99 protein-coding genes and 4 tRNA genes (1 of these 103 running past the window's edge) are annotated in these 113,800 nt (G+C 65.5%); 28 read left to right on the top strand and 75 right to left on the bottom strand.

The window, feature by feature from the left end:
- From murG to K9U15_RS09520, 11 genes are all read right to left on the bottom strand, one after another.
- On the bottom strand, nt 1–414 hold the 5' portion of the coding sequence (murG, locus tag K9U15_RS09470; protein ID WP_096226912.1) for an undecaprenyldiphospho-muramoylpentapeptide beta-N-acetylglucosaminyltransferase. The gene continues 687 nt to the left of window position 1, outside the view; only the first 414 of its 1,101 coding nucleotides appear in the window; its start codon is at nt 412–414; the stop codon falls past the left edge of the window.
- A gap of 2 nt (nt 415–416) precedes the next feature.
- Complete coding sequence (locus K9U15_RS09475; protein WP_096226913.1) at nt 417–1,847, bottom strand: FtsW/RodA/SpoVE family cell cycle protein; 1,431 nt, start codon at nt 1,845–1,847, stop codon at nt 417–419.
- Between the two features lie 8 nt (nt 1,848–1,855).
- Nucleotides 1,856–3,577 carry a UDP-N-acetylmuramoyl-L-alanine--D-glutamate ligase gene (gene murD, locus K9U15_RS09480; RefSeq protein ID WP_123649920.1) on the bottom strand — a complete coding sequence of 574 codons (1,722 nt, stop codon included), beginning with the start codon at nt 3,575–3,577 and terminating at the stop codon, nt 1,856–1,858.
- A 3-nt stretch (nt 3,578–3,580) separates the two neighbouring features.
- Nucleotides 3,581–4,627 carry a phospho-N-acetylmuramoyl-pentapeptide-transferase gene (gene mraY, locus K9U15_RS09485; protein ID WP_123674693.1) on the bottom strand — a complete coding sequence of 349 codons (1,047 nt, stop codon included), beginning with the start codon at nt 4,625–4,627 and terminating at the stop codon, nt 3,581–3,583.
- Nucleotide 4,628: 1 nt separating this feature from the next.
- Nucleotides 4,629–6,125, bottom strand: a complete 1,497-nt coding sequence (gene murF / locus K9U15_RS09490; protein ID WP_096226916.1) for a UDP-N-acetylmuramoyl-tripeptide--D-alanyl-D-alanine ligase — start codon at nt 6,123–6,125, stop codon at nt 4,629–4,631.
- A 3-nt stretch (nt 6,126–6,128) separates the two neighbouring features.
- Nucleotides 6,129–7,634 (bottom strand): UDP-N-acetylmuramoyl-L-alanyl-D-glutamate--2,6-diaminopimelate ligase, encoded by a 1,506-nt coding sequence (locus K9U15_RS09495; RefSeq protein WP_096226917.1) that lies wholly within the window; start codon nt 7,632–7,634, stop codon nt 6,129–6,131.
- A 9-nt stretch (nt 7,635–7,643) separates the two neighbouring features.
- Entirely contained in the window at nt 7,644–9,410 is a 1,767-nt protein-coding gene (locus K9U15_RS09500) for a penicillin-binding protein 2 (protein WP_087191992.1), read from the bottom strand.
- A gap of 4 nt (nt 9,411–9,414) precedes the next feature.
- Nucleotides 9,415–9,885, bottom strand: a complete 471-nt coding sequence (locus tag K9U15_RS09505; protein WP_096226918.1) for a cell division protein FtsL — start codon at nt 9,883–9,885, stop codon at nt 9,415–9,417.
- Between the two features lie 110 nt (nt 9,886–9,995).
- Nucleotides 9,996–10,967 (bottom strand): 16S rRNA (cytosine(1402)-N(4))-methyltransferase RsmH, encoded by a 972-nt coding sequence (rsmH, locus tag K9U15_RS09510; RefSeq protein WP_301155970.1) that lies wholly within the window; start codon nt 10,965–10,967, stop codon nt 9,996–9,998.
- A gap of 18 nt (nt 10,968–10,985) precedes the next feature.
- Nucleotides 10,986–11,462: a division/cell wall cluster transcriptional repressor MraZ gene (locus tag K9U15_RS09515; RefSeq protein ID WP_087191989.1), complete on the bottom strand. Its 477-nt coding sequence runs from the start codon at nt 11,460–11,462 to the stop codon at nt 10,986–10,988.
- A 1,130-nt stretch (nt 11,463–12,592) separates the two neighbouring features.
- Nucleotides 12,593–13,486, bottom strand: a complete 894-nt coding sequence (locus tag K9U15_RS09520; protein WP_301156106.1) for a site-specific tyrosine recombinase — start codon at nt 13,484–13,486, stop codon at nt 12,593–12,595.
- Between the two features lie 259 nt (nt 13,487–13,745).
- Between K9U15_RS09520 and K9U15_RS09525 the strand changes: the two genes are divergently transcribed.
- Nucleotides 13,746–15,227: a DUF1846 domain-containing protein gene (locus K9U15_RS09525; RefSeq protein WP_096226920.1), complete on the top strand. Its 1,482-nt coding sequence runs from the start codon at nt 13,746–13,748 to the stop codon at nt 15,225–15,227.
- Nucleotides 15,228–15,832: 605 nt separating this feature from the next.
- Here K9U15_RS09525 and K9U15_RS09530 read toward each other — a convergent pair.
- The 4 genes from K9U15_RS09530 to K9U15_RS09545 all read right to left on the bottom strand — a co-directional run bounded on the left by K9U15_RS09530 (nt 15,833) and on the right by K9U15_RS09545 (nt 19,759).
- A complete protein-coding gene (locus tag K9U15_RS09530; RefSeq protein WP_231897334.1) occupies nt 15,833–16,957 on the bottom strand; it encodes a hypothetical protein in 1,125 nt (374 codons plus the stop codon).
- Between the two features lie 303 nt (nt 16,958–17,260).
- A complete protein-coding gene (locus K9U15_RS09535) occupies nt 17,261–17,830 on the bottom strand; it encodes a hypothetical protein (RefSeq protein WP_301155971.1) in 570 nt (189 codons plus the stop codon).
- Between the two features lie 71 nt (nt 17,831–17,901).
- Nucleotides 17,902–18,399: a hypothetical protein gene (locus tag K9U15_RS09540; protein WP_231897335.1), complete on the bottom strand. Its 498-nt coding sequence runs from the start codon at nt 18,397–18,399 to the stop codon at nt 17,902–17,904.
- Between the two features lie 415 nt (nt 18,400–18,814).
- Nucleotides 18,815–19,759, bottom strand: a complete 945-nt coding sequence (locus K9U15_RS09545) for an NAD(+)/NADH kinase (RefSeq protein ID WP_301155972.1) — start codon at nt 19,757–19,759, stop codon at nt 18,815–18,817.
- Nucleotides 19,760–19,825: 66 nt separating this feature from the next.
- On the opposite strand from K9U15_RS09545, the gene murJ reads away from it, so the two are divergent.
- On the top strand, nt 19,826–21,946 hold the full coding sequence (murJ, locus tag K9U15_RS09550) for a murein biosynthesis integral membrane protein MurJ (RefSeq protein WP_301155973.1): 2,121 nt from the start codon (nt 19,826–19,828) through the stop codon (nt 21,944–21,946).
- An 18-nt stretch (nt 21,947–21,964) separates the two neighbouring features.
- Here murJ and K9U15_RS09555 read toward each other — a convergent pair whose 3' ends face one another.
- The 6 genes from K9U15_RS09555 to K9U15_RS09580 form a co-directional block, all read right to left on the bottom strand.
- Nucleotides 21,965–23,197, bottom strand: a complete 1,233-nt coding sequence (locus K9U15_RS09555) for a hypothetical protein (RefSeq protein WP_096226923.1) — start codon at nt 23,195–23,197, stop codon at nt 21,965–21,967.
- A 493-nt stretch (nt 23,198–23,690) separates the two neighbouring features.
- On the bottom strand, nt 23,691–23,990 hold the full coding sequence (locus tag K9U15_RS09560) for a 4Fe-4S dicluster domain-containing protein (protein ID WP_096226925.1): 300 nt from the start codon (nt 23,988–23,990) through the stop codon (nt 23,691–23,693).
- A 46-nt stretch (nt 23,991–24,036) separates the two neighbouring features.
- Nucleotides 24,037–24,348: a hypothetical protein gene (locus tag K9U15_RS09565; RefSeq protein WP_096226926.1), complete on the bottom strand. Its 312-nt coding sequence runs from the start codon at nt 24,346–24,348 to the stop codon at nt 24,037–24,039.
- A gap of 154 nt (nt 24,349–24,502) precedes the next feature.
- Nucleotides 24,503–27,250, bottom strand: coding sequence for a molybdopterin-dependent oxidoreductase (locus K9U15_RS09570; protein WP_161959456.1), 2,748 nt, complete (start codon nt 27,248–27,250; stop codon nt 24,503–24,505).
- Nucleotides 27,251–27,497: 247 nt separating this feature from the next.
- Nucleotides 27,498–30,245, bottom strand: coding sequence for a LuxR C-terminal-related transcriptional regulator (locus K9U15_RS09575; protein ID WP_096226928.1), 2,748 nt, complete (start codon nt 30,243–30,245; stop codon nt 27,498–27,500).
- A gap of 48 nt (nt 30,246–30,293) precedes the next feature.
- Nucleotides 30,294–31,652: a trigger factor gene (locus K9U15_RS09580; protein WP_301155974.1), complete on the bottom strand. Its 1,359-nt coding sequence runs from the start codon at nt 31,650–31,652 to the stop codon at nt 30,294–30,296.
- 318 nt (nt 31,653–31,970) lie between these two features.
- Here K9U15_RS09580 and K9U15_RS09585 point away from each other — a divergent pair, with 318 nt between their 5' ends.
- Both K9U15_RS09585 and K9U15_RS09590 read left to right on the top strand, forming a co-directional pair.
- Nucleotides 31,971–33,395, top strand: a complete 1,425-nt coding sequence (locus tag K9U15_RS09585; protein ID WP_096226930.1) for an AAA family ATPase — start codon at nt 31,971–31,973, stop codon at nt 33,393–33,395.
- 4 nt (nt 33,396–33,399) lie between these two features.
- Complete coding sequence (locus K9U15_RS09590; protein ID WP_123649893.1) at nt 33,400–35,178, top strand: vWA domain-containing protein; 1,779 nt, start codon at nt 33,400–33,402, stop codon at nt 35,176–35,178.
- A gap of 1 nt (nt 35,179) precedes the next feature.
- On the opposite strand, the gene asnB is transcribed toward K9U15_RS09590, so the two are convergent.
- Entirely contained in the window at nt 35,180–37,141 is a 1,962-nt protein-coding gene (gene asnB / locus K9U15_RS09595) for an asparagine synthase (glutamine-hydrolyzing) (protein WP_301155975.1), read from the bottom strand.
- 319 nt (nt 37,142–37,460) lie between these two features.
- Between asnB and K9U15_RS09600 the strand changes: the two genes are divergently transcribed.
- The 3 genes from K9U15_RS09600 (at nt 37,461) to K9U15_RS09610 (ending at nt 40,915) form a co-directional block, all read left to right on the top strand.
- Entirely contained in the window at nt 37,461–39,008 is a 1,548-nt protein-coding gene (locus K9U15_RS09600) for a winged helix-turn-helix domain-containing protein (protein ID WP_301155976.1), read from the top strand.
- Between the two features lie 203 nt (nt 39,009–39,211).
- A complete protein-coding gene (locus K9U15_RS09605) occupies nt 39,212–40,501 on the top strand; it encodes a carboxylate--amine ligase (RefSeq protein ID WP_301155977.1) in 1,290 nt (429 codons plus the stop codon).
- A gap of 57 nt (nt 40,502–40,558) precedes the next feature.
- Nucleotides 40,559–40,915 carry a DUF1648 domain-containing protein gene (locus tag K9U15_RS09610; protein ID WP_087192242.1) on the top strand — a complete coding sequence of 119 codons (357 nt, stop codon included), beginning with the start codon at nt 40,559–40,561 and terminating at the stop codon, nt 40,913–40,915.
- Here the strand turns inward: K9U15_RS09610 and map are convergent.
- Nucleotides 40,912–41,682: a type I methionyl aminopeptidase gene (map, locus tag K9U15_RS09615; protein WP_301155978.1), complete on the bottom strand. Its 771-nt coding sequence runs from the start codon at nt 41,680–41,682 to the stop codon at nt 40,912–40,914. The two genes, K9U15_RS09610 and map, sit on opposite strands and share 4 nt — an antisense overlap.
- 205 nt (nt 41,683–41,887) lie before the next feature.
- On the opposite strand from map, the gene K9U15_RS09620 reads away from it, so the two are divergent.
- Nucleotides 41,888–43,198 (top strand): hypothetical protein, encoded by a 1,311-nt coding sequence (locus K9U15_RS09620; RefSeq protein ID WP_096226937.1) that lies wholly within the window; start codon nt 41,888–41,890, stop codon nt 43,196–43,198.
- A 129-nt stretch (nt 43,199–43,327) separates the two neighbouring features.
- On the opposite strand, the gene K9U15_RS09625 is transcribed toward K9U15_RS09620, so the two are convergent.
- From K9U15_RS09625 to K9U15_RS09680, 12 genes are all read right to left on the bottom strand, one after another.
- Nucleotides 43,328–43,519 (bottom strand): hypothetical protein, encoded by a 192-nt coding sequence (locus tag K9U15_RS09625; RefSeq protein ID WP_096226938.1) that lies wholly within the window; start codon nt 43,517–43,519, stop codon nt 43,328–43,330.
- A 49-nt stretch (nt 43,520–43,568) separates the two neighbouring features.
- Nucleotides 43,569–44,576, bottom strand: coding sequence for an SPFH domain-containing protein (locus K9U15_RS09630; protein WP_172623275.1), 1,008 nt, complete (start codon nt 44,574–44,576; stop codon nt 43,569–43,571).
- Nucleotides 44,577–44,847: 271 nt separating this feature from the next.
- Nucleotides 44,848–45,558 (bottom strand): 50S ribosomal protein L1, encoded by a 711-nt coding sequence (rplA, locus tag K9U15_RS09635; protein WP_015539789.1) that lies wholly within the window; start codon nt 45,556–45,558, stop codon nt 44,848–44,850.
- A 114-nt stretch (nt 45,559–45,672) separates the two neighbouring features.
- Nucleotides 45,673–46,179: a 50S ribosomal protein L11 gene (gene rplK / locus K9U15_RS09640; RefSeq protein ID WP_087191848.1), complete on the bottom strand. Its 507-nt coding sequence runs from the start codon at nt 46,177–46,179 to the stop codon at nt 45,673–45,675.
- A gap of 114 nt (nt 46,180–46,293) precedes the next feature.
- Nucleotides 46,294–46,836, bottom strand: a complete 543-nt coding sequence (nusG, locus tag K9U15_RS09645) for a transcription termination/antitermination protein NusG (RefSeq protein WP_015539791.1) — start codon at nt 46,834–46,836, stop codon at nt 46,294–46,296.
- 4 nt (nt 46,837–46,840) lie between these two features.
- Nucleotides 46,841–47,278 (bottom strand): preprotein translocase subunit SecE, encoded by a 438-nt coding sequence (secE, locus tag K9U15_RS09650; RefSeq protein WP_015539792.1) that lies wholly within the window; start codon nt 47,276–47,278, stop codon nt 46,841–46,843.
- Between the two features lie 120 nt (nt 47,279–47,398).
- Nucleotides 47,399–47,475, bottom strand: a tRNA-Trp gene (locus tag K9U15_RS09655).
- 24 nt (nt 47,476–47,499) lie between these two features.
- Nucleotides 47,500–47,649, bottom strand: a complete 150-nt coding sequence (gene rpmG, locus K9U15_RS09660) for a 50S ribosomal protein L33 (protein ID WP_041239432.1) — start codon at nt 47,647–47,649, stop codon at nt 47,500–47,502.
- 112 nt (nt 47,650–47,761) lie between these two features.
- A complete protein-coding gene (gene tuf / locus K9U15_RS09665; protein WP_087191850.1) occupies nt 47,762–48,964 on the bottom strand; it encodes an elongation factor Tu in 1,203 nt (400 codons plus the stop codon).
- Nucleotides 48,965–49,051: 87 nt separating this feature from the next.
- Nucleotides 49,052–49,128: transfer RNA gene (locus K9U15_RS09670), tRNA-Met, on the bottom strand.
- A gap of 11 nt (nt 49,129–49,139) precedes the next feature.
- Nucleotides 49,140–49,215, bottom strand: a tRNA-Thr gene (locus K9U15_RS09675).
- Between the two features lie 7 nt (nt 49,216–49,222).
- Nucleotides 49,223–49,307: transfer RNA gene (locus tag K9U15_RS09680), tRNA-Tyr, on the bottom strand.
- A 675-nt stretch (nt 49,308–49,982) separates the two neighbouring features.
- On the opposite strand from K9U15_RS09680, the gene K9U15_RS09685 reads away from it, so the two are divergent.
- The 3 genes from K9U15_RS09685 (at nt 49,983) to K9U15_RS09695 (ending at nt 52,253) form a co-directional block, all read left to right on the top strand.
- Complete coding sequence (locus tag K9U15_RS09685; RefSeq protein ID WP_096226939.1) at nt 49,983–51,122, top strand: C40 family peptidase; 1,140 nt, start codon at nt 49,983–49,985, stop codon at nt 51,120–51,122.
- A gap of 94 nt (nt 51,123–51,216) precedes the next feature.
- Nucleotides 51,217–51,729 carry a YbhB/YbcL family Raf kinase inhibitor-like protein gene (locus K9U15_RS09690; RefSeq protein WP_096226940.1) on the top strand — a complete coding sequence of 171 codons (513 nt, stop codon included), beginning with the start codon at nt 51,217–51,219 and terminating at the stop codon, nt 51,727–51,729.
- Between the two features lie 14 nt (nt 51,730–51,743).
- The gene (locus K9U15_RS09695; protein ID WP_096226941.1) at nt 51,744–52,253 is read left to right on the top strand and encodes a DNA-deoxyinosine glycosylase; all 510 of its coding nucleotides are present in this window, start codon (nt 51,744–51,746) and stop codon (nt 52,251–52,253) included.
- Between the two features lie 136 nt (nt 52,254–52,389).
- Here K9U15_RS09695 and K9U15_RS09700 read toward each other — a convergent pair whose 3' ends face one another.
- A complete protein-coding gene (locus K9U15_RS09700) occupies nt 52,390–52,572 on the bottom strand; it encodes a hypothetical protein (RefSeq protein ID WP_015539795.1) in 183 nt (60 codons plus the stop codon).
- A gap of 391 nt (nt 52,573–52,963) precedes the next feature.
- On the opposite strand from K9U15_RS09700, the gene K9U15_RS09705 reads away from it, so the two are divergent.
- Complete coding sequence (locus K9U15_RS09705; protein WP_301154875.1) at nt 52,964–54,250, top strand: aminotransferase; 1,287 nt, start codon at nt 52,964–52,966, stop codon at nt 54,248–54,250.
- A gap of 224 nt (nt 54,251–54,474) precedes the next feature.
- Nucleotides 54,475–54,999 (top strand): helix-turn-helix transcriptional regulator, encoded by a 525-nt coding sequence (locus K9U15_RS09710; protein ID WP_123649891.1) that lies wholly within the window; start codon nt 54,475–54,477, stop codon nt 54,997–54,999.
- 33 nt (nt 55,000–55,032) lie between these two features.
- Here the strand turns inward: K9U15_RS09710 and K9U15_RS09715 are convergent, their stop codons facing one another.
- The 8 genes from K9U15_RS09715 to K9U15_RS09750 form a co-directional block, all read right to left on the bottom strand.
- Nucleotides 55,033–55,551: a hypothetical protein gene (locus K9U15_RS09715; protein WP_123649890.1), complete on the bottom strand. Its 519-nt coding sequence runs from the start codon at nt 55,549–55,551 to the stop codon at nt 55,033–55,035.
- A 320-nt stretch (nt 55,552–55,871) separates the two neighbouring features.
- Complete coding sequence (locus tag K9U15_RS09720) at nt 55,872–56,249, bottom strand: hypothetical protein (RefSeq protein ID WP_096226945.1); 378 nt, start codon at nt 56,247–56,249, stop codon at nt 55,872–55,874.
- A gap of 14 nt (nt 56,250–56,263) precedes the next feature.
- The gene (locus K9U15_RS09725; RefSeq protein ID WP_096226946.1) at nt 56,264–57,400 is read right to left on the bottom strand and encodes an AAA family ATPase; all 1,137 of its coding nucleotides are present in this window, start codon (nt 57,398–57,400) and stop codon (nt 56,264–56,266) included.
- A 32-nt stretch (nt 57,401–57,432) separates the two neighbouring features.
- Nucleotides 57,433–57,657, bottom strand: a complete 225-nt coding sequence (locus K9U15_RS09730) for an ATP-binding protein (protein ID WP_123649889.1) — start codon at nt 57,655–57,657, stop codon at nt 57,433–57,435.
- A gap of 37 nt (nt 57,658–57,694) precedes the next feature.
- Nucleotides 57,695–59,965: a molybdopterin-dependent oxidoreductase gene (locus K9U15_RS09735; RefSeq protein ID WP_301155979.1), complete on the bottom strand. Its 2,271-nt coding sequence runs from the start codon at nt 59,963–59,965 to the stop codon at nt 57,695–57,697.
- Nucleotides 59,966–60,136: 171 nt separating this feature from the next.
- A complete protein-coding gene (locus K9U15_RS09740) occupies nt 60,137–60,631 on the bottom strand; it encodes a hypothetical protein (protein ID WP_096226948.1) in 495 nt (164 codons plus the stop codon).
- A 262-nt stretch (nt 60,632–60,893) separates the two neighbouring features.
- Nucleotides 60,894–64,436 (bottom strand): pyruvate:ferredoxin (flavodoxin) oxidoreductase, encoded by a 3,543-nt coding sequence (nifJ, locus tag K9U15_RS09745; RefSeq protein WP_096226949.1) that lies wholly within the window; start codon nt 64,434–64,436, stop codon nt 60,894–60,896.
- Between the two features lie 300 nt (nt 64,437–64,736).
- Nucleotides 64,737–65,330: a very short patch repair endonuclease gene (locus K9U15_RS09750; protein ID WP_096226950.1), complete on the bottom strand. Its 594-nt coding sequence runs from the start codon at nt 65,328–65,330 to the stop codon at nt 64,737–64,739.
- A gap of 210 nt (nt 65,331–65,540) precedes the next feature.
- On the opposite strand from K9U15_RS09750, the gene K9U15_RS09755 reads away from it, so the two are divergent.
- The 7 genes from K9U15_RS09755 (at nt 65,541) to K9U15_RS09785 (ending at nt 75,051) form a co-directional block, all read left to right on the top strand.
- Nucleotides 65,541–67,151: an ABC transporter substrate-binding protein gene (locus K9U15_RS09755; RefSeq protein ID WP_301155980.1), complete on the top strand. Its 1,611-nt coding sequence runs from the start codon at nt 65,541–65,543 to the stop codon at nt 67,149–67,151.
- A 281-nt stretch (nt 67,152–67,432) separates the two neighbouring features.
- On the top strand, nt 67,433–68,389 hold the full coding sequence (locus tag K9U15_RS09760) for an ABC transporter permease (RefSeq protein WP_087191865.1): 957 nt from the start codon (nt 67,433–67,435) through the stop codon (nt 68,387–68,389).
- Nucleotide 68,390: 1 nt separating this feature from the next.
- On the top strand, nt 68,391–70,418 hold the full coding sequence (locus K9U15_RS09765) for a dipeptide/oligopeptide/nickel ABC transporter permease/ATP-binding protein (RefSeq protein ID WP_301155981.1): 2,028 nt from the start codon (nt 68,391–68,393) through the stop codon (nt 70,416–70,418).
- Nucleotides 70,415–71,275: an ABC transporter ATP-binding protein gene (locus K9U15_RS09770; protein WP_015539808.1), complete on the top strand. Its 861-nt coding sequence runs from the start codon at nt 70,415–70,417 to the stop codon at nt 71,273–71,275. Before K9U15_RS09765 ends, K9U15_RS09770 begins: the two co-directional genes overlap by 4 nt.
- A 189-nt stretch (nt 71,276–71,464) precedes the next feature.
- Nucleotides 71,465–72,448, top strand: coding sequence for a dihydrodipicolinate synthase family protein (locus tag K9U15_RS09775; RefSeq protein WP_301155982.1), 984 nt, complete (start codon nt 71,465–71,467; stop codon nt 72,446–72,448).
- 10 nt (nt 72,449–72,458) lie between these two features.
- Entirely contained in the window at nt 72,459–73,673 is a 1,215-nt protein-coding gene (locus tag K9U15_RS09780) for an AGE family epimerase/isomerase (RefSeq protein WP_301155983.1), read from the top strand.
- A gap of 4 nt (nt 73,674–73,677) precedes the next feature.
- Entirely contained in the window at nt 73,678–75,051 is a 1,374-nt protein-coding gene (locus K9U15_RS09785; RefSeq protein ID WP_301155984.1) for an ROK family protein, read from the top strand.
- Nucleotides 75,052–75,492: 441 nt separating this feature from the next.
- On the opposite strand, the gene nagA is transcribed toward K9U15_RS09785, so the two are convergent.
- From nagA to K9U15_RS09810, 5 genes are all read right to left on the bottom strand, one after another.
- Nucleotides 75,493–76,620 carry an N-acetylglucosamine-6-phosphate deacetylase gene (gene nagA / locus K9U15_RS09790; RefSeq protein ID WP_301155985.1) on the bottom strand — a complete coding sequence of 376 codons (1,128 nt, stop codon included), beginning with the start codon at nt 76,618–76,620 and terminating at the stop codon, nt 75,493–75,495.
- Nucleotides 76,621–77,040: 420 nt separating this feature from the next.
- Nucleotides 77,041–77,778, bottom strand: a complete 738-nt coding sequence (nagB, locus tag K9U15_RS09795) for a glucosamine-6-phosphate deaminase (RefSeq protein WP_301155986.1) — start codon at nt 77,776–77,778, stop codon at nt 77,041–77,043.
- 103 nt (nt 77,779–77,881) lie between these two features.
- Nucleotides 77,882–80,071, bottom strand: a complete 2,190-nt coding sequence (locus tag K9U15_RS09800) for a cytochrome C oxidase Cbb3 (protein WP_301155987.1) — start codon at nt 80,069–80,071, stop codon at nt 77,882–77,884.
- A 92-nt stretch (nt 80,072–80,163) separates the two neighbouring features.
- Entirely contained in the window at nt 80,164–80,790 is a 627-nt protein-coding gene (locus K9U15_RS09805) for an adenylate kinase (RefSeq protein WP_015539813.1), read from the bottom strand.
- Between the two features lie 234 nt (nt 80,791–81,024).
- Nucleotides 81,025–82,464, bottom strand: a complete 1,440-nt coding sequence (locus K9U15_RS09810) for a helix-turn-helix transcriptional regulator (RefSeq protein WP_157780532.1) — start codon at nt 82,462–82,464, stop codon at nt 81,025–81,027.
- 334 nt (nt 82,465–82,798) lie between these two features.
- On the opposite strand from K9U15_RS09810, the gene K9U15_RS09815 reads away from it, so the two are divergent.
- The 4 genes from K9U15_RS09815 (at nt 82,799) to K9U15_RS09830 (ending at nt 86,249) form a co-directional block, all read left to right on the top strand.
- Nucleotides 82,799–85,048 carry a molybdopterin-dependent oxidoreductase gene (locus K9U15_RS09815; RefSeq protein WP_301155988.1) on the top strand — a complete coding sequence of 750 codons (2,250 nt, stop codon included), beginning with the start codon at nt 82,799–82,801 and terminating at the stop codon, nt 85,046–85,048.
- A 2-nt stretch (nt 85,049–85,050) separates the two neighbouring features.
- A complete protein-coding gene (locus K9U15_RS09820; protein ID WP_096226959.1) occupies nt 85,051–85,383 on the top strand; it encodes a 4Fe-4S binding protein in 333 nt (110 codons plus the stop codon).
- Nucleotides 85,384–85,452: 69 nt separating this feature from the next.
- Nucleotides 85,453–85,842 carry a SpoVA/SpoVAEb family sporulation membrane protein gene (locus tag K9U15_RS09825; protein ID WP_301155989.1) on the top strand — a complete coding sequence of 130 codons (390 nt, stop codon included), beginning with the start codon at nt 85,453–85,455 and terminating at the stop codon, nt 85,840–85,842.
- An 11-nt stretch (nt 85,843–85,853) separates the two neighbouring features.
- A complete protein-coding gene (locus K9U15_RS09830) occupies nt 85,854–86,249 on the top strand; it encodes a SpoVA/SpoVAEb family sporulation membrane protein (protein ID WP_096226961.1) in 396 nt (131 codons plus the stop codon).
- 571 nt (nt 86,250–86,820) lie between these two features.
- Here the strand turns inward: K9U15_RS09830 and secY are convergent.
- The 19 genes from secY to K9U15_RS09925 all read right to left on the bottom strand — a co-directional run bounded on the left by secY (nt 86,821) and on the right by K9U15_RS09925 (nt 98,675).
- On the bottom strand, nt 86,821–88,101 hold the full coding sequence (gene secY / locus K9U15_RS09835) for a preprotein translocase subunit SecY (protein ID WP_087192276.1): 1,281 nt from the start codon (nt 88,099–88,101) through the stop codon (nt 86,821–86,823).
- Nucleotides 88,095–88,544 (bottom strand): 50S ribosomal protein L15, encoded by a 450-nt coding sequence (gene rplO / locus K9U15_RS09840; protein ID WP_087192275.1) that lies wholly within the window; start codon nt 88,542–88,544, stop codon nt 88,095–88,097. The genes secY and rplO overlap by 7 nt, the downstream gene beginning before the upstream one ends.
- A 183-nt stretch (nt 88,545–88,727) precedes the next feature.
- A complete protein-coding gene (rpmD, locus tag K9U15_RS09845) occupies nt 88,728–88,919 on the bottom strand; it encodes a 50S ribosomal protein L30 (RefSeq protein ID WP_015539820.1) in 192 nt (63 codons plus the stop codon).
- Complete coding sequence (rpsE, locus tag K9U15_RS09850; protein WP_015539821.1) at nt 88,919–89,449, bottom strand: 30S ribosomal protein S5; 531 nt, start codon at nt 89,447–89,449, stop codon at nt 88,919–88,921. The genes rpmD and rpsE overlap by 1 nt, the downstream gene beginning before the upstream one ends.
- Before the next feature lie 15 nt (nt 89,450–89,464).
- Nucleotides 89,465–89,833 (bottom strand): 50S ribosomal protein L18, encoded by a 369-nt coding sequence (gene rplR, locus K9U15_RS09855; RefSeq protein ID WP_015539822.1) that lies wholly within the window; start codon nt 89,831–89,833, stop codon nt 89,465–89,467.
- A 40-nt stretch (nt 89,834–89,873) separates the two neighbouring features.
- Complete coding sequence (gene rplF, locus K9U15_RS09860; RefSeq protein ID WP_087192274.1) at nt 89,874–90,416, bottom strand: 50S ribosomal protein L6; 543 nt, start codon at nt 90,414–90,416, stop codon at nt 89,874–89,876.
- A gap of 19 nt (nt 90,417–90,435) precedes the next feature.
- On the bottom strand, nt 90,436–90,834 hold the full coding sequence (rpsH, locus tag K9U15_RS09865) for a 30S ribosomal protein S8 (RefSeq protein WP_015539824.1): 399 nt from the start codon (nt 90,832–90,834) through the stop codon (nt 90,436–90,438).
- 111 nt (nt 90,835–90,945) lie between these two features.
- Nucleotides 90,946–91,131, bottom strand: coding sequence for a type Z 30S ribosomal protein S14 (locus tag K9U15_RS09870; RefSeq protein ID WP_041239446.1), 186 nt, complete (start codon nt 91,129–91,131; stop codon nt 90,946–90,948).
- Nucleotides 91,132–91,202: 71 nt separating this feature from the next.
- Nucleotides 91,203–91,751 (bottom strand): 50S ribosomal protein L5, encoded by a 549-nt coding sequence (gene rplE / locus K9U15_RS09875; protein ID WP_015539826.1) that lies wholly within the window; start codon nt 91,749–91,751, stop codon nt 91,203–91,205.
- Between the two features lie 258 nt (nt 91,752–92,009).
- On the bottom strand, nt 92,010–92,321 hold the full coding sequence (rplX, locus tag K9U15_RS09880) for a 50S ribosomal protein L24 (RefSeq protein ID WP_172623276.1): 312 nt from the start codon (nt 92,319–92,321) through the stop codon (nt 92,010–92,012).
- A gap of 25 nt (nt 92,322–92,346) precedes the next feature.
- Nucleotides 92,347–92,715: a 50S ribosomal protein L14 gene (rplN, locus tag K9U15_RS09885; RefSeq protein ID WP_015539828.1), complete on the bottom strand. Its 369-nt coding sequence runs from the start codon at nt 92,713–92,715 to the stop codon at nt 92,347–92,349.
- 48 nt (nt 92,716–92,763) lie between these two features.
- Nucleotides 92,764–93,024 carry a 30S ribosomal protein S17 gene (gene rpsQ / locus K9U15_RS09890; protein WP_015539829.1) on the bottom strand — a complete coding sequence of 87 codons (261 nt, stop codon included), beginning with the start codon at nt 93,022–93,024 and terminating at the stop codon, nt 92,764–92,766.
- A 25-nt stretch (nt 93,025–93,049) separates the two neighbouring features.
- Nucleotides 93,050–93,244, bottom strand: coding sequence for a 50S ribosomal protein L29 (gene rpmC, locus K9U15_RS09895; protein ID WP_015539830.1), 195 nt, complete (start codon nt 93,242–93,244; stop codon nt 93,050–93,052).
- A complete protein-coding gene (gene rplP, locus K9U15_RS09900; protein ID WP_015539831.1) occupies nt 93,245–93,667 on the bottom strand; it encodes a 50S ribosomal protein L16 in 423 nt (140 codons plus the stop codon). It lies immediately after the preceding gene.
- Complete coding sequence (rpsC, locus tag K9U15_RS09905) at nt 93,668–94,381, bottom strand: 30S ribosomal protein S3 (RefSeq protein WP_015539832.1); 714 nt, start codon at nt 94,379–94,381, stop codon at nt 93,668–93,670. It abuts the gene before it with no gap.
- Between the two features lie 5 nt (nt 94,382–94,386).
- On the bottom strand, nt 94,387–94,728 hold the full coding sequence (rplV, locus tag K9U15_RS09910) for a 50S ribosomal protein L22 (protein ID WP_015539833.1): 342 nt from the start codon (nt 94,726–94,728) through the stop codon (nt 94,387–94,389).
- Between the two features lie 15 nt (nt 94,729–94,743).
- Nucleotides 94,744–95,016, bottom strand: coding sequence for a 30S ribosomal protein S19 (gene rpsS, locus K9U15_RS09915; RefSeq protein ID WP_041239448.1), 273 nt, complete (start codon nt 95,014–95,016; stop codon nt 94,744–94,746).
- A 22-nt stretch (nt 95,017–95,038) separates the two neighbouring features.
- Nucleotides 95,039–95,869, bottom strand: a complete 831-nt coding sequence (rplB, locus tag K9U15_RS09920; protein WP_015539834.1) for a 50S ribosomal protein L2 — start codon at nt 95,867–95,869, stop codon at nt 95,039–95,041.
- Between the two features lie 658 nt (nt 95,870–96,527).
- A complete protein-coding gene (locus K9U15_RS09925) occupies nt 96,528–98,675 on the bottom strand; it encodes a YgiQ family radical SAM protein (protein ID WP_301155990.1) in 2,148 nt (715 codons plus the stop codon).
- Between the two features lie 228 nt (nt 98,676–98,903).
- On the opposite strand from K9U15_RS09925, the gene K9U15_RS09930 reads away from it, so the two are divergent.
- A complete protein-coding gene (locus K9U15_RS09930; protein ID WP_154270258.1) occupies nt 98,904–99,794 on the top strand; it encodes a DUF5996 family protein in 891 nt (296 codons plus the stop codon).
- 161 nt (nt 99,795–99,955) lie between these two features.
- Here the strand turns inward: K9U15_RS09930 and K9U15_RS09935 are convergent, their stop codons facing one another.
- Together K9U15_RS09935 and K9U15_RS09940 are read right to left on the bottom strand one after the other, a co-directional pair.
- Nucleotides 99,956–100,885, bottom strand: coding sequence for a diacylglycerol kinase family protein (locus tag K9U15_RS09935; RefSeq protein ID WP_227114963.1), 930 nt, complete (start codon nt 100,883–100,885; stop codon nt 99,956–99,958).
- 95 nt (nt 100,886–100,980) lie between these two features.
- Nucleotides 100,981–102,165: an FprA family A-type flavoprotein gene (locus tag K9U15_RS09940; RefSeq protein ID WP_096226966.1), complete on the bottom strand. Its 1,185-nt coding sequence runs from the start codon at nt 102,163–102,165 to the stop codon at nt 100,981–100,983.
- Nucleotides 102,166–102,519: 354 nt separating this feature from the next.
- On the opposite strand from K9U15_RS09940, the gene K9U15_RS09945 reads away from it, so the two are divergent.
- Together K9U15_RS09945 and K9U15_RS09950 are read left to right on the top strand one after the other, a co-directional pair.
- Nucleotides 102,520–103,398 (top strand): SDR family oxidoreductase, encoded by an 879-nt coding sequence (locus K9U15_RS09945; RefSeq protein WP_096226967.1) that lies wholly within the window; start codon nt 102,520–102,522, stop codon nt 103,396–103,398.
- 355 nt (nt 103,399–103,753) lie between these two features.
- On the top strand, nt 103,754–105,721 hold the full coding sequence (locus K9U15_RS09950) for a GGDEF and EAL domain-containing protein (RefSeq protein WP_096226968.1): 1,968 nt from the start codon (nt 103,754–103,756) through the stop codon (nt 105,719–105,721).
- Nucleotides 105,722–105,776: 55 nt separating this feature from the next.
- On the opposite strand, the gene K9U15_RS09955 is transcribed toward K9U15_RS09950, so the two are convergent.
- On the bottom strand, nt 105,777–106,484 hold the full coding sequence (locus K9U15_RS09955; RefSeq protein WP_301155992.1) for a DUF5714 domain-containing protein: 708 nt from the start codon (nt 106,482–106,484) through the stop codon (nt 105,777–105,779).
- A 379-nt stretch (nt 106,485–106,863) separates the two neighbouring features.
- Between K9U15_RS09955 and K9U15_RS09960 the strand changes: the two genes are divergently transcribed.
- Entirely contained in the window at nt 106,864–108,561 is a 1,698-nt protein-coding gene (locus K9U15_RS09960) for a CdaR family transcriptional regulator (RefSeq protein WP_278805689.1), read from the top strand.
- A 69-nt stretch (nt 108,562–108,630) separates the two neighbouring features.
- On the opposite strand, the gene K9U15_RS09965 is transcribed toward K9U15_RS09960, so the two are convergent.
- From K9U15_RS09965 to K9U15_RS09980, 4 genes are all read right to left on the bottom strand, one after another.
- The gene (locus tag K9U15_RS09965) at nt 108,631–108,840 is read right to left on the bottom strand and encodes a hypothetical protein (protein WP_301155993.1); all 210 of its coding nucleotides are present in this window, start codon (nt 108,838–108,840) and stop codon (nt 108,631–108,633) included.
- A gap of 65 nt (nt 108,841–108,905) precedes the next feature.
- Nucleotides 108,906–110,174: a CynX/NimT family MFS transporter gene (locus K9U15_RS09970; protein WP_301155994.1), complete on the bottom strand. Its 1,269-nt coding sequence runs from the start codon at nt 110,172–110,174 to the stop codon at nt 108,906–108,908.
- Between the two features lie 229 nt (nt 110,175–110,403).
- On the bottom strand, nt 110,404–110,751 hold the full coding sequence (locus K9U15_RS09975; protein ID WP_096226972.1) for an oxidoreductase: 348 nt from the start codon (nt 110,749–110,751) through the stop codon (nt 110,404–110,406).
- Nucleotides 110,752–110,764: 13 nt separating this feature from the next.
- Nucleotides 110,765–113,164, bottom strand: coding sequence for a molybdopterin-dependent oxidoreductase (locus K9U15_RS09980; protein WP_123673966.1), 2,400 nt, complete (start codon nt 113,162–113,164; stop codon nt 110,765–110,767).
- Between the last annotated feature and the right edge of the window lie 636 nt (nt 113,165–113,800).

The raw sequence follows: 113,800 nt of genomic DNA on the forward strand, positions 1-113,800 counted from the left end.
GGCGGCGGCCCGCTTCGCCAGGTACTTGTTCGCCATGCCCATGACCGAGTTCTGCTCGTGCACCACCACGGGCACGCCCAGCTTCTCGGCCGCTCGCCCCACCGGGATGCACACGTAGCCGCCGAAGCCCACCACGACGTCGGCGCCGAGCTCGGCGAGCCACGCCTTCGCGCGCCCGGTGCTCCGCTGTATCTTCGCCACGGCCTTCGGCAGCGTGAGCGGATGGTTGCGGTTGAACCCCGCCGCCTCGAACGGCGTGAACGGGATGCCCGCCTCGGCCACGAGCCGCGCCTCCACGCCCTGGGGCGTGCCGGCGAAGCGCACGTCGCAACCGCGGGCCCGAAGCTCGTCGGCCAGCGCGAGCGCCGGGTTGATATGGCCGGCGGTCCCGCCGCCGGAAAGTACGACCAACATGCTTACCTCCTGCCTCGGCGCGCCGACGAGCCGGATGCACCCGACCGCCCCGCGCCCGCGTTGTCGCGCCGCCTCGAGCGCGAGCTCACCGCGTCCCACCCGATGCCGTCGGACGATGCCGACGACGAAGCCGTCCCGCCGCGCTTGCCCGCACGCCCGGACCCTCCCGCGCCCGCGCCTCCGCGGCTGCCGCCGGAGCGCGGCTCGTCCGGCTCGGCGCGCACGATGCGCAGGTCGGCGCGCCGCCGCGCGGGCGCGAGCGAGTCGTCCACCGCCCCCTGCGACACGGACAGGATGAGCGCCACCATGATAAACGTGGCGATGAGCGACGAGCCTCCCGACGAGATGAACGGCAGCGGCTTGCCCACGACGGGGAACCAGCCCATGACCATGGCTATGTTCAGGAACGCCTGGAACACGATCATGATGGTGCAGCCGCCCGCCACCATGGTGCCGAAGTTGTCGGGCGCCGTGCGCGCGATGCGCATGCCCGCCCACAGCACGAGCAGGAACAGCGCGATCACCGCGACCGCCCCCACCAGGCCCAGCTCCTCGCCGATGATGGCGAAGATGAAGTCGGTGTCGGACTGCGTGAGGTACAGGTACTTCTCGTGCGAGTTGCCCAGCCCCACGCCGAAGAGCCCCCCGCCGGCAAGCGCGTAGAGCGAATGGATGAGCTGGTAGCCGTTGCCGTAGCCCCCCTCGCCGTCGTTCCACGGATTCAAGAACACCATCAGGCGCTCGCGGCGGTACTCCGTGCCGAAGATGCCCACCATGCCCAGCGCCACCACCACGCCCACCACGACGAGCATGGTCCGCGCGGGAACCTCGCCCAGCCACATGACCGCAAGGATGCCCACGACGCAGATCATGGCCGTGCCCAAGTCGGACTGGGGACCCAAGATGACGAGCACCGGCGCCAGCACCAGAAGAAACACCATCACGAAGAACTGCGGTACCGAAAGCGTCCCCTCGCGGAAGTCGTCGAAGAGCCGCGCAGCCACCAGCACGAGCGCGATCTTCGCGAACTCCGAGGGCTGCAGGCTTGCCGGACCGAGCACGAGCCAGCGCTGCGCGCCCCACTCGTCCTCGCCCGCCCCCGAGAACATGGTGGCCACCAGCAGCACGAACGCGAGAAGCCACACCGCCCACACCAAATTGCCGCGCCAAACGGAATAGGGGACGAACTTCCACACGGCCAGCGCGACCACGATGCCCACGACGGCGAACTTGATCTGGCTGAGCGTGTCGGCCATGGGATCGACCGTCGCCACCGCGTCGGCCGACGCGGAAGCCAGCGCGATGACCGACGACGTGGAGTAGATCATGACGAAGCCGAGCAGCGTGAGCGCCAGCACGGACAGCATGAGGACGAGCCGGGGGCCCATGATATGCGCAGGTATCCCCTGCCTGTCGACGCGTGCGGCGGCCATGGAGGCCCTTACGCTTCCACGCGCGCGGAGCGTTCGGCCACGAGCGCCTTGAACGCACGGCCGCGCTCCTCGTACGAGCCGAACTCGTCGAACGACGCGCAGGCCGGCGACAGCAGCACGACGTCGCCCGCGCCCGCGATGGCAAGCGCCGCGTCGAGGGCGTCCTCCAGGTGCGATGCCTGGAGGACGGCGAAGTCGCTGCCGTCCCGACCCGCAGGTCCACCAAGGTCAGCGAGGGTTTCCCCGGCGCCCCGCATCGTGGGGAGGGCGAGGGCGTGGCGTACTTCGGTACGCGAGTCCTCGGCCTCGCCGCGAGGCGGGGTGCCGGGGGAAGCCGCGGCATCGGCCGGTTCCGACGGCCGGCAGCCCACCGGAGCCCCGAACGCCGTCGCGAAGCGCGGGCCCGCCGCCCCGAAGCAGACGACGCCGCGCGCGCGGGCGCGGGCGGCCGCCACGAGGGGGGCCAGGTCGGTGCCCTTGTCGTCGCCGCCGAGCAGCACGATGGGGCGCGTCTCGGGGAACGCGGCCAGCGCGGTGAGCGTCGCGTCGACGTTCGTGGCCTTGGAGTCGTTGTAGCAGGTCACGCCCGCAACGGTGCCGCAGGGCTCGATGCGGTGCTCGAGCGGCTTGAACGAGCGCAGATGCGCCGCCACGTCGGGGTCGTCCACGCCGAGCGCGAACGCGGCGGCTGCCACGGCCAGCGCGTTCGAGGCGTTGTGCGCGCCCTTGACCTGCAAGTCGCCGGCACGCCCCGCCTTGTGCTCCTTGCCGTCCAGCGCCACGCACAGCATGCCGTCGGCATCGAGGAACGCGGCGTTGTCGCTGCCGCACCGCGCGCGCATGTCGCCGCCCAGGCCCTCGGCCGTGCCCATCGGCACGTACGCGAAGCCGCGCCCGCCCTCGCCCAGCGCGCGCAGGCGGCGCACCTCGGCACGCACGACATCGTTCGTCGCATCGAGCACGGCCACGGCCCCCGGCACGCCGGCCAAGTTCGCCAGCAGCTTGAGCTTCGCGTCGCGGTACGCCTCGAAGCTGCGATGCCAGTGCAGGTGGTCGGGCGTGATGTTCAGCAGCACGGCCACGTTAGGCGCGAAGCGCACCGTGGACGCCAGCTGGTAGGACGACACCTCGGCCACGTACACGTCCGTGGCGCCCGCGCCCACCGCGGAGATGCACGGGTCACCGATGTTGCCGACGGCGGCAGCGGCCAGGCCGGCGCCCGCCAGCACATGCGCGGCGAGCGCGCAGACCGTCGTCTTGCCGTTCGTGCCCGTCACGGCCACCCAGCGGCTGTCGGCGGCGCTCTCGCGCCAGGCGAACTCGACCTCGCTCACCAGCTCGGAGCACGAGGCGGCCGCCGCCTGGTAGAACGCCGAGAACTGCGGGATGCCGGGACTCGCTATGCCAAGGTCGAAAGCCGGCGCGGCGCCGGCTTCCCGCGCGGCGCCGCCATCGCCGCCCGCACCTTGCGCGGCCCTTGCGGCCAGCTCCGCCACGGCGCCGTCGCCGAACGCCACGAGCGCGCCGCGCGCCGCCGCCTCGGCAGCGAACGCCTCGGAGGCCTCCGTGCGCGCGCCGGCCGCCACGGCCAGCGCGTCCACGCGCCCGCCCACCAGCGGCAGCAGGTACTCCACGGCCGCCCGGCCGCTCTTCCCCAGCCCCAAAACGAGCACGCGCCCGAGGTGCTGCGGCGCGTGCTTCCTTCCCGGTATCAGGTCCCCGCGCGCCATCCGCTACGCCACCGCCATGAGCGTCTGGGCGAAGTACAGCGAGAAGCCGCAGGCCGCCAGCACGCCCGACACGATCCAGAAGCGCACGACCACCTTCGTCTCGCTCCACCCCTTCTTCTCGAAGTGGTGGTGCAAGGGCGCCATGAGGAAGATGCGCTTCCTCGTCTTCTTGTAGTAGAACACCTGGATCATGACGGACAGGGCCTCGGCCACGAACAGGCCGCCGATGATGATGGACACGAACTCGGTCTTCGTGAGCACGGCCAGGCACCCCAGCGCCATACCGAGCGCGAGCGAGCCGGTGTCGCCCATAAAGATGTCGGCCGGGAACGAGTTGAACCACAGGAAGCCGATGCACGCGCCCGCGAGCGCCGCCGCGAAGATGGCGGGCTCCAGCATATCGGAGCGGTACGCGATGGCGGCCATCACTATCATCACGATCATCACCGTGCCCGCCGCCAGGCCGTCCAGGCCGTCGGTGAGGTTCACGGCGTTGCACATGCCCACCAGCAGGATGTTCGCGAATATCAGGTAGAGCCACGGGATGGCTATGCCGTCGCCCACGGGCACCACCGTGGTGAGCAGCCCCAGGTCGAACGTGTACACGAAGGGTATCTCCACCGTGGGGGCCACCCCCAGCCAGTTCACCGCCACGAGCGTGAACACGGTGGCGATGGCGAACTGGCCCGCGAGCTTCGCCTTCGGCGTGAGGCCGAGCGAGCGCTCCTTCACCACCTTCGAGGCGTCGTCCACGAGCCCCAGAAGGCCCGTGAGCACGGTGGCGCCCAGGAGCAGGAACGTCTCGGGCGTGGGCATGCCGATGACGAGCGCCGTGGCTATCACGGCCACGAGCATGATGACGCCGCCCATGGTGGGCGTGCCCTGCTTCACCAGGTGGCTCTCGGGCCCGTCGGCGCGCACCTGCTGGCCGATATGGCTCGACTTCAGGAACTTGATCCATACGGGCATGAGCACCATCGTGACCACGATGGCGGCCACGATGGCCAGGAACACGAGGAACGTCGGGTAGTGGGAGAATATCGCAAACATATCAGTTGACCAGTCCTTCGACCACGCGCTCGAGACCCATGAAGCGGGACGCCTTCACCAGCACGGCGTCGCCCGGCTCGAGGTACGTATCCATCTCTCCGAGCACGTCGGAGACCGTCGCCGCGCGCACGATGCGCGCCGCGTCCATGCCCTCCGCCTCGGCGGCGTCGGCGATACGCATCGCCAGCTCGCCTACGCACACGAGACGGTCGAGCGGCAGCGTTCCCGCCAGCTCGCCGACGCCCGCATGGCAGGCGCGCGCGAAGTCGCCGAGCTCGCCCATGTCGCCGAGCACCGCCACGCGGCGGCCCGGCACCTCCAGCGCGCAGAACGTGGTGAGCGAGGCGCGCATGGAGTCGGGGTTCGCATTGTAGGCATCGTTCACCACGGTGAAGCCGCCGCGCGCGGCGAGCACCTCCTGGCGCCCCGCCTCGGGCTCGGCGTGCGCGAGCGCCGCCGCCACGGCCGCAAGCGGCATGCCGAGCGCGCGGCCCACGGCCGCCGCGGCGCAGGCGTTGCCCACGTTGTGCAGCCCGCGCAGGTTGAGCGAGCAGGAGGCCTGCTCGCCGTGCGGGGCGGCCGCGTCCGAGCCGCCGAAGCCGGCGGCGTGCAGCTCAAAGCGCGGGCGGCCCTGCTCGTCCAGCTCCACCTGCTCGGCCCACACGGCCGGGCGCACCACGTCGGCCGCATCGGCGGCCACGCGGCGTGCGGCCGCGTCCGGCGAGCCGTCGAAAAGCACGCACGGCACGCGCCGGGCGTCCAGCCGGGCCTCGGCGCGCACGAAGCCCGCGAAGTCGTCGGCCGCGTTCACGAACGCGAGTCCCGTGCCCTCCGGCAGCTCGCGCAAGAGCTCCGCCTTGGCGCGCGCGATGTTCTCGCGGCTGCCCAGAAGCTCGATGTGGCTCTCGCCCACGTTCACCACCAGGCCCCAGTCGGGGCGCACGAACGAGCACAGCTCGGCTATCTGGCCGGTGCCGCGCATGCCCATCTCCACCACCACGGCCTCCGTCTCCGGTTCGGCCGAGAGCAGCGTTTTGGGAACGCCCAGCTCGTTGTTCTGGTTGCCCACCGTGGCCACCACGGAATGCGCGGCCGCCAGCACGTCGCGCACGAGGTTCTTCGTGGTGGTCTTGCCCGTTGAGCCCGTGAGCGCGATCACGCGCCCCTGCAGGTGGGAGCGCCACTCGCGCGCAAGATCGGTCACGGCGCCCGCCGTGTCGGGCACGTCGATGACGGCTGCGCCCAGCTCGCGTGCGAGCGCCCGCACGTCCTCGGCCACCGGCTGCATGACCAGCGCGCCCAGCGCGCCCGCGGAGAGCGCCGCGGCCACGAAGTCGTGCCCGTCTGCGCGCTCGCCCGGCAGCGCCACGTACAGGTCTCCCGCGCACACGTCGCGGGAGTCCCAGGTAATGCCCGTGAGCAGCGCACGGGGATCGAGCGGCTCCACGGCGAACGTCCCGCCCGTGTAAGCCGCGATCTGCTTCGCGTTCAGGCGCATAGGCTACTCAGCGCCCTTCTCGTCCAAAAGGCCTCCGAACGCACGGTTCAGCTCTTCGGCCGCAACCACGCGGTCGTCGAAGGAGAGCACCTCGTCGCCCACCAGCTGGTAGTCTTCGTGGCCCTTGCCCGCGATGAGCACGGAGTCGTCGGGCTCGGCCCATTCCAGCGCCAGCGCGATGGCCGCGCGGCGGTCGGGCTCCACGGCGAAGCGGCCCTCGCCCGAGCCCATGCCGCCCACGATGTCGTCGATGATGGCCAGCGGGTCCTCGTGGCGCGGGTTGTCGCTCGTCACCACGGCGTAGTCGGCCGCGAGGGCGGCCTTGCCCATGATGGAGCGCTTCGAGGCGTCGCGGTCGCCGCCGCAGCCGAACACGCAGATGGTGCGCCCGCGCGTCAGCGCCTTAATGGACGCGAGCGCCTTCTCCAGGGCGTCGGGGGTATGCGCGTAGTCGACGAACACGCTCACGCCGCCGTCGCACGTCACGCTCACGCGCTCCAGGCGGCCGGGGATCTGCGGGGCCTCCTCCAACGCCTCCACGATCACGCTGGGCGGGAAGCCCAGCTGCAGCCCGATGCCGAACGCGCACATGACGTTCTCCACGTTGAACTTGCCCACGAGCGGGTAGTCGAAGCGGTAGCGGCTTCCGCGCACGTCCAGCTCGACGGTGGTGTGCGTGGGGGCGTACCGCACGTCCACGGGATGGATCTGCGCCGCGGCGTCGAAGCCCGTCGTGACGACGCCGTCCTCGTTCGTGGAGCAGCGGCGCAGAAGCTCCTTGCCCCACTTGTCGTCGATGCAGATCACGCGCTTGGCCGGATAGTCCTTCGAGAACAGGCGCGCCTTGGCCTCGAAGTAGGCCTCGAACGTGTGGTGGTAGTCCAGGTGGTCCTGCGTGAGGTTCGAGAACGCGGTCACGGCGAACGTCGTGCCCCACGTGCGCTCCAGGTCGAGCGCATGCGAGCTCACCTCCATGGCCACCACGCCGCAGCGCTCGTCGCGCATGCGCGCGAAAAGCTGCTGCAGGTCGGGCGACTCGGGCGTCGTGTGCGCCGTCTTCTCCTGCTCTCCGCCGATGCGCACGCCCACGGTGCCGATGACGCCCGTGCGCTTGCCGGCCACGTGCGCGATGTGCTCCACGAGGTAGGTGGTGGTGGTCTTGCCGTTCGTTCCGGTGATGCCCACGAGCGCGAAGTCCTTCGACGGGTGGTCGTAGAAGTTCGCCGACGCGGCCGCCATGGCCTTGCGCGTGTCGGCCACCACCACCTCGGTCACGTCGGTGGCGTCGGCCAGGTACACCTTGCGCTCCACCACGAGCACCTTGGCGCCGCGGTCGATGGCGTCCTGCGCGAAGGAATGGCCGTCCGCCGTCAGGCCCACGATGCAGAAGAACGCGTCGCCCGGCTGCACGCGGTCGCTGCGGTAGGCGATGCCGCCCACTTCCTCGTCGGCGTTGCCGATGACGGTGCAGTCAATTCCTGCGAACAGGTCGGTGCAGGTTTTCCCCATGGCTTGTCCTCACTCAGGCATTATCTGGAATCGGTCGATGGCAGTTGACATTATATCCTTAAACACCGGCGTGACGATGGAACCGTATTCCGTCTCGTTGGCACCCACAAAACAAACCAATTGGGGACCCGTGGAGTCGGCTATGAAGCCGGTGAACGCCATGTTGTACACGCCCTTGCGGTAGCCGCCGTTCACCTCGTCGTAGATCTCCGCCGTGGACGTCTTGCCCGCCACGTTGTACCCCTCGATGGCGGCATCTTTGCCCGTACCCTCGGTGACGACGGTTTTCAACATGTCGGTCATGTCGGCGACCGCCTTCTCGCTGCCGATGACCTTCTCCGTGGCGTATTCGGGCGTCTCGCCGGACTGCGGTTTGCCGATGAGGAAGTGGGGCGTGCACTCCACCCCGTTGTTTGCCAGCGCCCCGTAGAAGCGCGTCATCTGCAGCGGCGTCACCGATACGCCCTGGCCGAAGCTGATGTTGTAGGCCTGCACCTTGCCCCACTTGTCGAACGGAAGGAGCGCCCCCAGGTACTCGGTGCCCTCCTCGCCCTCGCCGGGGTAGTCCACGCCGGTGCGCGTGTGCAGGTTGTACTCGTTTATCTTGTTGTACAGGTTCTCGAAACCCGATACGCCGTTCGCGGTGGCGTTCTCCGTGGCCAGCGAGATGCCCACGTTCGACGACTGGTCCATGATCTGCTCCAGCGTGAAGGTGGCGTCGCCGCGGTCGTGCGCGTCGGAGATGATGTAGCCGTCCGCCTCGATCTCGCTCGGGCAGAACAGCTCGCTCTCGGGCGTCATGGTGCCCGACTCCAGAATGGCCATGGCCGAGACGGACTTGAAGATGGAGCCGGGCTCGAACAGGTGCGTGACCACCTTGAGCTCCGTCGCACCGGCCGGGATGTTCTCGCGATCGTTCGGGTCGAGCAGCGGAAGCGACGCGGCGGCGTAGATCTCGCCCGTCTCGGCGTCCATGACCACGGAGCTGCCGCCGTTGGAGGTGAGCCCCTCCTTGTCGGCCAGCAGGCGGTCCTCCACGTACTGCTGCAGCTCTATGTCCACGGATATGATGATGTCCTGGCCGTCCACGGCGGGCGTCTCCTCGTGCACGCCGCCGGGGATGGGCGTGCCGTCGCGGCCGCGCTCGGCCTCGTAGCGGCCGGGCTCGCCGGACAGGATGTCGTCGTAGTACTTCTCCAAACCGCTCAGGCCGTTGCCGTCGATGTCGGTCAGGCCGACGATCTGCGCGCCCACCCGCCCGTTGGGATAGGTGCGCTTCGTGTCGGCGATGAAGTAGATGCCCTTGAGGTCCAGGGCGCGCACCTGGTCGGCCACGGCGGTGTCGGCCTTGCGCTGGATGAAGGCGAACGTAGAGGTGCCGGCGGACAGCGCGTTCTGGTAGTCGGCCGCCTCGCCGCCCAGCACGCCGGCCAGCGCCGCGGCCGTGCCCGGCAGGTCCTCCACCTCGGAAGGATTGGCGTAGATGGTGGTGGCATCCACGCTCACGGCCAGCACCGTGCCGTTGCGATCGTAGATGGTGCCGCGCCGAGGCTCGATGTCGAAACCCACGGTGCGCGCCTGCTCGGCCTGCGAGGCGTACGAAGGAGCCACGATGACCTGCAGGTACACCAACCGCACGAGAAAGAGGGCCGCTATGACGGCGAAGGCGACAAGGGGGATGAACGCGCGGCTCGAATCAGCTGCGAAACCGGGAGCCGATGCGCGCGGCGCGCCCGGGCGGCGCGGGGCGCGCGGGGTGTGGGGCCGTCCCGCCACGCCGCTACTCCGCGGCGCCGGCGGCGATCTGCACGCTCTTGGAAAGCGACAGGTTCCCGGCCTCGTCGGTGGCGACGACGTCGGTGCCCAGGTCGATGACGCCGACGCTCTCGGGCGCGGCCATCTTGAGGCGGCTCGCCTCGGCCTTCACGCGCGTGGGGTTGGAAAGCGAGCTCTGCTGCACTTCCAGGTTGTTCCCGCTGGCGCGGGCGTCGCTTATCTGGCTTTCGAGCTGCTGCGACTGCACGGACGTGGCCACGGTCGCCGATCCGATGGCAATGCGGGCAAAGCACAAGAGCGCCGCCACCACCAGCACCACGGCGAGCGTCTTGGCCATGAACACGACGGTGGAGGGAATGGTCTGGGTGCTTGTGCGGGTGCCCTGGCCCGGCACGACGCGAACGCGCGGGCGTTCGGGACGCTCGGGTACGCGCTCGGAATAATTGTAGGAAAACGCCGGTGCGGCTCCTGCCATGACCAACCTCCTTTTCTTCGTTTCTGGCTGCGGTTTCGGTGGTCGCGGTGCTGTTTATGATGTTGCTTGCAAGGCGGCCGGGACCAAGGCCCCGGCCGGATAGGTCGGTTTCAGCGTTTTCGGGCGACGCGCAGCTTGGCGCTGCGTGCCCGGGGATTGCGCTCTATCTCCCCTGCCGTGGGCAGAAGCGGCTTGCGCGTGACCAGGTCGAGTATCGGCTCCTTGCCGCACACGCACACCGGAAGGTCCGGCGGGCAGGTGCAGCGGTTCGCATACGCGTTGAAGGTCTCCTTCACGATGCGGTCTTCGAGCGAATGGTAGCTGATGACCACGAGGCGCCCGCCCGGATTGAGCCAGCGGACGGCGGCGTCGAGACCTCGACGCAGCACGTCCAGCTCCGAGTTGACTTCTATCCGAAGCGCCTGGAACGTCCGTTTCGCCGGATGCCCCCCGGCGCGGCGCGCCGAGGCCGGTATGGCGGCCTTGATGATGTCCACGAGCTGCTCGCTCGTCTCTATCCTCCCATTCGCCCGCGACCGCACGATGAAACCTGCGATGCGGCTGGCCCATTTCTCGTCCGAGTAGGCACGGATGATCCGAGTGAGATCTGCTGCGTTGTAGGTGTTCACGATCTCTGCTGCGGTTAGGGTGGTTTTCCCCGGATCCATCCGCATATCAAGGGGGCCGTTCTCCTTGAAGGAGAAGCCGCGGGACGGTGTGTCTATCTGCACCGACGAGACGCCCAGGTCGAAGAGGAACGCATCGACCCCAGGTACCTCGGCGCTGACGAGAAGGTCGTCCATATCCCCGAAGTTGCCGCGCAAGAGCTCCAAGTTGGGGCGTTGCTCGTCGGGCAGTGCCTCGAGCCGGGAGCGGGCGGCGGCGAGCGCCACCTCATCCTGGTCGATGCCGATGAGCGTGCCCCCCGGACCTACGAGCTTGGCCATTTCAAGGGAATGCCCTGCCCCGCCGAGTGTTGCGTCCACGAACGTTTGCTGTGGTTTGAGGTTCGATTGTTCGAGGCACTCGGCAAGCAGAACGGGGGTATGCTGGAATTCATGTTGCCGATATTCGCTTGTCATTGCGCTCACGTCCTACGATCAGCCGAACAGGACACCGAGGTCGGTGTCGTCGTCCTGCGCCTCGTAACGCTTCGCGTCCCACACTTCGAAGTAGCCCGTGTTGCCCACGACGACGACGTCCTTGTCGATGTCCGTCGCCTCGCGCGCCTCCGTCGGGAGCATGATGCGCCCGGAGCCGTCCACTTCCACGTCCTTCGCGCGGGCCTTGAGCTTGCGGCGCAGGCGCACGTGCAGGTCGTTGGAGGAGTCGTACTTGCCGAACTTGTCCTCGAACACCTCCGCGACCCAGGCGTTGAAGCCACGGGGCTCGAAGACGTAGAGGCACTCGTCCTTCGGATTGCGGGTTACCACCAAGTCGGTCGAAAGCACCTTGCGGAATTTCGCGGGCAGGGACATACGGCCCTTGGCATCGACCTTGAAACGGAACTCGCCGTTGAGGTCGACGATATGCGCCGCCCCCTCCGTGCTCTCCGTTGTGTCGACGACCTCCGCCATGCCATCCTTTCCGCGTGCAGCCGTTCGGCCCTTTCGATGTTTGGCATTCTATCCCACTTCGCCCCACTTCGCAACATTTATGGGGTATTCCGCCCCCTTTTTGCCGTGATGAAACCCACTGTTCACCCACCCGTCATTCATTTTCCAGCACGCGGAAAATCGGCCATACCACGGGTAGGCAGAGCCGCGAAATCGTCCACAACATATGGATTCGCTGCCCGCCGTGGCACGAAGTGGGAGAATTTGTGACGCCCTCCCACCCCGCCCCACCGCAGACCCCGCAGGATCAACCGCTCGTTCAAGCGCTCCGGACATCGGGCCGGGAATCGGGGCCGGGGCGGAAGCGGAGGCGGGTGGGCACCGGGGCGGCGCCCGCGCGCTCCCAGCGCGTACCGGGCCTAAGCGGGGACGGGAACGGGGGCGGGGGTCCTGCACGGAGGAGGGGGCGGGTCGGGGGTCGGGCGGGGGCGTCACCCAGCAGCTCCAGTCAAGCCCGGCAGCAGCGCAAAGGGAGCAAGCAAAAGATCGAATTAGCGAACGGATGTTTCACGTGAAACATCCGTTTTGTAGCGATCCCTATTCCCGCACAAGCACACCACCCCTTTCCGAAGAAGCTGCGAGCCCGTCCCGCATGCGCCTCCAAACAGCACCCAAGAAGCTCCGCGCGCTCCCAGCGCGGGCGTACCCGGGCCTCGGCGATCAGCGGAGTATAATATTACCAATTCGTTCATGGACAAGATCGGAGCCTGTGGTAGGTTTTTTGCGACCGCGCGTAAGCAATTCCCGTAAAAGGCCTGGTCGCAAAAAGCATCTGGCGATTCAAACACCAGCAATCGCGCCATAGACCCGAATCTCGTCCACGCGGATTTGCGCCAGGCGCGCGACAGACTGCCCCACCGAATACGCATCGCTGCACGACGCACGCAGCAGGCCGCTGCCCGAGCGCAGATGATTGCGGTCGCATACGCAACAAGTCGCCGCGCCAGGCGCGGGCGACCGCACTGCGCACGCAACGGGCTCCTGCACCGAACGCGGGAGCATGCGTCGCGCATGCGACGGGGATGCTGCACCAAGCGCACGAGCCAGAGCGTTATCCACGCGAAGCGCCATGTGCATGACGAGCAGGTGCGCTATGCTCGCGGGCGTTGCGCGCGCGGGTGGGCGCTCAGATACTCCTCGCGGATGTGGGCGCGGCTCACGTGAGTGTATACCTGGGTGGTGGAGATGTCGGAGTGGCCGAGGATCTCCTGGATAACGCGCAGGTCCGCACCGCCTTCCAGCAGGTGGGTGGCGAAGGAGTGGCGGAGCGTATGGGGATGCAGGTTCGCCACGCCCACCAGGCGTCCGGCATCGGCGACGATGGCATGCACGCTCTGGCGCGTCAGGCGGCCACCGCGGGCGTTCAGGAACACCGCCGCCGTGGGCTTGGCGTAGGGCTTCGCAAGCGCGGGGCGGGCATGCTCCAGGTACGCGCCCAGCGCCTCGAGCGCAGCGCCCGAGATAGGGCTGATGCGCTCCTTGCCTCCCTTGCCCACGACGCGCAGGTACCCTTCCTCTAGGATGCAATCGCCCAGATCGAGTCCCGTGCACTCGCTCACGCGCAAACCGCAGCCGTACAGCACCTCCAGGATGGCGCGATTGCGCATCTCCGACGGACTGTCGCCCGTGCAGGCAGCCAGCATGGTTGACACCTGATTCACCGACAGCACGTCGGGCAGCCGCTCGGGGGGCTTGGGCAGCTGCAGCGTGTCGGTGGGGTTGCGGCGTGCATAGCCCTCGCGCACGAGGAAGCGGTGGAATCCCTTGATCACCGAAACGCGCCGATCCACGCTCGACGTGGCGTAGCCGCGGTCCACGAGGTCGGCCTCGTAGGCCACCACGCAGGCGCGGTCCACGTCATCGGCATTGTCCACTCCGCGCCCGTCGAGGAAGGCGGCGTAATCGCGCAGGTCGGTGGCGTACGCCGACACGGTGAGCGGCGAGGACCCCCGCTCCACGCGCAAGTGCGAGAGGTACTCTTCCATGAGCGTGCGCACGGCGTGCACATCCGCCCCCTTTCCAGCGGCCCTCGGGATCGCCTACGAGTATAGCACCGGCCTACCGGTCCTTAAGGGGGCTTTCGGCGCGCTGCCCAGCATGGGAGACGCTGCACTTCCCGCCGCGTCGCCCTGCCCGCGGCGAGTTTTTACACGCTGGCAACACCGGGTACGGCAAGTGCGATATACTTTGGTTCGCGCGCGTACGCGCATCACCGTCTTCTCACGAAAGGGGCGCCGCAGACCCATGCGCATAGGATTCGACAACGACCAGTATATCGCGCTGCAGGCAGAGCACATCCGCAACCGCATCGACCAGTTCGGCGGCAAACTCTATCTGGAGTTCGGCGGCAAGCTCTTCGACGACTACCATGCCTCGCGCGTGCTGCCCGGCTTCGAACCCGACTCCAAGATCCGCATGCTGAAGAGCCTCATCGACGACGCCGAGATCATCATCGCCATCAACGCGAACGACATCGAGAAGAGCAAGGTGCGCGGCGACCTGGGCATCACCTACGACGAGGACGTGCTGCGCCTCATGGACATCTTCCGCGGCATGGGCTTCGCCACCAGCGGCGTGGTCATCACCCATTACACGAACCAGCCCTCGGCCGAGGCGTTCCGCAAGCGCCTGGACAGCCTGGGCATCCGCAGCTACCTGCACTACCCCATCCCCGGCTACCCCTACGACATCGACCGCATCGTGAGCGACGAAGGCTATGGGCGCAACGAGTTCATCGAGACCACGCGGCCGCTCGTGGTGGTGACGGCCCCCGGCCCCGGCAGCGGCAAGATGGCCACGTGCCTCTCGCAGCTCTACCACGAGCACAAGCGCGGGGTGGCGGCCGGCTACGCGAAGTACGAGACGTTCCCCATCTGGAACCTGCCGCTCAAGCACCCGGTGAACATAGCCTACGAGGCGGCCACCGTCGACCTGAACGACGCGAACACCATCGACCCGTTCCATTTGGAAGCGTACGGCGAGACCACGGTGAACTACAACCGCGACGTGGAGATATTCCCCGTGCTGAAGGCCATGATGGAGCGCATTTCCGGCGAGAGCCCGTACCAGTCGCCCACCGACATGGGCGTGAACATGGCGGGCAACGCCATCGTGGACGACGAGGCCGTGCGCGAGGCCGCGAAGATGGAGATCGTGCGCCGCTACTTCCAGACCGCCGTGGAGACGCGCCGCAGCGGCACGGGCCAGGAGCACGTGGAGAAGCTGGAGCTGCTGATGAACCAGGCCGGCGTGAACGCGAGCTTCTCGCCGGCCCGCTCGGCCGCGCTGCTGAAGGAGGAGACAACCGGCGGCCCGGTGGGCGCCATGGTGCTGCCGGACGGCTCGGTGGTCACGGGAAAGACGTCGTCGCTTCTGGGCGCGGCGTCGTCGCTCATGATGAACGCGCTCAAGGGCGTCTCCGGCGTCGACGACGAGATCGACGTCATCAGCGACGAGGTCATCGAGCCCATCTGCCGCCTGAAGACCGACTGCCTGCACAGCCGCAACCCGCGCCTGCACTCCGACGAGACGCTCATCGCGCTGTCCATCAGCTCCGCCACCGACCCGCTTGCCGCCAAGCTCATCGAGCACATCGACGACCTGCGCGGCTGCGACGCGTACTTCTCGGTCATCATCTCCTCCACCGACGAGAAGCTCTACCGTACCCTCGGCATCAACGTCTGCTGCGAGCCCAAGTACGAGCAGCACCGGTACTATCACAAGTAAAACGGCGCGCGCAACGAACGCTATCGAACGCCCCCCTCACCTCAGAATTCCAAGGCGAGGGGGGCGTTCTCACGAGGGCTCTCAAAACACCGGCAAAACCTTGCACGGATCTTTCCAAAACCTTGCAGGAATCCAGTGCATTTTCGTTCAATTTTCTGCTTTTTACCAGGCTAAATAGCCTCTATCCAAGTGCGCGTTCAAGGCGTAGAATGAGTGTGCCGGCGGTGTCCGCGCTCGGGTGGCGCTTCTTTCGAGAGGAGTGTTCGCCTATGAACGCAGTTCTAGAAATTCTTAACGCCTACGCAGCGATAGCCACGCTCGCGAGTTTCTTCCTCGCCTTGTGGACGAACCATAAGAACGCGGACGAAGCAGGGAGGGAACCAGGAGATGGTAAAGGCCGGGATTAACCCGGCCTCCCACTAGTACCCGCGCCGCCCAACCTGGATGGTGAAGCCCGTTAAACTCGCCGTCCTGGGCACCGCCGGTAATTTGCATTATAGCGACTCGATGCCATCAAATGCAAGAAGGCCGGCCTCGCATATTAGAGGCGACACGTTCGCCGCAACCACTGGAATGAAAAGATTGCTCCAAGGGAAGCAAGCCGATCAGGCGGCTGAGACTATCCAGATCATGGAGCCGTAGGTGAAGCCGGAGTCGCCGGAGGCGATGACGGCGTCGAGCAGGGTGCGCATGCCGTAGTCGGTGAAGGTGCCGTGCCAGACAAGCTGGGTGCCCATGTCGCCGGCGGCGAGGATGACGGGGCGGTCGAACGTCACCTCCAGGCCGAGCGGTGTGAAGCGGGCGTCCTGCACGAACGTCGTGGCGCCGCCCTGGGTGGAGAGCGACCACGAACCGCCCGGCAGGTCCATGTCGGAGCGCTTGAGGCGCGCACCCGTGATGGCCACGGCGCGCTCGGAGCGGTTCGCCACCATGACAGGGATGGTGGCGCTGTTGAGGTCGTCCTCGCCCAGCATCATGGAAACCGATGAGGGGATGGTGATGTTGACCTGGACAGCCTCTTCCTCGGGGGCGTCCGGCGCGGCGGAATCGGCTTCGGGCTCGGGCATTTCCTCCATCGGAGCGAGGGGCTCGTCGCTTTCAGGCAGCGGCGCCTCCACAGCGTCCTCGGCGGGATCGTCAGCGGGCTTGTCGGAGGGGTCGTCGGCGGGAGCCTCGGGGTCGGCCGGCTCCTCGACCGCAGGCAGCCCGGGCGCGTCGGGGTTCACGAGCGCGCGGCCGTCGAGGTCCCACGCGTAGGCGAGCACGTTCTCGTCCGTGCCACGGTAGACGGTGGACAGCGGCTCGTCGGGCGGCTCGGCGAAGCCAAAGCACTCCTCGAGGATCGCATCGTCAGCGAACGCGAGATCGTCCGGCAGCTCCACGAGCTTCGGGCAGTCGAAGAACGCGCGCGTGAGGTCCTTGACGTCGGCGGGGACGTTTGCGACCTCCTCGAGGTTCGCGCACCCCTCGAACCAGTGCGCCAGGCTGGCAGGCTCCACCGCGTCGGCGAACACGACGCGCTTGATGTCGTCTGCCACGCCATCCGCAAGCCACGGCACCTCGTCGGCACTCTCGAACGCGAGGGTATCCCCCGCCCCGTCCACGACGAACGTCCCATCATCCCACAACTCGGCAACGACCGCCGCAGTCTCGTCGAGCCCGATGGGCCAGGCGTTCTCGTACTCGGGAACGGTAGGAGTTGAAGGGGGCTCGACCGGAGCGGTTGGCATTGCAGGTTTAGTCGAGGGAGTTGCGACGATCACGTTGTCCTTATCGTCGACGAGAATAGGAGCTTCGACGGAATTCGTCGCATCGGATGCAGTTTCAGAAGTAGCTTCCATCGAAAAAGACATTTCGCCAGAAGTCGCCTTCGAAGCAGCAAACGAGTAAGTTGCCGGCCACAAATTGAAAATCAGAAAGAGGCAAAGTAGCAAAGCCGCACCCTCTACGGATGCGGCTTTGCTAAAGATGTGTCTTAATGTCCTCAAACGAAAAAATCCTAGTCCGCCCAGCAAACTGACGCTGTACCAGAGTTATGCAGCAGGAGTAGCACTAGGGATGCCGACAGTCCAGACAAGATGGAATGGAGTGATTGCCTTATTTTCGTTTTCAGCTGTCATATTCTTCATAACCAACTCAGTAATAGAGCAAGTGAGACCAGAGGTCGGATCGATAACTCCAGGCGTATCGAACGTTTTCGCCGTCTCAGTGATCCCGCTAATCTCGAAAGCTCCAGAAGCATCACTACCTACCTGAATTTTTGCAGCAACCGCATTTTGAGCAGTCATGCTTGCTTGACCAGAAATAGTGAATCCGTCCTCCTTTACTGCCTTTACGCTTTTCACAACCACCTGATACGGGCCTGTTACAGTGAAGTTCATATCGCCTTTGGCGTTTAACGTTCCGTCGTTTTTCAAAGCAACCGACACGCTAGTTGGGACCGAGGCAGACAACTGAGCTGAGGGAGTCGTAACTTCAACGTTTGTGTTGTTGTCCGAATCCGCCCCGAACGCCGTTCCCGCACAAAGTCCCGTCAGCATCGTGGCGGCGCATACGCCTACCAGACCCCGCTTGACGTAGTTGAACCGGCTCGTCTTCGTCATGATACTTTCCCTTTCCTGATGTGCCCTTACGTTGTCTGACATGCTCTGACTATCTCTCGTCGAAGGTTGTCTTAGCCTTCGACGCGTAACGTGATCTCGGCGGCCGCTTGGCCGGTCTTCTTATGCGTCTCGCGGTCATAACCTGTGAACGTGGCCACGGCGGCGTACTCTCCGGGCTCCAGGTCGCGCGACAGCTTGATGTTCTGGATGTGCTGGTCGGGCGCGATGGCGCCGGACTCGTAAACCGTTTCTTCGGTATCCTTGAGCGTGATGGTCACCTTCTGGTCCATCGGGTTCGCAGCGATGTTCTCGATGCGCGCCTCGCCCTCGGACGCGCCGTCGGGGAACGTGATGACGGCGGCGATGGAGATGTTCATCATGCCCTTCGCCACCTCCTCGTTCAGGGCGGCTTGGATCTCTTCCTTGGACTTGCCTTCGAACTGGCCCTGGGCGGCATTCGAGTCGAACCAGTCCTCCACGGCCGGCTGCTGCGTCAGCACGACGCCCGCGGTAACGGCGGCAGCCACGGCTACCACGGCCACCAGGCCGGCGAAGACGTGCTTGGACATCCCGAGAATCTTCCCGGTTTTCTTGGCCGTCTCGACGGCAGCGTTCGTTGCAGTTGAATGAGAGTCAGAAGCCCCGGTTTGGGAGGCCTGTTCGGCAGATGTCGAATCAGGAACGGCACCCGAACCCTGCTTGCCCGCGGCACTATCGGCGGTGTTTCCGCCATCCGCCTGGTGCGAGGAAGCATTCAGTTCGGTGTCGTCTACTGGAAAGCTCTGCGTGCTCTGGCTGTCTTGCTTGCTCATACGTATAACCCCTTGGTCCGGTTCGCATGCTGAGGCATGGAACTTAGTAAGCTAAGATACGACAGGGGGGGTGGCGAAGTCAACCGAGACCGGATACAACGATTATTCTATTTTCGGCATATAGGCAGGTAAAATCCCAGTAGAACACGCATATTTATCAACACGCATGCACCTAGAAGAACACCCGCGCCGCATGCTCGTAGAAGCCTTCCCGCTGGTAGCGCAGCAGTACCGTGGGGGTGTCGCCGCGGCGGACGTAGACGCGGCGCACGGGGCGCTCGAACTCCAGCAGCTCGCCGTCGACGAACAGCGTGGCCTCGCGGGTGTCGGCGTTGTGCGACAGGTCCATCTCCACCACGTCGTTGGACGCCGTGACGATGGCGCGCGAGTGCAGCGTATGGGGCGCGAGCGGCACGGCCACGAGACCCGCGAAGCCCGGCGACACGAGCGGCCCGCCGGCCGAGAGCGCGTAGGCCGTGGAGCCCGTTGCCGTGGCCACCACCAGGCCGTCACCGCGCATGTCGGCGATGTGCGCACCCGAGATGCTCAAGCCGAAGTCGATGATGCGGCCATGCGCGCCGCGCGTCACCGCCAGCTCGTTGAGCGCGAAGAACGTGCGCGCATCGCTTCCGCAGGGGAACCCGGATGCGGAGGGCGCCCCGTCGGGCCTTCCCTCTTCGTCGGGACCGTCTGACATGAGGTCGTCGTCGCCCCAGCGGTCCCGCTCGCCCTCGCACACCACGTCGATGCGCAGGTTCGTGCGCTGTTCGGCCACCACGTCGCCGGCGAGCGCGGCGGCCACCACGGCCACCACCCCCTCGTCGCTCGTGTTCGCCAAGAAGCCCAGGCGGCCGAAGTTCACCCCCAGGATGGGCACGCCCGACGTGCCGATCTGGCGCGCCGTGCGCAGGATGGTGCCGTCGCCGCCCAGCACCACGGCCATCTCCACCCCGTCGGCAAGCGCCGCGTTCAGCCCTTCGTGGTCGCCGCGGCACGACAGGTCCGACGAGTCCACGAGCGTGTAATCCGCTCCCTGCGTGGCCAGGTACGTGGCCAGCAAAAGCGAGGCGTCCACGGCCTTCGAGTTGGAATTATTGCGTACGATGAGGATGCGCATGAGGGTCTTCTTTCCGGGTTTGCTATGATGGGCCATTATATCCGATGCGCAAGAAAGCGTCCGTCCATGTCCGACAAGCTCGCACGAGCTCAACATACGCGCGTTGCCGAGCCGACACCAGCCCCCACGCCCGCTTCTCCGACCGCCCCCGCCAAGCGCGCCGCGACGCCGTCGCATGCGCGCGCGGCCGATCCGGGCTCGACGTCGGAGATACGCGTGGGCGGGCGGCATGCGGGTCTCGACCGCACGGCCATCGCGGCCGCCGTGGCGCAGCAGGTCGTTCCGCGCCCGGAGCCCCGGCTCGACCCTGCCAGCGCGAAGGCCCGCCTGCGCGGCGCGGCGCCCGGCGAGACGTCGGAGATACGCATCGGCGGAAACCATGCCGGTCCCGACCGCACGGCGCCGGCACGCGACCCCTTCGAGCCCCAGACGCCCGACCCGCGCGCGGCGGCGCGGGCTGCGGCCGTGGCGAGCCGCCGCGCCGAACGGGCGGCCTTCCCCGGCTCGACCTCCGAGCTGCCCATCGTCAGCAAGCACGCCGGCGTGGACAAGACGGCGCTCGCGCGCACGGACGATGCCGCGCAGGGCGACGCGGCCGCCGTTGGGTCGTCGGCCGCGCTCATCAGCATGTGCACCATGGTCTCGCGCGTGCTGGGCTTCGTGCGCACCTGGACCATGGCCTTCGCGCTGGGCTCAACGCTGCTCTCCAGCTCCTACCAGGTGGCCAACAACCTGCCTTCCCAGCTCTACGAGCTGGTGATAGGCGGCATCCTGGTGACGGCGTTTTTGCCGGTGTATATGTCGGTGAAGAAGAGGCTCGGGCAGCAGGCGGGCAACGAGTACGCCTCCACCCTGCTCACCATCGTGGTGGTGCTGCTGGGCGCGGTGTCGGCGCTCTGCATCGCGTTCCCCTCGTTCTTCATCTACACGCAGAGCTTCTACTCCGACCAGCGCGAGATGGCGCAATCGGTGTTCTTCTTCCAGTTCTTCGCCATCCAGATCGTGTTCTCCGGGGCCACGGCCATCATATCGGGCCTGCTCAACGCTAACCGCGATTACCTGTGGTCGGCCATCGCGCCGGCGGCGCAGAGCATCGTGGTCATCGTGTCGTTCCTGACGTACGCGGCGCTCGCGCCGGGCAACCCCGACGCGGCGCTCTACGTCATAGCCATCGGCAACCCGCTGGGCGTGTTCGTGGCGCTGGCCATCCAGCTGCCGGCACTGCGCCGCAACGGCATCAGGCTGCGCCCGCGCATGAACCTGCGCGACCCGGCTCTGCGCGAGACGCTCTCGCTGGGCGTGCCGGCACTGTTCGTCATGGTATGCTCGTTCGCGGTGGTGTCGGTGCAGAACGCGGCGGCGTACAGCTTCGCCGACAACGGGCCTTCCATCCTGCTGTACGCGCGCCAATGGTTCACGCTCCCCTACTCGTTCTTGGCCGTGCCCATTACCACGGCCATGTTCACCGAGCTGGCCGACATGCAGGCAGAGGGCAACGCCAAGGGCGTGAAGCGCGGCATCGTGAGCGGCACGAACCAGATACTGTTCTTCATGATCCCCTTCGCGCTGTACCTCATGGTGTTCTCGCTGCCGCTCATCACCGTGTTCCGCGCCGGCGCGTTCACGGCGGAGAACGTGGCGTCCATCGCCTCGTACATGAGCGTGCTGGCGTTCGCGCTGCCGGTGTACGGCGTGAACACGTACCTGCAGAAGATATTCTCGAGCCTGCGCAAGATGGGCGTGTTCGCGGCGTTCAACTTCGTGGCGGGCGCCGCCCAGGTGGCGCTCACGATGTTCGGCGCGTCGCACGCGGAGAGCTTCCCCATCGAGATCATCGCCGTGGGCGAGGTACTGTTCTACGTGGTGGCCGACGTGTGCCTGTTCGCGTACCTGCGCCGCCGCCTGGGGCCGTTCGGGCTGCGCTCCACGGCGAAGGCGTTTCTCGTGGCGCTGGTGTTCGGGGGGCTGGGCGCGGCGTCGGGCGGCGGCGTGCTGTTCGCGCTCACGACGTTCGTCGGGCCGCTGTCCGGGTCCATCCCGCAGGCGCTCGCCTATGTGGCGTGCGGTGGCCTGGTGTCGCTGGCGGTGACGTTCGGCCTGGCCATCAAGCTGCACGTACCGGAAGCGGCGTTCGTTGGCAACATCGTGGGCAAGGTGGCCGGCAAGCTGGGGCGCGGCCGGGCGTAGCGCGTCTCGGTACGCGGCCTACCCGCGGCGTTTGCCTGCCGCCGCAGCCACGACCGCCGCCGCGGCTGCGGCGGAGCCGGCGGCTGCGATTGCCCCGAGCCCCCAACCGGCCGCATCGCTCGTTGCGGCGAGCTTCTTGGGGGCCGGGTAGTACCTCGATGCAGGCACCGACGTCGACGCCGGTGCAGCAGAGGGCGCGCCCGACCCGCCCGTCGGCGGAGCCGAGGCCGGCTCGGGCTGCGGCGCGGGATCGGGCAGCTTCTCGAACCGGGCCGTTACGGTCAGGTTCTGCACGATATGCGAGAAATCGACATCCCATCCTGTGAAGCGATAGCCTTCGGGGGCTTCCACATCGGGCGCGGTTGCTGCGCTGAACAGCGGCACCTCCTCGGTGGCGAGCACTTGGCCCTCCCAGCCTGCGAACGTCACCGTGCGCGTGGCGGTGATGAGGAATGAGCCGTCGTCCTGGAGCGTGCCCACGCGTTCGCCGTCCTCCACGATGGCGGTGTCGCCGCCGTTCACGAACAGGTGGTCGAGCGTCATGAGCTCGGAAAGGCGCGTCGCCCCGAACGGCGCCACGATGGTGTTCGACGTGTAATCGCCGCCCACCGAGTAGCCCAGCACCCGCACGGGGGCGCCGAACACGATATGCGAGAGATCGAGGGTGCCGCCGAAATGCGTGATGTTGCTGAGGCTGGCTCCCGGCTCGAGCACGAGCGTGGCTCCGGCCCAGATGGACATGCTATAAGCGCCGCCCGTGAGCGTGACAGTGGCCGAGGGCAGCAGGTCAAGGGGAAGCGTGGCCTCGGCGATCGTGACGGAGCCGGGGCCGCTCACGTTGGCAGGCCGCGTCAAGTCGAACGCCTGCACCTCGTTGCCGGCACCGTCCAAGCGAAGCGCCGTGACCCCGGCGAACGAGAGCGTGCCGATGCGCACGCCCGAGCCCACGTTGATCGCGCCCACGCCCGCGGCGATCCGCACGTCGCCCATCGCCGCCGAGGCCGGGTCCGCCATGCCGGCGATGGTCACGCCGTCGCCCGTGACGGAGAGCACCGCGCCATCCCACGCGTAGGCATCGGCGGGCCCCTCCACATCGAACGGCCCTGCCGGAGCGGCGTCGGCCTGGCCAGGGGCAAGCGCAAAGAGCACCGCGGCAAGGGCGCAGACGACGATCGCAAGCGTGAGCGCACGACGGCGCGGCTGCGGCTCCGGCGCGCGGAATCGGGGCGGGACGAGGGTTTCGGCGGGCATGGGGTCACTCCTATCGCATCGGTTGATGCGACGAGCCTATCACCTGCGCCCGACATCGCCCCACCCATCCGCCAGCCTGCACTCAACGGTAGCAAGGCCGTTGACCTGGCGAACGCACAACGAGAACCCGATGCTCCCGCTTACTTTCGGAAGGGAGCCTCGGGGGATTCAGGCGTGGCGGAAGCGCCAAGGGCACCAGGCGTCCCGGGAGCTTTGGGGGCTCCGGGAGCACCAGGGGCTCCCGGGGCACCAGGGGCTCCCGGGGCACCAGGGGCACTAGGAGCCCCGGGAGCGCTTGAGCTGCCTGCGCCTTCGGGATTGTTGACTACCGGGGTCGACGGTCTGAAGCACATGGGAAAACCTCCTTTTGAAATGAAAGCAGCCTGTCCTCGCCGCTTTCCCTGTTCGCTATTGTAGGGGCGGATGCCATGCAGAACATGACCCTGCCTGCGTGGTTTACCCCACCCTATCGCACGGTGAGAAGAGGGGCGGTTCAAGGGGTGGCACGATGCTGACCGGGAGCGATAACGGGCACCATACGAGGAGAAAGCGCTCCTTTCACGAGCTCTTCCTCCATATGCACGGCGTTGGCGGGGCAGATGCGCAGGCACGCCCCGCACCCGCCGCACACCAAGGCATCGTCCACATAGGCACGGCGCGCGTCCGCATCGTAGCCGATCACCTTGCCCAAAGGGCAGCAGCGCATGCAGAGCTTGCAGCCCACGCACAGGCCAGCATCTATCGTGATGCGCTTTCGCGAAGTGAAATGGGTTCTGAGAGGTCCGTAAGCCATTCATCCATCCAGTCCTACGGCAAGCCGCACGCCGCAAACGCGGTGTCTAGCCGTCTTCCAACGCGCACGCCGCCTGCGCCTCGCGTTCCTTGTCGCGCTTCGAGTTGATGAAGTACAGCACGATATCGGTTCCCACGAAGCAAAGGTTGATCACGTAGAACACCACCACGTAGCTCAAGGACGTAGCCATGAACTTCGAGGTGATTCCGCACAGGTAGGCGCAAAACGATATGCTCAAGAACAGTAGGCTCTTGCCTTTCGCCGTTTTCGAGCGGATCGATTTCACGATGGAGGAAGGCCAGGCGATACCGAAGCCCACCAGAAACAGCATCTCGAAGAATTGCGACCAAAACGTCATGGGACGTCTCCTCCCCCGCCGCGGTGCGTCCGCGCTCACCGTGCCGCCACGCGCTGTCTTTCAACGCTCCGTCGAGGGGGCGCCAGCACCAGCTGCCGTCCCCTCGGTTCCACTCGTTACGGGAGCGAACCACCTCTCCCGTCCCGACAGCCTGCTACTTGCCGAGCGTGTCGTACGTGCACTTGGGATGCTGGCCCGGATCGTCGTTCTCCCAGTCGATCCGCTTGATCTCACGGCAGCCCAGCTTGTCGTACTGGTCGTTGAAATAGGTGTCGCCCTCGATGAACTGGTCGCCCGTCACCGTCACGTCCGTGCGGTCGGCAGGATCGATGCACGGGTAGATGCGGCAGAGCAGGCCGCGGTTCGTCCACGTTCCCGTGGCCTCGTCGGAACCCCTGACCGTGCCATCCACCAAACAGCCGACGTTGGAGATGAACGCACCCTGGCTCCACGGCTCCTCCGCCGGAAGCTCCGGATACCACCACGAGGGCATGGCCTGCACAGTGCCCTTGATGATGGCCTGGTCGACATGGGCAACCTGCTTGATGCGGCCGCGCTCGTTCTCGATCCACACCCAGTCGCCGTCGCGCACACCGCAGGCACGGGCATCCTCGCGGTGCATGTACACGCTGGGATACGGGAAGATGGAGCGCGTACCCTGGCCGGGAACGCGGTTCTCAGAGTGGTACAGGACCGAGACGCGGCCGCCGGTGGTCAGGCGCAGCGGGTACTTCTTGGCAAGCTCTGGATTCGAAAGCGGCGTCTCGGGCAGCTCGCGGTAGTACGGGAGCGCGCTGTAGTCCAGATCTTCCATGAGCGTGGGGTAGATCTCGGCCTTGCGGGTGGGCGTCGCGAAGCCCTTGGTCTGGCCGTTCGGCAGCGTCTCGGCGTACTTGAAGGAGCGGGTGGGACCGGGGAACCAGGTACCCTGCTCGCACAGCGTGGTGTAATCCACGTCGACCCCGCGCGAGATACGGTGCTTGATGACATCTTCGTAGGTCTCCCACGGCCAAGCCTCGGCCTGACCCATGCGGATGCCCAGGCCACGGAAGAAGTCGTAGTCCATAACGCGGTCACCCACCGGCTTGGAGCCACGGTCGCCGCACACCACGAAGTCGTTGGAATCCTCGGCGGTGGTGAAGCACGGGCGCTCGAGGGAGTCGCAGCCGGGGATGATGTAGTCGGCCATAGCTGCGGCAGGGGTCTTCCAGTACTCGACGGAGACGATAAGCTCCAGGTTGTTCTTCATGATCTTGTACAGGCGCTGCGGATCGGGCGCCCAGGCGAACGGGTTGGACGACCACATGATCATGGCCTTGATGGGATAGGGATCCCCGAACTCCATGGCATCGTATACCAGCACCGGCGAGCACAACAGCTGATGCAGCATCGGGCGCGGAACGCCGAACATCTTCATGTAGGCGTCGTAAATCGGCTCGTAGCCCTTCCAGCTCATAGCGCGGAACTGGTCGTAGCCGATGTACTTCTTGCGAATCTCGGGCGTGACGAGCTCGGACATCTCCATCTCGGCATCGCGGTACGGGAACGGCTTGGAGCCGTCGGCCTGCACGACACCGGGCTCGCCCACGTACTCGCCGCCCGGCTTGTCGATGTAGTTGCAGATGATACGCAGAATGGTCTTGGTGATGCACAGGCGCGAGGCGTTCGGGCCGGCCTGGTCGCCGCCTCCGAGGCCCCAGGTGATGAACGCGTTGCCGTTGGTGGCGTACACGCGGGCGGAATCGGCGATCTTGTTCTCGGGGATGCCGGTGATGGGAGATGCCCACTGCGGGCTGTAGGGCTCGGCCATCTCCTTGATGGCATCCCAAGCGGTGTAGCACTCGACCGTGGAGCCGTCGAGCAGCGAGATGGTATGGGTACCGCTCAGAGCCGGGTCGACGTCGCCGTCGGCGAACCACTCGTTCTTGTCGGAGTTCCACAGCAAGATGTTGCTGGCAAGGTTGTCCCACACCACGAAGTCGGAGTGCGCGGCGCCTTCTTTAACCTGGTCGGCGCGAATGGTGTGCTTGGTCTTCTTGTCCAGCAGGAACGGGCCGTTCGACCACCACTTGATGAACTCCTCGTCGTACCAGCCGTTCTCGATGACCTCGTGCAGCCAAGCCAGGGCAAGCGCATGGTCGGTGCCGGGGTAGATGGGCATCCAGATGTCGGCAAGCAGGGCCTGCGTGGTGCAGTACGGGTCGATGACGATCATCTTCGGCTTCTTGCCGGGGCGGTCCATCGCAGCCAGGTACTGGCGCCACATGGGGCTTTGCGGGCCATATTTCTCGGAAGCCGAAAGGCCCCACACCACGAACGTATCGGACTGGTCGATGCCCACCGGCGAGATGGCCTCGATAGGCCAGCCCACCATGGCCATGTTCAGCGTGTAGTTCCAGCACCAGCAGATGGTGCCGGGATCGATGACGTTGCCCGGGTTGCCGAGGTTGTTGAAGAAGCGGGTGCGCGCCCACAGGTGGTCGGAGCGGTACGTGCCCTCGGAAGAGACCAACGTCTCGGGGCCGTACTTGTCGATAAGCGCCTGCAGCTTGTCGGCGATCTCGTCCATCGCCTGCTCGTAGGGGATCTCCTCCCATTTGTCCTCGCCGCGCTCGCCGGCACGCTTCAGAGCATGGTTGATGCGCTTGGGATGGTAGTGCATCTGGATGGCCTTCTGGCCGCGCTCGCCCATGCGGTCGCACAGCACCGTACCCTCTTTCCAATTGCCGCGAATCTCCACCACGCGGTCGGTCTTGGTGTCGGCGCCGATGACGATGCCGCAGTTCATGTGGCAGTAGAAGCAGCGGGAATACGTCCATTGGACACCGGTCTCGTCGATGTACTTGTTCGGCATGTCGGCAGGAAGCTTGACCTCGACCCGTTCGGTCTTCTTAAGTTCCATTGAAGCCCCTCTCGAATAGTCTGTGCGGGGCATTCTCCCAGCCCCGCGAAAGTCACATGCGAGCAAGCCCGGGTTCCGCTCGCATGCCGTTGAGACCATTCTATTGAGGGAGGGAGCGGAGGGCATGACGCGCCCAAGGTGGTTTCCCCAGCCTATTCCGGGGAGGGAGCCTAGGATGAGAGGCAGGGTGAGGCAGAGACGTGCCCCCGCCCCCGCCGATGCCGGCTGGGGCGGGGGCGGGGCGCGATTATTCGTCCTCGCCGTCGTGGACGATAGAGAAGGCGTCGATGCGGTTGGTGACGCCCAGCTTGCTGTAGATACCGCCCACGTGGCTTTTCACCGTGTTCAGCGACACGGTGAGCATCTCCGCAATCTCGCGCCTGGAAAGGCCCGCGTCAAGGAGCTCCAGCACTTCGCACTCGCGCTCGGTCAAGCCGAAGCGGGCCATAGGATTCGCCGTACGCTCCAGCACCGTCTCCTCGGCTTCGTTGGCTCCGAAGCGATGCAGCACCGCCTTCGCAAGCTGACGGGCCTGTCCGCCGGATTTGCGCACGTCCACGATCTCGTGGAGCAGCGCGCGGATTTTCCCGCCGGCACGCAAGAAGGGGCCTACCACCTGCTGGCCGGCTTGCAGCCTGAGCGCGCGGTTGAGGTACATGAGCGCATCGGAGCGCCTTCCGCATGCCGCCAAACGCTCGGTCGCCCGAAGGGAAAGCTCAAGCTCGCGCAAGCCGAGCCCCGCTCCGCACGCGCGCTCGACGAGCGGCAGGATGTCGTCGGGGTCGCCGACGCTTCCCGAAGCATCGTCCACGGCAGCGCGCACGGCCAAGCCGGCCAGCTCGAAGTCGATATCACCCCGGCCGATGCCCGCCTCGAGGCGCCTCGCCGCCGCATCCGCCTCGGGGATATACCCCATAGCCAACGCAACCTGGGCTTGCCTGACATGCACGAGCAGGTTGATGCTGCGCGGCACGCTTGCCGTGCCCATCTGCAGTGCCGTCTTCGTTATCAGGTTGAAAGCCTGGGCGTGCTTCCCCGCCGCCGCGTAGTAATGGGCGCGCTCGGCCTCGGCCTCGTAGAGCATATCCACGTTGCGAGACGTGGACACGATACGGTGGGCACGCTCGACGCACTCGCGCGCCTCTTCCAACCGGTCCATCTCCACGCAGAGGTATCCCTTGGAGGCAAGCAGCGATCCGTACGGGATAACGGTATCGGGACATTCGGCAAGCGCCTTCTCGCACAGCTCGAGGGCTTCCTTCAACTCTCCTTGCGCAATGCGCAAGGAGATGATGCCCATGCGGCACATGGCAAGGTAGAAGTCCGATTTACCCAGCTCGGCCATGACCTCCGCCTGCAGATAGTTCTTCAGTGCCTCGTCGAAGCGGCCTCTGCGTGCATACGATTCCGCCAGCGAGTGCAGCAGCAGGCAACGCTGCGGAAGGGAGAGCTCTTCCTCGTGGGAGCGCAGGATAGCCTCGCTTTTGGCCATGGCTTCATCGTGAAGGCAGTCCATCTCAAGGCATTTTGCCCGGAACAGGTCAACCACGATCGAGGCATCGGGTCCGTCCTGACCAGGCTCGTGGGCTGCGGCGCGCTCGAACACCTCGATCCAGCGCAAGCCCTCGTCCGTTCGGGCGCAGATAACGTACCCCCATGCCGCATGGAGCGCCAACTGGGGAGACTCGGTGAACCGAGCTGCCGTGATGCGGCTGATCCAATCGAAGTAGGACATGCCGGTGCGCTGCGATTCATATCCCGAGGCCTGGGCCAGGTTCTCGATGAAGTTGGAATCTGACGCCATCAGCAGGTACTTCGCCGCCTCGGAGGTCATCTGGTGCGCCTCGTACCAGTCGCTTGCCGTCCGGCAGAGCTCAAGCAGATGGTTGGCGTCCATTTGCCCCTGCTTCATGCGCAGCCACCGGCGAAACAGCGGATGGAACTCGAACCAGCCCGCCTCGTTGGCGCACGGGCTGAGAAAGCACCCCCGTATGCGCAAATCGCGCAGGACGAACTTGGAGTCGGTGCGCCCGGTCAGCGCATTGCACAAGTCGGCGCACACCGTATCGGTCAGCGCTACCTCTATCACGAACTGCGCCAGATCTTCGGGCAGCGCATCCAACACGCTGCTGCGGAAGAAACGGTTGAGCATCTGGCCGAGCGCGCGCTCGTCCACCGTTGCAGAACAGTCGATCGACCCGCGGACAAGCGCATCGGCATACGTGCGAACACCGAGCGACCAGCCGTTCGTTATACCCCACAGATCAGCCGCAAGCGCCTTTAAATCCCGCGCATCCAGCTTGATGGGTGTTTCGGAAACGTAGGAGACCCGAGGCGATGTCTGAGCGTCCATGGCCTGTCTCAAGATGGCCTCCACCTCGTCTTGGCTGAAATTGAGCTTATCCGAGGGGAACATGCGCACCTCGTCACGAAAAGCCAAATCGATGTGCTCCCACAACAGGTAGTTTCCCGAGGCTACCACGTGCACCGTTTCGGGGAAATAGCGCGCCGCCGAATTGAGGAATTCCGCTATGGCGTCGGGGGCCGCCCTATGTAGGTCGTCGACGAGCAAAACCACATCCACCCCCACATCGGAGGCGCGTTCAAGCAGGAAGTTGCTGAGCGCAACCCAAAAATAAGTAGGGTTTTCCTGATAAAGCCGAACCAGCTCGACCATATCGAGCTCGGACCATACCGTATGCAGGGCGGCAAGCACATGGCGCGCCAACCTATCGCAGTCGTCGGCATCATCCACCGACAACCAGGCTGTTCGCCAATGCTCGGCATCATCACCAAGGCGCCGGTACGCTTCCGCCAGAAAGCCGCTTCTTGCCGACCCCACCGGAGCCTCAACCGTCACGATCTTGCCGCTCAAGCACTCGATCAGGCTTTGCAGCGCACCGTCCCGGTCGATGGAGAGAGACGAGCGGCGAGGTGGAGTGATCTTCGCCAAAGCAACGTCATGCGAAACCTTCATAGGTATGCCTGCCGCCATGGTCCTTCCCCCTTGCCAACCCGTGCGCTGCCGGTATCCACCCTGCCATTATGCTACTTTTCCTACCGCCGGAGCAGACCCTGCCGGCATTTGCAGAGAAGCATCTTCAATCAACGTGGAGCACGCCACCAGATCCTCGCTTGCCTTGAGGCGCAAGGCACCCTCGCGCGCCAGGTAAAGATAGCCGCCGCTTTCAACCTCTTCGCGCATCTGGGCGCCCCGGCCCTGCGCCGAAGAGGCGAAGAACGCATCGACGTCGGCGTCGGTTATCTCAAGGCCGCGATACCTGGCCCACGCGTCGAGCGCAGCCCCCTGGCGCAGCTGGGCGCGTGCCTGCATAAGCACCATCATGCGGTACTCCTCCTCGCTCGAGCCTTGCGCGCTCAGAAGCTCGTCGACCGTCGTATGCTGGGCGCGGGCCTGCTCGTACAGCGAATCCATCATCTGGTCGGCCACGGCATCGTAGGCCGCATCGGGAAGGTAGCCCTCGATGCGCTTGGCAAGCTCGCCCGCCGCGAGGAAGTTGCGGTAATGGCGCATCTGCTCCGCCTTTTGCCGCTCAAGCTCCTTGCGGGACAGCTCCCGCAGTTCAACCACGCTGCTGGCGCCGGGAATGCTCTGGGAGATGAAGTCGTCGTTCAGCACGCAGGCCACCTCGCGCATGATAGCCTCCACTTTCACCTCCGCGCACACAGAAGGACCCGAAAGCGTCCCATCGAGCTCCTCGCGCGTCAGCAGCAGGAAATCGACGTGCACCATGCTGCCCACGGGCGCATGGGCAAGCGCCTCGTCGAAGCCATCCGGCATCTGCCCCGAGCCCGCTCGGTACAAGCGGTTGGCGAAGCACAGCTGCTCGAAGCGCTCTCCGTCCTTCAGGCAGTCCATCGATATCTGCACCACATCGCCCTCGGCAACCTGGGTGCGGCTCTCATCGGGTTCGACGCCGGTGTAGGTCTGCGCCACTTCCTCCATCCGCGCATCGATTTCGGCCTCGCTCACCGAAACGGGCGGAACCGCCAGCTCAAGGGGTTCGTAGGAGGAAAGCGTCACGGCGCCGAGGCGCGTCCACGTTGCATCGAAGACTAAATCCCCTTCGGCTTCCAATCTGCGATCGGCATCGAAGATTGGCGCGCCCACCACCGAGTAGTCTTCGCTTTCCGATGACAGGGCAAACGGTGCGACGAAGTTCTTCATGGTTTGCGTCACCAGCGACGCCGCCTCGGATACGCCAAGCGCGCTCTCGAGCAGCTGGCGTGCCGTCTCGTTGCCGCCCAGATCGATGTTGTTTCGCTGGGCCACCACCAAGCAGGCGCCGCGCTCGAGCGACTCCAGCTCGCTTGCAGCCACGCGCACCGTCAGCGTTACCGACTCGTCCTCAACACGCCTGCCCTCAACCCGGATCTCCATGCTTTCATCCTCCTTGTGCGCCATCATGCCAACACCGCAAACCATCCCCGCAGTACGCTTTCGACGATAGTGAACCCCTCTCACCCCTCCGTACAGCTACTACCCGGGTGGTTTGACAGGGTGAGAGACAGGGCGAGATCGAATGCCCGCAACCATCCTTCTTTTCTTCAGAGTCCAAGAAGGAAACGTATCGCCTGATCACGTTCATTTCGCCCCGTGTTTCACCCTATCATTTCACCCTTTCGAGCGCATGAAGTCGCCCCGGGTGGGCGCTAGGGTGAAAGCACGAGCCATACCGACCAGGAAACGAGGGGGATCATGCGGTTTGAAAACCTCGCCAAACACTATATTCCCGCCCTGCAGTCATACGGGATTACCATCCCCCAAGACGGAGAAGGGCGCTTCATGCTTTTCGAGGAAGACGGGACCATCGTGCCCGAAGTGCGCAAGCAGATAATTCCGTTGGGCGAAGAGGGCTTGATTCCCCAAAAGCTCATGCAGGACGCGGTTTTGCAGTACCTCGACTACCAGCAGCAAGAAGACGACATCCTGGCAACCTACGCGCTCGCGGAGCTTCACGAACGCCAGCTCGATGCGCATCTGGCTTTGTGGCAGACGATGGTCGATGCCGCCAAGGCCGGCCGCGCCTTCACCGATGTCGAGCTGGCCTGCTACGAGAAGGATATCTCCCGTGCGCGCAAAGACCTGAACGCCGCGCGCAGCAACGCGCGGGCCGACATAGCCGAGCGCGCCCAAGCGCTGCACGACCGCGAGACCATACGGCGCTACGGCCTGCTGTTCGACCGCGAGATGATACAGGACATCGATACGCTGGTCGGCAACGCCCTCTCGGCGCGCCCCACCCTCCTCGTCGGCGACAAAGGCATAGCGAAAACCCAAATGGCGAAGTTCGTCATGCGCCTCTACGGCACCGAGCCGCTCATCGTCTCGGTCAAGGGCGACATGATGAGCGACGAGCTGGTAGGGAAGATGGTTCACGATGCCCCCCGCAATACGTTCGTGTTCGAGGAAGGAGCCCTTCCCCGCGCCATGCGCGCCGGCGTTCCACTGCTGCTCGACGAAATCAACTTCGGCGATCAGGCGATCATCGCGCGTTTGCAGGACATCCTTCTCAAGGGCCCCGGCGAATCGGTGTTTTTGCAGGAAGAGGGCATCGACCTGGTAGTACAGCCCGGATTCACCGTGTTCGCCACCGCCAACGAAGCATCGGCGCGATATCGGCACCGCGAGGTCCTAGACCCCGCCATCCGCGACCGCTTTGAGGTCATCGAGCGAACCTATCCCGACCTTGATCGGGATCCCCTGCGCCGTCCCAGCCCCTCCCTGATGCGGCTCGCCCTCTGCGAGGCGGTCGATGCCGACGGGGTTTTCAGCCGCCATCTCGACCGCGACCTGCTGAACGCCTTGGTGCATCTTGCCACCTTGACCGAGCACCTCTATGCCGTGCCGGCGAAAGACGCGGCCATCTCGCTTGAGAAAGACCAAGCTGGCAGCATCGTGCGCGAAGACACCGCCCCTTTGCTGACCGACTGCATCACGCCGCGCGCCCTCAATCGCGCCGTCCAGGACAGCGCAGGAGGAAACCTGCCCGGACGCCACCTTGACCTCTACCTCATCGACAAGCTGCTGCGCACCCTTGACCAAGCAGGATCGAACCATAACGCCAGCCTAGCGCGGCAAGCCGCCCTGCTGGTGGGCATCGACCTAAGCCCGGTTGGCTGAACCCATGGCCACCCGTGTTGAACAGGTGAAGCGCACGGTCGAGCACGTTGCGGCAATCAGCGGGCTCCGCACCGCCACGGTTTGCGTGAGCGCCGAGGGCAAAACCGGATGCCGGCTTACCCGCAGCGGCATCGACCTGCTGGTAAACCACGAGCTCAACGAGGACATTGCCGCGCGTAAGCGTTATGGCGTGCGCGGCACCATCGCCCTTGGCGAAGTCGACACCATGGTTGCCTGCTTCGTGGCAACCCGTGCGCAGGATTTCCTGCTCGACGACTGGCGCCAGCGCTTCGACTACCAAAACAACCTGTCGTCCCCCGCGCAACGCTACCTGCAGACGTGCATCGACGATATGGCAGCGTATGCGCGCATGATCAGCCGCATTCCCTTTGCCAAGCTGCACTTCGAAGCCTACCTCTCGCGCGCGGCGGCCCATGTGATGGCGAGCGAGCCTCTACACATCCAGCTTATGCGCACCCTGCGCCTCTACCTTTTCGAAGACCAGCCCAACGTGGTCGTCTCGCCGCTCATCGTCGAATGCCTGGGCACCGCCGCCGCCATGGACCCGCGTGTTGCCGCACTCGAGCGCCTCCTGTTCGACGAGAGCCTGTCCTACAGCGCCCGCCACAACCAGGCAGCGCGCCTGATAACGCCGCTGTTCACACGCATGATAAAGTTGGATGAGGAGGCATTGAGCTTTTACGACCTGGTGCACCTCTACGACAACGAGCAATCCTACGGCGCTTCCAAAGATGCCGCCAACGACGAGAACGCGCTGCGCCAAGAGGCTAACGAAACCGAGTTCATCCAGGCGTCGCTCGCCACGGTGAACGAAGGTAATATCGACCAGCTGATCGCCGACAACAACGAAGCACCCGTCGAGGCGGGCAAGACGCCCAGCCTCAGCCTGCCCAGCATGTCCGCCGAAGCGAAAGCCATGGCGTTCCTCGACGATGGCCGGGCGTCCTACGAGCGCACGGCAGAGCGCTATCACGACACCATCGAGCGCATTGCCGAGGTTCTCGTGCGCATAGCCACTCCGCAGGAGCAGTTGGGCGTTTTCCGCTACCGCGCCCGACTTGCCCGCAGCGGCACCCGCATGCATCCCAGCACGCTCGTGCAAGCCCATCTCCAACTCGAGTCCGGTTGCGAGAATGCGATCTGGCAGAAGCGGCAGCGGTGCAGCCGCCCACAGAACAGGCAGTTTCACGGCATGGATATATACGTGCTGCTTGACGTGAGCATCTCAATGACAGGAAAAAATGCCAGCAGCGCCGGTGCACTGGCGGTTTGCCTTGTCGAAGGCATCGATCGGGCACTACAGCTTGCCGCGCGCGATCAGCAGCAGGGTGCGGTGGATATACGCACCCAGCTGCTTGCCTTCGGCGAAGGCTGGGCAGAGCTGACGCCCCTGGAGTTCACCCATGATCATGAGCGCAAGCGCTTTGCCTTCAACCTGGTCAACAACCCCACGAGCGAGCAAACCCTGATCACCGCAGCACTCAAGCAGGTGCAGGCCCGCGCCGCTGCCGAACCGACACGCAACATCGTATGCCTGGTGGTGGGCGACGGCCTATTTGCCGACGGCCTGCAGGCCAGAAAATGCGCGATGGGGTTGCCGCCCAACGTTTACCTCGCGCACATCAACATCGGCGCGTTCAATGGACTGCCCCTGACGGGCAACTTCGAGACGATCCAGGATCCTGCCCTGCTCCCCGAGAAGCTGCACCTCGTCTTGGCCCGGCAGCTTGAGCGCCCGGACGACTCCCTCGACGCCCGATAGGCTACGCCACCTGGGTCTTCGGCGCCAGCTTCTCGCTCGACTTCCCGAAGAACACCTCGTACCAGCACAGGAAGCAGTAGATGTTCCAGATGCGCATCATCTTGAGCTTGCCGCGGCCCTCCACCGTGGAGAAGTCGGCCGACTTGTGGTCGTCGAGCATCTGCACGAGGTAGTCCACGTTGAAGAACTCGTGCGCGGCCTCGCTCGTGAACGCCTCCTTGATGCGGTCGTAGTAGAGGTCGGTCTGCAGCCACACGGTCAAAGGCGTGATGAACGGCTGCTTCGGCATGTTCGCCACCTTCTTCTGAAAGCCCAGCTTGCTCGCGGCCACGCGCAGCGCGTACTTCGCGTGGCTATCGTCCACGCGGCAGGCCGTGGGCAGCTGCAGCGCCACGTCGAGCACCTTCTTGTCCAAGAACGGCACGCGCAGCTCGAGCGACTGCGACATGGACATCTTGTCGGCCTTGAGGCAGATGTCGAAGGGCATGTAGCTCACCATGTCAACGTACTGCGTCTGCGTGATGATGTCGATGTCCTGCTTCGCCGCCTCGTCGAAGTGCGGCTTGCACCATTCCCACGGCTTGCAGGGGCCGTCGTAATCGCGCAGCACGTTGGGGATCTCGTCCCACATGTAGTTCATGCTCGCGCGCTGGTAGCTCTTCTCGGGGCCGCCCGACCCGCGCATGGCGAAGCGTCGCCCGTGGAAGGAGGGGAGCTTCTCGGCCACCGCGCCTGCGGCGGCGCGCAGGGGGCGCGGCACGCGGAAGTACTTACCGAACTCGAACTGGTCGTGGTAGATCCAGTACCCGCCGAACAGCTCGTCGGCGCCCTCGCCCGACTGCACCACCTTCACCTGCTCGCGCGCCAGGCGGCTCACGAAGAAGAGCGGGATGGCGCTCGGCGCGCCCAGGGGCTCGTCCATGTGGTACTGCTCGGTGGGCACGATGTCGAGGAACTCCTGCGCGTCCACCTTCACCTGCCAGTTCGGCAGGTTGGCCCACTTCGCGAACTCTTCGGCGTCCTCCAGCTCGTTCAGCTTGATCTCGAAGTCGGACTGCGCGGCGATCTCGGCCAGCTTGTCCTCGCAGCCGATGTCGTAGCCCACCGAGAACGTCTTGATGTCCGGCGCGTGCTGCCCCATGCAGTACGCGGCCAACGAGCTGTCGATGCCGCCCGACAGGAAGCTGCCTATCTCCACGTCGGCGATCTCGTGCGCCGCCACCGATTCGTCGAAAGCGCCCACGATGACGTCGGCCCACTCGTCGAGCGACTTCGAATCGTCGATCTTGTACGTGATCTTGTAGAAGCACTCGGTGCGCAGCTCGCCGTCCTCGAACACCATGAAGTGCCCGGGGAGCAGCTTGTGCACGCCCTTGAACATGGTCTGCGAGTCGTTCATGTACTCGAAGCACAGGTACTGCGGCAGCTGCTCGCGGTTGAGCTCCTTCTTGAACGCGGGATGCGCGAGGAACGCCTTGATCTCGCTGCCGTAGATGAGGCGGCCGCCGTCGTGCTGGTAGTAGAACGGCTTGATGCCGAAGAGGTCGCGGGCGCACACGAGGCGCTTCTTCGGCGCGTCCCAGATGGCGATGGCGAACATGCCGCGCAGCTTCTCGAACACGTCCGTGCCCCACGCCTCGTAGCCGTGGACGACGGTCTCCGTGTCGCCGTTCGTGACGAACGGGTAGCCCATCGCCTCGAGCTCGGCGCGCAGCTCCTGGAAGTTGTAGATCTCGCCGTTGAACGTGACGGTCACGGTGCCGTCGGTGTTCTGCATGGGCTGGCGGGAGCCTTCGAGGTCGATGATCGACAGGCGGCGAAAGCCCATCGCGATGTCGTCGTCCACGAAGAAGCCCTCGTCGTCGGGCCCGCGGTGGGCGATGCGATCGGCCATGTCCTTGACGATGGCCTGGTTGGCCTCCCGGTCGTAGTCGACCGCGGTGAATCCCACGAATCCGCACATGTGGCTGGTTCTCCTTTGCGTGCGTGCCCTTGCGCGCAACGGCGCGGCACGGTTCGTCCGTATCCTTCGGTATGATACGCCACCACCGAGCAAACCCCAAGAAAGGCAACGGAAACCCCATCAGCCTTGCAGATGCGCGAAACCCGCCGGTGTTCGGGTTACCCTGCTATTCAATCGCGCGCACCCTACCGCCAACCTTTCCACACGCTTCCAAAACTCAAACCGTAACGGTAATATAAGCATCGCCAGCATAGATATAGCCGATTAGGATGACAGCCGTCAGGCCCGCTTCCGGCCAAGACGGCGAAAGGCCCATTCCATGAGCAACGAAGACAACATCACCCGCAACGACGTTCCGCAGGTCGAGGAGCTGAAGGTTGCCATCCTGGCCGAGCTCGGCAGCGGGCGGGCGCGTTCGTGCGAGGCCGTCGTGAAAGACGTCTCGTCCAGCCTGGGTCTCTCGGCAAAGCAGCGGGGATACAAGATCAAGGGAAGCAAGACTACTTTGCTGGAGAACAGGTGCGAGAAAGCGCGGTCGGAGCTGAAGGCAGAGGGCCTGATAGAATACCCCTCACATGGCAAGATGAAACTTGTTCGTACTGCGGAAAGCGCCGGCGGAGGGCAAGGGGATGCTGCGGCGCGGAAAGGTGCGAACCGGGGCGCCGACCAGGCCACCGGCAAAGCCGCCCCATCGGCCAAAGGCGAAGCCGCAACCACGGATGCCGAGCGCACCCAGGGCGAAGCCGGCCACAAGAACCCTGGTGACGCCCCACACAAGGCAAAGGGTATGGATGCGGAACCCGCAGACGAATCCGCACACGGGAAGGGCACAGCCGCTGCGGGAAAACCCAAGCCAACGCCCAAGGCCCCTACCCCAAGCGCAGCCTCGCGCACCGTGCCGGCAAAGCCAACCGGCCCCGCAGCCGCCTCGGCAGCAGCGGAAAGCACCTGGCTGAAGTACCGGAGGTACATCCCGCTCTCGCTGGTGGCGCTGGGGCTTGCCCTGTGTCTTGCGCAATGGGGACTGCCAGCGGCGATCCTTGGAGGGGCAGGCCTCTTCCTAAGGGCGAAGGATGCCGGCAAGGGTGCCTCGGGGAATCCAGCGGCACCCAAGGCGACGCTCTGGGCAGGCGCCGCATCGATCTTGCTCGGGCTCGTTCTGGCGGTTGCCTCCTGCTCGGGGTCCTCCCCCGACGCATCGTCGAACCAAGGCGACGCCGCAAGCCCTCCCACGTCGATTCAGGAAGCACCCGAAAGCGCCGACGGCGTGCTCACCTTCAAGGTCGTCGGAACCGATTGGCCTGACAAGAACATACCTGTGAAGGTGTCCATCGAAGGGGAAACCGCAGAAGGGAGAATCGTTTCCGACCACCGGGAAGTCCTTGTGGGCACAACTTACGAGTACCCGTGCGACGCCGGCGACTATGCGATCTCCGTTGCCGGGGAGTCCCTCGTCTGCAACGGCATCCCGTTCACGGCGAGCTCGCCTAAGTGCACCTTCGACGGAGCCAAGGACAAGCTGCTCACGCTGGTATTGGTCAAAGACGAGAAGGCCCTCCTGGCCGTCCAGGAGGCAGAGCGGCAGAAGGAGGTGGAGGCGGCCGCCCAGGCAGAAGCGGAACAGCAGGCCGCCGAAGAAGCAGCTGCGGCGGCCGCTGCCGCAGCTGCTGTCTCCCAAGCCGAAAACGCCGCTGCATCCCAGAGCAGCCCCTCAAGCGGCGGGGAGTACATCGGCAACGTGAATACGCACAAGTTTCACCGCCTGACCTGCGGATCGCTTCCCGACGAGAAGAACCGAGCCTATCTATCGTCAAGGGATGAAGCCATCAACCTCGGGTATGTGCCCTGCAAAAAATGCAAGCCCTGACAATCGCGCTGGCGCTGGCAGGGAGATGAGGCCTTAGGTTCTGAGCACCGGCTACGAGCCAATTCGCCGCCGGTGCGTGCACCATCCCGCGGTGCGCACCGGCGCACGGCACGCTTATTGACTCTTTCCATGGAGCGCACGCAGGACGGGCGAGCTATGGGATAATAGCCCGGTCAACCGCACTTGAAGGAGATCCACCGAACATGACCGACAACTCCCCCCGCATCGCCTCGGCCGCCGACGTGGCGCGCCGCTTGCAGCCCGTCGTGGTGGGCGGCGACATCCTCGCGTACAGCTACGTGCGCGAGCTGCACCGCGCCTACGGCGTGGAGCGCACCATCGTGCTGGCCGCGCACGACATCAAGATGCTCTCGACCAGCCGCTTCACCGACTACCGCCTGGAGCCGAACGTCCACGACCCGGAAGGCCTCTACGACGCCCTCGAGCGCGTGGCCGCCGAGGTGCGCGCGGCAGACCCCGAGCGCGTGCTGCTCGTGCTTGGCTGCGACGACTGTCACGCGCGCATGCTCTCGTCGGGCAAGCCGCGCCTCGAGGCCGCCGGCTACACGGTGCCCTACCTCGACTTCGCCCTGCTCGACGACATCACGCAGAAGCGCCGCTTCTACGAGCTGTGCGAGCAGCTGGACATCCCCTACCCGCGCACGTGGTACTTCTCGTGCGGCCCGGACGGCCCCGAGGAGCTGCCGGTGCACGACTTCCCCTACCCGCTCATCGCGAAGCCGTCGAACTCGGCGCAATTCCAAAGCGCGACCATCGAGGGCTGGCGCAAGATCTACGAGATAGAGAGCCCCGAGGAGCTGGCGCAGGTCTGGCGCAGCATCCGCACGTCGGATTACGACAACGAGCTGGTGCTGCAGGACTTCATCCCCGGCGGCGACGATGCCATCCGCACGCTCACCACGTTCTCGGACGCGTCGGGCGAGCTGCGCGTGGTGTCCGGCGGCGTCGTGTGCCTGCAGGACCACGACCCCACCGCGCTCGGCAACCCGCTCTGCATCATGGGCGAGCGGGAGCAGGCCATCATCGACGGCGCGCGGCGCTTCCTCAAGGAAGTCGGCTACCGTGGCTTCGCGAACTTCGACATCAAGTACGACGAACGCGACGGGAGCTTCCGCTTCTTCGAGGTGAACACGCGCTGCGGCCGCAACACGTACTATATGAGCCTGGGCGGCCAGAACTTCGTCGAGCTCATCGTGCGCGAGTTCATCCTTGGCGAGACCATCGACTACCGCGAGGCCTACGACCCCTTCGTCTACTCCTGCGTGCCGCGCTATGTGCTCGACCGCTCCATGGAGAACCGCGCGCGCCTCCAGCAGGCCCTCGACGTGCTGCGCCGCACGTCCGAGCCCTACCCGCTGCACTACGCGCCCGACTCGCTCGCGCACAACTTCTGGGCGCGCGTCATGCACGTGAATCAGATCCCCAAGTTCAAGCGCTTCTACTGGGACACGAACGGCAAGCAGCTGAAATAGGGGATATCTCGAACGGGGCCATCCCCTTTCGAGAGGCCGCAGAGAGAAGGAGCGGGAATGAAGGCTTGGGAATGGGCAGTCTGGCTGGCTCTGTGCATCGCGCCGCTCGCCGTGGCGGCAGCATCCTTGGGCTCGCTGCCGGACACCGTCGCGATGCACGTCGGCCCCGACGGCACGATCGACCGCTATGGCTCCAAATACGAGCTGCTGCGCATAGCGTGCCTCTTGGCCCTCCCCAACCTCCTCTTGATGCTCGCCTCCTGGAAGGCGGAGGCGCTCTTCGCCAAAGGGCTCGTGCACGGCATCGATGACCCCCACAACCTCAGAGTCCTTTTCCTGGTGCTCGGCATGATCGAAACCGTCATCTACGCCGGCATCGTGCTCTCGTTCGGCCGCGGCGTCCTCGCGGGCTAAACCGGGCGCCGGTGCCCCTCCTCGCAGGTGAGCACCACAGGCCCGTCCTCGGTGATGGCGACCGTCTTCTCGAAGTGGGCGGAGGGAAGCCCGTCGCGCGTGCACACCAGCCAGCCGTCCGGCATCTGGCGCGTCTTGTAGGTACCCAGGTTGATCATGGGCTCGATGGCCAGCACCATGCCGGCCTCCAGCTTCACGCCCGTGTGGCGATGGCCGAAGTTCGGCACGTTCGGATCCTCGTGCATGTCGCGGCCGATGCCGTGCCCCACGTACTCGCGCACCACGCCGAAGCCCTCGGCCTCGGCGATGCTCTGCACCGCATGCCCGATATCCCCCAGGTGGTTGCCGGGACGTGCCGCCTCGAGACCGGCCCACATGCACTTCTCCGTCACGTCCAGCAGGCGCTGCTTCTCCGGCGAGATGCGGCCGACGGCATAGGTCCAGGCGTTGTCGCCCACCCAGCCGTCGACGATGGCGCCCGTGTCGATGGAGATGATGTCGCCGTCCTGCAGCACGACGCCCGCCGACGGGATGCCGTGGACGATCTGCTCGTTGACGGAAGCGCAGATGGAGCCGGGGAACCCGCCGTAGCCCTTGAACGCGGGGATGCCGCCCTCCGCGCGGATGAACGCCTCGGCCAGCTCGTCCAGCTCGAGCGTGGACACGCCGGGCCGCACGCGAGCCCCCACCTCGCGCAGCACCTTGGCCGATACGCGGCCCGCCTCCTTCATGGCCTCTATCTCGGCCGGTGACTTCCTGATGATCATGCCTCGCCCACACCTTCCGCACGTCGCGTCTGTTTGCTGCCGACCAGTATAGCACTCCCTTTCCACCCCGTTACGCATCCCCCACGCTCGGAAAACGCCTGCGCGCACGCCCCCTGGAGCGCCTGTGCGCCCCTCTAGCATGGAGGGGAATCCGCGTCCGCGCCGACGAGCCGGAGCGCACCGTACCAGCAAAGAAGGAGGCTCTATGAACCCGTTTGAGCAGAAGCCGAAGAAGTCGTTGATGGAGATGGTCCCCAACTGGAAGCAGCTCGCCGTCAAGCCCTACGACAAGCTCGAAGCCGACCCTTACACCAAGGCGCGCATCATCCTCATGAACGGCATCGAGGTTGAGGCGGCGATGTTCGGCCACAACTTCAACCGACACTGCGAGAACAACGACCTGCGCCGCGACCTGGCCCTGTGCCGTCGCATGGAGCAGGAGCAGCAGAAGCGCATCAACTGGATGAGCCCGAGCAACGAATCCACACTCGAGCTCACCATCGGTTACGAGCAGCTGGCGGTCGACCTCACGGCGTGGCTCGCCATGCACGAGCCCGACGAGTACGCCAAGTCCTGCATGGACTTCGCTCTGCTCGAGGACTTCGACCACCTGTACCGCTACGCCGACCAGCTCAAGTTCGACGAGGACATCCCCGCGCACAAGCTCGTGCGCGACACCATCGAGATCACCCCGGGCCGCCCGACCATCGCGCACCATCGCCACCCGTTCGACTCCGTGCGCATGCCGCGCAACTCCAAGACCGGCGACATCCGCACGACGCTCGGCGCGCTCATCCTCACCGCAGGCGAGCAGCAGACGATGAACTTCTACATGAACCTGGGCAACACCGTGCCCGAGGGACCTGGCCGCGACCTCTACCAGGAGATCGGCATGGTCGAGGAACAGCACGTGACGCACTACGGCTCGCTCATCGACCCGTCCATGAGCTGGCTCGAGATGCTGCTGTGGCACGAGTACCAGGAATGCTACCTGTACTACTCGTTCTACGAGACCGAGGTGGACGCCCGCGTCAAGAAGATGTGGGAGATGCACTTCGAGCAGGAGTGCATGCATCTCTCCATGGCCTGCGATCTGCTGCAGAAGTACGAGGACACCGAGTGGCAGCAGATCATTCCCGCCGGCGAGTTCCCCGAGCTTCTGGACTTCCACCCCACGAAGGACTACGTGCGCCAAGTCCTGGCCGAACAGGTCACCCTCACCGCGCAGGACGAGGAGTTCGTCGACATCGACGACGTGCCGAGCGACTTCCGCTTCTTCGAGTGGAACGACACGGTGAACGGCCGCGTCCAGGACGTGCCGAGTCATGAGGCCGTGCGCCAGCTCATCGAGCGCGACGGCGAGGACTACCGCTCCGAGGACGCCGAGAGCCCCATCCCGGAGCTCCGCAGCCGCAAGAAGGACGACACCAAGCTCGCCCGCGTGCAGGGCTACGGTAAGAAGGCTCACGAGGTCGAGAAGCAGACCAAGGAAGAGCGCGAGGCCGTGCTCGCGTAAGCGCACCACCCACCGTCAGCAAGCGAACAGGGCGCCCACCGGGCGCCCTGTTTTCTGTAGGACAAGGGTTCTTCCCTTGCCGTCGGGCCGGGCTCGCCCGCAGGTGGCGGCAAGGGAAGAGCCCGTGCCCTACGCCTCTTCCCGGCCTTCTCCCCCGTCTTCGCCGCCCGGCGGCCTCAGTCGCCCGGCATCCTTCAGCGCGCGGCGGAGGATGAACTCCACCTGGGCGTTGACGCTGCGCAGGTCGTCCGCAGCCCAGCGCTCGACAGCCTCCCAGAGAGCCGGGTCGACGCGCAGCGGGTATTGTTTGCGTTTCGCCATATCTCACACCGCGGGCGCCCCGGCAAACGCGCGGGGCGCCCGCCCTTCCCTACTGGTACAGCGTCCCCGTGTTCAGCACGGGCTGGGCGTCGGACTCGCCGCACAGCACCACCATGAGGTTCGACACCATAGCGGCCTTGCGCTCGTCGTCCAAGTCTACCACGTTCTTGCGCGACAGCTCGCCCAGCGCCATCTCCACCATGCCCACCGCGCCCTGCACGATCTTCTCACGCGCGGCTATCACGGCGTCCGCCTGCTGGCGGCGCAGCATCGCCTGGGCGATCTCCGGCGCATAGGCCAGGTGCGTGAGGCGCGCGTCGTCTATCACCACGCCGGCTTTCTCCAGGCGCACGGCCAGCTCCTCCTTGAGAGCGGCCGACACCTCCTCGATGTTGCTGCGCAGCGTTATCTCGCCCTCAGGCTCTCCGGGCATCTGGTCGTAGGCATAGGTGGTGGCCACGTGACGCAGCGCCGTCTCGCTCTGCGTGTGCACGTAGGAGTTGTAGTCGTCCACGTCGAACAGAGCCTTCGCCGTGTTCTCGACGCGCCAGACGATGACGTCGGCTATCTCGATGGGGTTGCCGCACTTGTCGTTCACCTTCAGGTGCTCTCCGTTGTACGTGCGGGCGCGCAGCGAGACCTTCGTGGACAGCGGCGTGCTCTTTCCAGTGCGCGCATCGACGGTGCTGCCGGCCGAGCGCGAGTAGAACGGGTTCGCCCAGTGGAAGCCCTCGTCGCGCACCGTGCCCTTGTAGTCGCCGAACAGGATGAGCACGCGCGCCTGGTTCGGCTGGATGGTGAAGAAGCCCATGAGCATCAACAGGGGCCCCACGCAGAGCACGACGATGCCCACGACCAACAGCACCACGCCCATCGTGTGGGCCGGCGTGGCGAGGGGCATGTCTTCGGGCGGCAGCATGGTCGCCCCGGCCACGATGCAGGCGACGCACGCGGCTGCGAGAACGAACGTGAGCAGCAGCAGGGGCCAGCCGTTCCTTGCGTGGATGGTTTTCTCGACGGACGCGCCGCCGGTCGCACGCGCGGTCTTATCGGACATGACGGTTCCTTTCTCTCCCGAACAAGACGCCCTATGCGCCCGTCCGCACCCTCGCACCGCAAGGTGATACGAATATGATATCACATTGAGATCGCGTTGACGAGAGCGTGCGAGAATGCCCGCGAGAAAGACCGGCGTCGAACTCCGCCGCACTTTCTCATTTTTTCATTTTACGATGTTTCACGTGAAACATCTGTTCGCGTATCAGGCCAAAAAGAAAGGAGCCCTTGCGGACTCCCTTCTCTTCAAGCGTTCGGCTTCGTGCGCTCGGCTACTCGCCAGCCTCCGTGTAGTTGCGGGTCACGCTGGAATCGACCGACACGCCCGGCGTCATCGTGGCGGACACGGTGACGGACTTCACGTACTTGCCCTTGGCCGCAGCCGGCTTCATGCGAATGATCTCGTCGTACACGGCACCGTAGTTCTCGGCGAGCTGCTCGGCCGTGAAGCTGACCTTGCCGATGATGACGTGCGCGATGCCGTAACGGTCGGCACGGTACTCCACGCGGCCGCCCTTGAGCTCGTTGATGGCCTTCGCCACGTCGTTGGTGACGGTACCGAGCTTCGGGTTCGGCATGAGGCCGCGGGGGCCGAGGATCTTACCGAGACGGCCGACCTTGCCCATCTGGTCGGGCGTGGCCACGGCGGCGTCGAAGTTGAACTCGCCGGCCTGGATCTGCTGCATAAGCTCGTCGGAGCCCACGATGTCGGCGCCGGCCTCCTCGGCAGCGCGGGCAGCCTCGCCCTCGGCGAACACGGCCACGCGGACCGTCTTGCCCGAGCCGTTCGGCAGGCTCACGGTGCCGCGGAGCTGCTGGTCGGCCTGGCGGGTATCGATGCCCAGGCGGAAGTCGACCGTCACCGTCTCGTCGAACTTGGCGGTGGAGACTTCCTTCACCAGGTTCATAGCCGCCAGCGGCGCGTAGGCCTCCTCGCCGATCTTCTCGATCGCAGCACGGTAGTTCTTGGACAGTTTCGTCATGTTGGTTCCTTTCGTGGTTCGTAGCGGGCACATGGCGCGCCCTTCCACTGCCTTTTATCGCTCAAACGCCCGCCCGGTCGGACGGCCGTGTTTGCGCTTTGGTTCGCCGAAGGACTAGTCCTCGTCCTCAAGCGTCTTGCCCTGCAGCATGGCGGCAACCTTCTTGGAAGGCACGTACTTGATCTTCATCTCGCGGCCCTCGATGCGCACGCCCATGGAACGAGCCGTGCCGGCGATGATCTCCATGGCGGCCTCGATCGTGTTGGCGTTGAGGTCCGGCAGCTTGATCTCGGCGATCTCGCGGAGCTGGTCCTCGGTGAGGGTGCCCACGGACTGCATGTGCGGGATGCCCGCGCCGCTCTTGATGCCCAGCTTCTCCTTGATGAGGATGGCCGCCGGCGGAGTCTTGCACACGAACGTGAACGACTTGTCCTCGTACACCGTGATCTCGACCGGGATGATGGTGCCGGACTGGTCCTGCGTCTGGGCGTTGAACGCCTGGCAGAACTGCATGATGTTGACGCCCTGGGCGCCCAGCGCCGGGCCGACCGGAGGAGCCGGGTTCGCGGCACCCGCGGGGATCTGCAGCTTGATAAAGCCGGTTTGCTTCTTTTCAGCCATGATAACTACCCTTTCAGCTGATCATAACGTTTCGAAAATCAATCTATCAACACAGCGGCATATGTCGAATGAGAAGCCCCGGTCCACGCGGGCACGCGACGCCGCCGATGTTCGCTAAATCTTGGCGATCTGGTCGAACGAGAGCTCCACGGGAGTCTCGCGCCCGAAGATCGACACGAGCACCTTCACCTTGCCGGCATCGGGGGACACCTCCGAGACCACGCCGTCGAACTCCGCCAACGGTCCGGAAACCACTTTGACGGACTGCCCCACCTCGATGGAGGAGGACGTCTTCTTCGGCGTGCCGGGACGGTTTTTGTCCGAGCGCATGCCCATGATCTTGTTGTACTCGTCGCGGGTCAGCGGAGCCGGGTTGCCCTGGCTGCCCACGAAACCCGTGACGCCCGGCGTGTTGCGCACGGCCGCCCAGCTGCGGTCGTCAAGCTCCATGCGGACGAGCACATAGCCCGGGAACACCTTCTTCTCGCTCTCGACGCGGCGCCCGCCCTCTTTGATTTCCGTCACCATCTCGGTGGGGATCTCGATGGCGAACACGTTGTTCTCGAGGCCCATGGTCTCGATACGCGTCTCGAGGTTCTTCTTCACCTTGTTCTCATAGCCCGAGTAGGTGTGCAGGACGTACCATTTCTTCGACATGTCCTTAAGCCCCCAAACTCGAGATGCCCACGAGAACCGGTGTGATGATGACGTTGTCGAGAAGAGCCACGTACACGCCGAAGAACAGCAGCGCGGCCACGACGACGACGCTCCAGCGGAGCACGTCCTTCTTCGTGGGCCACGTCACGCGCTTCATCTCGGCACGCACGTCCTTGAGGAAGCCGAAACGACGCTTCTTGGGCTTGCTCTCGACCTTCTTCTCGGCTTTCTTCTCTATCTTGCCCTTGTCCTGCTTGTTGGCGGCAGGGGTCTCGGCCTTGTCGGCTTTCTTGAAAAACCGCTTCTTGGGTTCCGCGGCGGCATCGGCCTCGGCGATATCCTTCGCCTCGACTGCGGCGCTCTCGGCCTCGAGGGCCTGCGCCTTTCGTGCGGCGCGTGCGGCCGAGGCCTTTGCGCGCTGTGTTTTCGATTTCTTCGCCATCTGGTTCCTTCGCCCGAGAAAACCGGGAAAATCGTTATCCGTCTAAACGCCAAACAAGCAGCCTGATTCCAAGCTGCTCGAACAAGCAACCTGAATGCAAGCTGCTCAAGATTAACAAGCTGGCAGGCCAGGAGGGACTCGAACCCCCAACATGCGGTTTTGGAGACCGCCGCTCTACCAATTGGAGCTACTGGCCTATTGCTTGTCCTACCCTGATAACGCTATCGAGTCTCTTTGTGCGTCGTGTGATGACCGCACCACTTGCAGTACTTCTTCAACTCGATGCGATCAGGATTGTTCTGCTTGTTCTTCTTGGTCGTGTAATTGCGGCGCTTGCAATCAGTGCAGGCCAAAGTGACCAACGTGCGCATGAATTCTCCTCTTATCGCTTACGTGTCGAGCTTGATAACGTAATCGGCATACACATGAATTCTCAAAGGCGGGGCCCGCCGGAGCGGACCCCGCGTTACTGGTGAAGCGGTGTTACTTGATGATCTTCGTCACGCGGCCGGAGCCAACGGTGCGGCCACCCTCGCGGATAGCGAAGCGCAGGCCCTCTTCCATGGCGATCGGGTGAATGAGCTCGCCCTTGATCTCCACGTTGTCGCCCGGCATGACCATCTCGGTGCCCTCGGGAAGGTGGGCAACGCCCGTCACGTCCGTCGTGCGGAAGTAGAACTGCGGACGGTAGCCATCGAAGAACGGCGTGTGGCGGCCGCCCTCTTCCTTCGTCAGGATGTAGACCTGGCCCTCGAACTCGGTGTGCGGGGTCACGCTACCGGGCTTGCAGAGAACCTGGCCGCGCACGATCTCCTCGCGCTTGATGCCGCGGAGCAGGCAGCCGATGTTGTCGCCGGCCTGGGCCTCGTCGAGCAGCTTGCGGAACATCTCGATACCGGTGCAGACCGTGTTCTGGGTCTCCTTGATGCCGATGATCTCCAGCGGGTCGTTCACATGGAGCGTGCCGCGCTCCACACGGCCGGTGGCAACGGTGCCGCGGCCGGTGATGGTCATGGTGTCCTCGACGGCCATCAGGAACGGCTTGTCGACCATGCGCTCCGGCGTGGGGATGTAGGAATCCACCGCGTCCATGAGCTCCCAAACCTTCTCCTGCCACTCCTTGTCGCCCTCGAGGGCCTTCAGAGCGGAGCCGCGGATGATCGGGGTGTCGTCGCCCGGGAACTCGTAGCTGTCGAGCAGCTCGCGAACTTCCATCTCGACGAGCTCGATGAGCTCCTCGTCGTCCACCATGTCGCACTTGTTCAGGAACACGACGATGTAGGGAACGCCGACCTGACGGGCGAGCAGGATGTGCTCGCGGGTCTGGGCCATCGGGCCGTCGGTGGCGGCGATAACGAGGATGGCGCCGTCCATCTGGGCCGCGCCCGTGATCATGTTCTTCACGTAGTCGGCGTGGCCGGGGCAGTCGACGTGAGCGTAGTGGCGGGAATCCGTCTCGTACTCGATGTGGGCGATGGAGATCGTGATGCCGCGCTCGCGCTCCTCGGGAGCCTTGTCGATGTTCTCGAAGGCCGTGAAGTCGGCGCGGGCGGAGCCGTGGCTGCCGTCGTTCTCGGACAGCGTCTTGGAAATGGCGGCCGTGAGCGTGGTCTTGCCGTGGTCAACGTGGCCGATGGTGCCGATGTTAACATGCGGCTTGGAACGCTCGAACTTCTCCTTAGCCATGTTTCATCCTCCTTATCAAGGTTTCGCTTGCGCGAAAGTCAAAACAAAATAATGACGCGCCCGGAAACGGACGCGGAATAATCAAAATGGTAGCGGTGACTGGATTTGAACCAGTGACGCCACGGGTATGAACCGTGTGCTCTAACCAACTGAGCTACACCGCCATGTTAGAAAATGGAGCCTGCGATCGGACTTGAACCGACGACCTCTTCCTTACCAAGGAAGTGCTCTACCTGCTGAGCTACACAGGCGATTAGATGGTGGGCGCGCTAGGATTCGAACCTAGGTAAGCATAGCTAACGGGTTTACAGCCCGTCCCCTTTAACCACTCGGGCACACGCCCCTGTTTCGCTCAATTCATGTGTATTTATCAAGCTGCCTGCCGCGTGTTTCGGTAGTTCCGAACGCGCGAGCAGATGAATAATACGCTAGGATCACCAGCGTGTCAACTACCTACACGCCCCCGGGCGTGTCTCCACGATTCCTCCTTTTTCGTGGGGAAACGCTTGCGGTCCCCCTCCTCCCCCGCCCTATGCGGCGTAAAAAAATTTCCCGAGGCGGGAGCGTCATCGTTTTGCCGAAGGCCCATCTATATTTATAGAGTAAGGCCTCTGCATCCATTTTGCGCGGTATGATGCGGAGAACGACGGAAGAAGGGCCGTACTGCCGGACATGAGGCCGCGCCAGTCATTTGGTGCGGATGCATCCTCGCATAGGGCGCGCAACGTCCTGGCGACTGCCGCGGGTTCGCCCTTGCTGGTTGGGCAACCGGTTCCCTACTATATATAGGTCATGCTTCCCTATACGTTGTGGTCATCTATTTCCCCTGTTCCACGGCTTGTTTGCCTTCGTTTGACGTCCTCGGAACGGTTGCGCGTCCTCGGCTTGGAAAACCCCCATCGTTGATCTGGGTTTATGAAACGCGTTCACAACAATTTTTGTCCATCTGCGCAAACGTGTTATGATGCGCACTGCTTTTGCCCACACATACTACGTGCTCAATTCAGGAGGTCTTCGAATGAGAGAGCATACAAACGGACTCAGCAGGCGAGCGTTCATTGGCGGTGCCGTCATGCTCGGTGCCGCATCGATCGTAGCTCCGACGACCGCATTCGCGGCGACGGCTGCGGAGAAGCAAGCCGAGGCGGACGCCGTCCGCAACCAGCTCGTCGGCCTTCAGGCGGATCTCGAAGCCGCCGCCGACAGTTACAAGCAGGCGCTCGACGCGCAAGAGGTTGCTCAGGCTGCCATGGAAGCCGAGCAGGTCAAAATCGATGAAGCCAACGGAAAGATCGCCGATCTTCAGGACAAGCTGGGAACGCGTGCGCGCAGCATGTACCGCTCCGGTTCGTCGAACTTCCTCGATTTTGTCATGGGCGCGACCTCGTTCGAGGAGTTCACGCAGAACTGGGACCTGCTGAACAAGATGAACGAGAACGACGGCCAGATGGTCGACGAGACGAAGACCCTGCGCGAGGAGCTGCAGGCGTCGAAGGACGAGTACGCCCGCCAAGAGAAGATCGCCGCCGACAAGGCCGCCGAGGCGAAGGTCATCCAAACCGAGGCCGAGGCGAAGGTCGCCCAGGCCACCGAGCTGGTGAACTCCCTGGACGCCGAGGCGCAGGCGCTGCTCGCCGAAGAGCAGGCAGCCGCCGCGCGTGCCGCAGCCGAGCAGGCCGCGGCCGAAGAGGCCGCCCGCCAGGCGCAGAACAACAACAATGGCTACAATGCGCCGAGCAGCAACAGCAACAATACGTACGTGCCCCCCGTCTACAACAACGGCGGCGGCGGTGGCGGTGGCGGCTCCGTGGGCAACTACGGCTCCGTCGTGGACTACGCCATGAGCCGCATCGGCTGCCCGTACGTATGGGCCGCCGAAGGCCCGAACGCGTTCGACTGTTCCGGGCTCGTGCGCTGGGCGTACCTGCAGGTGGGCGTCTCGCTCCCCCATTACACCGAGTCGCTGTACGCCTGCGCGAAGAACCGCGTGCCCATTTCCGAGGCGCGCCCGGGCGACGTGCTGTACCGCCCCGGCCACGTGGGCATCGCGGTGAGCTACGGCGGGTCGCATTATGTGCACGCCCCCACCTTCAACGCGTACGTGCGCGACACGGACCCGCTGTCGTGGGCCGACTTCACCTGCGCGCTGCAGTTCTAGGCCGCACCGTTTCAACCTGGTTTCGCAAGGAGGGCCTCGGGCCCTCCTTTTGTATAATAGGGGCACTTCACTCCCCGCGAAAGGAGCATGCGGCATGAACATCTCCGTGAGCCTGGAAAACGGCCTCCTCCCCGACCGGTACGGCAAGCACGCGCCGGCCGACGCGATGCTGGACGGGCACCCGTGCGTATCGTTCCCCCTGTCGATAGACGACGTGCCCGAGGGCACGCGATCCCTGGCGCTCACGTTCCTGGACTGGGACGCCATCCCCGTGGGCGGCTTCTGCTGGATACATTGGATAGCCTGCAACTTCCCCGCCGAAACGCGCCTCATACCCGAGAACGCGAGCGCCTCGGGTGCCGTGCCGTGCGTGCAGGGATCGAACAGCGACTGGTCGCCGCTGGCAGGTTCGCATACCGACCCGCGCATCATCCACCGCTACGCCGGGCCGTACCCGCCTGACAAGACGCACGATTACACGCTGACCGTGTATGCGCTCGACTGCGAGCTGGACCTGGCCGAGGGATACTACCTAAACGAGTTCCGCCGCGCCATCCGCGGCCACGTGCTGGCCGAGACCTCGCTCGAGCTGCCGAGCCGCGCCTAGCGGGACGCGCCGCCATGGAGCCGACGCATATCGAGCACCCGTTGGAACCGATCTTCGATGCCCGGTCGCGCGTGCTCGTGCTGGGCACGATGCCGTCGCCGAAGTCGCGCGAGGCGGGCTTCTACTACGCGCATCCGCAGAACCGCTTCTGGAAGGTGATGGCCGCGCTGTTCGAAGAGCCGGAGCCCCTCGGCAACGAGGCACGCGCGGCGTTCATGTTGGAGCGGCGCGTCGCGCTGTGGGACGTGCTGGCCTCGTGCACCATCGAGGGCGCCTCCGATGCCTCCATTTCCAATGCCCGCCCGAACGACCTCTCGCGCATCGGCTTGGCCGCGCCGCTCGAAGCCGTGTTCACCACGGGCTCGAAGGCGACGGGGCTCTACCGGCGCTTCTGTGCAGGCATGCTTCCGGGCGTGCCGCACGTGGGCTTGCCCTCCACGAGCCCCGCGAACGCCCGCATGCGCCTGGCCGACCTCGTGGAGGCGTACCGGCCGCTCCGGGACGCGCTGCGCCGAAGCGCCTGAGCCCCGGCGCGTTGGCCTGCGCAACCGCGGGTCGGCGGACGTTCCGACAGTCGTACCACCGCCTCCCGCGCCCAGTCGCGCGGGAGGCGGCCGATGCGGGACGGCGGCAGACAGGCGTGGTCGCCTGCGAACGCAGCTACTTCTCCGCCTTCTCGGGATGGCCGTGGTCCTTCTGCCAGCGATCCCAGGTGGAATAGCAGATTGCGGCGCGTTGGTCCTGGTCGGGCCATTTGTCCTTCTCATAGCGGGTGATGTGCTCCATGCAGCGGGAGATGTACGTCTCCTTCTTCTCGTTGCCGCGAGGGTCGGGTATGGGCATGTCCTGCCTCCTTTCGCCGGGCCGGCAGCGCGGCGCGCCGTCGGCCGTCCGGGTAACGTCAGCCGCATCGTAGGCGACGTGCGCCCGGCGCACCCGGAGTCCCTGCAGTTGCGACACGGCGGTTTCCGCCGGGTTGCCCTGCCGTCGCCCGCTACGCGGCGCCGTTCTTGCAGCCAATTGCTGCCTCGTGACCTACTTCCCTCCCCATCAGCCGCCTCAAGCCGAACCTCCCGCGGACGCGCTTCCTCCCGAGGCCCCCGCTGCCTGCCCCTACCTTCCCGCACGTTCACGCGGGAAATCCGCGTCCCGACGCAATCGCGGTCGACGCGTAGGATGCCAAGTCGTATACTGGCTGGTGGAATTGGCAGCACAGAGCGAAAGGATGCACACGATGACAACGTACGCGGACCTGCCCGGAGACGAGCTCGACGCCCTCAAGGCCGAGTTGGAGGCGCAGTACGCCGAGATCAAGGCGCGCGGCCTCGCGCTCAACATGGCACGCGGCAAGCCCGGGGCCGACCAGCTCGACCTGAGCATGCCCATGCTGGCCACGGTGACGACGGCCGAGGACTGCCGCGCGGAGGACGGCACGGACTGCCGCAACTACGGCGTGCTGGACGGCCTGCCCGAGGCGAAGCGCTTCATGGCGTGCATGGTGGAGGAGGACCCGGCGAACATCGTCGTGGGCGGCAACTCCAGCCTTTCGCTCATGTACGAGACCGTGGCCCGCTGCCTCGACTTCGGCACGCTCGGTTCCAAGCCGTGGAGCCAGTACGACGGCATCAAGTGGCTCTGCCCCGTGCCGGGCTACGACCGCCACTTCGGCATCACCGAGGCGTTCGGCATCGAGATGATCCCCGTGGCCATGACGGCCGACGGCCCCGACATGGACGAGGTGGAGCGCCTCGTGGCCGGCGATGCCTCCGTGAAGGGAATCTGGTGCGTGCCGAAGTACTCGAACCCTGGCGGCGTGACCTACTCCGACGACGTGGTGCGCCGCCTGGCCGCCATGGAGTGCGCGGCCGACGACTTCCGCATCTTCTGGGACAACGCCTACTGCGTGCACCATCTCTACGACGACGCGGCCGACCAGGACCAGCTGCTCGACATCGGCGCGGCGTGCCGCGAGGCGGGCAACCCTCACCGCTACTTCAAGTTCGCCTCCACGTCGAAGGTGACGCACCCCGGCTCGGGCATCTCCGCCATCGCGGCCAGCCCCGACAACGTGGCCGAGATCAAGAAGCGCATGGGCGTGGGCACCATCGGCTACGACAAGCTCAACCAGCTGCGTCACGTGAGGTTCCTGAAGGACGCCGACGGCCTGGCGGCCCACATGGCCAAGCACGCCGCCATCCTGCGCCCGAAGTTCGAGCTCGTGGTGAGCAAGCTGGAGGAGGGCCTGGCCGAGGTGGGCGGCTGCTCGTGGTCGAGCCCGCGCGGCGGCTACTTCGTGTCGTTCGACGCCCCCGAGGGCACGGCGAAACGCATCGTGGGCCTGGCGAAGGAGGCCGGCGTGACCATGACCGGCGCCGGCGCCACCTACCCCTACAAGCAGGACCCGCGCGACAGCAACATCCGCATCGCCCCCACCCTGCCCCCGCTCGCCGAGCTGGACGCCGCCATGGACGTGTTCGTGTGCTGCGTGAAACTGGCCTACGCGGAGAAGCTGCTGGGCTAGGACGCTCAGAGGGCACGACACCGCGTCGCACCCCTTCCCCATCGATTCCCCCAGGCGACCCGGCACCCGTGCCGGGTCGCCTCGCATTCGCCGCCTCCCGCGTACGTCGACGCCCTCGCGAGGTTCTGGCAATTTTGATAGCTTGCATTTTCTTCGACAACCCCCCTATACTCGAAGCGAAAAACAACGACGGGGACAACCTCTCGGGGACGGGGAACACGACGATGCTGACCCTTAGCGTGTACAGCGCGGACGGAGAGTTTATCCTCACGTGCCAGATGGAGGATATGGCGTCGTTTCTCCATGTCATACACACGGAGTTCGAGCCGCGTTGGGCTGCCGATCCTAACAAGGCCGCCATCAGCGGAAAGATGCTCGTCATAGACTCGGTGCGCGGCCCCGATTCAATGACGCCTGTGCTGTCGCAGCGCCAGCGGGAAATCGTCGAGCTGCTGTCGCGCTCGTATTCGCCGAAGCAGATCGCCTGCGCGCTCGGCATATCCGAATCGACCGTGCGCATGCACATCAACACGCTGAAGAAGCGCTTCAACGTGACGAGCTGCTACCATCTCATGACGGTGGTGACGGCGCTCGGGCTGTGCGACCCTTTCGTTGACGAGCCGCACGAAAAGTCCATCACCCTCCTCTACGATGACGACCGCGGCCTGCGCAAACCGAGACGCCTACAGCCTCCCAGGGAGCCGGAAGACCCGAGAGCCTCGCGAAAGGAAGGGGATGGAACCCCGTAGCCGGCATACTGGATGCCGGCTACAGCACGTATCCTAGCGGTTCACGTCGAAGTCATCGGGGCAAAGCTCGCGCGACGGGCTGGTGTGGGGCAGCTTCTCGAAGCCCACCCGCACCTCGTCGAGGTCGCGATAGCCGGCGGCCTGCAGCCGCTTCACTTCGGCACCGGAAATCCTCACCTGGTACTTTTCCGCTCCGTCGACCTTCGCCACCAAAAGCTCGCCCCACATACGCACGGGCGGATCGCCCTTGAAGAACCCCCCGTCGCCCGCCCGCCGCACCGTAAGGCCCACCTCCTCGGGGCCGAAACCTTCGGCCATGAGGTCGAGGTAGGCCTCGGGAGGCAGGCCCACCAGGCACTCGAGATGGCCCATCACCTCGCAGAAGAAGAGCTTGCCCACGGTGGCAGAGCGCTCGTCCGGGCTTCCCCTCCCAGCACGCCCGCACCCGGCATCCGGGGCCGGGTGTGCGCTCGCACAGCGCTCGTCGGCACCGTACCGGCCAGACGGATCCTCCCAGGCGGGAAGATTGCCCCTACCGTTTCTTTCGTTCACGATACCGCCTCCTTCACCGCAACGCCAACCTCGGCATCAGCTCACCTTCCCAGCGTTTTCGATGCACCGGGCGCCTTGGGGACACTGAAGGCGCCCGGCGCCTTGGGCGCCCCGTCAGCACCGGAAACTCCCGGAGCCCCGGGGACGCCGGGAGCGCCAGGGGCGCCAGGCGTCCCAGACGTCCCGGGCGCGGAAGCAGAAGGCAGCTCGGCCCCGCATGCAGGACAGGAGGTCGTTTTGGGCTCGCAGTCCTGCCCGCAGGCGGGGCACTTGCTGTCGAGCGATACCGTCGTCGGTCTGAAGCACATTGCCTTCCCCTTTCAATACGCCGCTTCGTCGTCGGTCGCGCTGTCGTGCACGGCCAACTTCGACTGGGCGGACAAACGTTCCACGAAGCGACGCACGCGCTGGGCCCAGCGGTCGAACACCTCGCGCGCGTCGTCAACCGGATAAAGTTCTTCTTTGAAGTAGCGGCGGAACAGCACGTCGGAGAACGCGGCGTAGTCCTCGCTTCGCATGGCCTGCTCCATCGCGAACCCCGGCGCTATCATAGCGGCCAGGTTCGCGGCCTGGTACAGCTGGTAGAAGGCCACGCGTATCCGCGCCCGCCTGCGCTCTCCGTCTTCCGTTAGCGCCTCGTCCATAAGCTCGCTCGCCCGCCGGATGCCCGCGAAGGCGTCGTCGTAGGTCGTTGCCATGGCGCACCCCCGCCCTAGGCGAACAGCTTCGCCATAGTCTCCCTGTCGGACAGGCCAACGCGCGTCGGCTGCGTCTCGCGGCCCTGCTTCTCGAAGTGGTAGACCCGCACGTCGTCCTCGCCCAGGCCGTCGCGCTCGGCCAGGTCGGCCAGCGTCTGGAGGATATGGTCGGAGTGCGAGGTGATGAGCACCTGCTTGCCCTCCTGCGCCATGCCGAGCAGGATCTCGGCCATCGTGCGCTGGTAGCGCGGATGCAGGTGCGTCTCCGGCTCCTCGACCATCACGAGCGCGCCCTCTTCGGAAAGCGAGCCCAGCACCACGGTGGCAACCGACTGGTTCACGCCGTAGCCGGAGTTCACGGCGCTCACCCACATGCCGCCCTCCACGAGGTCCACCACCACGCTCGGACCGTCCGTCACGTGCGGGCTCACCTCCACGCCGAGCTTCGCCAGGCGCGCGGCCATCACGTCGAGGCGCTTCTGCATCTCGGGGAAGCGCTTCGCCTCGTTCAGGCGGTACAGGATGAGGTTCGACAGCCACTCCTCCAAAGCCGACGCATCTCCGGCGCGGTTCGAGATGTCCTCGACAGAGGGGTTTCCGGCCAGAAGCGGGTAGTTGTAGCGCGTGAAGCCGCGGTTCGACGACAGGTAGAGCGCATCCTCGAACCACTTCAGCAGAGCTTTCTGGGCGGACAGCGTTCCCGTGTAATCATCGGTTGCATAGGTGCCGCCACCGTAGCCGCCAGCTGCCAGCGGGAAGAACAGCCTGCCCGACGCCTCGATGACACCCTCCTTCCGGCTGTCCCACGACCATGCGCGCTCGCCGCCCCGCGAGAACGACTCCTCCACGCCCTCGGGCGAGGTTTCCAAGCTGTACGCCATCTCGCCGGGACCGTCGTCGAGCGCGACCTCGATGCGCACGGGCTGCGAAGCATCGTGGCCGTACGCTACCTCGCGGAAGTCGCCGAGGCGCAGCAGGTAGTCGTTGTAGCTGATCTCCTTGCGCTGCAAGCTCTGCTTGATGAAGGCGAGCGACTGGATCACCGAGGTCTTCCCGGTGGAGTTGAAACCGGTGAGCACCGTAACCTTCGCGAAGTCGAGGTCGATATTCTTCAGGGCCTTGAAGTTCTCCAGATGAACGCGCTTGAGCATGACGGTCCCCTTTCGATGGAGCGGTTGTGTGATTACCGTGCGAGGCGGCGGATGGCCGCCGGATGGGCCGGCCTGACCGAAAGCGCGCGCACGGGGCACCACTTCACGCAGTCGCCGCACCCCGTGCACACGTAGCCATCCGCTATCGCAACCTCGCCGTCGCGGGCTGCGAAGTTGCCCCGAGCACACCGGCGCACGCACGCTCCGCAGTTGCAGCACGCACTGCCGCGCCGGATGATGAACGGGGACTCGCTCATTTCTCGTCGGCCTTTCTCTTACGCCCTTAAGCCGGCGCTAGCCGAACAGCGAGCGGAACGGCACGTCGTCGGCGCGGTGCACGTTGCATTGGGCCAGCTTGACGTTGTACACGCCCGACAGCCTGCAGCAGTTGTCAGGATCGTTGTCGGTGCACATGTTGATGTTGGACATGAACCAGCCGCCGAGCCACGGCTCGGACTCGGGCAGCTCGGGGAACCACCAGCCATGCTGAGCAGCCACGGTGTAGGGCGACACCGATGCGTCGAGCTTGGCCTTCTGCAGGCAGCGGCCGCGGCGCGTCTCGATCCAGCACCACATGCCGTCGCCGATTCCCAGATTTGCCGCCGTCTCGGGATGTATCTGGAAATGCGGCTCGGGATAGCGGTCGCGGCACCCGTTCACCTGGCGGTACTCGGAATGGTAGTACGGCATGACGCGCGAGCCGGCCGTGAGGATGAGCGGGAAGGCCTCGGCCACGTCGGGGGTGGAAATCGGCGACTCGAAAGGCTCCTCGTAGTAGGGCAGCGCCTCTTTCTCGTCGAACAGGTCTTCGATGATGGTCGAGCGCAGCTCCACCTTGCCCGTAGGCGTGCCGAAGCCGTAGAGCTGACCGGTCTTCGGATCGGACATCTTGTGCCATTCCTCGGGCGAGGGGTTGAACACGGGATCCGTGATGGCGCCGCGCGCCGAGGTGCCCTGCGGCTCGAGCATGGCGTCGTAGGCCTCCTCGGTGGTCTGCCACGACCAGTACTTCTCGCACGTCTCCTCGTCGAACGTGCCCTCGACCAGCGAGCGCCAGAACTCGTAGTTGTCGCGGCGCTCGTACAGCGGCGGCACGGCCGCCTCGCCCGTGAGGGCCACGCCGGTGATGCACGGGCCGCCCCCGCCCACGCCCCACAGCTGCGGACGCTCGAGCCAGCCGGCGGCCGGCAGCACGTAGTCGGAGAGCATGGCGAGCGGCGTCATGGTGTACTCATGGGTTATCACCAGGTCGAGCAGCTTCACGCACTCGTACACGTCCTGGGTGTTCGAGAGGTTCGAGAACGGGTTCGACGCCTGCGCGATGAGGCCCTTCACCGGATAGGGCTTGCCGGTGCGGATGGCCTCGCTCACAGCACACCAGTTCTGCGCGCACGTGGCGTTCTGGCTCAGGAAGTAGGGATGGTGGAACACGCGGCTCTGGGCATCGGAGATCATCTGGTAGCTGGGCCATGAGTGGAACGGGAAGCGGTCGGAGCCGAGCTGCTTGTCGCGCTGCGACTTCGGCAGCATCTCGGGCATCTCGAACGTGGCGTGCGGCAGCACGTCGTTGGGAGGAGCCAGGTAGGTCTGGCCCGCCTTGTTGATGCCGATAAGCGCCTTGAGGCATGCCTTGGCGCGGTTGGCCTGCGCCTGGTTGCGACCGATGGCGTCGGTGGCCAGGCCCCAGGGCAGGTACGCCGGCAGGCAGGTGGCGTACATGCGCGCCGCCTTCACGATCTTCTCGGCCGGCACCCAGCAGATCTCGGCCACCTTCTCGGGCGGATAGGCCTGCACGGCCTTCTTCAAGTCCTCGAAGCCGTACGTCCACGCCTCGACGAACTCCTTGTCGTAGAGCTCCTCGTTGATGATGACGTTCATCCAGCCCATGGCCATGGCGCCGTCGGTTCCGGGCCGCAGGCGCAGCCATACGTCGGCGTTGGCCGCGTACTCGGTGCAGCGCGGGTCGACCACGATGAGCTTGGCATCGGGGTCGTTCGCGAACAGGTCCTGGTAGCCCCAGTGCTCGGGGAAGTCGCCGGATTGGGCGGGGTTGTGCCCCCACAACACCACGCAGCCCGTCTTGGCTGCCGTGAAGGCTGCTGCGAACTGGCCGTACGTCGCGCTCTCGTTCGTGTACGTGGGGCACCAGCAGATCTCGGAGCCGCCCATGGCCAGGTTGGGGCTGCCGTACAGGTTGAAGAACCGCCCTTCGTACCACTCGTCGGTGCGGCCCGTGCCGTGCGAGAAGATGACCGACTCGGGGCCGTACTCGTCGGCGAGGTAGCGCAGCTTCTCACCGATCTCGGCGCACGCCTGGTCCCATGTGAGGCGCTCCCACTTGCCGCTGCCGCGCGCGCCCACGCGCTTGAGCGGGTAGTTGCAGCGCTTCGGGTGGTCGAGCCACTCCAGCTGGAAGTCCATACGCTCGCACACCCGGCCTTGGCTCACCGTGCACTCGGGGTCGCCCTCGAGCTTGGTGATCTTGCCGTCCTCTACTGTTGCCCGCACGCCGCAGTTGGCATGCGAGGCGAAGCATAGCGCTCGTTTGTACTCGACGTTTGACATAGTTCGCCCTTCTTCCTCTCAGGTCGTTCGCTTCGTCGAATGGCTGAATCGAGGATGCGCGGAACCTAAGGCGAAGGTACTCCCCCGCGCCCGCCGCGCCAAGCTGTCAAATTTGATGGATGGGGGAATATGGAGAAGGGCCCGGACGCCTCGGCATCCGGGCCCTTGCGCTCAGGCCTGCTCCCGGCCCGTCGCATCCTGCACGGCCGCTTCGGGCGCGCCCGGCAGGGGGACGCGCAGTATCTTGCCCGCTATCGCCATGCACAAGGGCTCCACCTGCACCGCCACCACATAGCAGATCGCCCACATGAGCGGCATAGGCGCGAGCAGACGGTTCACGAACAGGGCGTCCATGCCGGTGACCATCCACGTGAGCACGAACGAGATAACGAACACGAGCACCGTGCACAGGAGCACGTCCTTCAACAGGAACCAACCCGCCGATCCTTCGGGCGCCCCGCAACGCAGTGCGTACTTCATGGACAGAGGTATGAGCGGAAACGCCGCCAGGATAACGGTGCCCAGGATCGTGCCCACGGCCACGCCCACGGCGAAGCCCATGGGCTCGAACGGCGCGCCGGATACCACCGGCGAGAACGCGCTCATGGTTATGGCCAGGAAAAACGACATGAGAAAGCCCATAAGGGCCCGATACGAAAACGTCATAGAACCCCCTTAAGCCGAGTCGAAAAGACATCGCTGCACCATCGCATCCCCCCTTCGAGCGAGTCGACATGTAGTGCGCATCTTCCCATCAGCCAGGCTCCATGGTAGGGGGCGGGGCGATCGAGCGTAAGCTATCAAACTTGCCAGCCCGCTACCCGGCCGCTCCAGCCGTCCCTTCCCTCCACGTCGCCTATCCGCCCCTTGACGCAGAAGAACCGCCTTGCGGCGGTTCTTCGGTGGGAATCTGTCCTGCTAAGCGGCCTTACGCCTGGGCGTAGAGGTCCTTCAGCTTCAGCAGGTGCTCGTAGCGGTCCAGGGCGGCCTGCTCGTTGCGCTCGAAGAGCTCGGTGGCGCGCTCGGGGAACTCGCGGGTCAGGCGGCTGTAGCGGGCCTCGTTCATGAGGAAGTCCTGGTAGCCGCCCGCCGGCTCCTTGGAGTCGAGCGTGAACTTCTTGCCCTCGGGCGCGGCCGGGTTGAAGCGGAACAGGTTCCAATAGCCGCAGTCCACGGCCTTCTTCATCTCGTCCTGGCAGTTCGCCATGCCGCCCTTGATGGAGTGCATCTCGCACGGCGAGTAGCCGATGATGAGCGACGGTCCGGGATACGCCTCGGCCTCGGCGATGGCCTTGATGGTCTGGGCCGGCTTGGCGCCCATGGCAACCTGCGCCACGTACACGTAGCCGTAGCTCATCGCGATCTCGGTGAGGCTCTTCTTCTTGATGTCCTTGCCGGCCGCGGCGAACTGCGCCACCTGGCCGATGTTGGAGGCCTTGGAGGCCTGGCCGCCCGTGTTGGAGTACACCTCGGTGTCGAACACGAACACGTTCACGTCCTCGCCGGAAGCCAGCACGTGGTCGAGGCCGCCGTAGCCGATGTCGTAGGCCCAACCGTCGCCGCCGAAGATCCAGACGGACTTCTTGGCCAGGTAGTCCTTCTCCTCGAGGATGGCGGGCGCCACGGGGCAGCCGTCGGCAGCCGCGGCCTCAAGGGCCGGGATCAGGGCCTTGGCGGCCTTTGCGTTGGCGGCGCCGTCGGAGGCGGTGTCCTTATACGCCGCGATGAGCTCCTTGGTCGCATCAGGCGTCTTGTCGCTGGCTGCCATTTCCTCCAGCTTGCCCATCAGGCGGTTGCGTACCGCCTCGTGCCCGAGCAACATGCCGAGGCCGTGCTCGGCGTTGTCCTCGAACAGCGAGTTCGACCAAGCCGGGCCGCGCCCATCCTTGTTCACCGCGTAAGGAGACGTGGCAGCCGGGCCGCCCCAGATGGACGAGCAGCCGGTGGCGTTCGTGATGTACATGCGCTCGCCGAACAGCTGGGTGACGAGCTTGGCGTACGCCGTCTCGGCGCAGCCGGCGCAGGCGCCGGAGAACTCGAGCAGCGGCTGCTTGAACTGGCTGCCCTTGACGCTGGCGTCCTCCAGCTCGGGCTTGTCGGACACGTTGGCCACACAGTAGTCGAACACGTCCTGCTGGGCGAGCTCGTCTTCCTGCGGCACCATGGACAGCGAGTCGGACGGGCACACGTTCACGCACACGCCGCAGCCCATGCAGTCAAGCGGCGACACGGCCAGCGTGTACTGCAGGCCGGCAGCGGCTTTGCCCTTCGCCGGCACGAGGGTGGTCGCCGCCGGCGCCGCCGCAGCTTCCTCCTCGGTGAGGGCGAACGGGCGGATGGTGGCATGCGGGCAGACGAACGCGCACTGGTTGCACTGGATGCAGGTGGCGGCATCCCAAGCGGGAACGCTCACGGCCACGCCGCGCTTCTCGTACGCCGCAGCGCCCTGCTCGAACTGGCCGTCCACGTGCGGAACGAACGCGGACACGGGCAGGCGGTCGCCGTCCATGCGGCCCACCGGCTCCATGATCTCGCGGACCATCTTCACCACTTCGGCGCGGCCCTCGAGCGCGGGGGCCTCGCCCTCGTCGACAGCCTCGGCCCAGCTAGCCGGAACCTCCACCTGCACGAACGCGGTGGCACCCGCATCGATGGCGCGGTGGTTCATATCGACGACGTCCTGGCCCTTCTTCATATAGGACTTCGTGGCCGCATCCTTCATGTACCGGATGGCCTCGTCCTGCGGGATGACGTTCGCCAGCGTGAAGAACGCCGATTGCAGGATGGTGTTCGTGCGCTTGCCCATGCCGATCTCGCGGGCAAGGTCGATGGCGTTGATGGTGTAGAGCTTGATGCCGTTGTTGGCGATGTAGCGCTTGGCCTCGGCGTTCAGATGGTGCTCGAGCTCTTCCGGCGTCCACTGGCAGTTGATCATGAACGTGCCGCCCGGCTTCACGTCGTTCACCATGCGGAAGCCCTTGGTGACGTAGGACGGGTTGTGGCAGGCCACGAAGTCGGCCTTGTTCACATAATAGGTGCTGCGGATGGGAGAGTCGCCGAAGCGCAGGTGGCTGATGGTCACGCCGCCGGTCTTCTTCGAGTCGTACTGGAAGTAGGCCTGCACGTACTTGTCGGTGTGGTCGCCGATGATCTTGATGGAGTTCTTGTTCGCGCCCACGGTGCCGTCGCCGCCGAGGCCCCAGAACTTGCACTCCACCGTGCCCGCGGCCGCCGTGTTGGGGCTCGCCGGGTCCTCGGGAAGCGACAGGTTAGTCACGTCGTCCACGATGCCCACGGTGAACTCGCGCGCCGGGGCGTCCTTCTCCAGCTCCTTGTACACGGCGAACACCGAAGAGGGCGGGGTGTCCTTCGAGGCCAGGCCGTAGCGGCCGCCTACCACCGTGAGGTCGCCTCGGCCCTCGTGCGCCAGCGCGTTCACCACGTCCATGTACAGCGGCTCGCCGAGCGCGCCCGGCTCCTTCGTGCGATCCATGACGGCGATCTTCTTGCACGTGGCCGGCAGCGCCGCCACGAACTTCTCGCTCACGAACGGGCGGTACAAGCGCACCTTCACCAGGCCCACCTTCTCGCCGTGCGCGTTCAGGTAGTCGACGACCTCCTCGACCACGTCGCAGAACGAGCCCATGGCCACGATCACGCGGTCGGCGTCCGGGGCGCCGTAGTAGTTGAACAGCTCGTAGTTCGTGCCCAGCTTGGCGTTCACCTGGTGCATGTAGTCCTCGACCACGGCGGGCAGCGCATCGTAGATGCCGTTGCATGCCTCGCGGTGCTGGAAGAACACGTCGCCGTTCTCATGGCTGCCGCGCATGGCGGGGTGCTCGGGGTTGAGCGCATGCTCGCGGAAGGCGCGCACCGCGTCCATGTCGCACATCTCGGCCAGGTCGTCGTAGTTCCACACGGAGATCTTCTGCACCTCGTGGGAGGTGCGGAAGCCGTCGAAGAAGTTGATGAACGGCACGCGCCCCTTGATGGCGGCGAGGTGCGCCACGGCGGACAGGTCCATGACCTCCTGCACGTTCGTCTCGGCCAGCATGGCGAAGCCCGTCTGGCGGCAGGCCATGACGTCGGAGTGGTCGCCGAAGATGGAGAGCGCCTGAGTGGCCACGGTACGGGCGCTCACATGGAACACGCACGGCAGCTGCTCGGCGGCCATCTTGTACATGTTGGGGATCATGAGGAGCAAGCCCTGCGAGGCCGTGTAGGTGGTGGTGAGCGCGCCGGCGGCCAGCGACCCATGGACCGCGCCCGCGGCGCCGCCCTCGGACTGCATCTCGCACACCTTCACCTTCGTGCCGAAGATGTTCTTCTGGCCGGCGGCGGACCACTGGTCAACGAGGTCGGCCATCGGGCTCGACGGGGTGATGGGATAGATGCCCGCCACCTCGGTGAACGCGTAGGACACGTACGCCGCGGCGTTGTTGCCGTCCATGGATTTGAATTCTCTCGTCATGCTTTCCTCTCCTCTTAAGGGGATTTCGACCAGGGCCGAACCTCGCGCCTGGAGAACACACCTCGCCTATGATACCAGTAGGGGTTCGCCATCGAGCGCCGCAGGTGCAGTGGCTGGCACGGCACGGTCGCCCGCATCGGCAAGCGGTGGAAATTATGGCGAGGACGTGGAGAGACGCGGGGGACGGTGTGCAGGGGACGGCGCTTGGGCAACCCTGGGCTCGCATGAACGGCACGGCGGGCCGTCCGGCTCGTGCGGATCTCGCGCCGGCCTCCGCACGTTTCCCATGGGCAACCGAGATCAACCAGGGCGACCATCCGAGCCGGCAGCCAGCTCCTTCCCTAGCTCCTCGGCGAGCGCGGGCAGGAGCTTGGCCATCGTGGCGTCGATGGTTTTCTTCTTCAGCTGGCATTCCCAGACCACGTGCACCTTCCAGCCCAGGGCCTCCAGGGCGGTGCGGCTCTGCTCGTCGCGCTCCACGTTGCGCGCGAACTTCACTACCCAGTACTCCACGTTGCTCTTGGGCAGCGAGAGGTTGCAGTGCGGGCAACGGTGCCAGAAGCACCCGTTGACGAACAGGGCCACCTTCTTGCCCGGCCAGGCCACGTCGGGATGCCCCGGCACCTTCCACTGCAGGCGGTAGCCCGAAAGCCCCGCCGCGCGCAGGCGGGCCCGCACGACGAGCTCGGGCCTCGTGTCGGCGCGCTTGTTGCCCCGCATGGACTTGCGCACGTTCTCGTTCGTGGCGGGCGGGGCCGCCACGCGCACCGGGGCGGGCAGCGCGCGGCCGGCGAGCAGCTCCACGCGCGCCCGGAAGGGCCCAACGCCCGGCCCGGCCGCCTCGCAGCCCGCGGAACCTGCTCGCTCGCCCCGGTTCCCCACCCCGTTACCCATCTGTTTACTTACGCTCATGCGCCGCATGATAGCACGTGTTTTCCCAGTTCATATATTTTCTTCTTAGAATGATAATCCCAATATTGAGTTTACAAGTTCTTTATTTTCTCGGCGTTTTACACCATAATAAGCAAAGCTGTTGTGCGCGTGCGCAAGCACGTGCGTATGCTCGGGGCTAGGAAGGCCCCGTCACCGAATGGAGGGAAACCTATGGAACAGCCTTTGAAAGCACCTTTGACCCGCCGCACGTTCCTGGCGGGAGGCGCCGTCGCCGCGACGGCCGCCGGACTCGCGCTCGCCGGTTGCGGCGGCGGCGAGGCCCCCAAGGAAGAGCCCAAGCAGGACGCCGGCACCGACGCCCCTGCCGAGGGCGGCACCCTGACGGGCGCGTGCGCCTACACGTCCACGAACGTGAACCCCGTGGGCCTGAACGGCGGCTCCGCGCTCATGCTGGCCGCCACGTGGCACGTGTTCGAGGGCCTGTACGACCTCGACCTGCACACGTACAAGACCTACAACGCGCTCGCCGCCGGCGACCCCACGAAGGTCTCCGACACCGAGTACGAAGTGGCCCTGCGCGACGGCGCCAAGTTCTCCGACGGCACGGGCGTGACCGTGGCCGACGTGGTGAACGCGCTCGAGGTCAACATGGCCGACGCCACCTGCGGCGCGTTCCTGTCGTTCATCGACTCGGTCGCCGAGAAGGACGACAAGACGGTCACCATCAAGCTGAAGTACCCCTTCGCGCTGTTGAAGGACCGTCTGACCGTGGCGAAGGTGTTCCCCGCCTCCCTCACCGAGGACCAGCTCAAGACCATGCCCATCGGCTCCGGCCCGTGGATGTACGAGAGCGTGAACGGCGACGACGGCGGCACCATCAAGTTCGTCCCCAACCCGAACTACGAGGGCCAGTACAAGCCCACGGCCGACGCCATGGAGTGGAACATCCTGCTGGACGGCACCGCCCGCACGACGGCGCTGCAGGAGGCCACGGTGCAGGTCATGGAGAACGTGCCCGACGCCAACGCCGACCAGCTCTCGGGCGCCGGCGCCACCGTCGAGTACGCCCAGGGCTTCAACCAGGCGTTCTTCATGTTCAACACGCTGAAGGCCCCGTTCGACGACTACCGCGTGCGCCAGGCGCTCTACTACGCCGTGGACGTGGAGAAGCTCATCTCCAACCAGCTCAACGGCCATGCCGCCCCGGTCACGGGCTTCCTGCCGGAAGAGCATGCCAACTACCACAAGGCCGCCACGGTCTACACGCACGACGTGGAGAAGGCCAAGAGCCTGCTCGCCGAGGCCGGCGTTGAGAACCTGGCCTTCACGCTCGTCGTGAACAACAACTGGGTGAAGGACCTCGCCCCGCAGATCAAGGAAGACCTCAAGGCCGCCGGCGTCGAGTGCACCATCGACGAGCAGAAGATCAACTGGAGCGAGTACGCCGCCTCCGACACGACGCTCGCCTACGACGTCATGCTCACCCCGGGCGACCCGACCTGCTTCGGCAACGACCCCGACCTGCTCATGAGCTGGTGGTACGGCGACAACATCTGGACGCAGGGCCGCACGTGCTGGAGCAAGGCCGCCGACGGCAAGTGGGCCGAGCTGCAGGAGCTCATGCAGCAGGCGCGCGAGGCGGATTCCTCCAAGCAGCAGGATCTGTGGAACCAGTGCTTCGACCTCCTGGCCGAGCAGGTGCCGCTGTATCCGCTGTTCCACCGTCAGATCGCCACGGGCTACCAGGAGAGCATGATCTCCGGCTTCAAGCCCATCGCCACGACGGGCCTCGTGTTCCTGGGCGCCAGCCCCAAGGCGTAAGGGAACTGCTGCTCGCGCACGATGCTTTTCTTAGGGCCTGCCCATTTGGTGCAGGCCCTTTTTTCGGGTGTGCGACCCACGCGGCAACAGGCCGCACATTGTCGGCCCCACCTGCGTCCCCTTTCTCACTTTGCTCCCTAATTTTCACAGAGAAACCCCAAAGACTCATATAGAATAGGGAAAGCTGCTCCACGAGGGGTCATGGTCACCATGCGCGCGAGAAGGGCAGCTGCCAACAAGTAACGGTAACCGATCAGAGCCAAGAGCGAAAGGAGGGTGCGGTGAGCAACCTGCTGCGTATGATCGGACGGCGCCTCATAGCGCTGCCGATCATGATATTCGGTGTCACCATCCTCGTATTCTTCGTCATGGCGCTCTCGCCTATCGACCAAGCGTATTCGGTCCTGGGAGAGAACGCGACCGAGGCGCAAGTCCAACAGTATCGCGAGGACCACGGGCTGAACGACCCGATCCTCGTGCAGTACGGCAACTACATGGTGGGCCTAGCCCAAGGCGACCTGGGTACCTACGGCGCGAACAACGCCTCCGTGGCCGAGCGCATCGGCCAGGCGCTGCCAGTCACACTCCAGCTGACGTTCTTCGGCCTCATCATCGGCGTGGTGGTGGCGGTGATCCTGGGCGTGGTCTCGGCGCTGTACCGTGACCGATGGCCCGACCAGATCATCCGCGTGTTCTCCATCGCGTGCATCGCCACCCCGTCGTTCTGGCTGGCGGTGCTCATGATCCTGCTGTTCTCGTCCATGCTGCACGTGCTGCCCGCCTCGGGCCCCCTGCCCTCCTTGTTCTCCGATCCCGGCGGATGGCTCGCGCGCATGGCGCTGCCGGCCATCGCGCTGGGCGTGCCGGTATCGGGCCAGCTCACGCGTGTCATTCGCACGTCAATGGTGGAGGAGCTCGACCGCGACTACGTGCGCACCGCGCTCGGCGCCGGCATCCCGAAGAGCGTCGTGGTGGCCCGCAACGTGCTGCGTAACGCATTGATTACCCCGGTGACGGTGCTCGGCCTGCGCATCGGCTACCTCATCGGCGGCGCCGTGGTCATCGAGGTCATCTTCAACCTGCCCGGCATGGGCATGGCCATCCTCTCGGGCATCCAGTCCAGCTACACGATGCTCGTTCAGGGCGTCGTGCTGGTGGTGGCCATCACGTTCATCATCATCAACATCATCGTGGATATGCTCTATATCCTGATCGACCCGCGTATCAGGACGGTGTGACATGGTTAAGCTACGAGAAAACACTACCGCAAAGCTCGAGTCCAACCCCGGCAAGGTGCACTTCCGCCGCTGGAAGGCCATGTCCATCGGGTCGCGCATCTCGCTCATCGTGCTGGTCCTCATCGTCATGATCGCCGTGCTGGCCAACATCCTCGCGCCGCACGATCCGTACGCCATCTTCACCGCCCGCCAAGCGCCCGACGCGCAGTTCCTGTTCGGCACCGACGACAAGGGCCGCGACGTGCTGTCGCGCATGATGTACGGCGCGCGCTACTCGCTCATCATCGGCCTGGGCGCCACGGCGTTCGCGCTCATCTGCGGCTCCATCATCGGCGCCATCGCCGCCGTGTCGCGCAAGTGGGTGTCGGAAGTCATCATGCGCGTCCTCGACGTGGTCATGTCCTTCCCCGGCATCGCCCTGGCCGCCACGTTCATCATCGCGTTCGGCAGCTCGGTGCCCTCGCTCATCTTCGCCATCGGCTTCCTCTACATTCCGCAGATCGCGCGTATCGTGCGCGCCAACGTGGTGAGCGAGTACAACCAGGATTACGTGCGCGCCGTCGTCGTCTCCGGCGCCCGTGCGCCATGGATCCTCGTGAAGCACGTCATCCGCAACTGCATCGCCCCGGTCATGGTGTTCACCATCGTGCTGGTGGCCGACGCCATCGTGTTCGAGGCATCCCTGTCCTTCATCTCGGCCGGCATCCCCGAGCCCACGCCCACGTGGGGCAACATTTTGTCCGACGCGCGCGGCGGCGTGCTGGCGGGCCGCTGGTGGCAGGCGCTGTTCCCGGGCCTGGCCATCATGATCACGGTGCTCTGCCTGAACATCTTGTCCGAGGGCATCACCGACGCCTTGGCCGCGGCCCCCAAGGCCCCGGTCAAGGCCGCGGACGACGCGCTCGCCGCGAACCGCGAGGCCGACAAGATGGTGGCCGACCCGACGCTTGCCTACGCCGCCCAGGCCGAGATGCTGGAGAAGCGCCTGGCCCAGCTGCAAGCCGTGGAGAAGACGCGCACCGACCGCTTCGAGGCGCGCACGGACGTGCCGCCCATCCTGGAGGTCAAGGACCTCTGCATCAAGTTCCCGCGCCATGGCGACGTGAACGTGGTAGACCATGTGAGCTTCGTGGTGCGCCCGCGCCAGACCATGGGCCTCGTGGGCGAGTCGGGCTGCGGCAAGTCCATCACCTCGCTCACCATCATGGGCCTTTTGGACCCAAAGGCCACCGTCACCGGCGAGGTGCTCTACGACGGGCAGAACCTGCTCGCCATGAGCCAACGTCAGATGAACGCGCTGCGCGGCCGCGAGATCGCCATGATCTACCAGGACGCGCTGTCGTCCTTGAACCCCTCCATGCTCATCAAATCGCAGATGAAGCAGCTGACGAAGCGCGGCGGCACCCGCAGCGCCGAGGAGCTGCTGGAGCTGGTGGGCCTGGATCCGAAGCGCACGCTGGGCTCCTACCCCCACGAGCTCTCCGGCGGGCAGCGCCAGCGCGTGCTCATCGCCATGGCGCTGACGCGCGACCCGAAGCTCATCATTGCCGACGAGCCTACCACCGCCCTCGACGTGACGGTGCAGAAGCAGGTCATCGACCTGCTGAACAAGCTGCAGAAGGAGCTGGGCTTCGCGATGGTGTTCGTGAGCCACGACTTGGCCCTCGTGGCCGAGGTGGCCAACTCCATCACCGTCATGTACGCCGGCCAGGTGGTGGAGCAGGGCCCGGTCACGGACATCCTGTGCCACCCCGTGCACGAGTACACGCGCGGCCTGCTGGGGTCGGTGCTGTCCATCGAGGCCGGCGGCGCCCGCCTGCACCAGGTGCCGGGCTCCGTGCCCTCGCCGAAGGACTTCCCCGAGGGCGACCGCTTCACGCCGCGCTCGAGCCATCCCGACAAGGTCTCGCAGCTGCGCCCCGTGCTCAAGCGCGTGGAGGGCACCGACCACTACTACGGCGAGCTGCCTGACAGCGAGCTGAAACGACTCGGTATCAAGCCCTATGTGCCAGGAGGTCCGCTGATATGAGCGATGAGAAACTGAACGGGACGGCCGCCGCGCCTGCGGGCGCGGACGGCGAGCCCACCCCCATCATCTTCCTCGACGACATCCGCGTGACGTTCAAGACGCGCACCGGCTCCATCCTGCACCCGAACAAGGTGCAGGCCGTGCGCGGGCTCACGCTCAAACTCATGCCGGGACAGACGCTGGGCATCGTGGGCGAATCGGGCTGCGGCAAGTCCACAACGGCCAACGTCATGTGCGGCTTGCAGCAGCCCACGTCGGGCAGGGTGTTCTTCAAGGGCAAGGACGTGACGAAGCGCACCGCCGCCGAGCGCCGCCTCATCGGCCGCGTGATCTCGGTGGTGTTCCAGGACCCGGCCACGGCCCTGAACGCCCGCATGAGCGTGCACGACCAGCTCATGGACCCGCTCGTGGTGCACAAGATCGGCGACAAGGCCTCGCGCGAGGCACGCGTGCAGGAACTCATCGAGATGGTGGGCCTGCCGGGATCGGTGCTCGACGCACTGCCAGGGCAGCTTTCCGGCGGCCAGCGGCAGCGCGTGGCCATCGCCCGCGCCCTGTCGCTCAAGCCCGACGCCATCATCGCCGACGAGCCCACGAGCGCGCTGGACGTGTCGGTGCGCGCGCAGATCCTGAACCTGCTGATGGACCTGAAGCGCGATCTGGGCCTGTCGATGGTGTTCATCAGCCACGACATACAGACGGTGCGCTACATATCGGACCGCATCATCGTCATGAACGCCGGCGTGGCCGTGGAGAACGGCACGGCGGAGGAGGTGTTCTCGAACCCGAAGGACGAGTACACGAAGCTGCTTTTGGGTGCAGCGCCCTCGCTGCTGCATCCCGAACTGGGCAAGTAGGCCCGAATCCGGCGCATTCGGCGGATCGCGGCCCCCGGAGAAATCCGGGGGCCGCGTTGTATCGCCAGCCATGCACGCCGATCCGGGCGCTTTTCTTGTGGTCGCCCCTTACCGTGCGTTGACGGCGACCATCAGGGGAATTAAAGTTCTATCGTTTAGATTCGAACAACGGAAAAGAGGATTAGCTCCATGACTGACTCACCGTTTCGCGGCGTGATCCCACCGGTCGTCATACCGCTGACCGAGAAGCGCCAACTCGACCTCGAGGCACTCGAGCGCTCCATCAACCGCATGATCGATGCCGGCGTGGACGGCCTGTTCTTCCTCGGCTCCTCGGGCGAGGTGGCCTTCCTCACCGATGCGCAGCGCTATCACGTGCTGCAGGAGGCCGTGGCCATGGTACATGGCCGCGTGCCGGTGCTGGCAGGCATCATCGACATGGAGACGTTGCGCGTGGTCGACCAGGCCAAGCGCGCGTCCGGCTACGGCGTGGACGCACTCGTGGCCACCGCCCCCTTCTACGCCCTCGGCGGCCCGAAAGAGGTGGAACGTCACTTCCGCGCCATCCGCGAACACACCGACCTGCCCCTGTTCGCCTACGACCTGCCCGTGTGCGTGCACACGAAGCTCGACCCCACGATGCTCGTGCGCCTGGGCAAGGACGGCGTGCTGCAGGGCGTGAAGGACTCCTCGGGGGACGACGTGTCGTTCCGCTGGCTGCTGCTGGAGAACGAGGATGCGGGGCATCCGCTGCAGCTGCTCACCGGCCACGAGGTATGCGTGGACGGCGCATACCTCGCAGGTGCGGACGGCGCCGTGCCGGGACTCGCGAACCTCGACCCGGCGAGCTACGTGGAGCAGTGGCGCACGGCGCAGGCCGGCGACTGGGAGCGCGTGCGCGAGATCCAGAACCATCTGGCCCGCCTCATGTTCGTGACGCGCGAGGTGAAGGCCACCGTGGGCTTCGGCGCCGGCGTGGGCGCGTTCAAGACGGCGTTGTGGCAGATGGGCGTGTTCAACACGAACCAGATGCGCGAGCCCGTGTGCGCGCTCGAGGGCGAGGACGTGGACCACATCGTGACCGTGCTCAAGCAGGCCGGCCTCATGGACGCCGACGCACCCACGCGCGAGTTCACCTGGAGCGCCTGCCCCGTCTTCGGCTGTTCGAAGTAAGGAGGGGCCTGTGACTGACGACACCCTTCAGAAGCTAACCGCCACGCGCGACTGGTGCCGCTCCGAGCTGGACGCCTGCGTGGACTTCTGGCTCGCGCACGGCATGGACCGCGAGAACGGCGGCGTTTACACCTGCCTCGACCGCACGGGCGAGGTGTACTCCACCGACAAGAGCGTGTGGATGCAGGGGCGCTGCGCCTGGACGTTCGCGCACCTGTGCCGCCTGTACGGCGAGCGCCCCGAATGGATGGAGGCCGCGAAGAGCTGCCTGGACTTCCTGGAGGAGCACTGCATCAACCGCGAGGCGGGCGGCCGCCTGTACTTCACAGTGACAGCCGAGGGCAAGCCGCTGCGCCAGAGGCGCTACTGCTTCTCGGAGGGCTTCTACGCCATCGCGAACGCCGAGTACTACGGGCTCACGGGCGAGGTTGAGCATCTGGAGCGCGCGCGCCGGGCGTACGAGATGATCTACAACCTGAACAACGGCCTGATCGAGGACCCGACAGGGCTCGGGCCCAAGACCATCGCGGAAACGCGCTCGGGCTACGCGCTGGGCGACCCGATGATCTTCCTGAACATCATCGGCATCATGCGGCGCGTGGACCCCGCGAACGCAGAGGAGTACGACCGGCACGCGCGCGAGTGCACCGACCGCATCGTGAACTGGCATTACCGCCCGGAGCTGGGATGCACGCTGGAGAGCGTGAACGCGCAGGGCGAGCCGGAGCTCGAGTACACGGCCGGGCGCGTGGTGAACCCGGGCCACGACATAGAGTGCAGCTGGTTCATGATGGACGAGGCCAACTACCGCGGCGACGAGGAGCTGCACCGCACGGCCGAGCAGATCTTCCGTCTGGCCATCGAGGCCGGATGGGACGACGAGTACGACGGCCTGCTGTACTTCATCGACGCGCTGGGCAAGCCGACGGAAGCCTACGAGCACGACATGAAGCTGTGGTGGCCCCACAACGAGATCATGATCGCCGCGTCGAAGGCGTACCGCGACACCGGTGACGAGTACTACCTGGACTGGCTGCTGCGCACGGTGGACTACTGCAAGGAGCACTTCGCCGACCCCGAGTTCGGCGAATGGTACGGCTACCTGCGCCGCGACGGCCTGCCCACCATGCCTCCCACGAAGGGCTCCACGTTCAAGGGCCCCTTCCATGTGCCCCGCGCCCTGTCCATGACCGAACGAGTGCTGACCGAGCTGATAGGAGACTGACGACATGAACTACCTGGGTATCGATTACGACGTCAAGAACATGCCCGTCCTGGACGAGGGCTTCATCCCCTTCGGCGTGTGGATGAAGGCGTACCTCGAGGGCGCCACCCAGCCCATCGCCGTGGCCGTTGAGCGCGAGGACGGCTTGATCTCGGTGCGCGAGAGCTTCATCCGCGGCGGCGAGTTCGCCGAGGCCGACTTCCGCTACGTGGAGCGCCTGGTGAAGTTCGAGCTGTGGAGTATCGGCGGCTTCCGGGTGTATCTGCGCGGCTGCGACGACATCGCGGCGAAGCTGGCCGAGGCGTACTCGCCGGAGGGCGCACGTTCGTTCGACTACGGCTTCGTGGGCGACGTGTACGAGAAGCCGCTCGAGGTCGTGGCATGCACGGAGGCCGACTTCCCCGTCGCCAACGAGGCCGCGAAGAAGATCGGCGGGCACCTGAAGGGCTGCCGCATCGGCTTCGACGCCGGCGGGTCGGACCGCAAGGTATCGGCCGTCATCGACGGCGAGTCGGTGTACTCCGAAGAGGTCGTGTGGTTCCCCAAGGTGACGGAGGACCCGGAGTACCACTTCAACGAGATCGTGACCGCGTTCAAGACCGCTGCCTCCAAGATGCCGCGCGTGGACGCCATCGGCGTGTCGTCGGCCGGCACGTTCGTGGGCAACAGCCCCATGGTGGCCTCCCTGTTCATCAAGGTGCCGCGCGATCGCCGCGACGAGGTGAAGAGCATCTACGACCGCGCCGGCTTGGAGATCGGCGACGTGCCGCTGGTGGTGGCCAACGACGGCGACGTGACCGCGCTCGCGGGCTTCATGAGCACGGGCAAGGGCGACATCCTCGGCATCGCCATGGGCACGAGCGAGGCCGTGGGCTACGTGAACGACGAGGGCAACGTGCTCGGTTGGATCAACGAGCTGGCGTTCGCGCCGGTGGACCTGTCGCCCGAGGCCATGCAGGACGAGTGGTCCGGCGACTTCGGCGTGGGCTGCAAGTACTTCAGCCAGGACGCCGTCATCAAGCTGGCGCCGACCGCCGGCATCGAGCTGGACCCGGAGCTCTCCCCCGCCGAGAAGCTCAAGGTGGTGCAGGGCCTGGCCAACGAGGGCCACGAGGGCGCGCTCGACATCTTCCGTTCCATCGGCGTGTACCTGGCGCACACGCTCGTGCTGTACAGCTCGTTCTACGAGATCAAGACGCTCCTGGTGCTGGGCCGCGTGGCCTCCGGCGTGGGCGGTGACCTCGTGATCAGCGAGTGCAACCGCGTGCTGGCCGAGGAATACCCCGAGCTCGACGCGCAGATCAACGTGACGCTGCCCGACGAGATGATGCGCCGCGTGGGCCAGTCCGTGGCCGCCGCCTCGCTGCCGGAGGCGTAAAACGGCGCAAGGGGCATTCCCCCTTCATCGTTTAGACGAGGCCCGCGCCGCATGGCGCGGGCTTTTTTTCCGGCCTCTTCCGATCTCGTTCAAGGGCCTTGACGCCGAAAGAGCCGGTTGCTGCCAAAAACGGGGCGGTTTGGCAATCGTAGCGCGCCGCATGAGACAAATTCTTCGATGGAACAGCAGTCCTGGACAGTGTTTTCCCAGGTAGCGTTCTGTGATGATAATCCGAGCGAACTACCGTGGATTGCCAAACCGCCTTGTTTTTGACACTAAGGGCCCGTTTCGGCGTCAGCAAAGCCAGCCTTCGTGACGCTTCAGGCGGCCGCTGCCCCGATGCCCGCCCCGCATGCAGGCATCGGGCAATCCCCCTCTCGGGCAAAACGCCCCGCCGCGATCGCTCGCAGCGGGGCGCTTCTCGCGGCATCCGATGGTGCGCTACGCCAGCAGCTCGCCGCGCAGGACGACGGCGCGCACGTCGAGCGTCTCCTTGTCCAGCAGCACGGCGTCGGCCACCTTGCCGGGCTCGATGGAGCCGCGCTCGGCATCCAGGCCGAGGGCGCGGGCCGGGTTCGCGCTCGCCGCCTTCACGGCACTCGCGAGCGGGATGCCCATGTCGCGCACGGCAACGGTCAGGCAGCGCATGAGGTCGCTCACCGAGCCGGCGAGCGCGCCGTTGTCGATGGTGGCCACGGGGCCGCGCACCGTGACGTCCTGGCCGCCCAGGTCGTAGGTGCCGTCCTCGAGGCCGGCCGCGCGCAGCGTGTCGCTGATGAGGATCATGCGGTTGTCGCCGAACAGCTGGAAGGCCAGACGCACCATGGCGGGATGGATGTGCACGCCGTCGGCGATGATCTCGGCCGTCACCTCGCCGTGCTCGACGGCGGCCGGGATGGGGCCGGGCTTGCGGTGGTGCATGGGGTCCATGGCGTTGTACAGGTGCGTGAGCTGGCGCGCGCCCAGCTCGAACGCGCGGGCGGCCGTGTCGTAGTCCGTGCAGGTATGCGCGAGCGAGATGCGCACCTCGCTCGCCATCTCGCGGATGAACTCTTCGGCACCCGGCTCCTCGGGCGCGATGTCCACGAGCTTGAACAGGCCGTCAGCCGCCTCCTGCAGACGGCGGAACTCCTCGGCCGAGGGGTTGCGCACGTAGTCGGGGTTCTGCGCGCCCACCTTGCTCGGCGAGATGAAGGGGCCCTCCATGTTGATGCCCACGAGCGCCGCCTCGTCCGCAGCCGGCTCGTAGGCCGCCGCAGCCTGCGCGGCGCGCACGAGCACGTCCTCGGGCAGCGTCATCGTGGCCGGGCACATGGCCGTGACGCCGCGCGAGGCCTCGTAGGCCCCCATCCTGTGCAGGCCCGCCAGGTCGCCGTCGCTGATGTCGGCGCCGGCGCTACCGTGGAAATGCAGGTCCACCAAACCGGGGATCACGTAGCAGCCGGCCGCGTCGACGGTCTGGCCGCCTTCCGCTCGCGCGGCCTCCCCCACGAAGCGGCCGTCCGCCGCAAACACGTCGCGCTCGACAAACCCCTCGCCAACGAACACGCTTCCGTTGATGATGCGCATAGGGCATTCTCCTTCCGAACTGCCTCAAGCAGGTGATTTTAGCAGGGACATTATACTGCCCCATCGGCCATTTTTCGTCCTCTGCTCCGAGAAGGTTGCCTCCGATTCGCCCCTTCTTCGCAAATTCGAGGTTCGAATTGCACGGAAATCGCCGCTCTGAAGCTCTGGAGGAGCCTGCAAGGCCCTTTTGCGCCGCCCGGCATCGCCATCCGATGCGTTTGCCCAGTTCGTAGAATACGATGCTCGTCCATGCCGGCTCCATGAGCTTCAGAGCGGCGATTTCCGTGCATCCAAGGGGCGATATTTTCGAAGCGCACCTTTGATTCGCTCGCAGCGAGAGGGAGCCGCGCGATGCAGCCCCTCTCGCTGCGACAGCCGCTGCGCCGATCCTCCCCCAGCACAGCGGCTCCTTTGCGCGCTTTACGCCAAATCGCGGCAGAGCTCGCCGGCGGCGGGGTCCACGATGACGGTGGCGTTGGGATGAAACTGCAGGATGGAGGCCGGCACCTGCGGAGCGACCGGGCCGAAAAACGCCTTCTTCACGATCTCGGCCTTGTGGGAGCCTTCCACCACCACAAGGACGCTGCGCGCGGCCATGATGGTGCCGATGCCCATGGTGTAGGCCTGGCGCGGCACGTCGTCGATGCTGTCGAACAGGCGGCTGTTCGCCTGGATGGTGCTCTCGGTGAGGTCGACGCAGTGGGTGGCCTTGGGGAACGTGTCCTCCGGCTCGTTGAAGCCGATGTGGCCGTTCGGCCCGAGGCCCAGCAGCTGCAGGTCGATGCCGCCCGCCTCTTCGATGGCCTCCTCGTAGGCTGCGCACACGGCATCGGCGTCCGGGTTGAACCCTTCCGGCACGTGCGTGCGTGCCTGTTCGATGTCCACATGGTCGAACAGGTGCTTCTTCATGAAGTAGCGGTAGCTCTGGTCGTGCTCGGGGTTGAGGCCGCGGTACTCGTCCAGGTTGAACGTGGTCACGTCGGCGAAGCTGATCTTGCCGGCCGCGCAGTCCTCCACGAGGCATGCGTACAGGCCGATGGGCGTCGTGCCCGTGGCCAGCCCCAGCACGCAGGACGGGTCGGCGTCGACGTACGAGGCGATGCGGTCGGCCGCCTGGCGGCTCATGTCCTCGGTGCTCTCGGCGATGATGAATTCCATGGAACCCTCTCTTCCCTTGCGTTTATTGCTTTCTATGCCGCGCATGCCGCAACGGCGGCGCGGCGCCTCCCTCGGCCCCGGTCGGAGCCGGAGGGGTTGGTGCCTAGGTCCAGAACTGAGCCGTCTCGATAACGTCCTGGTACGCCCACGAGTACACATCGGAATACCAGCCCGTTTCGGGCACGAAGCATACGAGCACGCTGTAGACCACCGAAACGGCCACCAGCACCAGCAGCACCTTCATGAGCAGGTTCTGCGCCATCGTCCCAGGCGACAGGTTCTCGTTCACGATGAACGCCAGCAGCACGACGGCCGCTAGGAACATGAAGCTGAAGTCGGCGAAGTAGCGCTGCAGGATGCCGGCCATCTGCGCGTCCAAGAGCGCCACGATGACGCCCGACGCCAGCAGCACCACGATGACGCCCATGATGGTGCGCGTGGAGCGCTGGCGCATGCGCAGCGCGAGGATGCGCTTCGCGAACGGCAGCACCCACAGCACCGGCAGGCACGCCAGGATGCCGCCGAACGTGACCTCCTTGATGGTCTGCCCCATGTAGGTGGTGTCGAACGGAGCCGGCTGCACGTACGGGAACACGCCCGTCACGCACGGAGGCTGCAGGAAGTACGCGAACAGCGCCGGCGCGAGGCGGCCCAGGTTCCAACCGCGCTTCGTCATGTCGTTCACCGTGAGGTTGTAGTTCGCCCCGAAATCCGTGAGCGAGCCGAAGCGGGCGTAGTTGTAGCCCATGAGGCCGGCCGCCACCACCGCATAGGGAGCCACGAGGCAGGCGAACTCGCGTCCGCCGCGCGGCGTGAACAGCCGGCGCTCCGTGATGTAGGGGCGCCAGAACAGCGGGAAGGCCAGCAGCGACAGCACCACGAGCTGCGGGCGGCAGCCCACCACGAGCGCCATGCACAGCGAACCCGCCAGGTACCACTTCTCCGGCCCGGTGGAACGCGCCGCCGACGCGCGGCCGCGCATCCAGAAATACAGCCCCCACACGGAGAACGCCAGCCCCAGCATGATGGGCAGCGAGTAGAACGTGGGGAACTTCAGCAGGTACAGGATGCCGCAGCAGGTGACGAGCGGTATCTGCAGCAGCAGGTACAGGCCCAGGCTCACCCGCTTGAAGTGATAGCGCGCGAAGCGGTCGAGCAACGCCGAGCAGCCCAGCACGAAGGCGACGCACGCAATGAGCACGCCGATAGCCGTGGGGAAGTTAGCGCCGGTGAGCAAGTAGAACGGCAGGTAGAACAGCACGACCGGCACCACGCCGAAGTAGACGTAGTAGTGCCCGTCATGGTAGGCCACGTCGAACAGGTACGGCTCCCCCGTCTCCTTCTGCGCCTCGTCGCGCGCGCCCTTGTCGTAGGGGTCGGCCATGTCCTGCAGCCACTGGGGCGGCTCCTCCTCGAGGTAGAGCTGGCCGTGCGCCATGGCCTTGGCAAGCTCGGCATACTGCTGGGCGTTGTCGCCGCCCACCTCGAAGGTGTTCACGATGCTGTGCCCGTCCCACGAGCCGCTGTTGTAGCCCTGCGTGGCGACGCCCACAAGGTTCGAGCCCATGAACAGGAACGCGGACATGAGGTACACCTCGATGACCACCGTGGCGATGATGGCCGCCTTCGACTTGCGCGGCTCGTCAACGATGTGGATGCGGTAGATGGCCGAGCGCGGGCGGAACGCGAACGCCAAGAGCAGAATGCCGGCCGTGGCCAGGAAGCGCCCCGTGTTGAAATCGAACGGATGGTGCGCGTTCAGCACGATGTCCGAGAGCTTGATGGGATAGCTCACGTTCTCGCCCGTGATCTCGATCCTCAGGTTGTCCACGAGCCCCGCCGTGTTCAGGTTGATGTACTCGCTCTGGTCGGAAAGGGTGGACACCGCCACGTCGGGCACGCCCACCGTGTACTCCGTGGAGTCGAAGTACGTGTGGTGAGCGTCGTCGGTGAACTGGATCTTCACCGTGAGCTCCTGGGCGGGCTGGCGGTAGTCGAAGTTGAGCCAGATATTGTGCACCTCGGTGTTGAGGTTCGAGAACTCCAGCGTGTGGTTCACGGCCGTGAGCTTGTACTGCTCGTCGGTCGTCTCCTGCAGGTTGAGCTTGTCGTTCAGGCTGATGGAGTTGTAGCCGGCAGACGTGAAGTAGTTCAGGTTGAACAGGAACGTCTCCAGCAGGAACGCCACGGCGAGGATGGCGAGGATGCTCTTCGCCAGGTGCCTGACCGCCGGCCGATGCGCGCGCATGAAGCCCGTGTAGGCGTAGGATATGTTCTGGCGGACGGTGGGCATACTGGTAACGAATTATAGATGAAAAAAGGCGGACAGGGCAGCTCAAGCCCTATCCGCCTTCAAGATTGCGTGCAAAACGCCGCGTTCGGCGCCTACAGGCCCAGCGCCTTCTTCACGTCGGCGTACACCACGTTCGGGTCACGGTCGCCGTCGATGGAGACGAGCAGGTCGCAGCCGCGGTAGTAGTCGATGAGCGGCGCCGTGGACTTCTCGTACACGTCGAGGCGGTTGCGCACCGTGGCCTCGTTGTCGTCGTCGCGCTGGTACATCTCGCCACCGCACTTGGGGCAGGTCTCGTCGGCGGCGGTGCCGATGTAGTTGCAGTCGCGGCACATGCGGCGCGACGTGAGGCGCTTGACGATGACCTCGGGGTCCACGTCCACGAGCAGCGCCGCGTCCAGCGGGCGGCCCAGCTTGGAGAGCTCCGCGTCAAGCGCGACAGCCTGGGCGGACGTGCGCGGGAAGCCGTCGAGGATGAAGCCCTTCTCGGTGTCCGCGTCCTGCAGGCGCTCGGTCACCAGGCCGATGATGACGTCGTCGGGCACGAGCTCGCCGGCGTCCATGTAGGACTTGGCCTTCTTGCCCAGCGGCGTGCCGGCTTTGACGGCCGCGCGCAGCATGTCCCCCGTCGAGATGTGCGGCGTGGCGAACTCTTCAACCAGCTTGGCCGCCTGCGTGCCCTTCCCGGCACCCGGCGCCCCCAACAACACGATGTTCATGAGTGATTTCCTTTCGACATACCATCGATGCCCCGTATTGTAGCAAACGGCGAAGCGCGCCGATCATATTTCAAAAGAAAGACGGAGGACGGGGACGGCAGGGAGACGGCGAAATCGCACACTTGCAGGATATACCGCAAGTTGGACGCGAACTCCCGCGAGGAGTTGCTCACCCTTGTGGAAAATGCCTCGGCATGCGAAGACGCCGACTAGGGCGATGCGAAGCGAGCCAGGCTACCCGCCGTCGCGCTTCTCCAGCAGCTCCCGCCTCGAGTTGACCCCCGCCTTCTGGTAGATATGGTACGTGTGGGACTTCACCGTATGGGGCGACAGAAACAACTTCTCAGCGACGGCATTCGTATCGTAGCCCTGCATTAGCAGCACAAGCACCTCGGTCTCTCGCCGCGACAGGCCGAACTCCTCGGCCATGGCCTTGCTCTTGGCGACGCCGCCGTCTACGCCGCCTGCCTCCCTCTCTGCACGCGCCGATGCCATACCCGGATCGTGGGGCATGACATCGATCTTGCCGCTGGCCGCCACCATGACGAACAGCAGCACGGCCAAGAAAAACGGCATGACGAAAGCGTAGTCGCGCGACAAGTCGAGGAAGTTCACGAGGACTAGGTTGACGGCACCTGCCGCCACCATGCCGCACTGAATGTATATCCTGCCTCGGGCGATGCTCTTGATGGGCGTGAGGCGCAGCCGATCCGTCAGATCGAACAAGAAGCAGAACGTGGACGCGTCGAACGCGGTGAGCAACATGAGCAGCAGCAGGTACATAACCCATTTCATGGTTCCCGACGCACCGGTGAGCACCATAAGGATAACTGCCACGGCAGGTAGCAGCACGGTAATGAACGTCTCGAACGCAATGGCGCGCTTCGTGTGCACCTCGAAGAGCAGCAGGCCGCCCACGCCTGCGGCAAGCGCTAAGCCCGTCAGGGGGTAACTCACGTACACTGGCAGATCAGGCGCCATGCAAGCATAGATGCCCACGCCGAACACGGCCCCGTAGATGACAAGGACAACGTTGCTCTTTCTGAGCGAGCGTGCGACATCCTTTGTCACAGGTCGATCGCCCAACGCATGGCTCGGCCAGAATTGATGCGTGAACACATAGCAAACAAGCGAGAGGAACGCCAGCAGCAGCGTAACGAACATACCGGCGGAAGAGGCCACCAGCGTAGTGAGCAAGAACAGCATCGCCCCAATGACGATGGATAGGTACAGGTAGCGCCGGACACTCTTGCGGTCCAGATACATGAACGCCTCGGCCCACAGGATATGGAAGGCACCCTGCCACATACCCGCCGCCAGCATGGCGATCGCGCATGGCCAACCGCCCAAGCCGAGCGCTTCGCCCAAGGCGCTCACCACCACCATGGCCGCAAGCGCAATATAAGCGGCGACGGCGAGCGGGATGCGGAATCGCGTGGAGCAGAAGCGTCCGAACAGCGCATAGAGCGCCATCTCGAATACGACGATGCCCCCAAGGTAACCGATGCGGCCCACATCGCGCTGCAAGGACGAGAACGCGTCAAGCGGCGTGAACACGAAGCTGTAGGCGATGATGTACATGACGGCCCAGCAAAGGCCAAACCCCACCACGACGAATGGTGCGAACTGGCCGTACGAGACCTCGGTCACGCGCGCTTGTGCTTTCTCCGACATGACACGCCCCCTTTCGGCGCCGACATGCCCGCCCGAAGCGTTCGGCATGCCGCTGCGCCCAGTGTACCCGCCCATTATATGGGGCACGGCGCTCGAAGACCGCAGAATAAGTGTCTCCCGGAGCCAACGCAGCACCCATAGGCTTTGCCACCTGCCATTACATCGGAGTATGAATTTTCTCATACCGACACCGACACCTAGGGGGAAACGTATGAAACGCGCATTCAATCCAATCGAGCGAAGATGCGCACTCCGGACGAGCCTAGAATCGCCCTGTCCCGCGAATGACGAAAGCGGGACAGGGCGAGTGAAAGAAGCGAGCGGAAGGAACAGCATGAGCGAGAACAAGTACCATCTCGTAGAGCACGAGAAGCCGTTCGAGTACGATGAGGACGGCCTGCACGTCACGCGCGGCAGCGCCTGGTCGGGCCCCGGCTGCCATATCGGCTGCGGCGTGCTGCTGTACACCGACGACGAGGGGAAGCTCGTCAAGGTGGAGGGCGACCCGGAGAACCCCTACAACCAAGGCAGGCTCTGCAACCGCTGCCTGGCGCTGACCGAGGTGGTGTACAACCCCGACCGCGTCACCACGCCCATGAGGCGCGATCCTGCGCACCGCGGTCAGGACAAGTGGGTGGACATCACCTGGGACGAGGCACTCGACCTCGTGTACGAGAAGTTCACCGAGATCAAGGAGAACTACGGCGCCTGGTCCATCCCGTTCGTGCAGGGCACGGGGCGCGACATAGCTGCCTGGATCACGCGCCTGGCCTGGTCGTTCGGCAGCCCAAACTATATGTTCAACATGTCGGGCATGGCCTGTTACCTACCGCGCGTGGCCGGCTGCGCCGCCACGACGGGCAACTTCTGGGTGGGCGACTTCTCCCAGCAGTTCCCCGACCGCTATGACGATCCCGCCTGGGTCCCCGCCGAGTACATCATGGTATGGGGCAACAACCCGCTCGTCGCGAACTCGGACGGCTTCTACGGTCATTGGATGGTCGACGTTATGAAGCGCGGCTCGAAGCTGATCGTGGTGGACCCGCGCTTGACGTGGCTCGCCTCGAAGGCCGAGTGGTGGCTGCAGGTGCGGCCGGGAACGGACGCGGCCCTCGCCCTCGGCATGCTGAACGTCATCATCTCCGAGGACCTCTACGACCACGATTTCGTGGACCGCTGGTGCCATGGCTTCGACGAGCTGGCCCAGACCGCGGCGGCCTACCCCGTTGGCAAGGTGGCCGAGATCACCTGGGTGCCCGCCGAGAAGATCGTCGGCGCGGCCCGCGCATGGGCGGGTGCCGAGAACGGCATCGTGCAATGGGGCCTGGCCGTGGACACCACAAAGGAGTCGCTACCGGCGGCCCAGGCCATCGGGGCGCTGTGGCAGGTATGCGGCTTCTGCGAGAAACCGGGCTGCATGATCGTACCGCCCGAGATCCTGGCCTACTCCGGCGGGTTCGGCGGCGAGCTGGTCACGCCCGAGATGGATGCGCACCGCATCGGACTGGACAAGTACTCCCTGCTGAAGTTCGGCTTCCAGGTGGCGTCCTCCGACGAGGTGATGAAAACGCTCGAGACCAAAGAGCCCTACAAGCTGCACGGCGCCTGGCTGCAAACGACGAACTTCCTCACCTGCACCTCCCCCGACCCCGAACGCTCCATGAGGGCCTGGCGCACGCTCGACTTCATCGTGGTGGTGGATATGTTCATGACGCCCACGGCCATGGCGTTGGCCGACGTGTTCCTGCCAGCCTGCACCTATGCCGAGCGCGACGGCATCCGCGTGGGCGACGGCGCGCAGCGCGGCGAGACCATCAACAAGGTGTGCCAGGTGGGCGCATGCAAATCGGACATGCAGATCAACCTGGAACTGGGAAAGCGCTTCAACCCCGAGGCGTGGCCGTGGAAGGACGACAAGGAGATGTTCAGCTCCGTCATCGCCTGCACGGGCTATACGTTCGAGGAGCTGCAGCAGGTGGCGCCCGCCTACATCCCCTTCGAGTACGGCCGCCACGAGAAGGGCCTGCTGCGCCCCGACGGCCAACCCGGCTTCAACACGCAGACGGGACGCATCGAGCTGTGGTCGACGTTCTACCACAATGCGGGCTTGAGCCCCGTGCCCTACTTCGAGGAGCCAACCGAGAGCCCGGCCGCGACACCCGACTTGTACGACGAGTACCCGTTCGTGCTCACCACCGGCGCGCGCAACTGGTTCATGTTCCACTCCGAGCATCGGCAGGTCCCGCACCTGCGAGCCGGCCGCCCCTGGCCCCTCGTGCAGATCAACCCCAAGGCCGCGGAGCGCATCGGCGTGCACGACGGCGAGTGGGTATGGCTGGAGAACGAGCGCGGTCGCTGCAAGCGCGTCGTGGAGTGCACGAACATCATGGACGAGCGCGTGGTTATGTCCGATCACGGCTGGTGGTTCCCCGAGGCTCCCGGCGAGGAGAAGGACGGGCTGTTCGGCATGCTCGATCTGAACGTCAACAAGCTTCTGAATTCGTACGTTCCCGGCAAATCCGGGTTCGGCGCCAACTACAAGTCCATGCTCTGCAAAATCTATCCCGCAAAGGACGGTGAATAATCATGACGGAATACGGCATGCTCATCGACTACGAATGGTGCACCGGCTGCCATAGCTGCGAGACAGCCTGTCAGATGGAGCACCACCTGCCCGTCGGCCAGTTCGGCATCAAGCTGAACGAGATCGGCCCCTTCGAGTACGCCCCCGACCGCTGGCAGCTGTCCTACGTGCCGGTGCCCACCGACCTGTGCGACTTCTGCGCCGAGCGGCAGGCGAAGGGCAAGCTGCCTACCTGCCAGCACCACTGCCAGGCACAGTGTCTGGAAGTCGGTCCTATCGATGAGTTGGCCAAGAAGATCGCATCGAAGAAGAAACTCGTGTTGTTCAACATCTAACATGGGACGGCCGCGCCGCCGTGCGGACACGACAGCATGTACGGCGGCGCCCCTTAGAAGGAGGAAGCGATGGACAAAGTGAAGGGATGGGCACTCGCATTCGCCGTCGGCGGCCTGTATGCCGTTATTGGACAGATTATCTGGAACATATTCGCCGGCGCCCTGGGAGCCGATTTTCCCTATCTCGGACCTCTCACGCTGCTGGGGATGGGCGCGGTAGCCCTCGTGCTGTACCTTCCCGGCATCCAGCAGAGGATAGGCGCTGTGAGCGGTTTCGGCTCGATCCTGCCGTTCAACGGGTTCGCAGGCGGCGTGGCAGGCGCCTACGAAAGGGCCGTTGCCGAAACCGGACAGCCAGGTAAAGGCGTGGCGGCGTCTGTAAAGCTCATTCTGCTCGTCATCGGTGTCGGCGGCCTCGTCGACGCAATCGTGGGCGCATTGGCGTTCCTCGTGGCATAGGAGGCACCGCAATGGAATTCATCATGGCTTTCCTAGTGGGCGGAACGCTCTGCCTTCTGTTTCAAATCGTCGCGGACGCCACGAAAGCGCCCGTTCCCCTCATCTTGCTCGTCGGTTTGGCCCTTGGAGGCATCCTGACGCCCTTCGGCATCATGGATCAACTCGCAGAGTGGGGCGGCGCCGGCTTCACCATCATGGTGGTGGGCGCCGGGCAGGCCGTTTGCGCCACGACGCAGGCAGCTCTCGCCGGCAACCCCTGGCCGCTGCTGTCCGTCATCGGCGTGTTCTTAGCCCTCACGGCCATCGGATTGGTCTGCGGAAGCGGATACTGCGCACTCCACAAGCAGGACGACAACGCACATGGGGACGATGCGGCCGAAAAGCAAGCTACGATCGCTCGCCAATGACGGCCCATCCATCCCCTGGCGGGCACCTCGCGCAGGCGTCCGCATCCGCAGAACCCCCGACAAGGAGATGAAGCCATGTCATGTGGATACGCCTGCGTAAGCTGCGGACGCTGCCGGGGAAAGCCCCGGAAGTTGAACATCACTACTGTGTGCTTCCGTTGCGGGCACAAGAACCCCGAAGGCGCGGCACGATGCGAGAATTGCGGCCTCGAACTTCCGCGTCCACCGAAACCGTCCATCCCCATCGTCGCGGCCCAGCCGGAATAGCAGTACCGCCGGGAACTGACAGAAGGGCCCGGATTGTTCGGGCCCTTCTCTTCGCCAATCCATAATTGCAACCCGCAGCGAGCGAGTGAGGGCCTCATCCTGCTGCTGTCCATCCCGAAGGATATCGCGATTCCGCCAACCTCGTGTCAGCCGGCAGGAACCGTCTTTGCCAGCGCACCCGAAGGCGCGAAGCGCCCTGCATCCTCCCGGGCGAGCGCCTTACAGCCCCCCCCCCGCCTCCGAAAACCAGCATCGGCGGCCCGAGGGCCGCCGATGCGCAGTTCGCCGTTCTTTCGATGCCTCGCTACTTGAAGAAGCCGTCGTAGTTGTGCATCTTCAGCTGACTCTCCACCTTGCTCATGGTGTCGAGGGCCACGCCGATCATGATGAGGATCGAGGTGCCGCCGAACGCCTGGATGAGCGTGTTGCCGGTGAAGAAGAACACGATGGACGGCACGACCGCGATGGCGGCGATGAAGATGCCGCCGGGAAGCGTCACGCGGTGCAGCACGTTCTTGATGTAGGTGACGGTGGCCGTGCCCGGGCGCACGCCGGGGATGAAGCCGCCCTGCTTGCGCAGGTTGTCGGCCGTGTCCTCGGGGTTGAACACCATGGAGGTGTAGAAGTACGCGAAGAACACGATCAAGAGCACCGTGAGGATCCAGTTGATCCAGCCCGTCGACATCGCGTTGGCCACGTTCGTGAGCCACTCGATGTTGAAGAGCGCCGCCAGCTGCGCGGGGAAGTAGATCAGGCAGCTCGCGAAGATGATGGGGATGACGCCCGCCGCGTTCACCTTCAAGGGGATGTACGTGGACTGGCCGCCCATCATCTTGCGCCCCTGCACGCGCTTGGCGTAGTTCACGGGGATGCGACGCTGCGCGCGCTCCACGAAGATGATCGCGGGGATGCACGCCAGCACCACGAGGATGATGAGTGCCGTGATGGCAATGCCCATGCCCAGGTCCGCCGTCAGGTTCACCGACGAGAAGATGGCGCTCGGCACGCGCGACACGATGCTCACGAAGATGATGAGCGACATGCCGTTGCCGATGCCGCGCTGCGTGATGAGCTCGCCCATCCACATGATGAACGCGGTGCCCGCCACGAGCGTGAACACGACGATGATGTCGGTGAGCAGCTCGGGAACCTCCGTGCTGAACACCACGCCGTACGCCGACGACTTGAACAGGAACAGGTAGCCCACCGCGTTGATGAGGCCGAGTCCCAGCGTCAGGTAGCGCGTAACCTGCGTGATCTTCTTGCGCCCCGCATCGCCCTCCTTCGCCCAGCGGCCCACGGCGGGGATGACGCCCTGCATGAGCTGCATGATGATGGAGGCCGTGATGTAGGGCATGATGCCCAGCGAGAACACCGAGAAGTTCGACAGCGCGCCGCCCGTGAACAGGTCGAGCATCGTCATGGACACGCCCGAATCCTGGAACGAATTCGCGAACTCGTTGAACGGGATGCCCGGCACCGGCACGTACGCGCCGAAGCGGTACAGTGCGAGGATAGCCAGCGTGAAGAGGATCTTCTTACGCAGCTCCGGTACCTTGAACGCATCGATGATCGAGCTTAGCAAGGCTCTTCGACCTTTCCTCCAGCTGCTTCGATCTTCGCCTTGGCCGAAGCAGAAACCTTATCGACCTTGACCGTGAGCGCCTTGGTCAGGTCGCCGTCGCCGAGCACCTTCACCAGTGCGTCGGCATGCTTGATGATGCCCTTGGCCTTCAGACTCTCGCCGTCGACCACGTCGCCGGCCTCGAACTTCTCGTCGAGACGGCTCACGTTGACGGGCAGGTACTCCACATGGTTGATGTTCTTAAAGCCGGGGAGCTTCGGCAGACGACGCGCGAGCGGGGTCTGGCCGCCCTCGAAGCCGACGCCCTTGCCGCCGCCAGCGCGGGACTTCTGGCCGTTCATGCCGCGGCCGGACGTCTTGCCCGTGCCGGAGGCAGGACCGCGGCCCACGCGCTTACGGTTCTTGGTCGCGCCCTCGGCCGGCTTGAGATCCTTCAATTCCATGGTTGTGACTCCTTCTCAGTCGCAAACGGGCCCGCGGCCCGCGCTGGCAGCTCGCCGCCAGCTAACTTCCTTGGGCGTCCCGCCCCTTGGCGGAAACGCGATCACGCCGCAGAGGCGGCGATGATTCACAATCGAATATGATAACACGCGCCGCCCGAAGGCGGCGCGTGTAACCTCGCTGGTTTACAGCTCTTCAACCTGCACGAGATGCTTGACCTTGAAGATCATGCCGCGCACGCAGTCGTTGTCCACCTGGTCGACCGTGCGGCCGATCTTGCCGAGGCCGAGCGCACGCAGCGTCTGGCCCTGGTCGGCTTTACGGCCGACGGAGCTCTTCACCTGGGTGATGCGCAGCGTCTTCTTCGCGTCTGCCATTACTCCTTCTCCTTCCAGCCGTAGATCTTCGCGACGGACGTGTCGCGGCGCGCAGCCACCTGCTCGGGGCTCTCCATGTTCTTGAGGCCCTCGGCGGCCGCCTTCACGATGTTCATGGCGTTGTTCGTGCCGAGAGACTTCGTGAGCACGTCGGTCACGCCGGCGAGCTCCATGATGGCGCGCACCGGGCCGCCGGCGATAACGCCGGTACCGGGCGTGGCCGGCTTGATGAGCACGCGGCCGGCGCCGTAGATGCCCATGATCTCATGCGGCAGCGTCTTCTCGGGCGTCAGCGGCACGGTGAACATGTTCTTCTTCGCGTCCTCGACGCCCTTCTTGATGGCGATGGGCACTTCCTGGGACTTGCCCATGCCCACGCCGACGCGGCCGTTGCCGTCGCCGACGACCACGAGCGCGGTGAGCGCGAAGCGGCGGCCGCCCTTGACGACCTTGGACACGCGGTTGATGTAGACGACGCGCTCCTGGAGCTCGGGAACCCCGGCGTCGTTCTGCTGCTTGTTACGAGCCATAAGCTTTAACCCCTTCTAGAATTTCAGGCCGGCTTCGCGAGCCGCATCGGCCAGAGCCTGCACGCGCCCGTGATACAGATGACCGCCACGGTCGAACACGACCTCCGTGACGCCGTTCTCCTGCGCCTTCTTGCCGACGATCTCGCCGAGGGCAGCCGCGCCCTCGACGGTGCCGCCCTTCTTGCCCGTGGCCTTGAACTCGGCACCGAGCGTGGACACGCCGCAGATGGTCTTGCTGGCGACGTCGTCGACGAGCTGGACGTAGATGTTGTTGTTGCTGCGCGTGACGCACAGGCGCGGACGCGCCGCCGTGCCGGAAACCTTGCCGCGCACGCGGCGATGGCGGCGAGCCAACCCGGCTTGTTTCTTCTGAAGCTTGTTCATGATTATCCCTTCGATCTCAAACCGTGTAGAGGCTCAAACGTTAGTCGCCCTTGGCGGCCTTGCCCAGCTTGCGACGCACATGCTCGCCCTCGTAGCGAATGCCCTTGCCCTTGTAGGGCTCCGGCTTGCGCCACTTGCGGATGTTCGCCGCCACCTGGCCGACCTGCTCCTTGCTGGGGCCGGACACGATGATCTCGGTTTGGCTCGGGACCTCGAACGTGATGTTCTCCGGCGCCTCCACGAGCACGGGATGAGAGAAGCCGAGCTGCATCTCCAGGTCCTTGCCCTTGAGCGCGGCGCGGTAGCCGACGCCCACGAGCTGGAGCTTCTTGGAGAAGCCGTTCGCGGTGCCCTCGACCATGTTCGCGATGAGCGTGCGCACGAGGCCGTGGAAGGCCTTCGCGTCGCGGCTGTCGTCCGGACGCTCGACGATGATGTCGTCGCCCTCGCGCTTGATGATCATGATCTCGGGGAAGCTGCGGGTGAGCTCGCCCTTCGGGCCCTTGACCGTCACGGTGTTGCCGTCGATGGTAACGTCGACGCCGGCAGGAACGGTGATGGGCTGTTTGCCGATACGAGACATATCTACCTACCTCCCTTTCCTACCACACGTACGCGATGACCTCGCCGCCAACGCCCTTTTTGCGGGCGTCGCGGTCGGTCATCACGCCGAGGCTCGTCGAGATGATTGCGGTGCCGAGTCCGCCGAGCACCCGGGGCAGCTCGTCCTTGCCCGCGTAGATACGCAGGCCGGGCTTCGAGATGCGCTTGATGCCGCGGATGGTCTTGGCCTTCTTGTCGCCGTACTTCAGCACGATCTCCAGCGTCGCGCGGGGCTCGCCCTCGACGACGTCGTAGCGCTGGATATAGCCCTCTTCCTGCATGATGCGGGCTATCTCGACAAGCTTCTTGCTCGACGGCATGGAAACCGTCTGCTTGCCGGCAGAGTTTGCGTTACGCACGCGCGTAAGCATGTCTGCGATGGGGTCGGTCATGGTCATGGTTCTGTTCTCCTTTGGTCCGTGATGAGCCGCGCGCACGGTTCGTCGGCGCCCGTAACGCCTCCGCCTTCTACGCGGGCACACCCTTGAACGTGACTTGAGTCTGGCGGCTTACCACGAAGACTTGGTCACGCCGGGCAGTTCGCCTTTGTTGGCCAGCTCGCGCAGGCACACGCGGCACAGGCCGAACTTGCGGTAGTAAGCGCGGGGGCGTCCGCAACGCGTGCAGCGGTTGTGCTGGCGCGTCGAGAACTTCGGCTCGCGCTTCGCCTTGGCGATCATCGATTTCTTAGCCATGCAATTCCTTCTTTCCTATCCTCGACCCGCGCTCGCGCGCGGGTGCAAGTACCATCGTGGGATCAAGCAACCTACTTGTCCTTGAAGGGGAAGCCCAGCGCGGAGAGCAGCGCGAAGGCGTCCTCGTTGTTGTCCGCGGTCGTGACGACCGTGATGTCCATGCCGCGCGTGCGGTCGATCTTGTCGTAGTCGATCTCCGGGAAGATCAGCTGCTCGGTGATGCCCATCGTGTAGTTGCCACGGCCGTCGAAGCTCTTCGGCGAGATGCCGCGGAAGTCGCGGACGCGCGGGAGGGCGGTCGCCAGCAGGCGGTCCAGGAACTCCCACATGCGGTCGCCGCGCAGCGTGACCTTGCAGCCGATGGCCTGGCCCTCGCGCAGGTGGAAGCCGGCGATGGACTTCTTGGCGCGCGTGACGCAGGGCTGCTGGCCCGTGATGGTGCGCAGGTCGGCCATGGCGGCGTCGAGCAGCTTCGAGTCGGAGGCTGCGGCGCCCACGCCCATGTTCACGACGATCTTCTCGAGGCGCGGGACCTCGTTGATGTTCTTGATGCCGAGCTCCTGCTCGAGCTTGGGCACGATCTCGGTCTTGTACTGTTCCTTCAGGCGAGGAGCGGTCATTTCGTTTCCTTTCGATGAATTAAACGCAGGATTTCCGACCCTGCGTCCCTCGCCGCCGAAGCGGCAGGGGCCATTGTACTGCATTGGCCGTCGCTGGTCGCCGAAAAGTCAGCGAGGGCGGCTGTGGTGCCTCGAATTCGCGGGATCGCGAAGGCGAAGCGTACTTGGGTACGCGAGCCTTCGCGATCGTGCGAAGGCGGGGTGCCACAGCCACCCGCAGCGTCGACCCGTTCCGCCGATCGGAGATCGGCGGAACTACTAATCGATGTCCTTGCCGCACTTCTTGCAGACGCGGATCTTCTTGCCGTTCTCGTCGCGCTTCTTGCCCGTACGCGTGGGCTGCTTGCACTCGGGGCAGATGACCATGACGTTGGACACGTGGATGGGGGCCTCCATGGTGGAGATGCCGCCCTGCGGGTTCTGCTGGGTGGGGCGCATGGCCTTCTTGATCATGTTGACCTTCTCCACCACCACGCGCTCCTTCTGCGGAAGCGCGCGCAGCACGACGCCCTCCTTGCCCTTGTCCTTGCCGGACAGGACCTTGACCTTGTCGCCCTTCTTGATGTTCATACCACTCATATTACGCACACCTCCCCTACAGCGTTTCCGGTGCCAGAGACACGATCTTCATGTACTTCTTGTCGCGCAGCTCGCGGGCAACCGGCCCGAAGATGCGGGTGCCGCGGGGCGCGCCGTCGTTGTTGATGAGCACGGCGGCGTTCTGGTCGAACTTGATGTAGCTGCCGTCGGGGCGGCGGACTTCCTTCTTCACGCGCACGACGACGCAGCGCACGACCTCGCCCTTCTTGACGTTGCCGTTGGGCGCCGCTTCCTTCACGCTGCAGATGATCACGTCACCGAGGCCCGCGTAGCGGCGCTTGGAGCCGCCGAGGACCTTGATGCACTGCACCTTGCGAGCGCCGGAGTTGTCGGCCACTGCGAGCATGGTTTGCATCTGAATCATTGCTGTAACCTAACTTTCCTCTTACGGGCATGCATGCGAGCACGCAGGCTATTTGGCCTTTTCCACGATCTCGATCAGACGCCAGCGCTTCATCTTGGACAGCGGGCGCGTCTCCATGATGCGCACGGTGTCGCCGACGCCGGCCTCGTTGTTCTCGTCGTGGGCGTGGAACTTCTTCGTGGTCGTCATCATCTTGCCGTACACGGGATGCGGCTTGCGCTCCTTGACCTGCACGACGCAGGTCTTGTCGTTGACGGCGCTCACCACGGTGCCCTGGCGGACCTTGCGGGAGTTACGATCTTCACTCATGTATATAACCTTCCTTATCCGCGCTCTAGGCGTTCAGCTCGCGGGCACGCATCTCGGTCTGGATGCGGGCGATGTCCTTTTTGACCTGACCCACGCGGGCGGTGTTGTCGAGCTGGCTCGTGGCCATCTGGAAGCGCAGATTGAAAAGCTCCGCGCGCGCTTCTTTGAGTTTCGCCTGCAAATCGTCGGCAGAAAGCTCACGGATCTCTGCTGCTTTCATTTATTCCTGCCCTTCCGTTTCCTTGGAAACAATCTTGCACTTGATGGGCAACTTGTTGATGGCGAGACGCAGAGCTTCCTTGGCGGTCTCCTCGTCGACACCGTCGATCTCGAACATGATGCGGCCGGGCTTGACGACGGCGACCCATGCCTCGGGGTTGCCCTTGCCGGAACCCATGCGGGTTTCTGCCGGCTTCTGCGTGATAGGCTTGTCGGGGAAGATCGTGATCCACACCTTGCCGCCACGCTTCATGTGACGGGTCATGGCGATACGGGCTGCCTCGATCTGACGGTTGGTGATCCAGTGCGCCTCGAGCGCCTGGATGCCCCACGTGCCGTGGTTCAGCCGGGTGCCGCCCTTGGCCTTGCCCTTCATGGAACCACGCTGCACCTTGCGGTGCTTGACGCGCTTAGGTACGAGCATTTACTTCGCCCCCCTCTCGTTGCGGTCGTTGCGACGGGAACGGTTCGGACGGGAGCTGCCCTCGAGCGCCGGGTTCGGCGCCTTCTGGCCGGGGAGCATCTCGCCGTGGTACACCCACACCTGCACGCCGATGGAGCCCATCGTGGTGGCGGCGGTGCAGAAACCGTAGTCGATCTTCGCGCGCAGCGTGTGCAGCGGCACGCGGCCTTCGCGATACCACTCGCGGCGGCTCATCTCCGCGCCGCCCAGGCGGCCGGAGCACTGGATGCGGATGCCCTTGGCACCGCTCTTGCGGGCGGACTGGACCGCCTTGCGCATGGCGCGGCGGAAGGCCACGCGGCCCTCGAGCTGCTCGGCCACGGACTGCGCGATGAGCGCGGCATCGAGCTCGGGGCGCTTGACCTCGACGACCTCGATGGACACCGGGCCGCTGGCAACCTTCTCCAGCTTCTTGCGCAGGGAGTCGATCTCGGCGCCCTTCTTGCCGATCACAACGCCCGGGCGGGCCGTGGTGACGATGACCTTGATCTTGTCGCCGGCGCGCTCGATCTCAACCTTGGAGACGGCGGCACGGGCGAGGTACTTGTCCAGGAACTTCCTGATGGCCAAGTCGTTTTCCAGGTTCTTGGCGTAGTCCTTGTCGGAGTACCAACGGCTGCGCCAATCTTCGGTGATGCCAAGGCGGAACCCGGTGGGGCTAACTTTCTGACCCATACGGCTTATGCCTCCTCTCGCGGTGCAACGATGATCGTGATGTGGCTCGTGCGCTTGCGGATGCGCGACGCGGAGCCCTTGGCGCGCGGACGGATGCGCTTCAGCGTGGGGCCCTCGTCGACGAAGGCCGTCTTCACGATGAGCGATTCCGGACGCACGTGGTGCTGGTGCTCGGCGTTGGCCACGGCGGAGTTCAGCGTCTTCTCGACGGCTTCCGCCACACCGCGGTTCGTGAACGCGAGGATCTCGCGGGCCTGGATAACGGACTTGCCGCGGACCAGGTCTACTACGATGCGCGCCTTGCGGGGCGAAACGCGGACATAGCGTGCTACAGCTTTAGCTTCCATTGTTTTCACCCCTTCTTATCGCTTGCCCTTGTCGGCGGAGTGACCCTTGAACGTGCGGGTCGGGGCGAATTCGCCCAGCTTGTGGCCGACCATGGATTCGGTAACGTAGACCGGCACGTGCTTGCGGCCATCATGCACGGCGATGGTGTGGCCCACCATCTCCGGGAAGATGGTGCTGGAGCGCGACCAGGTCTTCACGACGTTCTTCTCGCCCGCCGCATTCATCTTCTCGATACGATCAAGAAGCCGCGGCTCAACGAAAGGACCCTTCTTCAAACTTCTACTCACTATTACTCCTTAACGCTTTGCGCTACTTCTTGCGACGGCGGATGATCAAGCGGCTCGAAGCCTTCTTGGGATTGCGGGTGCGATGGCCCTTCGTGGGGACGCCCCACGGGGTGACCGGGTGACGACCAGCGGACTTGTTCTTGCCCTCGCCGCCGCCGTGCGGGTGGTCGACCGGGTTCATGACGGTACCGCGGACGCTGGGGCGGATGCCCTTCCAGCGGTTGCGTCCGGCCTTGCCGATCTTGATGTTGGCATGCTCGGCGTTACCGACCTCGCCCACCGTGGCGCGGCACGTGATGAGCACGCGGCGCATCTCGGAGGACGGCATGCGCAGGATGGCGTAGTTGCCCTCCTTGCCCATGAGCTGGATGCTGGTGCCGGCGGAACGCGCGATGGCGGCGCCCTTGCCCGGCTGCAACTCCACGGCGTGGATGAGCGTGCCGACGGGGATGTTGGCCAGCGGCAGCGCGTTGCCCGGCTTGATGTCGGCCTCGGGGCCGCTCATGACGGTGTCGCCCACGCGGAGGCCCTTCGGGTGCAGGATGTAGCGCTTCTCGCCGTCGACGTAGTGCAAAAGGGCGATGCGGGCGCTGCGGTTCGGGTCGTACTCGATGGTAGCGACCTTCGCGGGCACGCCGTCCTTCTGGCGCTTGAAGTCGATGATGCGGTAGCGGCGCTTGTTGCCGCCGCCCTGGTGCCGCGTCGTGATACGGCCGTTGTTGTTGCGGCCCGCCTTGTTCGACAGCGGCGCAAGCAGGGACTTCTCCGGCTTGTCCGTCGTGATCTCGGCGAAGTCCGAGACCGTCTGGAAACGTCGGCCGGGGCTCGTCGGCTTGTACTGTTTGACTCCCATTACTGTCCTTTCTTCGGATCTTTGCTCGCACGCCTCTCCGTACCCCAAAGACCCCTTGTCGCTTCGTGGACTGCCGATTGCCGCTGCGCCTTGGGGAGGCTTGACGCACGCGACTCCGGTGTACCACGCGTCCGGGTGTATCTATCAATGACCAGACGCAACCGAGAATTATAAACCCCTCCGGGTCAGGTATCAAGTGTTGATTTGCGCACACAAGTTGCGCACAAGTTGCGGGGGGCTTTCGGAGGACGGTACGGGGTACGTGAAGGGGGCGCCGCAGCTGTCCGTCCCGCCTGGCGCCTTCGGCGGAACGGGGCGGGCATGCGAGGAATGCACGGGAAGCGCGGGGCGCGCGGGGCGCGGAATAGTCGCGAAAGTCGAGGGCGTCATCGGCTTTTTTGCACAGTATTTACCAGTTTTCTACATCGGGAACCCCTAGGGGAGCCCTTTTCGGAATCGCGGAAACAACGAGCTGGGGTAATGCTGCCCAGATCCAATCGCAAGGTGAGCAAGCGGGTTTGCGGGGACCAAAGATGCAATAATCTGGTGAAAGGCGTGCGGAGCCGGCCACGACCGGTTCCGGGATGTCGAGCACAGCAAGCGGGAATCGCGCTTCCGTACCTATGCTTTTCAGGACGACCGCGCCAAAGGCCGTGCGCTAGCGGCGGGTCTTGCCGCCGCCCTTGGCGCGCGAAGCGCTCGAACTGCCGCTCGGGCGCTTCGGCGAGCCCTTTCCACCTGGGCGCTGCGCTTCCTTGCGCGGCCCCTTGGCCCCTGCAGCGTCGCGCGCGCCCTTGGACGACGAGGCGACGCGCTGGCCTTTACCGTTCCCCTTGCGCGAAGCCTCGCCCTTGCCTGCGCCCTTGCCGCTCCCCTTGCGCGCAGGCTCTCCTTTGCCGCCGCCCTTGCCGCTCCCCTTGCGCGCAGGCTCGGCCTTGCTCGCGGCCTTGCGCAGGGTGGACGAGCCGGACGCCTTGCCGCGGGGGCCCTTGGCGGGCGGGGCGCCCTCGGGGCGCACGAGGCATTCGCGGCCGTGGCCCACCAGGTCCATGCGGCCGGCCTTCTTCAGGGCCTCCATCACGAGGGAGCGGTTCTTCGGGTCGCGGTACTGGATAAGGGCGCGCTGGAGCGCCTTCTCGTGCGGGGACTTCGGCACGTAGACCGGCTGCATGGTGCGCGGGTCCGCGCCGGTGGCGTACATGACCGTGGACATAGTGGAGGGCGTGGGGTAGAAATCCTGCACCTGCTCGGGCATGTAGCCCAGGTCGCGCACGTACTCGGCCAGCTCCACGGCCTCGTCGAGCGTGGAGCCGGGGTGCGACGACATGAGGTAGGGCACGAGGTACTGCTTCTTCCCCAGCTCCTCGTTCGCCTGCTCGTACTTCTGCACGAAGCGCTCGTACACGGCGCGGGGCGGCTTGCCCATGTGGGCGAGCACGGTGTCGGACACGTGCTCGGGCGCCACCTTCAGCTGGCCGCTCACGTGGTTCTCGCAGAGCTCGTAGATGAACTCGTCGCCGTGCTTGCGGTCGGCCAACACGTAGTCGAAGCGGATGCCGGAGCGCACGAACACCTTCTTCACGCCGGGCAGCTTCTGCAGCCGCTCGAGCAGCTTGAGGTAGTCCACATGGTCGGCCTCGAGGCGCTCGCACGGCTCCGGGAACAGGCAGCGCTGGTGCGGGCAGGCGCCGGCCTTCGTCTGCTTGGCGCAGGCGGGGGCGCGGAAGTTCGCCGTGGGGCCGCCCACGTCGTGGATATAGCCCTTGAAGCCGGGCTCGTCCACGATGGCCCGCGCCTCCTCCACCAGCGAGTCGTGGCTGCGCGCCTGCACGATACGCCCCTGATGGAACGTGAGCGCGCAGAACGAGCACTCGCCGAAGCAGCCGCGGCTGCTGGTGAGGCTGAACCGCACCTCCTTGATGGCCGGCACGCCGCCGGCCTCCTCGTACATCGGATGGTACGTGCGCGCGAACGGCAGGCGGTACACGGCGTCCATCTCGGCCTGCGAGAGCGGGGCAGCCGGGGGGTTCTGCACGACGAACTCGTGGTCGGAATAGGGCTCCACCAAGCGCTTTCCAATGAAGGGGTCGCTGTTGGCGTACTGCACGGCGAAGCTGCGCGCGTAGTTCAGGGGATCGGCCTGCAGGTCGGGGAACGAGAGCAGCTCCACCGCGTCGTAGACGTGCTCGAGCGAGCTTGCGCGGTAGACGGTGCCGTCGATGAATGTGAGGTCGTCGATGGACAGTCCCGCATCGAGCGCGTCGGCTATCTCCACCACCGAGCGCTCCCCCATGCCGAAGCTCACGAGGTCGGCGCCGGAATCCAGCAGGATGGAGCGTTTGATCTTGTCCGACCAGTAGTCGTAGTGCGCGAGCCGCCGCAGGCTGGCCTCGATGCCGCCCAGCACGATGGGCGTTTTCTTGAACGTGCGGCGGATGAGGTTGGAGTACACGACGGCCGCGTGGTTCGGGCGCAGGCCCGCCTGCCCGCCTGGCGAGTACGCGTCCTCGCGGCGCCGCTTCCGCGCCACGGTGTAGTGGTTCACCATGGAGTCCATGTTGCCGGCCGACACGAGGAACGCCAGCCGCGGCTCGCCGAGCGCGGCCATCGAGGCCGGGCCGTTCCAATCGGGCTGCGCGATGACGCCCACCCGGTAGCCGTGCGACTCCAGAAGCCGCGTGATGATGGCCGCGCCGAACGAGGGGTGGTCGACGTACGCGTCGCCCGACACGTACACGAAGTCGACCTGGTCCCAGCCGCGTTCCGCCATGTCCTGACGATTCACCGGGAGAAACTGTGTGCTCATGGGACTCCTTGCCGGCGCGCGGGGGCGCGCGTGATCGCTGGGGCTACCCCGCCATCGTAGCGGAAATACGGACTGTCCGCCACCCGCGTAACCCCTTCCCCACGACCCGGTGACGCCTCCGGGCCGCCGGAGGGGGCCGGCGGGGTGGCCGCTAGACTGTATCGATTGAAATCGCGAACCTCTATTGCGCGTTCGGTTCCCTGCGAACCCGACAACAAGGAGAAGGCCATGCACCTGCAAACGTACAGCCAATGGCGCGAGACGTGCATCGCGCTGCATATGACGGCCCAGATGATGGGCAAGGTGAAGCTGGAATGCCTGGAGCCCCAGCCGGAGTGGAACCACGTGCTGCTGGACGCGACGCCCGACGGGTTCACCACCGGGTTCGTGCCGCACGGCACGGGCGGGTTCGAGATCCAGCTGCGCTTGGACGAGCCGCAGGTGCAGGCCGTGGCGACAACCGGCGAGGAGGCGTCGTTCCCGCTGGAGGACGGCACGTCCGTGGCCCGCTACTACGAGCGGTTCACGTTGCTGCTGGAGGCCATCGGACACCCGGCGCCCCTCTACCCGGTGCCGCAGGAGATGTTCACGCAGGCGCCCTTCTACACGCTCGTCGAACCGCTCGCGTTCGACGGCGAGGCGGCCCGGCGCTACTTCGCGCAGTGCCTGTTCGCCCGCAACGCGCTGCTGGACTTCTCGGCCGGATTCCGCGGGAAGAAGATCCAGCCGTCGCTGTTCTGGGGCACATTCGACATGACGTGCGTTCTGTTCTCGGGCAAGCCGTGCCCGTACTCCGGGGAGGGCGGCATCGTGGAGCGCGTGGCGTTCGACGAGCAGTTCGTTGAGTTCGGCTTTTGGCCGGGCGACGAGACGGCCGACGACCCGGCGTTCTTCGTGCTGGCCTACCCCTTCCTCGAGGGGGCGATGCCCGAGGTCTCGGTGCCGGGCGCGTACTACGACCCCGCGAGCGCCGAGTACTTCCTCAAGCTGGAGGACGTGCTGCGCGCCGACGACCCGCACGCCGCCGTCGTGCGGTTCTGCCACGACGCCTTCGTGAACGTGGCCGCAGCCCAGCGCTGGGAGCGCTTCGACTGGCTCACGCGCCCGCTGTTGGTGTAGGACGGTGGGAAGAAGTAGCTCGTGCCGAACGCAAACGCGAAGAGCCACGGCCCCGGGGGCGGCACAGGCTGGCTCTCGCAGAGCGGCTGACCGCTCCAGACCGGCCGCCCGCGGCTGACCGGGCGGAGCCGATATGCGGCCCGTCCGGAATCTCGCGCAGGTCAGGCGGGCGTTTCGGGCACGAGCACGTCGAGGGCGCAGGGCACGACGTCGATGGCGTACTCGGAGGCCTCGAGGGGCTCGCCGTCGATCTGGACGGGCGGGGGCGCGTCGAAGCGCACCGACAGCGTGCGGGCTCGGCGCAGCTCTATCTGCCGGAAGCCGGTGTGACGGCCGCCTTTCGCCAGCAGGAACACGAAGACGGCGCGCGCGATGCCGAAGGGCGGGTGCGCGATGCACACGTCCAGCAGGCCGTCGTCGATGCGCGCGTCCGGGCAGATGCGGAAGCCTCCGCCGTAGGTGGGGCCCACCTGCACCGCGAAGGTGAACGACGCGCCGCGCACGGGCTCGCCGCCGTCGAACGAGGCCGTGTAGCGGTGGCAGTCCAGGTGGTGCAGCAGCCGGTCCATGCCGCTGGCCAGGTAGAGCGCCGTGCCGGTCCTGCCGGTGCGCGCCCGCCGCTCCACCGTGTCGAGCGCGATGGCCGCGTCCACGCCGAACGAGAGCGTCTCCACGAAGAACTTGCCGTTGCACCGTCCCACGTCGGCCGGGCGGGCGCAGGCTGCGAGCAGCTGCGCCACGGCCGCGTCCACCGAGCGCGCCGACATGCCGATCGTGCGCGCGTAGTCGTTTCCCGAGCCCACCGGCACGATGCCGAAGGCCGGGCGCTCCCCCGCCGGCAGCTGCATGAGCCCGTTGGCGGCCTCGTGGATGATGCCGTCGCCGCCGAGGGCGAGCACCGTTTCGTACGCGCCCGCGCCCGCTGCCAGGCGCACGGCCTCGCCGGGGCCGCGCGTGGGAGCCACATCGAGCGAGCCGTCGCCCAGGGCATCCCCCAGCAGTGCCGCCGCACGCTCGGCCGCAGCGGCGCCGTTGCCGTTCTGCGCCGCCGGATTGGCAATGAGCAGCGTCTTTCCCAAAGGGGTTGGCATGGGCTTCCTCTCGCGCGTATCGTTCCCGCCGGGCCGGATCCCGGCGGATGCCGTCACCGCCTATTATAGGGGGAAAGCACGACTGCCGGCAGCAGTTACTTCCCCAGTCCGCTCACGACGGCGCGCTGGAGCTCTTCCAGGCTGGCGGCGTCGGCGGTCCACTGGTGCGCGAGCGTGCCGAGCGCGAGGTCGAAGCCGCACTTCTCAAGCACCTCGGCCACCTCGTCAGGGCCGTTCTTCCCCCAGCCGTACGAGCCGAACGGGATGCCCACGCGGCCTTCCCAGCCCGACTTCGGCGAGAGGCCCTTCAGGTAGCAGAGGAACGCCGCCACGGTGGGCATCATGCCGTTGTTGAGCGTGGGAGAGCCCACGGCCACGTACCTCGCCGACAGCACCTCGGTCATGATGTCGGAGATGTGGTTCGCCTTGAGGTCGAACAGGCGCGCAGGCACGCCGCACTCGATGAACGCCTCCAGTATCTCGTGGGCCATGGCCTCGGTGGAGTGCCACATGGAGTCGTACACCACGATGGCGTACTCCTCGGGGGCGAGCGAGCTCCACCGCGCGTACGTCTCCAGTATCTCGGGCACGTGGCTGCGCCAGACCACGCCGTGGCTCGGCGCGATCATGTCGATGTCCAGGCCGCCGAGCGCCCCCAGCGCGCGCTGGACGTGGCGCGAGTAGGGCATGACGATGTTCGCGTAGTACTTCTTGGCCTGGGCCAGCACCTCGGGCAGGCCCACCTCGTCGTCGAAGTGCTTGGAGGAGGCGTAGTGCTGGCCGAACGCGTCGTTGGAGAACAGGATGCGATCGACATCGGAGTACGCGGCCATGTTGTCGGGCCAGTGCACCATGACGGTCTGGGTGAACGTGAGCGTGCGCTTGCCGATGTTGAGCGTGTCGCCGGTCTTCACGGGCACGTAGCCGCGATCGCCGTAGTGCGCCGCGAGGCCGTTCACGCCGTGCGGGGCGCTTGCGTAGATGCGCGCGTTCGGCGCGAGCTCGCAGAGGGCGGGAAGCGCGCCGGAGTGGTCCTGCTCCACGTGGTTCGCCACGATGTTCTCGATGTGCGCGGGGTCAACCACCTCGCGCACGCGCTCGACGAGCTCGTCGGCGAACGCGGGCTTGCACGTGTCGATGAGCGTGGGATGCTCGTCCATGATGAGGTAGGCGTTGTACGTGGACCCCCGATCCGTCGTGTAGCCGTGGAAGTTCCGCTCGTTCCAATCGACTCCCCCGACCCAGTACACGTCCGGCTTTACCTCGACCGCATGCAGCATGATTAGCTCCTTTCTCGCGTTTTCGTCCAGTATAGCGACGGAGCGCTGTCGGCCGAGGGGTGCGCAGGTAAATGATAGCGAAAGACCCGCATTCGGATTGCGCGGGAGGTGCGGGCGTGGGCTGCGCAGGGAGGCGTTGTGGGGAGCGTAGGCGGGGCCAAGCGAGGGGCGTGGGCTATGTTTTGGGAAGGCATTGCGAAGAGCAGGCTGCGCAGGGGTCACGGGCTGAACGGGGGGGGCAGTTCTCGCGGGCGTTACCGCTGCCGAAGGGCCGCGTAACGCTGCGCGCCGGGGCGGGGCGGCGGGCGGGCGCAGGCGTAAGCTGCGCCCGTACCCGTGGGAAAGGAGCCCCTTATGACGCAAACCGCAATGCTCGAGACCCAGGCCCCGAAGGCAGGCTACGCCATGGACGACGTGCGCGCGAACGTGGATCCGAAGCCGCAGATCGAAAGTGACGACTACCGTCCCGCCGGCAAGCTGGAGGGCAGAGCCGCCCTCGTGACCGGGGGCGACAGCGGCATCGGTGCCGCTGCGGCCATCGCCTTCGCCAAGGAGGGAGCCGATGTGGCTCTCGTCTACTACTCCTCCGACGACGACGCGCAGGCGGTGGCCGAGCGCATCCGCTCGCTCGGCCGGCGCGCGCTCGTGTTCAAGGGCGACGTGGGCGACGAGGAGTTCTGCCGCCGCACGGTGGGCGGCATCGTGGACGCCTGGGGCCGCCTGGACGTGCTCGTGAACAACGCCGGCGAGCAGACGCCGCAGAAGAGCATCCTCGACATCACGCAGGCTCAGCTCGTGCGCACGTTCCAGACGAACATCTTCAGCATGTTCTTCCTGGTTAAGGCCGCCCTGCCGCATATGCCGCGGGGCGGGGCCATCGTGAACACCACGTCGGTGACGGCCTACCAGGGAAGCCCCCAGCTTCTGGACTACTCGGCCACGAAGGGCGCCATCACGGCGTTCACCCGCTCGCTCTCCGAGAACGAGGAGCTGGTGGGCCGCGGCATCCGCGTGAACGCCGTGGCGCCCGGCCCCATCTGGACGCCGCTGAACCCCGCGTCCTACGGCGCCGACAGCGACAAGGTGCGCCACTTCGGCGAGAGCGTGCCGATGGGCCGCCCCGGCCAGCCCTACGAGCTTGCCCCCGCCTACGTGTTCCTGGCCTGCGACGACTCCAGCTACATCTCGGGGCAGGTCATCCATGTGAACGGCGGCACCGTGGTGAACGGGTAGGCGCCGAGCGCCCGCCGGCCGGTCGGGGTCGGCGGGCGCGAACGCCGACCGGGGTCAGGAAGGGTACGGTTGATTCCGTTAATCGTAAAAACAGCGGAGAGCGCGAAACGGCTTCGCCCACTGCAAGCGGGAATCATGGAGTCCGACGCAGACGCTGCAGGCCCGCTTCCGCGTGGAACACGGGCGTCACCTTCCTCTAAAAGCCGTCTGTCCGCAGGACGGGATCGACGTTCGCCAGGAACTTTAGACGGAATTGTGCCGGGCAGGGCGAAGACGAGACGGTACAATACAGCAGGGGGTTGCGGGATGTGGCCCTCTCGGCGGGCGCCGGGGAAAACGAGGATGGGCGAACGACATGGGATGGAACGTATCGGCCGAGGTCATCGCCTTCATCATCGTGCTCATCATCTCCGTGTACTCGCGCCAAAGCCATGCGGTGCCGTCGCTGAAGAACCGGGTGTTCCGGCTCTGCCTGGGCACGACGCTGGGCGCCATCGGCACGAACCTGGCTTCCACGCTTCTGATTGCCTACGCGCCCCTGGAGCTGCTGCCGCTCACGTACCTCGTCACCCACTGCTACTTCGTGCTCACGCCGCTTTTGGGCACCGTGTACTTCTATTACGCCGTGGCCGTGGTGAGCGAGGCGCGGCCGGTCGGGCGGGCCTTCGCCCTTGCCAGCGGAGTGCCGTGCGCGGTGTACTTCCTGCTGGTGCTGGCGAACGTGCCCACCGGATGGTTGTTCTCCTTCGACGCGGCGGGCGCCTACGTGCAGGGGCCGTTCATCATCGCCACGTACCTGGTGTTCTACTTCTACTGCATGGCCTGCTTCGCGCTCGTCATGTTCACGCGGGCGCCCATCGACCCCGTCATCAAGCGCATCCTGGCCGTGTTCCCGCTCATCGCCGTGGCCGTGATCGCCGTGCAGCAGCTGTTCCCAACCTATCTGCTGTCGGGATCGGCGGCCGCGTGCTCGCTGCTCATCATCTACCTGTACTTGCAGAACAAGCGCCTGTCGGTCGACCAGCTTACCGGCGCCTCCAACCGCCAGGAGTTCCTGTCCATGGTCTCGCTCATGAACGAGAAGGAGCAGCCGTTCACGGCCGTGCTCGTGTCGCTTTCGAACTTCAAGTTCATCAACGACAAGTTCGGCCACGAGAGCGGCGACCGGTTCCTGCGCGAGTTCGCCTCGTACCTGGGCGCCATCGGCGACGCGCGGCTCTACCGCTACAGCGGCGACCAGTTCGCCTTCATCGTGAGCCGCGACGGCGGTTGGGGCACACATGGCGGACAAGACGGGGACGACGCGACCGCCTCCCTGCTGGCCCCGCTGCGACAGCGCCTCGGGGAGCCATGGCGCATCGGCGGGCGCTCCTACACCGTGGGCGCCGCCATCGGGGCGGTGAGCTACCCCGTTATCGCGCGCACGCCCGGCGACGTGGTGGCCGCGCTGGAATACGCCACGGAGGAGTCGAAGAAGCTCGAGCCGAACACGCCGTGCGTGTGCACGCCGGGCATGATGAAGGCCATCCACCGCCGCAGCGCCATCGCCGACGTGGTGCGGCGTGCGGCCGAGCAGGACGGCTTCACCATGAACTTGCAGCCCGTGTGGTCCGAGAGCGCGCAGCGGTTCGTGGCGGCCGAGGCGCTCTGCCGCCTGACCGACGACGAGTTGGGTCCCATCCCGCCCGACGAGTTCATCCCCATCGCGGAGCAGATCGGCGTCATCTCCGACGTCACGCGCTTCATGCTGGACCGCGCCTGCGCGTTCGTTCGCTCCTATCGCGGCGCCCACCCCGGCTCAACGTTCCGCGGCGTGTCGGTGAACTTCTCGGCCGTGCAGTTCATACAGGACGACCTGGCCGAGTCGGTGCTGGCCGTGGTGGAGCGCCACGGCATTCCGGCATCGTGCCTGCGCGTGGAGGTGACGGAGAGCGCCATCATCGCGAACCCCGACGCCGTGCGCGCGTTCATGGAGAGGATGCACGCGCAGGGCGTGCGCTTCTACCTGGACGACTTCGGCACGGGGTACTCGAACCTCTCCACGCTGCTGGAGCTGCCGTTCGACGTGGTGAAACTGGATAAGAGCATCCTGCGATCCGCGACGGAGAACGAGCACCTGGTGGAGTTCTTCGGGCTCCTGGCCTCCGGTTTCGGCGCACTGGGCACGCAGGCGCTCTCCGAGGGCGTGGAGACGCCGGAGCAGCGCGCCTTCCTGAACCTGTGCGGCTGCGACCTCATGCAGGGCTACCTGTTCTCGCGCCTCTTGCCGCCCGACGAGGCCGCCGCGGTGATTGCCGCGAGCGAGGAGCGCGCCGAGGGGTAGCCCCGTGCTGCGCAACGTAGCTGATGCAGGATTCCTATCGCTTTACCGCGAGCGTTCAAGCGGGGCAGGGGAAGAACGGGCAGCCGACCTTCAGGCATTCCCGGTTGCGGTGGTAATAGCGGCAGGTTATGCGCTCGGGCATCTCCATCTCCACACCGCTCAGCTCGGCCGTGTACGCCGCCGCCTCCTGAAGGGCGACGAAGCCCGTGCGCTTGCAGCAGCGCGGCCCGCCCAGGTCGGCCAGGCGGCCGAGGATGCGCGAGGTCAAACGCTGCGTCTCGGCCCACGGCCCGCGCGTCATGGGCGTGGAACCCGACACGATGCTCCAGTACATGCCCGCGCTCACGGCCGCGCCGCAGGCCCCCCAGAGCCCGCAGACGCCGCCCGGCACGTTCATCGAGCGGTTTCGCATCTCGGCGAGCGCCCGGGGCAGGTCGAGGTCGCCGCCGGCGTTCTTGTAGGCGGCGAGCAGCGCGGCGCCCACGAGCGTGTGGTGCTCCGGCCCGTTGGGGAAGATGGACTTGTCGTCCATCATGGCCATCGCCATCTCCACCGGGTTCCTCGAATCGGCGGACGAGCAGTACTCCATGGCATGGTCGACGCCGCCCTTGCGGTGGCAGGCATCGCACACGTAATGCCCCGCCGTGCACACGGAATGCCCCGTCTCCTTCTTACCGCAGATATGGCAGGCAACCTCCCGCGCCTCCTCGAAGTAATCGAGCGGCTTCCCGCACACCAGGCAGATCGCCAATCCTGCTGACATACGCCTCTCCTTCCCTCTCCTTCTTGCCGGCACGACCTCACGCCCTCAACTCCACTTGACGGTTTTCCTCACCACCATGCCCACCAGCCCGTTGAGCACCGTCACCACGACACCCACCATGATAACGATCCCTGCAGCAGCTAACCACTGCGCCGTGGTTAGCGATCATAGGCTATCTGCACAGCCGAGAGCAGAAACGCCGCGGTTCCCGCACTCGCGTCGCAAGCCAACTTCGCACACCTGGCCCGCCCCGCCCCTTCCCATCCGGCACGCCTCCCTCCCGGATCCGCACGGTTACGCCGCATCTCCTGCTATACTGTTCGGGTATACCGGAAAGCGGCGCTTGCTCCTCCGGCCGTCACGTGAATGGGGGTTCTCAGTGGCATCTCACGATTTCGGGGACGACGTCTTCCTCGCGCCCGCGCAAGGGGGCAGCCTGGCGACGGTGACGCTGCCCATGCTGGAAGATTTCCTGTCGGACTGCGAGGTCGTCCATCGGCCTCCCGCCGCGCGCCGCACGTTCCGCTGGTTTGCCGCCGTGTCGCACGAGCAGGTGGCGAGCACGGCGCCGAGCGATCTGGACGACGCGCGCCTGCTGTTCGTATGCCGCCTCGGCATGGCCGGCACGCTCTTGCGCGAGCGTCCGCGCGCCTTCGCGCTCGCGCTGGCAGACGTCGGCGAGGCCGTCGGGCCCGACCTCGCCGACGTGGCCGACCGCCTGCTCGTCATCCGCCAGCAGGACCGCTTCTCCTACTTCATCTTCCTCGTACAGTCCTACTTCATGCGCCTTTTGCTGTGGGAGGGCGAGCTCGACCGCATCGCGCTTCGCCACGGCACGCTCGCCGAGGCGCTCGACGCGAGCGCGCCAGTGATGCGCAACTTCATGTTCGTGACCGACAACGAGTTCAACCTCGTTGCGCGCACCTCCTCCATCGAGCCGCCCGACGCCCTGCACCGGCGCCTCGTCGAAACCGGCTGCTTGTCGCCCCAGATGATCGCGGAGAAGCGCTTCCACCTGCCCGAGAAGGCGTTCTACGAGAAGGAGCCCTCCGCCATCACGCCCTACGCGCGGCTGTCGCATCCGCTGTACCTAAGCCACACCTACTTCGGGTCGCTGTCCATGTCATGCCACGTCGCTCCGCTCACCGAGGGGCTGAAGGACCTGTTCTGCATCTTGATACGCCACGTCATGCCGCTGTGCGAGCAGCAGTGGCGCTCGCAGGTGAAGCTGAACATACCCCACTACTTCTTCTTCGAGAAGCTGCTGGAGCACGAGCCCGTGTCGTGCGAGTACGTGGACACGCAGCGGGAGATGGCCGGGCTCGCGGCCGACGCGCAGTACAAGCTCGTGGTGTTGGAGGTGGACGAAGGGGCCGACCCCGAGAAGGCGGGGCGCGCGGTGCGGGCGGCCGGGCGGCTGAACGGCGGCGACGTTCACTGCTTCGCGTACCGGGCCGAGGTGCTGGCACTCTGCTACGCGCCGCCGAGCGACTGCCGCCTCGCGCACCGCCGCACCCTGGACGAGCTCGAGGGGCACGTGAGCGGCCCTCTGGGCATCGACTGCGGCGTGTCGGAGATATTCGAGGGCATCGAGAACCTCGACCTGGCGTACCGGCAGGCGAAGATCGCGCTCGGGCTGCGCCAGACCATCCGCCTGCAGCTCTCCGCCGCCGAGGATGCCGACCGCGGCGCGTACCTGTTCGGCGATGCGCTCATGTACTTCCTCGTGGACCCGGCGGAGAAGGACGAGCGGTTCATGCGGTTCTGCTTCTCGCATACCGTGGTGGAGAAGATCCACGCCGAGGACGTTGCCAACAACACGAACTACCTGGCCCTGTTCTGGCACTACCTGAACAGCGGCCGCAACGCCACCGCCGTGGCCTCGCGGCTCCACCTGCACCGCAACACCGTGCTCTACCATATAGAGAAGATCCAGCGTCGCTTCGACTTCGACCTCGCCCTCCCCGGCGCCCGCGAGCGCATGCTCCTGGACTTCAAGGCCTTCTTCCTCACCGAGGGCAGCGATTCCGTAGAGCGGGCGATCGTCGGCGCACGAAGCCCCGAGCAGGAAAGCTAAGGGAGGGATCGGAGAGGCGCGCTTCCCTGAAGCTAGAGCCATATCGAGGACGGGTATTCTCCGCCACGCTCAAGCGGTAGTGCCCGGATCGCGCTGCGGCATGCCCGGCGCGAGGCTCGTCGTGCCGGATTGCAGCTCGAGGGAGCCGCCGCAGGCGGCGCAGGCGCGCGTGCCCGAATCGTTCATGCAGCCGCACGACGGGCAGCGGCGCACGAGGATGGCCGGCGGCTTCTCGCCCCGGCAGCGGCCGCAGTTCATGCAGTAATGGCAGTTGCCCATGGGCAGCCCCCTCCCCTCGCTTCACGTGGGGAACCGGGCGGCTCGGCGCCCGGTTCCTGCTGTTCTTACTCCGCCTGCTCGTCGGGAGCGGCCGCCTGCTCGTCGGCTATCTTGCGTGCCACGGAGCTGCGCACGTTCGGGAACAGGAAGAGCGACGCCGCGGCAACGAGGCAGAGCACGGCCGTGGCCACGTAGACGCCCTGGTAGTACGGCACGCCGTCCACGGCCCCCGTCGCCGCGATGGCGAGGGGCGAGATCACGTAGGACGCGATGAGGAACATGCCGAAGTTCTGGAGCGTGGCCTGGATGCCGCCCACCACGCCGTAGTGCTCGGGCCTCACGCTGGGAAGCAGCGTGGGGAGCATCTTCGTGAACGGCATGACCGAGGCCATGAGCACGGGCTGTATGCAGAAGAGCGCCCAGGTGAGAGGCCCGTACGGCAGGAAGAACACGAGCGCGAAGCACGCGGCGGTGCCCACGAGGCAGATGATGAAGGGCGCCCGCATGTTCTTGAAAAGCTTCGCGAACACCACCGGCAGCGCCATGGAGGCCACGCAGGCGATCACCGTGTTCAGCGTGGACAGGTCGCCCGCCACGGCCGTGAGGCTCGGATCGCCCATGAGCGTGGTCACGGCGGCCACCATGTAGGAGCCGTTCACGTTCGTCATGCCGAACACCAGAAGCGCCACGATGGCCACGGCCCACACGTGCCCGTTCCTCACCACCACGCGCAGGTACGTGCCCACCGGCTCGACCGAGCGGTGCTCGCCGTCGGGATGCTTGCGGTACACCGCGAACCACGCCACCACGCCCACCACCATGAGGCCGAAGCTGAACCACCACGCGTCCTGGATGGCGGCCACGCGCGAGCCGTACCAGATGGCCAGCGCCGCGCCGGCCGACATGCCGGCCGTGTACACGCCCATGGCGAACGAGTTCGCCGTGCCGGGGAACCACAGGCGCAGGAGCTTCGCGGAGTTCGCGTTGAGCGCCGCCACGCCCATGCCCATGAAGAAGCTCGAGGCGAAGAGCGTCCAGTAGTCGGCCGAGAAGCAGCGCGCGAGCGCGCCCAGAAGCGACACGACGAACGCCGCCGCGAACACCTTGCCGAGGCCCAGGCGGTCGGCCAGCACGCCGCCGGCCATGCAGAACAGCACACCCGAGAAGTACGGAATGGACATGATCATGGAGAACATCATGGGCTCGCACCGGTACTGCTGCATCACCAGAATCGCCGCGCCGCCCGGCACGATGAACGAGAACTGCAGGCTCACGAGCAGCACCGTCATGCCTATCAGGATGGCCCATCGCCACGGATAGAGTTTCTCTTGCATGTTCGACCCCCTTGCGAAACGAAAAGGTAACACCCGGCGCGCCCCTTGCACGCCGGGCGGCGAGGCCGTTGAAGAGCCTCGTACGAAACGCCACCAGCCGGTCGTTTTACCGACCAGCCGATCCATGGTGCAGATTGTGAAGCGGGCGGGCGGCTTGGCGCCGCCCGCCGAGAGAGGGAGCGGCGGGAGCGGAAAGCCGCACCCGCCGCAGCGCCTTCCCGCCGCGAGGCTATTTCGCGAAGATCACCATCTTGTCCTTCGCGGCCGCCTTCGCCTTGGCGGCGAGCTCCTCCAGCGTGCCGTAGACCATGACGCCGGCCTGGCAGTGGTGCACGCAGGTGGGAAGCTTGCCGGCCTCCACGCGCACGGCGCACAGGTCGCACAGGTGCGTGGGCACGGGCAGGTGGTCGTACTCCCACACGCCGTCGGAGCACTGGCGCGGGCCGTCCTGCACGATCTTGATGCCGAAGTCGCCCTTGGGCAGGTCGTGCTCCTTCTTGCAGGCCACCTCGCAGGCGTGGCAACCCGAGCAGTACTGGTAGTCGATCAGAAGGCCGTATTCGCCGATGTTTGCCATGAGTACCTCCTCCTTACTTGTTCTGGTCGTAGAAGCTCGGCGTGTCGCTCTTGTGCGACGGGCCGTGCGTGTAGCCGTTCGTGGCCGTCACCTGGTAGGTGGGCTGGTCCTCGGGCGCGCTGTTCTCGGGCGTGCAGGGGTACACCTTCGCCATGCCGCACTTGATGGGCGCGCCGTAGCCGCTGTCGCCGTTCTCGCACATGGGAATGAGGTTGTTCGGGTTGCAGTCGAACACGCCGAACAGGCTCGGCTCGGCCGCCTCCTGCTCGGGGAACCACCAGCCGTGCTCGGTGGACACCACGCGCTCATCGAGCGTGGCGTTCAGGCGCACGACCTGGCGGCACTTGCCCATCTGGTTCTCGATCCAGGCCCACTCGCCCTCGTGCAGCCCGTACTTCGCCGCCGTGTCGGGGTGGATGTCGAAGTACGGCACCGGGTGCAGCTCGCGCGAGGTGGTGTTCGCCTGGCGCCACTCGGAGTGGAAGAACTCGAAGGAGCGCTTGCCCGTGGTGAGCACGAGCGGGTACTCCTCGGCGAGCTCCGGCGTTGCCACGGGGCTGGTGGGCGGCTCCTCGTAGTACGGCAGCGCGTCCACGCCCCAGCTGTCGAACAGGCTGATGTAGAACTCGTAGCGGCCCGTGGGCGTCATGAAGCCGGGCTGGCCGTCGGGGCGCAGCAGGCCCTTCTCGTACTTGTAGTAGCGGAAGTCGTTGTAGATCATGCCCGCATGCTCGTTCTCCAGCTCCTCCATGGTGAAGCCGCAATTGCCCACCTGCAGGCGCCAGTTCATGTAGTCGCGGGGCTCCTTGACCCACTCCGGCCACGCATCGGGATTGAGGCGGTGGCCCAGATCGATCATGATCTGCTCGTCCTCCTTCGCCTCGTAGAAGCTGGAGCACTTCGTGAGCGAGCGGACCGGATCGAACCACACGCGGATGCAGTCGCGCTCGTTGGACATGGCGCAGGGCAGCAGGAGGTCGGCGCATGCTACGGCGAACGGGGTCTTGAACAGGTCGACCACGCAGATGAACGGGACGTTCTTCATGGCGCGGTAGATGCGCGGGGCGTCCTGGCCCATGTTCGTGATGGGGTTGGAGGACTGGATCCACAGCATGTTCACCGGGCGCGGATCGCCCTTCTCGTCGAGGCCGGTCTCGCATGCCACGAGGATGCAGTCGGACTGCGACGACGCCGTGAAGCCGTACTTCTTCAGGTTGTACTTGGAGTTGCCCAGGCGCTTCTCGACCATGCCCTCCTTCAGGTACTCGATGCCGGAGTTGTAGCCGAACTCCAGGCCGCAGGCCTGGTCGATGAGGATGTTGCCGCCGGGGTTGTCGATGTTGCCCGTGATGCCGGCCAAACACGCGATGGCATGGGCCGTAGGGGTGCCGATCTTGGACATGTCCACCGCAAGGCCCCACTGGATGGTGGAGGGGTGCGCCTTGGCGTAGAAACGTGCGGCCTCCACGATAAGCTCGGGCTCGACCCAGCAGATCTCGGCCACCTTCTCAACCGGATAGTCTTTCACGCGCTCGGCGAGCGCCTCGTAGCCGTAGGTCCACTTGTCGATGAAGTCGTGGTCCACGAGGTCCTCGCCGATGATGACGTTCATCATGCCGAGGGCGAGCGCCGCGTCGGTGCCGGGGCGCAGGCGCAGCCAGTACTTCGACTTGGAGGCGATCCACGTGAGCTGCGGGTCGATGGTCACGAGCTCGCTGCCGCGCTTCATGGCCTCCACGATCCAGTGGCCGAGGAAGGCGTCGGAGTTGCACACCACCGGGTTCGTGCCCCAGATGACGATGCACTCGGGAATCTGCCACTCGGGGTCGTTCTCGTAGCGGTCGGGGCGGAACTGGCTCATGTCTGCCACCCACTGGTTGCCCATGACCACGTAGCAGAGCGCCGTGCGGGGCAGCATGCACGAGTCGCCCGACAGGAAGCAGAGCGTGAGGTCGGGGCCGCCGAAGTTAGCGTACTGGTTGTGCGCGATAACCTGCGATACGTTGCGGCCGGTGCCGATCATGGAGATGATGGACTCGGGGCCGTCCTTCTCCTGGAACGCGCGCACCTTCTCCTCGATGAGGTCGTAGGCCTCGTCCCAGCTCACGCGCTCCCACTTGTCCTCGCCGCGCTCGCCTGCGCGCTTCAGGGGGTAGCGCAGGCGCTCCTCGTGGTTCACGAGCTCGGGCAGCTCCAGGCAGCGCATGCAGAGGCGCCCCTGGTTGAACGGGCTGTTGGGGTCGCCCTCCACCTTCACGAGCTTGCCGTCGTCGTCCGTGTAGAAGATGACCTGGCATCCCTCGTGGCAGCCCGGGCCCGACCACATGGTCGTGCGCGTGGCGGTGAGGTCGCCTTCCTTCCAGTGCAGCTTCTTCGGGTACAGGTCAAGGTTGTACTCGTTGTTGTACTCCATACCTATTCCTCTCTTCCCTCGTCCTTTGGGTCTCCGAACGCCGGGTGGAACCGGCCGCTCGTCGAATACCGCCATTCTAGGGAGCGGGCCTGCGGCCGCGAAACGGAGGAAGTTCCAAAAACTCGGGCGAACTTTTGGAACATCCTCTATAGGCCGCCGATCGGGGCGTTTTCTATACTGCAAAGCGTGGCGAACCTATCGGGCGCTGTGGACGCGATGTGCGTCATGCCTGATGAGAGTATTAGCCGCTGGTGGTTTAACCCGGGCTTGGACAAGCGCGGACGAACCGCCGAACTGTCGGGATCAATCGGGAAAGAGGTTGAGAGACCATGTGCTTCAGACCAACGGCCGTCGAACTGAACAAGAAATGCCCCGAGTGCGGGCGCTCGTGCGAACCGAACCTGTCCGCCTGCCCCGACTGCGGCGCCGCACTGCCCGCCGGGCCGTCCGCCCCGGGCGCTCCCGGTGCACCCGGGGCTCCTGGGGCTCCGGCAGCGCCGGGAGCGCCCAAGCCGCCCGCCGCGCCCGGAATGCCGAAGGCGCCGGGGCAGAACTAGCGCGCAGAGCTCGCGCCAAAGATCCCAACCGATGGCCTTTTCGTAGGGCAGGGGCTCTGCCCTTGCCGTCTTACGGGCA

This window comes from Gordonibacter sp. RACS_AR68 (assembly GCF_030418485.1).
GTDB lineage: Bacteria > Actinomycetota > Coriobacteriia > Coriobacteriales > Eggerthellaceae > Gordonibacter > Gordonibacter urolithinfaciens.

What these genes read in the sequence shown, in the direction of transcription:
- K9U15_RS09475 (WP_096226913.1), bottom strand. Translation starts at nt 1,847, where the DNA reads ATGGCCGCCGCACGCGTCGACAGGCAGGGGATACCTGCGCATATCATG.
- murD (WP_123649920.1), bottom strand. Translation starts at nt 3,577, where the DNA reads ATGGCGCGCGGGGACCTGATACCGGGAAGGAAGCACGCGCCGCAGCAC.
- mraY (WP_123674693.1), bottom strand. Translation starts at nt 4,627, where the DNA reads ATGTTTGCGATATTCTCCCACTACCCGACGTTCCTCGTGTTCCTGGCC.
- murF (WP_096226916.1), bottom strand. Translation starts at nt 6,125, where the DNA reads ATGCGCCTGAACGCGAAGCAGATCGCGGCTTACACGGGCGGGACGTTC.
- K9U15_RS09495 (WP_096226917.1), bottom strand. Translation starts at nt 7,634, where the DNA reads ATGGGGAAAACCTGCACCGACCTGTTCGCAGGAATTGACTGCACCGTC.
- K9U15_RS09505 (WP_096226918.1), bottom strand. Translation starts at nt 9,885, where the DNA reads ATGGCAGGAGCCGCACCGGCGTTTTCCTACAATTATTCCGAGCGCGTA.
- rsmH (WP_301155970.1), bottom strand. Translation starts at nt 10,967, where the DNA reads ATGACAAGCGAATATCGGCAACATGAATTCCAGCATACCCCCGTTCTG.
- K9U15_RS09515 (WP_087191989.1), bottom strand. Translation starts at nt 11,462, where the DNA reads ATGGCGGAGGTCGTCGACACAACGGAGAGCACGGAGGGGGCGGCGCAT.
- K9U15_RS09520 (WP_301156106.1), bottom strand. Translation starts at nt 13,486, where the DNA reads ATGGAAGAGTACCTCTCGCACTTGCGCGTGGAGCGGGGGTCCTCGCCG.
- K9U15_RS09525 (WP_096226920.1), top strand. Translation starts at nt 13,746, where the DNA reads ATGCGCATAGGATTCGACAACGACCAGTATATCGCGCTGCAGGCAGAG.
- K9U15_RS09530 (WP_231897334.1), bottom strand. Translation starts at nt 16,957, where the DNA reads ATGCCAACCGCTCCGGTCGAGCCCCCTTCAACTCCTACCGTTCCCGAG.
- K9U15_RS09535 (WP_301155971.1), bottom strand. Translation starts at nt 17,830, where the DNA reads ATGACGAAGACGAGCCGGTTCAACTACGTCAAGCGGGGTCTGGTAGGC.
- K9U15_RS09540 (WP_231897335.1), bottom strand. Translation starts at nt 18,399, where the DNA reads ATGTCCAAGCACGTCTTCGCCGGCCTGGTGGCCGTGGTAGCCGTGGCT.
- K9U15_RS09545 (WP_301155972.1), bottom strand. Translation starts at nt 19,759, where the DNA reads ATGCGCATCCTCATCGTACGCAATAATTCCAACTCGAAGGCCGTGGAC.
- murJ (WP_301155973.1), top strand. Translation starts at nt 19,826, where the DNA reads ATGTCCGACAAGCTCGCACGAGCTCAACATACGCGCGTTGCCGAGCCG.
- K9U15_RS09555 (WP_096226923.1), bottom strand. Translation starts at nt 23,197, where the DNA reads ATGCCCGCCGAAACCCTCGTCCCGCCCCGATTCCGCGCGCCGGAGCCG.
- K9U15_RS09560 (WP_096226925.1), bottom strand. Translation starts at nt 23,990, where the DNA reads ATGGCTTACGGACCTCTCAGAACCCATTTCACTTCGCGAAAGCGCATC.
- K9U15_RS09565 (WP_096226926.1), bottom strand. Translation starts at nt 24,348, where the DNA reads ATGACGTTTTGGTCGCAATTCTTCGAGATGCTGTTTCTGGTGGGCTTC.
- K9U15_RS09570 (WP_161959456.1), bottom strand. Translation starts at nt 27,250, where the DNA reads ATGGAACTTAAGAAGACCGAACGGGTCGAGGTCAAGCTTCCTGCCGAC.
- K9U15_RS09575 (WP_096226928.1), bottom strand. Translation starts at nt 30,245, where the DNA reads ATGGCGGCAGGCATACCTATGAAGGTTTCGCATGACGTTGCTTTGGCG.
- K9U15_RS09580 (WP_301155974.1), bottom strand. Translation starts at nt 31,652, where the DNA reads ATGGAGATCCGGGTTGAGGGCAGGCGTGTTGAGGACGAGTCGGTAACG.
- K9U15_RS09585 (WP_096226930.1), top strand. Translation starts at nt 31,971, where the DNA reads ATGCGGTTTGAAAACCTCGCCAAACACTATATTCCCGCCCTGCAGTCA.
- K9U15_RS09590 (WP_123649893.1), top strand. Translation starts at nt 33,400, where the DNA reads ATGGCCACCCGTGTTGAACAGGTGAAGCGCACGGTCGAGCACGTTGCG.
- asnB (WP_301155975.1), bottom strand. Translation starts at nt 37,141, where the DNA reads ATGTGCGGATTCGTGGGATTCACCGCGGTCGACTACGACCGGGAGGCC.
- K9U15_RS09600 (WP_301155976.1), top strand. Translation starts at nt 37,461, where the DNA reads ATGAGCAACGAAGACAACATCACCCGCAACGACGTTCCGCAGGTCGAG.
- K9U15_RS09605 (WP_301155977.1), top strand. Translation starts at nt 39,212, where the DNA reads ATGACCGACAACTCCCCCCGCATCGCCTCGGCCGCCGACGTGGCGCGC.
- K9U15_RS09610 (WP_087192242.1), top strand. Translation starts at nt 40,559, where the DNA reads ATGAAGGCTTGGGAATGGGCAGTCTGGCTGGCTCTGTGCATCGCGCCG.
- map (WP_301155978.1), bottom strand. Translation starts at nt 41,682, where the DNA reads ATGATCATCAGGAAGTCACCGGCCGAGATAGAGGCCATGAAGGAGGCG.
- K9U15_RS09620 (WP_096226937.1), top strand. Translation starts at nt 41,888, where the DNA reads ATGAACCCGTTTGAGCAGAAGCCGAAGAAGTCGTTGATGGAGATGGTC.
- K9U15_RS09625 (WP_096226938.1), bottom strand. Translation starts at nt 43,519, where the DNA reads ATGGCGAAACGCAAACAATACCCGCTGCGCGTCGACCCGGCTCTCTGG.
- K9U15_RS09630 (WP_172623275.1), bottom strand. Translation starts at nt 44,576, where the DNA reads ATGTCCGATAAGACCGCGCGTGCGACCGGCGGCGCGTCCGTCGAGAAA.
- rplA (WP_015539789.1), bottom strand. Translation starts at nt 45,558, where the DNA reads ATGACGAAACTGTCCAAGAACTACCGTGCTGCGATCGAGAAGATCGGC.
- rplK (WP_087191848.1), bottom strand. Translation starts at nt 46,179, where the DNA reads ATGGCTGAAAAGAAGCAAACCGGCTTTATCAAGCTGCAGATCCCCGCG.
- nusG (WP_015539791.1), bottom strand. Translation starts at nt 46,836, where the DNA reads ATGTCGAAGAAATGGTACGTCCTGCACACCTACTCGGGCTATGAGAAC.
- secE (WP_015539792.1), bottom strand. Translation starts at nt 47,278, where the DNA reads ATGGCGAAGAAATCGAAAACACAGCGCGCAAAGGCCTCGGCCGCACGC.
- rpmG (WP_041239432.1), bottom strand. Translation starts at nt 47,649, where the DNA reads ATGCGCACGTTGGTCACTTTGGCCTGCACTGATTGCAAGCGCCGCAAT.
- tuf (WP_087191850.1), bottom strand. Translation starts at nt 48,964, where the DNA reads ATGGCTAAGGAGAAGTTCGAGCGTTCCAAGCCGCATGTTAACATCGGC.
- K9U15_RS09685 (WP_096226939.1), top strand. Translation starts at nt 49,983, where the DNA reads ATGAGAGAGCATACAAACGGACTCAGCAGGCGAGCGTTCATTGGCGGT.
- K9U15_RS09690 (WP_096226940.1), top strand. Translation starts at nt 51,217, where the DNA reads ATGAACATCTCCGTGAGCCTGGAAAACGGCCTCCTCCCCGACCGGTAC.
- K9U15_RS09695 (WP_096226941.1), top strand. Translation starts at nt 51,744, where the DNA reads ATGGAGCCGACGCATATCGAGCACCCGTTGGAACCGATCTTCGATGCC.
- K9U15_RS09700 (WP_015539795.1), bottom strand. Translation starts at nt 52,572, where the DNA reads ATGCCCATACCCGACCCTCGCGGCAACGAGAAGAAGGAGACGTACATC.
- K9U15_RS09705 (WP_301154875.1), top strand. Translation starts at nt 52,964, where the DNA reads ATGACAACGTACGCGGACCTGCCCGGAGACGAGCTCGACGCCCTCAAG.
- K9U15_RS09710 (WP_123649891.1), top strand. Translation starts at nt 54,475, where the DNA reads ATGCTGACCCTTAGCGTGTACAGCGCGGACGGAGAGTTTATCCTCACG.
- K9U15_RS09720 (WP_096226945.1), bottom strand. Translation starts at nt 56,249, where the DNA reads ATGGCAACGACCTACGACGACGCCTTCGCGGGCATCCGGCGGGCGAGC.
- K9U15_RS09725 (WP_096226946.1), bottom strand. Translation starts at nt 57,400, where the DNA reads ATGCTCAAGCGCGTTCATCTGGAGAACTTCAAGGCCCTGAAGAATATC.
- K9U15_RS09730 (WP_123649889.1), bottom strand. Translation starts at nt 57,657, where the DNA reads ATGAGCGAGTCCCCGTTCATCATCCGGCGCGGCAGTGCGTGCTGCAAC.
- K9U15_RS09735 (WP_301155979.1), bottom strand. Translation starts at nt 59,965, where the DNA reads ATGTCAAACGTCGAGTACAAACGAGCGCTATGCTTCGCCTCGCATGCC.
- K9U15_RS09740 (WP_096226948.1), bottom strand. Translation starts at nt 60,631, where the DNA reads ATGACGTTTTCGTATCGGGCCCTTATGGGCTTTCTCATGTCGTTTTTC.
- nifJ (WP_096226949.1), bottom strand. Translation starts at nt 64,436, where the DNA reads ATGACGAGAGAATTCAAATCCATGGACGGCAACAACGCCGCGGCGTAC.
- K9U15_RS09750 (WP_096226950.1), bottom strand. Translation starts at nt 65,330, where the DNA reads ATGGGTAACGGGGTGGGGAACCGGGGCGAGCGAGCAGGTTCCGCGGGC.
- K9U15_RS09755 (WP_301155980.1), top strand. Translation starts at nt 65,541, where the DNA reads ATGGAACAGCCTTTGAAAGCACCTTTGACCCGCCGCACGTTCCTGGCG.
- K9U15_RS09765 (WP_301155981.1), top strand. Translation starts at nt 68,391, where the DNA reads ATGGTTAAGCTACGAGAAAACACTACCGCAAAGCTCGAGTCCAACCCC.
- K9U15_RS09770 (WP_015539808.1), top strand. Translation starts at nt 70,415, where the DNA reads ATGAGCGATGAGAAACTGAACGGGACGGCCGCCGCGCCTGCGGGCGCG.
- K9U15_RS09775 (WP_301155982.1), top strand. Translation starts at nt 71,465, where the DNA reads ATGACTGACTCACCGTTTCGCGGCGTGATCCCACCGGTCGTCATACCG.
- K9U15_RS09785 (WP_301155984.1), top strand. Translation starts at nt 73,678, where the DNA reads ATGAACTACCTGGGTATCGATTACGACGTCAAGAACATGCCCGTCCTG.
- nagA (WP_301155985.1), bottom strand. Translation starts at nt 76,620, where the DNA reads ATGCGCATCATCAACGGAAGCGTGTTCGTTGGCGAGGGGTTTGTCGAG.
- nagB (WP_301155986.1), bottom strand. Translation starts at nt 77,778, where the DNA reads ATGGAATTCATCATCGCCGAGAGCACCGAGGACATGAGCCGCCAGGCG.
- K9U15_RS09800 (WP_301155987.1), bottom strand. Translation starts at nt 80,071, where the DNA reads ATGCCCACCGTCCGCCAGAACATATCCTACGCCTACACGGGCTTCATG.
- K9U15_RS09805 (WP_015539813.1), bottom strand. Translation starts at nt 80,790, where the DNA reads ATGAACATCGTGTTGTTGGGGGCGCCGGGTGCCGGGAAGGGCACGCAG.
- K9U15_RS09810 (WP_157780532.1), bottom strand. Translation starts at nt 82,464, where the DNA reads ATGTCGGAGAAAGCACAAGCGCGCGTGACCGAGGTCTCGTACGGCCAG.
- K9U15_RS09815 (WP_301155988.1), top strand. Translation starts at nt 82,799, where the DNA reads ATGAGCGAGAACAAGTACCATCTCGTAGAGCACGAGAAGCCGTTCGAG.
- K9U15_RS09820 (WP_096226959.1), top strand. Translation starts at nt 85,051, where the DNA reads ATGACGGAATACGGCATGCTCATCGACTACGAATGGTGCACCGGCTGC.
- K9U15_RS09825 (WP_301155989.1), top strand. Translation starts at nt 85,453, where the DNA reads ATGGACAAAGTGAAGGGATGGGCACTCGCATTCGCCGTCGGCGGCCTG.
- K9U15_RS09830 (WP_096226961.1), top strand. Translation starts at nt 85,854, where the DNA reads ATGGAATTCATCATGGCTTTCCTAGTGGGCGGAACGCTCTGCCTTCTG.
- rplO (WP_087192275.1), bottom strand. Translation starts at nt 88,544, where the DNA reads ATGGAATTGAAGGATCTCAAGCCGGCCGAGGGCGCGACCAAGAACCGT.
- rpmD (WP_015539820.1), bottom strand. Translation starts at nt 88,919, where the DNA reads ATGGCAGACGCGAAGAAGACGCTGCGCATCACCCAGGTGAAGAGCTCC.
- rpsE (WP_015539821.1), bottom strand. Translation starts at nt 89,449, where the DNA reads ATGGCTCGTAACAAGCAGCAGAACGACGCCGGGGTTCCCGAGCTCCAG.
- rplR (WP_015539822.1), bottom strand. Translation starts at nt 89,833, where the DNA reads ATGAACAAGCTTCAGAAGAAACAAGCCGGGTTGGCTCGCCGCCATCGC.
- rplF (WP_087192274.1), bottom strand. Translation starts at nt 90,416, where the DNA reads ATGTCTCGTATCGGCAAACAGCCCATCACCGTTCCTGCCGGCGTCGAC.
- rpsH (WP_015539824.1), bottom strand. Translation starts at nt 90,834, where the DNA reads ATGACCATGACCGACCCCATCGCAGACATGCTTACGCGCGTGCGTAAC.
- K9U15_RS09870 (WP_041239446.1), bottom strand. Translation starts at nt 91,131, where the DNA reads ATGGCTAAGAAATCGATGATCGCCAAGGCGAAGCGCGAGCCGAAGTTC.
- rplE (WP_015539826.1), bottom strand. Translation starts at nt 91,751, where the DNA reads ATGACCGCTCCTCGCCTGAAGGAACAGTACAAGACCGAGATCGTGCCC.
- rplX (WP_172623276.1), bottom strand. Translation starts at nt 92,321, where the DNA reads ATGAACATCAAGAAGGGCGACAAGGTCAAGGTCCTGTCCGGCAAGGAC.
- rplN (WP_015539828.1), bottom strand. Translation starts at nt 92,715, where the DNA reads ATGATTCAGATGCAAACCATGCTCGCAGTGGCCGACAACTCCGGCGCT.
- rpsQ (WP_015539829.1), bottom strand. Translation starts at nt 93,024, where the DNA reads ATGAGTGAAGATCGTAACTCCCGCAAGGTCCGCCAGGGCACCGTGGTG.
- rpmC (WP_015539830.1), bottom strand. Translation starts at nt 93,244, where the DNA reads ATGAAAGCAGCAGAGATCCGTGAGCTTTCTGCCGACGATTTGCAGGCG.
- rplP (WP_015539831.1), bottom strand. Translation starts at nt 93,667, where the DNA reads ATGCTCGTACCTAAGCGCGTCAAGCACCGCAAGGTGCAGCGTGGTTCC.
- rpsC (WP_015539832.1), bottom strand. Translation starts at nt 94,381, where the DNA reads ATGGGTCAGAAAGTTAGCCCCACCGGGTTCCGCCTTGGCATCACCGAA.
- rplV (WP_015539833.1), bottom strand. Translation starts at nt 94,728, where the DNA reads ATGGAAGCTAAAGCTGTAGCACGCTATGTCCGCGTTTCGCCCCGCAAG.
- rplB (WP_015539834.1), bottom strand. Translation starts at nt 95,869, where the DNA reads ATGGGAGTCAAACAGTACAAGCCGACGAGCCCCGGCCGACGTTTCCAG.
- K9U15_RS09925 (WP_301155990.1), bottom strand. Translation starts at nt 98,675, where the DNA reads ATGAGCACACAGTTTCTCCCGGTGAATCGTCAGGACATGGCGGAACGC.
- K9U15_RS09930 (WP_154270258.1), top strand. Translation starts at nt 98,904, where the DNA reads ATGCACCTGCAAACGTACAGCCAATGGCGCGAGACGTGCATCGCGCTG.
- K9U15_RS09935 (WP_227114963.1), bottom strand. Translation starts at nt 100,885, where the DNA reads ATGCCAACCCCTTTGGGAAAGACGCTGCTCATTGCCAATCCGGCGGCG.
- K9U15_RS09940 (WP_096226966.1), bottom strand. Translation starts at nt 102,165, where the DNA reads ATGCTGCATGCGGTCGAGGTAAAGCCGGACGTGTACTGGGTCGGGGGA.
- K9U15_RS09945 (WP_096226967.1), top strand. Translation starts at nt 102,520, where the DNA reads ATGACGCAAACCGCAATGCTCGAGACCCAGGCCCCGAAGGCAGGCTAC.
- K9U15_RS09950 (WP_096226968.1), top strand. Translation starts at nt 103,754, where the DNA reads ATGGGATGGAACGTATCGGCCGAGGTCATCGCCTTCATCATCGTGCTC.
- K9U15_RS09955 (WP_301155992.1), bottom strand. Translation starts at nt 106,484, where the DNA reads ATGTCAGCAGGATTGGCGATCTGCCTGGTGTGCGGGAAGCCGCTCGAT.
- K9U15_RS09965 (WP_301155993.1), bottom strand. Translation starts at nt 108,840, where the DNA reads ATGGGCAACTGCCATTACTGCATGAACTGCGGCCGCTGCCGGGGCGAG.
- K9U15_RS09970 (WP_301155994.1), bottom strand. Translation starts at nt 110,174, where the DNA reads ATGCAAGAGAAACTCTATCCGTGGCGATGGGCCATCCTGATAGGCATG.
- K9U15_RS09975 (WP_096226972.1), bottom strand. Translation starts at nt 110,751, where the DNA reads ATGGCAAACATCGGCGAATACGGCCTTCTGATCGACTACCAGTACTGC.
- K9U15_RS09980 (WP_123673966.1), bottom strand. Translation starts at nt 113,164, where the DNA reads ATGGAGTACAACAACGAGTACAACCTTGACCTGTACCCGAAGAAGCTG.